Here is an 81,783-nt window from a genome sequence, read left to right as displayed (position 1 = left end):
GAGGCCGATAGTACTGCACGGGCAGCTGTGTGGGAGGGTAGGTTGTTGCCAGGTCTTATAACCTAGATTTTTAATCTAGGTTATTTTTTATTTTTTGAATTATTATAAATAAGAATATTAATTTATAAGTAATCCTTAGTAGGGTATTGCAATAGCAATAGCCTTTTTTATTGTATAATGAATACCACCGTAAAATGGGTAGTTCTGATTTCTAAATTTTTACTAGATCTGCTATTGATTACAAAATATATAAATATAGTAAATAACTATAGGTAAAGCTATAGTTATACAAATAATGAATATTTAATGCAATTAATTGCATAAATTGATATGATACCCTAGGAATGATCATTCCTGGGGTATCATTGAAGAGAGGTATAAAAATGTATAATTTTGATGAATTTGTAGAAAGAAAAAATACACACTCTTTAAAGTATGATGGAATAAAAGAAAGATTTGGAATTGATGATAATGATCTTCTACCACTTTGGGTTGCAGATATGGATTTCAAAACTCCAGAGCCTATTAGAAGTGCATTAAAAAATAAGATAGATGAAGGCATATTAGGTTACAGCGGTGGATATGAAGATGTTTATGAATCAATAATTAGTTGGTATAAGAGAAGACATGATTTAACTTTAAAAAGAGAGTGGATTGAATTTAGTGGTACAGTAGTTAGTTCATTGGCAAGAATTATAAAAACCTTTACTAATGAAGGGGACAAGATTATAGTTCAGCCTCCTGTATTTTCTAACTTTTATGATTTAATTAGGATGAATAATAGACAGGTTATTGAAAATCCATTAATACTTAAAGATGGAAAATACAATATGGATTTAGATGGCCTTAAGAATATCATTGATGAAAAAGTAAGGATGATAATATTATGTAATCCACATAATCCAGTGGGAAGAGCATGGTCAAAAGATGAGTTAAGTGAATTAACAAAGATATTAGTTGATAATAATATTTTAATAGTATCGGACGAGGCACATTGTGAACTTGTACATAAAGGGTATAACCATAATTTTGTTCTTCAGCAGCATGAGGAGGCTATAGAAAACTCTATAACTTGTATAGCAAGTCATAAAACCTTTAACATAGCAGGGCTAGAGATATCAAATGTAATCATACCTAATGAATATTTAAGAAAAAGATATAAACAAGCTTTATTAAGTGAAAGTATCAATAAACCAAATTTATTAGGATTAACTGCGGTAAAGGCAGGCTTTGATCATTGCGGGGAATGGTTAGATGAGATGTTAGATTATGTGGAAAGCAACTTTGTATATATGGAGGAGTTTTTCAAAGAGAATATTCCATGTATAAAAGTAATTCCAGCTGAAGCTATGTTCTTAGCATGGCTGGATTTTAGGGCTTTGAATTTAACACCAAAGGAAATAGAAAAGTTATTAATTACTGAAGGAAAAGTCTTAGTGAACCAAGGATATTACTTTGGAAAAGGTGGAGAAGGGTTCATAAGAATAAATTTAGCTTGCCCTAAATCAACTTTAAAGGATGCATTAGAGCGAGTTCTAAAAGCAATTAATACGTTGAAAAACTAACTAGCAAAAGCTAATTAATAAAAAACAATTGAATATAAGGAGGACTTAAAATGAAAATTAACAGTAAAAAAATAATATCATTAATAGCTACATTAACAATAGGCTTAACTATTTTTAGTGGGTGTGGTAACAAAACTGCAGATGGGGATAAAACATCAGAGAATAGTACAACTAACAGTGGTAAAACTCTTACAGTAGGGGTTTCTACAGAATACTACCCATGGTGCTTCAAAGAAAATGATGAATCAAAAGGCTTTGAGATTGATGTTTGGAATGAAATAGGGAAAAGAACTGGGTATAAGATAGAATATCAAACAGCAAAATTTAGTGGACTTATGGGGATGCTTGATGCAGGTAAAATAGACACAGTGGCACATCAAATGTCTACTACTGAGGAAAGAAAAGAAAAATATGATTTTACCGATACTTATGCATATAGTAAATATAAATTTGTAGTACCAACTGATAACTCTAATACAAAGATAGAAGATTTCAAGGGTAAAAAAGTAGGTTGTGTATTAGGTGGTAATGGAGAAAAAACTCTAAAAGATTTAAATGAAAAGCACAATTTAGGATTAGACATAGTAACCTTTGATGGAGTTCCTATGGAAAAGGATGTAGAGATAGGAAGAATCGATGCAGCATGGCTTTCAGAAGTAAAAGCAAAAACAACTATTGAACAGGGAAAATTGAACTTAAAGGTTGCGGATATCGACACTGGTGTTTATGAAATAAATCAATACCCATTTAGAAAAGAAGAAACAAATAAAGAAACTATTGAAACTGTAAATAAAGTTATAAAAGAAATGCATGAAGATGGAACTTTCTCAAAAATATCAAATCAATGGTTTGAATTAGATACTACTAAAGAATCTAAATAGGTGATGTTAATGCCTATATTTGATTTTCAGTTTGTTATAAATTTAATACCATTAATGCTTAAATATTTAAAGGTAACATTGACATTATCTTTAGTATCATTAGTATTTGCATTATTAATAGGAACAGCAATAGCCTTATTTGTAGATGCAAAGGTACCAGTACTAAAGCAGTTATCTAGTGTTTATGTATCATTCTTTAGAGGAACACCGCTAGTGGCACAAATGTTTTTTATATACTTTGGATTAATACAAATTATACATGGGTTAAAGGGTTTAGACGCCATGACATCAGCTATAATTGTACTTAGTCTTAATGCTTCAGCTTATTGCTCAGAAAGCTTAAGAGCAGCTATAGCATCTGTAGATAAAGGTCAGAAGGAAGCAGCTTATGCCATTGGTATGACTTATACTCAAGCAATGGTTAGAATAATTTTACCACAGGCCATAAGAGTTGCAATTCCAACTTTAGTTAATACCTTTGCAGATATAGTAAAGGGTTCATCCTTAGCATTTACTATAGGAGTAACGGAGATTATGGCAACAGCTCAATCGGAGGCAGCGGCTAAATATAAGTTTTTAGAAGCCTTTACTTGTGTAATTCTCATTTATTGGATGTTAAGTGGTATTATAGGATTCATACAAGGAAAGCTTGAGAAATCATTTAACAAAGCTTGATAAGGAGTAAAATATGTTAGAATTAAGTAATTTAACTAAGAGCTTTGGAAATAACTTAGTATTAAAGAATATAGACTTAAAGGTAAAAAAAGGTGAAGTTATAGCTATAGTTGGACCATCAGGTACAGGAAAATCAACATTATTAAGATGTATTAACTTTTTAGAGAAAGCTGATAGTGGAACACTTAAGTTTGGAGATTTAGAGATTGATTTATCCTTAGCTCATAAAAAACATATATTAGATGTTAGAAGAAGAACTGCTATGGTTTTTCAAAGCTATAACTTATTTAAAAATAAAACAGCTTTGAAGAATGTAATGGAACCATTGACTACTGTAAAGAAAATCAGCAAAGAAAAAGCTAGAGAAATAGCAATGGAATATCTTAAAATGGTAGGGTTAGAGGAAAAATCCAATGAGTATTCTTCAAAATTATCTGGGGGACAACAACAAAGAGTGGCTATAGCAAGAGCCTTAGCTGTAGATCCAGAGATAATATTAATGGATGAACCAACTTCTGCTTTAGATCCTGAACTTATAGGCGAGGTTTTAGAGGTAATTAAAGGTTTAGCAAAAGCCCATATGACTATGCTTATAGTAACCCATGAAATGAAATTTGCAAGAGAAGTAGCAGATAGGATAATATTCATGGATAATGGAAAAATAGTTGAAGATGGATCTCCAGAAGAATTATTTCATGAAGATAATGATACAAGAGTAAGAAGATTTGCCGGAAAAATAAGTAGTTAAAAAAGGGACTATCTCAAAAAAATCATGAGATAGTCCCTTTTCTATATATTACTCTTACTCTACTATTTTTAAAATAGCATCTGCAAATTTACGTCTTGGCATTGCGGCTTCATCATCAAAATATCCAAGAGGAATAACTGCAACAATTTCCTCAGTATCAGGAATTTCTACAATGCTAGATACCTTTTCTTCATCAAAGATACCCATAATAACACTGCCTAGGCCTAGCTCATTAGCTTTTAGTGAGAAAATCATATTAGATAATCCACAATCGTACATTTGCCAACCTTCACCCTTTGCAGAATCGAATCCACCCTCACGAGTATAACCAGATCTATTCTTAACTACACTTGAAACAATAATAACAGGAGCAGCAGCTACAATATCACCATTAAAAGCTGGCATTGCATCAGCAATAGCTTTCTTAACTTCTACATTTTTAATAGCATAATATCTAGTTACCTGAGAATTCTTCCATGATGGTGCATAAGCAGCAGCATTTACTAGTTCTGTTATAACCTCATTACTTACTTCCTTTGAATTAAATTTACGAATACTTCTTCTTGTTTCTACACATTTTTGTAATTCCATTATTATACCTCACTTAAATTTTATAATTATTATCTATTGACTATTATAGTATAGTACAAAATAGAGAATCAAGGGGTTGGATACCAAGGAAGTTAGGAAGTTAGCTTTTTATGTTTTTATGTTCTTGGAGGGTTCAAAGCTTAGGGGTAACTGGGGTTGAGGCTCTTAGAGAAAATTTTAAATTATTGCAAAAATAAAAATTCTTAAATTATTTTAGAATAAGTGTAAAAAAATTTCATAATTGCATATATAGTATTTGAATGGGTTTCAAGGCTAAAAATACATATTTTAAAAGGGGATATAATTATGAAATACACAATTATGGGGTTTAGACAAGATAAGTTAGTTCAGCTTGGGCTTGATACTTTGGATGCAACGATCCTTAGATATTTTATTGATTTTAAAGAGTCTAAGGGGATGAAGGTTAAAATTGTAGATGGACAAACATACTATTGGATTCGATATGATGGAGTTTTGAAGGCGTTACCTATATTAAACATGAAAAAATGCACTATTCAATCTAGATTTTTCAAATTAAGAGATGCAGGAGTACTTACTCACCAGGTTATAAGAGATGGTGGTACGTATTCCTATTTTGGCATAGGTGAAAAATATACAGAGCTAATAACTAGTGGTGTAAGTATAGAAGATGATAGCAGTAATGAAATAAAAGAGGCTTCTAGTTGCGATAATTTGAAGGTAGATAATAATCTACAGAGTGTAGATGAAAACAAGGACAGTGTGGATGAAAACTCCTATAGTGGGGATGAAAACCTTCAGGGTATAGATGAAAATCCACAATGTTATCAGTGCAAACCCATAACAAATAATCCATCTATTAAAGATTCCTCTATTAAATATAATAATAACCTAGCCTTTCTGAAGAAAGGGGTTTTTGAGATAATAAAGTATTTAAATTTGCAAACACAGGCTAGTCATAAATTTGTTCAAATGGGATGTTTTGGTTGAGCACTATGTGGGTAGGTGATACAATATAGCTAGGTTTCAAAAAAGTTTAGGAGATTGGCTTATTTATTTTTTGAAGATGCCTTATGTTGAAAAAACAATTCTAGAGGAGGAAATCATGGCTATTAAGGGGAAGACTGATGAAATTAAGTTAGCTAGTGGAGCAGAGGATAAGTTCATTGAATTATTTAGTGAACAGTTTGGTCCAGAGAAGACAAGTAGTTTATCAATCCAGTATGGGTTGAGCGATATATATGGGAGAAGTAGATATATAGACTTTGCTATAGTTACTGATAAAGAGAAGATAGCAATTGAGATAGATGGAGAAGGCGTTCATGAGCCAGGGAAGGTTTCTCATGAGAAGTATTATGATGATCTTTTAAAACAAAACAGTATTATCTATAAGGATTGGAAACTTTATAGGTGGACAGATGGACAATTAAAAAGGTATCCAGATTTAGTTAAGGATCAGATGGCTACATTTTTAGGTGAGGCATTAGAGGGAAGTATAGAGGATTACTTGCCACAACCTAAGGGAGCAGTCCTCGAACTTAGGGAGCATCAAGAGGATGCTCTTACAAGTTTAAGAGATATGAGAGAAGCAGGTGATACTATAGCTCTTTTATATCATGCCACAGGAACAGGTAAAACAGTAACGGCAGTAGAAGATGCTAAATCCATAGGGGGAAGAACTCTATATATAGGACATACCAAGGAATTAATCGAACAAGCTAAGGGAACCTTTGAAATGTTATGGGAGAAGGCAAGCTGTGGCACTTATATGGGAGATATAAAGGAGAAGGAAGCTGACATTGTATGTGGTTCCATTCAAAGTGTAAGTGGTCATGTAGAGGAGTTTAGACCTGATGAATTTGATTATGTAATTATAGATGAAGCTCACCATGGAGCAGCAGATAGTTATAAGAAAATATTATCTTATTTTACACCAAAGTTTACCATAGGATTAAGTGCTACACCTGAAAGAGCAGATGGAGAAGATATTCTAGATTTATTTAAGAATGTGGCTCATAAGATTGATATAGAAACAGCAGTAAAACAAGGAATACTTGCAGAGATTAGATGTATAAGAGTTAAAACTAATGTGGATATATCTGATGTTAGGATTAGAGGAATAAAGTATGACTCTAAGGATTTAGAAAGTAAACTCTTTGTACCTGAGAGAAATAATGTACTAGTTGATACTTATATTAACTATGTTAAAGATAAAAGAACGGTGGTATTCTGTGCCTCAGTTCATAATGCAGAGGAAGTTTCAAAGGCATTTAAAGAAAGAGGAATAGAAGCAGAAGCAGTTTCAGGAAGCTTAAATAAGTCCAGGAGAGATAGAATTTTAAAGGACTATGAGGAAGGTAAGATACAGGTATTATGTGCTTGTGATTTATTAAATGAAGGCTGGGATAGTCCAAGGACAGAGGTGTTATTCATGGCAAGACCAACCATGTCTAAGACTATATACATGCAGCAGTTAGGTAGAGGAACAAGAAAATCAGAAGGAAAGGATTATCTATTAGTCTTTGACTTTATAGACAACTCAAGTCTTTTCAATGCACCACTATCAACTCATAGATTATTTAACTTAGAAAATTATGTACCAGGAGCTTTAGTCCTTGGTCATGGAGATAAAAAATTCAAAGAAGCGGACTTCCTAAGAAGAGGAGAAAAGCCTGTGGAGTTAATTGACTTACCAGTGGATATAATGGATCTTCAGCATATAGATTTATTTAACTGGCAAAGTGAAGCAAAGGGTATGATATCTCAAATAGAGTTTGTAAGAAGGGTAGATGTACAAGCGGAAACAGTAGGAAGATATATCAGAGAAGGAAAGATAGAAGCTGATATGGAAGTGCCATGTGGGAGCACCACATTCAAATACTTCACAGAAGAAACAGTGAAGAAGTATGCAGAGGAGTTTGGATGGGATATGATAAATGACTCCAATATAAAAGAAAAGTTCATGGAGTTTGTAGAGAAAATGACTATGTCAGCCTCTTACAAACCAGTGTTACTACAGGCTATGCTAGCAGAGGCAGATAACAAAGGGAGAGTTCTCATTGACGACTTAGTTGACTGTGTTATTGGCTTCTACGAAGATAGGAAAGCTAGAGGACTTGTAGGTGAAAAGAAAACTTCTATTTATAATAATGAGATTATAGATAGAGGAACAGCAAAGAAAAACATCTTCTCAAATCCATTCAAACGCTTTGAAGACATGAGATTCATGGAAAAATGCAGAGATATAGAATTTGTGCAGTTTAATAGGAAAGTATGGGATAAGCTTAGCTTTGATGAAAAGGTTAGGATAGATGGGGTATGTGAGGAGAAGTTGAAGGGGTATTATAAAAACAAGTAACGGTATGTTTTCGGTAAGTACCATAGGCTAATATTTTTTCAATAGGAGGATTATATATGTTAGATAAGTTAGAAGAATTATTAATACAAAGTGGAATCATAAGTTTATTTACATTTAAAAATACAGTAGATAATAGTGGGGATAGTAGTGACCCTTACGTAAGATATAATGTAAAGCCTAATCAATACAGAATAAGGGCATTTATATTAAAAGGTAATGGTGAAGATAATATTTTTACTGTATATCACTCGAAGGTAGTAGACTCGAAATTAAAAGAATCATTAAAAGAAATAGGTAATGTAGTTAGAAGTACTAGATATGTGATTGATTATAAGGTTGAAGATAACTTACAGTTAGTTAAAGTTATAAAAAATATATTAGAAGATGGAGAAGTCATTAAAAGTTGTTTGGAAAACAGGGTTACTTCCAGAACTCCGAAATTTGAAGGGTTAGATTTACCAGATGTTGATACAAGTGTATGTGATGTAATGGGACAAACATATACTTGGAGAGATATCATAGCTATAAGTGAGGATAATAGTGATGAAAATAAGCTTAAAGAAGTTCTAAGCCAGAAGGGTATATATATTCAAAGAGCTGTAGATGGAACAAGCAGATATATAGGAAGTGCCTATGGAGAAGGTGGAATTTTAGCTAGGTGGATGAAGCATCTAGTTTCTAATGGAGATGCAAGGCATTTAAATTTATTTATACTAGAGCATGGATATAATTCGGTAGTGTTTTCTGTAATAGAATTCTACGAAGGTGAAGATATAATTCAAAGAGAGAATAAATGGAAAGAGACCTTAGGGACTATAAATTATGGACCATACAATAAGGTTCAGTTAAATAATAATTAAATTAATAATTATAGGAGATTAGTATGAAAGCATACAATAAATTAGTAAGAGATAAAATACCAGCAATAATAGAGGCTGATGGAAAGCAGTGTGAAATAGAGATAGCTTCAAAGGAAGAGATCACAGGACTTTTAGAGAAGAAGCTTATGGAAGAAGTAAATGAGTATTTAGAGGATAAAAATTTAGAAGAGCTGGCAGATGTTATGGAAGTATTGTTTGGACTTGCGAAGAATCTTGGGTATTCAGAGGAAGAATTTATGGAGAAGAGGAAAGCGAAGTTTGAGGAAAGAGGAGGATTTAAGGAAGGGGTTGTGTTGAAAGGGGTTAGGTAAAACAAAAGGAAAATAGGGGGGATTGGGTTATGAAGATACCAAAGATTTTTATATAATATGTACATGGAACTGAAGAGTTTAAAGGTAAAGTGTTAGAATTCTCGAATAAATTAAGATTGAATAATATAGAGGCTTATTTTGATAAATAAGAAAAGTGTCCATCTGAAGGGTGGCCAAGATGAATGGATATTTTGCTTATATAACGAGCAACTTGGAACGGTGTTCTAAAAGAACAGAAGAACAGGGATATCAATTAGATGAAACAATATTTACACTTGTTTCGCTATGTAAATATATGGATATAATATTTGTTGTAATAATTTAAATATACGGAGTTTGTCAAGAGAGTTGTCGTATCAAATTATATAGATTTAAAAATCATAGTTTGATTTATGGTTCAAAGTAATAAATAATTCGATAAAAACAGACAAAACAGTGTGGTATACTGGACTTGAAATTAGGAATATTATACGAAGTTTACATAGGGTGAAATTAATATTTTATTAGATATTAAGATAATAAAAATAATATTAAAGGGTGGTGAAATAATGAGTAGTATATTAGAAGAAAATAAGAAAGACTGTTGGATGTTTACTGTAGTTGATAGAATTGAAGAAGCTACATTTAATCCTGTTCTTGAAAGATTTTATAATTTTGGTATATCAGGATTAGTTAGAGAAAATATACAAAATTCATTAGATGGAAAAATATCAGGTGAGAATAAACCTGTAGTAGTTAGTATAAAAATTGGAGAAATAGAAAAAGTACATATACCTGGCATAGAAGAGATTAAGAAAAGAATTTTATCTTTAAAAGGTAGAAATAGCTATACTCGAGAAACTATCCAACATATGAAAAAGAAAATGGTAGAGGATAGAGTAAGCTATATTTCATTTGAGGATTCTAATACAAAGGGGTTAAAAGGTGCATTAAATGGTCAAAGTGATTCTAATGAAGATACTTGGAGTATTTATGCGTACAATAAAGGTGTTCACGCTGAAGCTGAAAATGAAGAATTTGAAAAGGTTAGGGGTGGCTCTCATGGAATAGGGAAGATTGCATCAAATGCTGCGTCAGAACTAAATATGATGTTTTTTGCTAATTGTGATGACGAGGGCAATAAACATTTAGGGGGAACTGTACAGCTAATTGAACATGAATATGAAAGTGATTTCTATAGATCTACAGGGTATTTTACTGATGAAAAAATTATAGATTCGAAAACTAAGTTTTATCCTTTTGAGAATAAATTTCATCAAGTATTTTCTAAAGATGCTAGGGGATTAAAAATAATAATTCCATTTTTAAGAGAACAGTTTAATGATGAAAAAGATATAATTAAAAGTGTATGTGATAGTTTCTTTATTGCTATCATGCAAGAAAAGTTACAGGTTATAGTTAATGAAAAAGTTATAAATAGTTCTACGATACAAGACTATATAACGAATAGTAGTTATTATGAACAAGCAATTTCTGAAATAAAAGAAGAGTTTACTCCACTTTATTTTAGGACATTTACAAGGAGTGAACATAGAGAAATAATAATAAAAGATTCAAATAATGACTATAAATTTAAATTATATTTTACATATGATGAAGAAATATCAAAGGGTAGAGTAGCTATAGTAAGAACAATCGGTATGAAAATAGAAGATAAAAAGATAAAGGGGAATGTAAATAAACCTTTTAATGCTGTTTTAATACCAGGTAGTGAAATTGAGGATATGTTTTTAAAATCTTTAGAAAATGAATCGCATACAGAATTAGCTAGTGAGCATATTAAAGATCTGAAGCTACAAAGGAATGCTAAAAGATTTATTAATAATATTTCTAAGGAAATATCAAGTGTCCTAGATGAAGAAATAAAAAAGAAAAATCCAACGGATGGTGTTATGAATACCAAAGATATTCTTTATATTATAGAAAGTCAGTTTAAAAAAGATTTATCACAAACTATGGATACTGTTAAATTAAATAAAGGTGAGAAGGAAAGAATCGTAGCTAAATTACCTCCACCAACAAGAAAGACTAAAGAAAAATCACCTACATCAGGAAAAGATCCAAAACCTAGGAAGAAACCTAGTGGAGCAAAGGAAGTAAAGCGGGAAAAGAAGGATAATGAAGGTAATAATACAGAAAAGGAAACAAGATATAATACTCATCCAGATATAGTTCAAAGACTACTTTTATCTGATAGAGAGGTTGTTATATTTGACTTTACTAGTACAAAGGAATTAAAGGATTCTAAATTGTGTGATGTAGCATTATTGGTAGTTAATGGAATGGGAGAAGAGTGTCCTAATGAGTTTAAATTAAATGATGGCTATGAAAGTGCTAAGGATATTAGCTCAGGAAAAATATGTAGCATAAAAAACAATTTAATTAAGGATGTTAAAATAATAAATGGAGTAGCACAAATTGAGTTCAAGTTAAAATCAAACTTTAATAGAGCACTAAAATTTGTATACTATGTAGAGGTGTAAAATGATATATAAAAAGGATGCAAATTTTCCATATCCAATTTTAACAAATGTATCAAATAGCTATGAAAACTGTGAATTTATTTTAGATATAGATCTTAATGAGAATGTTGAAGATTATAGATTTGAAATAAACTGTGAAATTACATCTAATTTTATTAATATGCGTTTAGTAAAGGGACAAGCACAATTGATATTAGTTATCCAATCAAAAGATAACAAATTCTTTAATGTTGGTGTAGATGATAAGTTTATTTGTATTCCTAAGTCTAGGATCTCTATGAGTAAGAGAACTATTATACAAATGCTTATTCAAGCAAAGGAAGAAATCTCATTTAAAGATAATAGCGATCTAAGCTCTTTTTATGATCAATATAGGCAAGAAATTAAAGTAGATGCTAATTCGATATTAGGATTCTCTAATACTGTTTTATTTGATGGAAGTAATGCTAAACCACTTGAGATATTTGAAAAGCGTGTAGATCCTAATATTAAGTCGGACATTAAGATAGAAATAGGAAGTGAAACTATAGTATTAGTTTATAAAAATGAATCTTTTCAATTTAACGATTCACAGAAAAGTAATATTCTTAATAACCCTTATGTATATATGGGGCTGCAGAAAGCTTTGTTTAGATTTATAACTAATAATAGTGAAGATATATCAGAGGAAGTTAATTTGGATGAGATAGATCCCCCAACAGATGGTTTGGATTTTAAATTATATAATCTTATGAGAAGTAAAATGATAAGTGAATTATCTATAGAGAATATTGATGAAGTAATTTATTCGATCTCAGATAAGATATTAGGAAAATATACTGAAACAGTAAGGAGTTTATATAAAGATGCAAATTAGATTGTTGAAAAAGGGATATAAGAATAATGAACAATTTTATCAAGATTTTTTAAATGATCAAATAAATAGTAATGATGAATATTTTTCAGGGGAAGAGGTTTCTATAAGTGAAATACCTAACTTTCCTATTTACATGAATATTTCAGAAGACGAGGAAAGAAACAAAAGCTATTTTGAAGCTTTTGGGATTATTTCAAAATCCTATCTCAATACTGATAGAGATATACATTTAGATGAAGTATTTTGGCACTCTCTACTTTGTACTAAGAAGAGAGAATATTTATTGGAGAAGTATTCATCAATAAAAGATGGTATTAATGTTTTTAATAATATTGTCTTAAAGAAATTTGATTGGGAGAATTATATCTACAAATGTATTTTAGGGGCTCAATATATCTGTGATAACATACTAGAAAGTGAAAGAGAGAAGTACTTTCAGTTAATAATAGATAATTTAGATTTATATAATTATATAATTAAGTATGAGATATTTAGAAATGACCGCTTTTTAATTAACATTTTAGATATAATTAATGATTTAGACTTATCTAAGGTGTTAAAAGCAAAAATAAAAGATAGAGATGACTTAGGTAAGGATGAGAGGGTAGGGAGAAGAGTGATTTTTGAATTTAATAAAAGCTATCCTGTTGTTATGTCACCAATGTTAGAAAAGGATGAATTACAACAAGTCTTTCTAAAGTACTTAAGTTATTATTATGATATAAATAAATTAAATGTATAACGCTATGTGAATGTTATATATTCAAAACAGTAGACAATCGAAATAGGAATACAAGATAGCGAACAAGTTTGTAGGAAAAAAATCCATTGAAGGAGAGATAGCAAAGATAAGTAGTTCCTTTGAGAGGAAGAGTAGTTTATAGAAAACTAGGATAATTTATTATATAAGCAACTTCGGTTACAAGCTCCCTAAGTAGCACCCGAGAAGTCCAAAAAATTTCCAAGTAAGCCCTATGCAAAGCGTAGGGCTTTTATAATAACAAGGATTACCCGTAGGGAGTTAGCAGAAATAGTAGAGATTAGTGAAAATGAAATAATGATATATAAAGAGTAAGTAGAAGCTGCAGTCGCTAGACTTAACACTATTAGATATCAGGTGTAACAAGCTATATTATGCCTAAGAACTAACACAATGGTGGAATGATTCCTCTAAAAACAAATCTTTGATATATTATCCAATAACTAAGTGTTAGAATAACAATATAAGATATTAAATGATAGGGGATATAAGCTATGAAAAAAATAAGATCAAGTTCTTGGAGTAATAGTAGGGTTAAGGATAAAAGTTACATTGCAAGTAAAAGAGTTGATTCATCTACATTTGGTTCTGGAAGTGTTATTCCAATGGACATACGAGAAGAATTTTTAAACAATATATCAGTTAAACTTTCAAAGGGTCAAAAGCATAAAGTAAGCTTAATTTGTGATGGGAAAACTTATAGTGCAAAGATTGATTGGGTTAATAATGATGAAAATAGACGAAAAAACCCTGTTATTCGCATTATGTTTAATGATAAAAGGTTTGTTACTTTACTAATTGATACATTAGATGCTTCATACAAATATATAAAAAAATATCAAAGCGAAAATAATAATAAGACTCCTAAGAAGTTTCCAGAAGAAGCTCAAGAATTCATAGACTTCTATAAAGGAGATAAATTAGATACATTCATAGTTAAGTTAATTGATAGATCGCAATTATCATCAGAGGATCAAGTTGAGGAAGAAGATGACTTTGAGGATGAAACAATAGACGATATTGTTGAAGAAACTTCTATAATTTTAGATTTTAATTCAGTAGATGTTGTTAGAGAAATACATAACTACATATCTTCTAAGGGCTTTGATTATGACCAAGCCTTAATTAAGAACCTATACATATCATTAAAGGCTAAACCATTTGTTATTTTATCTGGTATTTCGGGTACTGGTAAGAGTAAGATTGTAGAACTATTTGCAGAGGCGATTGGTGCAACTAGTGATAATAAGAGATTTAGTTTAGTGCCTGTTAAGCCTGATTGGTCTGATGCAACTGATTTATTAGGGTATAGAAATATTAAGGGCGAATTTACTCCAGGAGTTATTACATCTGTGGCTTATGAGGCTATGATGCATCCAGAGCTTCCTTATTTTATTTGTCTTGATGAGATGAATTTGGCTAGAGTTGAATATTATTTTAGTGATGTTTTATCTATTATGGAGACAAGAAGAGTTAACGAGGATGGAATTATCATAACTAATCCATTGATAAGTAAAGAGCAAGTTGGAACTGATACTACTGCTTTTGATAAATATGGTGATGTATATTTGCCTGAAAATCTATTTATTGTTGGAACTGTTAATATGGATGAAACAACATTCCCATTTAGTAAGAAGGTATTAGATAGAGCAAATACAATTGAGTTTAACAAGGTTGATTTATCTTATTCATTTGAAGATAGAAATACTGAAGATGTTGAAGCTAAAACTTATCATAATAATCTCCTTAAGTCTGATTTCTTAAAGTTATCTCATTGTATAGAGCACAAAGAAATTGCTACTAAGGTTATAGAGAGATTAATTGAAATTAATAATGTGCTTCAAGAGTATAATCAGCATTTTGGTTATAGAGTTAGGGATGAAATTGTATTTTATATGATATATGCAACTGAAAATGACTTGCTAGAATTTGATGCCGCATTTGATATGGCTGTTACTCAAAAGATTCTTCCTAAGATAAGTGGAAGTAGTCAAGATGTTCAGGATTTATTAATATCTTTATTTGATAAACTAAATGGTTGTAAAACTCAAAATTCAACTTACTTAGAAGATGCAGATATTAAGAAGATGAAGGAAAACTCCCTTGATAAATATGAATTAACTAATGAAAAGATTATCTATATGATTAGGAGGTTCATACGTGATGGATTCACAACCTTCTGGCAATAATCAAGAAATTCTAAGTATAGAATCAGATAATTTACATTTTGTCATTAAGGGAAATGAGGATAGCATTGGAACTAGTGATGAGACTTCAATTTCTATTAAGAGTTTTTGTGGGGATTTAAATACGAGTTTTAACGAGAAGGTTCATTTGAAGGAATATAAAAATTATGAGGTTATCATACTTAGCAAGAATAATGCTAAGTTAGAGTTTTATCATGAAAATCAACATATTAGAAATAAAGTAACTCCAATGGTTAAGGGAAGTAATAATCTTAGTGGAATTATAAATTTCAGAGGAGATATTGGGCATACAGATCTTACAGTAAGAGCTAATGGACATGATGAGTTTTGCTGCAAGCTAGAGGTGTATCCAAGTAAGCTTAGCTATAAGAAGGATTATGAAGAGATTCTTAGGGATGTTAATGAGGAGATTTATAATCTTGCTTATGGTTTTTAGCGAGAACTTATTTAGGCGCAGAGATCAGTAATAATACTAACAGCAGTAAAACTGAGTTTTATAGTATCTTAAATTATGTTTTTGAGAAACTAAAAAAATCTATAGATGTAGTTATAAATAATCCACATCATAAATTAGAAAAAGAGAATCAAATTGTGAAATATGATAAGCTTAAGAATGTTACAAGTGATACTATAAAGTGGCTTGAAAAAAGACCACATATGAATGGCATAGAGGCTCTGCAAACTAAAAAAACAGTAACTATTAACACAAAGGAAAATAGATTCGTTAAGTTTATGCTAGTTAATATAATCAAGAAGATTAATGAATTTACTAAGGTATATAAAAACAGTAATAGATATGGCTCTATTGATGAAGTTGTTTTAGATAAATTAAATATATTCAAGAGAACAATTAATACAAAGATTAATTCATCATTTTTGAAAGATATGCAGGCACAATATAATGAAGCATCAATGTCCTTGGTTTTTACTATGGGAAGTGGTTATAGAGAGATTTATAAATATTATTTAATGCTTCAAAAGGGCTTAACTATTAATAGTAATGTTATATCTTTATCTATAAAGGAGCTTAGTGAATTATATGAGTATTGGTGTTTTATAAAAATAAATTCATTACTACAAAAGAAGTACAACCTTATATCAGCAGATTTCTTAAAGATTCACAAGACAGGTATAAGTGTAGCCTTAAAGAAAGGTAATAGTTCATCTTTAAAATACAAGAATCCTAGAACTGGAGAGACCTTCGAGGTGCTTTACAATAGAAGTAAATTATCTAAAACAGTATCACAAAAGCCAGATAACATTTTATCAATTAATAAAGATGGTAGTGAAAAGGCTTATGAGTTTATCTTTGATGGTAAATATAGAATAGATACAACAGAAGGTTATAAAGCAACTTATCATGGAGTTGGACCTAAGACAGAAGATATAAACACAATGCATAGATATAGAGATGCCATAGTTTATGAGAATAAAAAAACTAACACAAATGAAAACTGTATTTTTGGAGCATTTGTATTATTTCCATACAACAACGAAGAAGAATTTAGAAATCACGATTTCTATAGAAGCATAGAAGAAGTAAACATAGGAGCTATACCCTTTCTTCCATCAAGCACAAAGTTAATGGAAGAGTTTTTAGATGAATTAATAAATGAATCATCATACTCAACCTTTGAAAGAGCACTTGATCAGGTGGGGAAAGAAGAGTATCTAAAAGATGAATACTTTACAAATAGGAATGTTTTAATTGGGCCAGTAAAAGATTATAAGCAGTTAGAGGTAAGCCTACAAGAAAGGTTTTATCATGTTCCAAAATCAAAAGCAAATCTAATAAAGCATAACATTGAATATGTAGCATTAGCACAATCAATAAAAGCTTTTAAAGATGAAGCAGGAATAACATACTACGGTAAAGTGGAATCAATAGAAGAAGTAAAAAGAAATGAAATAACCGAAATACCAAAGAACTCAGATGAACCATACTACCTAATAAATATAGTAGAATGGATTAAACTACCGAAGAAAATAGAAGTCATGGGGTATCCAGTACGAAGATGTCTTTATACCAGTGATTACTTAATGATGGCCTCTGGAGTAGTAGCAGAACTATTCATAAAAAACAAAGAAGAATATAGAGTATGGCATGAATTAAAGAGGTTTGCTGAAGAAGTTAAATTAAGAATCGAAGAGAATGATAAGGATCATGAAACACTGCATATGGAATGTAGTAATGGTATGGATATTATAGCTAAAGGTAAGGACGTAAAGATTTATTATAATGATATAGTAAAGAAAATGGATATAAGGGAGTTTGAGAAAGTGGCTAGGGGACTGTTGCAAGGGAGAAATGGGTAGATAGGGTATGGTGGAAAGTAATACTGAATGGAGGAAAGGTTTTGGGTATTTTGAGTATTCAAGGCCTTTTTTTATGTGGTAGCAGAGATTAGGAAGAATATATTAATTTAAATATGTATAAGAATGTGTGTTCGTGTTAATAATTTGGATATAGATTAAACATAGGAGGAATTATAATATGAACAAGTTATTAGATCCAAAGAATGATGTTGTGTTTCAAAAGTTATTTGGTGTGAAGGGTAATGAAAAAATATTAATTAGTTTTTTAAATTCTATACTTGAACCGAGTGGAAATGGAAAAATTAAAAGTTTGAACTTAGAGGAGAAAGAACTAAACACATCACTCATTGCCAGTGAGAAATTAAGTATTTTAGATATCAATGTTACCACTGAAACTAATGTTCATATCAATGTAGAAATACAGCTGATTAATCAGTATAATATGATTAAGCGGACAATATTTTATTTATCGAAAATGATATTAAAACAACTGGTTAAGGGAGATAATTATACTAAGTTAAATAAAACAATTACAGTAAATATATTAGATTTTAATTATATAAAGGATAGTAAATTTCACAGTAGCTATCATCTTTATGAAGATATTACTAAGAAACTCTTAAGTGATATTGTAGAAATACATTTTATCGAACTGGAGAAATTCAGAAAGTGTGAAAAAGATTATAATAACAAGTTACATAGATGGTTAAGTTTTTTAATAAACCCCGAAGGAAAGGAGATTGATGGCTTGAAGAAGGAAGATTCAGAAATAAAGGAAGCTATGGATGTTTTATATGAGATAAGTGGTGATAAAGATGTGATACAGCTGGCAGAACTTAGAGATAAAGCCATAAGAGATGAGAAGAGTAGACTTGAAGGAGCTAGAGAAGAGGGCAGAGAAGAAGGTATGGAAAAAGGTATGGAAAAAGGAAAGCTTGAATCGGCTAAAAGTCTGCTTGACATTTTAGAGGATAAAGTAATTGCAGATAAACTAAATCTAAAATTAGAAGTAGTGAAAGCTTTAAGAGAAGAGAAGAAGCATGAATGTTAGTAGTAACAGAAATTTATAAGGAATATACTCCATATATAGTAGTTAGTAATGAAGTTGAATTCATATCAAAGGTAGTAAATATGTAGCATAGTAAATCTAAACCACTTGATCCGTTATTTTAATGGTTCAGGTGGTTTGTTTATTATGTAAAATAAACCACTCAGAGAATAAGGATCACATAGGAATTATTGGGCGTTAAAGCGGCGAAACACAACAATTGGTGGTTTAATATAGATTTTTAGATAATATATACAATTGTGATATAATTATTCTGAATAATAATTAGGGATATATTAGAGTTATGTTAAAAGTATAATCCTTGTAACTTAATCTAATTAGCTAGAATGAAAAAGGAGTGATATTATGCTTGAATTTAAGATATTTTTTCCAATTCTAAAGCCTTTCATATATTTGATTATAGGCACGGGTATTATAATAGGTATTAAGACTCTATCTATAAACATAAAATATAAAAAATCTCAGTATAAAGTAATTAGTGGAAATAGTTTCTTTAAAACGATATTTGATAAGGGGAATTATGGTGAGTTTCTAACATTTGTATTTCTTGAAAAATTACAAGGTGATAATAAAATATTATGTAATTTATATATACCAAGGGAAGATGGAACAACAACGGAAATAGATTTATTAATGATAAATAGGTCAGGTATATATGTTTTTGAATCTAAGAATTATAGTGGCTGGATATTTGGAGATGAGAAAAATAAAAACTGGACACAGTCAGTAAAGGGTGGAAAGAAGAATAAATTCTTTAACCCAGTATGGCAAAATAAAGCACATATAAGTGCATTGGTAGAATTGCTTAGAGAAATTGATATTAAGTATGTTTATTCATACATAGTATTTAGTGAGAGATGTGAGTTGAAAAAGATTTCTGTATCATCACCAGTAGTATATATTTTAAAGAGAAATAAACTAAGTTCTACATTAGAAAAAGATATTAAGGGAAGAAGAGAAGTTTTATCAAATGTTCAAATTAATGACATTTATAAAGTTTTAGAGAAATGTTCTCTAGCTGATACAGCAATTAAGGAAAATCACATTAAAAGTATAAAGAGTAAACAGGAAGAGAAGTTATTTCCTAAGGAAGATTTTATAAAAGTATCTAGAAAAGATCAAGGCAATTGCGAGTCGGAAACATTGTATAATAAGCTTAAGGAATATAGAATTGCAACGGCAAGATTAATGAGTGTCAAACCATACTTCATATTTAGTAATGAGACTTTAGATGAGTTAGTAAGAGCCAAGCCTAGAAATAAAGAAGAATTATTGAAGGTAAGAGGATTTGGAGCTACAAAAGTTGAGAAGTATGGCGATGGGATTTTGAATATAATATTTAAATATAATAATGTACAATAGATTTTAATAGAAAGCTGTCTTGATTATGATGCTTCACTTTACTATAAGAGCAAGCGAAACATAAGAACTTTGGTAGCAAGGAGATTTCCACAATAGTAAATTCATATGTGAAATTTATTTCATATAGACATTACATGAAGAAAATAGAAATATTAAGGATGAACTTAAATTAAGAATAGTATTCCCAAATTCAGAAGAAGCTATATACACAGTAGATGTTATGAAGTACTGGGAGTACACAGATGAAGAACTGTTAAAACAGAAGATGTATCCGCTAATTCCATTACAACTTTTTAGTTTGAGAAAGGAATTAGAGCTATCTAGTAAGAATAATAATATTAATAAAATGAAAGAATTATCATATAGAGCAAAGGAACTAGCTACAAAGCTGGCCAATGAATCAAAAGACTTGTTTAAGTCAGATGAAATTCTTGGAGAAGATTTTCATAAGATGCTTCTAGCAATACAAAATCTTATAGAGTACTTAAATAGAAATTATTTAAATGATGATATATTAGAAAAAGAGGTGAATACAATGACAAAAACATTATATGATCCAGAGGTTGAGAAAAAGGGTGTAGAAAAGGGAATTGAAAAAGGAATAGAGAAAGGAAAGCTTGAAGCGGCTAAAAGTCTGCTTGATATTTTAGAGGATAAAGTAATTGCAGATAAACTAAATCTAAAATTAGAAGTAGTGAAAGCTTTAAGAGAAGAGAAGAAGCATGAATGTTAGTAGTAATAACAGAAATTTATATTGAGAATTGAAAAACCTCAGTGGGATAAGTCCTTCCCTTGTGAGACCCTTGAGGGTTGAAAAATAAAATTATTATAGCCTAAAATATAAACCACTAACCACTTATTGATTTAAGTAGTTAGTGGTTATTTTTATGAAAATTTTAACAATATCATCATAACCGGGCAAAAATTTAATAAATATTAGTATTACCTGTATTTTCAAACAAGTAACCTTAATAGGGATTATAAATAATGTATTAAATTCCTTTCTTGTGGAGGAGTTCTAGGAGTGATGATATAGGTACTTTTTACAGTTAAGCTGATTACAGGTATTGAAATAAATAGGACTGAAATAGCTAGGAGGAAAAAGATGAAAAATAAGGGAGAGAACAGTGTAAAGAATACTAAGATTATTGCAGTAGCCGGAAAGGGTGGTGTAGGGAAAACTTCTTTGGCGGCGGTTATGGTGAAATTACTTACAGAAGCTTATCCAGATAAAAAAATTCTTGCCATCGATGCAGATCCCGCCGTTGGCTTATCAACTGCTTTGGGCATTGAGGTTACAACTACCCTTGATGATATACGTAAAGCGGTGGTTAATACATTGGAGGATGGAAATACAAAAGCAGCTATTGAATTGCTTGGTGAGGCACAGTACCGCATATATGACGCCATAGTGGAATCACAGGGGTTTGCATTTATTGCCATTGGAAGACCGGAAGCTGCTGGCTGTTATTGCAAGATTAATTCTTATTTGAAAGAAGTCATTAGTATTCTTTCAAAGAACTTTGATTATGTGGTCATTGACGGAGAAGCTGGAATAGAGCAAATTAATAGGCGAGTGATGGAAAAGGTTACCCACTTATTGCTAATAACAGATTGTAGTAAAAAAGGAACCCAAGTTATTAAGACCATCAAAAATGCAGCTGAAGAACTTGTTATGTATGAAAAGTTAGGAGCAATTGCAAATCGTCTTCCAGATATTTCGGTTAAAGATTATATGGATACAGAAGACCTTCCTATACTTTCTTATATATGTAATGATAATAAGTTAGCTACCTATGATTTGACGGGGAAAAATGTTTTTTATCTACCAGATGATACTGAAATTGTACAAGGAACACGCAGAGCTTTACAAAAATTTCAAATTTTAAAATGATAGGAGGAGAAGATGAAAGATTTAAAACACCTATATTACTTGGAAAATCAATTGAATCATGATTATAATGATTTAATTCGTTGTGGTGAAGAGCAAGGGCGTATTGCCATTGGAAGTGTATGCAGTCTTATTCCAGAAGTTCTTCTGGATTTACCAGGCTGTTTTTCAGTACGACTTCGTGCACCTAGGACTGGTTCAATAGAGATGGGAACATATTATATGACCAGTATGCTATGCGAGTGTTGCAGAGCTTTGTTAGAAAGAGCTATGGAAGGCGGGTATAAGTTTTTGGATTGCATTATTTCACCAGATGCCTGCGCACAGATGAATCGTTGTGTTGAGAATATTGAGTTACTTAAGCTATGTGATAAGGAGAAATTCTTTATTACTTATTCTGATGTACCTATGAAATCTGATGAAACGGCATTGAAGCATTATGTTAAACAGATGAGACTTAGGATTCTTGAACCTTTACATGAAGTCTATGACATTGATATTTCTGATGAAGCATTACGCAAGGCTGTTGAACAGCAAAATCAGATTAACCGACTTATAACTGATATAGGCCAATACCGTAAGGCAGATAATCCTTCTATTACGGGTTATGAATTCCATGTATTTTGCTTAGCTACCTACTGTTGTCCAAAGGATCTGCTTCTTCCGATTTTACGTGAAACCTTGGAGGAACTAAGCACCCGTGAGCCAAATTCTAAAAAGGATTTTAGAGCCCGTGTGGTTGTTGCAGGTTCGGAAATTGATGACCCAGGGTTTATAAAGGTTATAGAAGAAGCTGGGGCTTTGGTGGTGGCTGATCGTTTCTGCTTTGGATCATTACCGGGACGTCAGGAAATTATCATTAATGATACAGAGGATGTGTTAACACAAATTTGTAGACATTATATGGTTTCAGGACAGTGTCCACGGTATATGAATACTGATAAAATCCATGAGCGTCACAGATATGTAAATGATTTGGCAAAAGAGTTTAAGGCTGAGGGAATAATATATCATCAGATAAAATTTTGTGATTACTGGGGATATGAGCGAGCTCATGCCAGCCATGTTATGAATAAGGAGTACGGTTATCCAGTTCTCTCCGTGGACCGCCCTTATGTTGTAGGTACATCTGGCCAGCTTCGTACTCGTGTTCAGGCTTTTGTTGAGAGTATTGAAATTAAGAATATTCAAGGAGGGAATAGACCATGAGTAAAGAAATTGGAAGTGAAGAACTAGGGAAACTTTTTCACGGTGGTAGGACACGTAAACGTCGTGAATGGAGGGGATTTAAGGATACCTGGTATGATTACACTAGTTGGCTTTATATTTGGAAGTGTTTGATTGGATTTTTTCTGAAGGGTCCAATAATCATCAAAGGTTTTTTCCGCTATCGTTGGATGATGAATTATCTTGCAGTTCCAGATTTCCTTGATCGTCATACAGAAGGTCTTAGAGGTATACAGCTTAGAATTGCACATACTGAGTTTGATCTTGTTATAGATCATATGTGTGATACAATTTCTACTTGTTTTAAAGCGGATCAACGTCTTGGTGGAGACAAAAAGCTAAGTGATAAGATTGTGATATTTGATGAAAATATGATGAGCCAAATTATGAATGGATTTCCTAATCTCAGAATGGTTTGCACTCAAATTCCTCCAATATACACAAGCTCAACCATGGCACAGGATGGAGTTCTTCATTATATAGATGCAGCACAGCAATATGGAATACCTGGTGATGTATGCCCAATGCCAGCAGCTGAAGTTGGGGTTGCTGTTGAAGATGATTATCCTATTATTGGTAAATGTGCAATACAGTGTAACACCACCTGTGATGGAAGTATGATGGGTAATGGAATTGAGGCACGTAGATCAAAGATTCCAACTTTCCAATTAGCTGTTCCAATAAGGCATACACAAGAAAGTGTTCAAGAGTATGCTGCAGAAGATATTAAGAATGCTATTGGTTTTATTGAAGAGCAGACAGGTGAAAAATTCAATTGGGATAGTTATTTTAAAGCTATAGATGTATTTAATAAGGAGACAGAACACTTCATTGAATGGTTGGATATAACAAGTACTCCTTATCCACAGATAATAGGTAACAACCTAGCACTTTATAGAGATGTAACTTATCAAATCGCAGGAGGACGAGATGAACGTTTTTTAGATGCGGATAAAAAGATTACAAAGTTGGTTATGGAAGGGTATAAGAAAAAGTGTCTTTGTGTAAGAGAAGTTCGTCATCGTGCAATTCTGTGGGGAGTTCAGGCTCAGTACTTTAGCGCTTTTCCATTGTGGCTTCAAAATTGTTGGGGGATATTGCCAATGGCTGATATGTTAAGTCTTACAACTACCCGTATGTGTAGCACAGATGATAAGGAGAGGGCTTTCTTGGATTTGGCACACCTTTATATGAACATGACCATGCGTAATCGTTCAAATGGAGGATACCAGGTTGGAGTTACTGATTTGTGGCGTTTCTGTGAACAATTTAATGCAGATATGGTTATTATGTATGAGCATATTGGATGTAAAGCCATGGCTGGTTACCACGGTATATTTGAGGAACAGGCACGTGAACGGGGAATACATTTGATTTGGGTTACCCATGGACTTATGGATCCACGAAATGCAAGTAGAAATGCTATGCGTACAGAGGTTAATAGATATATGCATACAGTTATGGGAGAGGAGCCACTTGATCCTAGTTTGGAGCTGGTTGACGATGAAAATGCTTGGTAATATAAAAGATAATATGATGATAAGGAGAATTTTATTATGAAATATTTTGGTGGTTGTGATGCAGGAAGTACTTATACTAAATGTGTGATTTTAGATGAAAAAGGTAAAATTGTTGCTTCGGTTACAAGTCGTAGTCGTAGCAACCCGGTTCTTAGTGCACAAGCAGCCTTGGAGGAGGCTGTAACACAAGTACATGATTTGAAGAGCTCAAAGGATTTAGCTTATTTAATTGGAACAGGATATGGTCGTAATAAAGTTCCTTTTGCAGAAGAAAATATATCTGAAATTAGTTGTCATGCTATGGGGGTACATGTAGTTGACCCTAATGTAAAAGCAATTATAGATATTGGAGGACAAGATGTTAAGGGAATTGCAATTGATAAAGATGGCACAGTTTTAAATTTTGGTATGAATGATAAATGTGCTGCTGGAACAGGACGTTTCTTTGAAGCAATGGCAAATGCTTTTGAGATGTCATTACCTGAATTTTGTAAATTATCCCTTGGAGCAAAGCATGTGATTCCTATTACAGCGCAATGCACAGTGTTTGCTGAAAGTGAGGTTATATCATTAATTGGTGAAGGAAAACCATTAGATGAGATTGCAGCTGGAATTGAACTTTCTGTAGCAAAACGTTGCTTTGTTATGGCAAAAAAAGCTGGAGCCAGCCAGTCTATTACATTGACAGGTGGGTGCGCTAAAAATGAAGGGTTGAAGGAAGCCATTGAAAAAGTTCTTAAAATTAAAGTTATTAATCTAAGCATAGATCCACAGCTTATGGGGGCACTTGGAGCTGCTGAATATGCTCGTCAAAAGGGCCTTGCATCTAAAAATAGATAAGAAAGGAAAGTTATTTTATGAAAGGATTACTAATTATAATCTGTGTTTTCTGCGGTTTGTTTCTCCTTAGTATGTTGGTATATTTCTTTAATTTAGATATGAAGGTTGCTGCAAAGCTTGCACCAATATTGAATAAGCATTATGACAACATTGAGAGAGATTGCAATCTGTGATTAATTGCAGATAAAAAGGTATAAAAATATATTATGAAGATTTATAATGATTTTATCCAAAATTGTCTTGACCTACTTCATGGACAACATGGATGTCTTTTAAAAACATCCAGAGATGTAGAACCTTGGCCAGATGCAGGTGATAATAATCTTGTGTTACGTAGTGAAATGGCATATGAGCTAGGGGGTGGGAATCTTCCTGCAGTTACAGGGGTTGGTTGTACTTCTTCACAGGCATTGGTAGATTGCGATTCAATATGGCTCTATGGACCTGATTTAAATGAGATACAAGGGGATACACCTTATGCTCGTCTTGCATTTTTAAGAGTGGCAGATGAAAGTTTAGGCCAGGGGAATAATGCTTATACTGCCATCCGTAAGATCGAATATGCACGGTATCATATAAAACCTAAGGGTTATATGTCTAGAATTTCTACTATCAGTAATAGGGAACCAGTTAGAATTAGTAGAAAGGCCTTGGAAGAAGGTCTTAGTTTTGAAAAAGTAGGAGGTTTGTTCCTAAGGGAGTATCACAAGAATCCTAAGATTATTGCTGCTTGTCTGATTTTTATTACTATTCCAGATTTTCCTTACCATGAGTTAAATAAGAAAATCATCCAAGCAGATCAGATTACGGAGAGTCTTGATCATATCTTCAAGAACTTGAAGATGGATTGTACAACCTGCAACTTGAAAGAAATATGTGATGAGGTAGATGGAATGCGTGAACTTCACTTTTCTCAAAACAACTGATTATAATATCACAAGGATAAGAATTGAAAAAAACAGATAATAGGATTTATTTTGGAGTATATTTGTTTTGGAGTATAAAAGAAGAAAGGTTGGCCGGTGCCAACCTTTCTATTATATTATTGAGTTATTAGTTTATTAGCAAGCTTCAATTTCCTTAATTAAGAATTCTTTACCACTTATGATTTCACTGTCATTAGATCCACACAAGGGGCATAGATTTCTATGTTTTTTAAAACTAAAGACTTTTTCACAACTGTGACAGATGCAGTTTGCTGGCAAAATCTCAATGTTAAGTTTGGTTTTATGGAGTAGTTCAGATTTATAGGTTGCAGCAGGATAGCACTCTTGCAAATATCGTGGTACCACTGAGGAGAGTTCACCTACTTGAAGGGTAATGGAAGCCACTTTTGTCACATTGTTGTCTAGAGAAAAATTTTCTATTGTTTTTACAATGTTCATTACAATTCCTAGTTCATGCATAATATCTCCTTATTTTTCTTCTTTACAGAAGAAGTTCGTAAATTTTTTCAGTGTAATTCTTCCAGCACGTTTTATCATACTTGGAGCCATTACTCCAGTAACTGCCTTTTCAAATTTTACACCGTAAACATCAGTTCTTTTAACTAATTTAATAGCATCAAATTTACACTTTGTAGTACATATACCACAACCAACGCACATGTATTCATCAACTACAGTTGCACCACATCCAAGACAACGTTCAGTTTCTTTCTTTACCTGTTCTTCAGTAAAGGTGCCACGTAGGTCACGGAAGGTTTCCTTTGATTTCAAAGAACCTTGATTAAGTGGTTTTTCACGAGGCGTTGTGTCATAGCTTTCAAGTTCAGCATTTGCCTTATCTAGTTCCTTGTATTCTCTGAGGTCACGTCCGATAATTAGACTCTGACCTGGCTGTACATAGCGATGGATAGAAATAGCACCTTCTTTACCAGCAGCAATTGCATCTATGGCAAAATTAGGGCCAGAATATGCATCACCACCAACAAATATGTCTGGCTCTGTGGTTTGATAAGTTAATGAATCGGCCTTAACTGTGTTATTCCCATTTAATTCAACTTTTGAGTTATCTAATAGATTTCCCCACTGTATAGACTGACCGATGGATAGAAGGACATTTTCACAGTCTACTATTATAGTGTCCTTTTCATTATATTGAGGATTGAAACTTTTATTATCATCAAAGACAGAAATACATTTTTTGAATTCCACAGCCTTGACTTTACCTTCTTCAACAATAATTCTTTTAGGACCATAGCTGTTGTTAATAATAATGCCTTCAGCTTCAGCTTCTTCTATTTCATCTAAAGCAGCTGGCATAATATCACGAGATTCTAAACAAAACATGGAAACAGTATCAGAACTAGTACGCACTGCAGTTCTTGCAACGTCAATCGCAACATTACCACCACCGATAACAACAGTACGTCCAGTAAGTCTAATATTTTTACCTAGATTAACACTACAAAGGAATTCTATACCAGAGATAACACCCAGTGCATCTTCTCCTTCTACACCAACTTTACGTCCACCCTGTGCACCTATAGCAATATAGAATGCTTTGTAGCCTTCCTTTCGAAGAAAGTCTAGAGACGCATCCTTGCCTACATTTACACCAGTTCGGAATTCAACGCCCATTTCACGAAGAACTTCGATTTCAGCCTCAACAACATCTTTTTCAAGTCTAAAAGAAGGTATGCCTAAGGTGAGCATGCCACCAAGTTTTTCTTCTTTTTCAAATACTGTTACAGGGTAACCTTTCTTTGCAAGGAAGAAGGCACAGGATAGACCAGCAGGGCCACCACCGATAATAGCAATCTTGTTTGTGAAAGGTTTTCCAGTTTGGTTAACCATGGCTGGAATATATCTAGTTTCTGCATTGAGATCTCGCTCAGCTATAAATTTCTTGATTTCATCAATTGCAATTGGTTCATCTACATCACCACGTGTACAAGCATCTTCGCAACGACGGTTGCAAATACGTCCACAAACTGCAGGGAATGGATTATCTTTTTTTATTAGTTCTAAAGCTTCATCATATTTTCCCTGTGCTGCTAATTTTATATAGCCTTGAATACCTATATGGGCAGGGCAATTGGTTTTACACGGAGAAGTACCGGATTCCACAACATTTATACGATTAGTACGGAAGTTTGGATTCCATTTATCTTTCCCCCACATGGTGTTTTGTGGTTTAGGATGTTTGAATTCAGTAACAACAGGAGCCTTAGAGCAAAGTTTCTGACCTAGCTTCAAAGCATTGGTCTGACAGTTTTCTACACATTGACCACAGCCAACGCACTTTTCATGATCAACTACTGAAACATAGTTGGAACGGCAAAAGTCGAAGGCGTTAAAATATTCGCCAACTCGTAGGGCAAAACAGGAACAGCCGCAGCAATTACAGATGGCAAGAGTTTCACCAGGGCCTTCTAGATTAGGTGTTTGATGAACTAGACCATTGTCTTCTGCACGCTTTATAATTTCATATGCTTCTTTCTTTGTGATTTGTCTTCCTTTACCAGTGCGAATATAGTACTCTGCTCCGTCATTGAGTTGGATACACATGTCTGTTTCAAGATGTCCACAACCTTCATTCATAAGTCTACGGCTTCTACGGCAGGAACAGTCAGATACAGAAAGAATATAAGCTTTTTCAATATAATCTGAAATTTCTTCAAAGGTGCGGGCTTTGGTTTCTCCCGATATGGCTTTTTCTACTGGGATAACACGCATAAGCCCGTTACCAACAGGCATGTTAGGAGCCAGTAATGCAGTTCTTTTGATGGTATATTCTTCAAAACATTCTGCAATGACAGGATATTTTTCAACATTTGGTTTGTTTGCCACCATCATTTCCATAATGCCTGGAACCCAGATTGGTAAAGTCCAGATATCCACACCATCTTTATTTTTGGAGACTTTGCAGACACCAACATCGGCAAGTTTTAACAATTGTTCATTACAGTAATCCTCAGGTTTGCCAAGTTTTTTTGCAACGTTAGCAGTAGTTAGAGCTTTTCTTACCTTCAATCCAAGGCCAACTTCAGCCATTTCATCTGTAACAACAGGGTCAAGTATCTTATACTCAGGGTCAGTTTCCTTAATACCAGTATAGGTGAGAGATTCTATGCTAATCTTTTTTGCTAATTTCATAATGAGTGGTCTTGTTGCCATAGGGTTACCTCCTATATAAATTTTAGGATAAATATATTATTATCATTATTTATACTAATTAAAGTCAAACTTTATGCAATAATTAGCACCTGAATCTTAATTTATGGGTATAAATAGCATATTAGCATAATATATACAAATGTGATACAATGCTTCTAATGAGGGATGATTAGGGGGATAACACAATGTCATTTTTAAAAAATTTTCTAGGGATAAAATATGTTAATAGTCACATTTACTACAAGGAGTTTACAACGGGAAACAGCCAATTAAAGGATCTTGAAGAACTTAGTGAAAGAGTTAAGAATAAAAATAAAAAAGCATTTATAGATAGAGATATAAAATTATTGAAGATTGGGTTAGTTGGGGAAAAAAATGTAGATTATGAGATAAAAAATAGTAAAGTGCCAATGATATGCCTTCATGATATTAGATTGCAGGATAGAGATGAGGTAGCTCAATTAGATTTTGTAATTATAACTCATAGGTTTATTATGGTACTTGAAACAAAACAGCTGAATGGCGATATTTACATAAATGAAGCTGGTGAATTTACTAGAGCTATAAAGAATAAAGATGGTAATGTTATTAAAAAGGAAGACATGTATAGTCCTATAGTTCAAAATGATAGACATGTTAGAATTCTTAGGGAGATACTAGTTAGAAATGGGCTTATAAAGACATTTTCAATAATATCAAAAGTGGTAATATCAAATCCTAAGTGTATTATAAATAGAACTAAGGCACCAGCTAGAATTAAAAAAGAGATTTTCAAGTATGATCAAATTACAGATGTATTAAATAAAGAAATGAAAAATCATGAAAAATCAGGGGAAGCCTTTGAAGATATAATGGAGAATGTAGCAAGATTTTTGGTTGAAAATAATAAAAATGTTGATATTAATTATTATAAAAAATATTCATTGATAGAAGAGGATTTTTTATCTAAAACTATAGAAATAACCTCATAAAGTGAGTTATCCTATACTATATTTTTCTGTATACATCATTGATTTTTTAATATCCATAAGATGAAAAAAATGGTAAAATCAAGGTGAATATGCTATTATTAATTAGTAAAGTGATAATTTAAAATATCATAAATATTTAAATAAAAATGCTAAAACATATTAAATTAAGGCTATGTTTATATAGATAATATAAAGTCTTTATCAACACTGATTTAAAACTTTGCCTAAGGCATCTGAAAATAAATAACAAGTCAAAGATGTGAAGAATATTTTGAGTTAGACAAGGAAGCAGGTTCCGCAGATGGTAGCGCCATCTAAGGGTTCTACTGACGCAGTGTAACACAAAATAGTCGAACATACTGACTTATTTATTTTTTGAAGATGCCTAAATTAAAAAATTATTTTGAGGTGGATATGGTGGATAATAAGATATTAGAAATAACAGGGTTAACAAAACAATTTGGTGGAAAACAAGTACTGCGTGGAATAAATTTAGAGGTAAACAAAGGTGAAATAATAGGATATATTGGACCAAATGGGGCAGGAAAAAGTACTACAGTTAAAATTATATTAGGATTAATAGATTCCAGTGATGGAGAGATACTTTTATTTGGAGAAAATATTAAAAATGGAAATGGAGAATATAAAAAACGAATAGGGTATGTTCCGGAGGTGGCAGAGCTTTATGAAAGCTTAACAGCTAAGGAGTATTTGACTTTTGTAGGTGAGCTATATGGATTAAGTGAAGAAAAATCCTATAAAAAAGCCGAAGGGATGATGGAGTTATTAGGTATTGGAGATTGTATGCATACAAGATTAGGTGCCTGTTCTAAGGGGATGAAGCAAAAGATTGTATTGATTTCTAGTCTTTTACATAATCCTGATATTTTGTTTTTAGATGAGCCTTTAAGTGGATTAGATGCAAATAGTGTAATGATAGTAAAGGAATTATTGAATTCCCTTGCAGCCCAAGGAAAAACAATATTTTATTCATCTCATATTATGGAGGTTGTTGAAAAAATAAGCCATAGAATTGTACTAATTAATAATGGATGTATAGTAGCTAACGGTAGTTTTCATGAACTTCAAGAAAGTAGTAAGGAAGGTTCTCTTGAAGGGATATTTAATCAATTAACTGGGTTTAATGAGCATAAAGAGATTGCAGAAACTATAGCATCAATTATTAATGAGGTGTAATTATGAAGGAGTTTAAGTTTTTAAAATTTCTAGATAAATTTAAAGGTGTATATGAGAAATTTGGTGTTGATTATGAAAAAATGATACTAATATTAAAAATTAAGCTAACAATGGATGAAAGACGAGTTCCTACTATTATGCAAAATAATAGTGAAAAAAATGAAGATAGCAATAAGTTCTTTAAGAGTTTATTCTTTTATGGTTTTATGGGGCTCTTTATAGGTATGCTAACATTTTCATCTATAAATAAGATGTATGTATATACCATGGTTTTTGCAATGTTTATGTTTATAATTTTAACCGTATTCATATCAGATTTTTCTTCAGTATTATTAGATGTAAGAGATAGAAATCTAATAGCTATAAGAGGGGTAAATAATAGAACTGTTAATGCAGCAAAGATAACTCATATTTGTTATTATGTGTTTTTGATTTCAGTATCTTTAGGATGGCTTGCAATTATAGGATCCTTTAAATCAGGTATATTAATAGGTATTATATTTATATTAGAGATTTTTATAATTGATGTGTTTATGATTGTAATCACTGCATTATTATATTTTCTTATATTAAGATTCTTTAACGGTGAAAAGGTAAAAGATATTATTAATTATGTACAGATAATCCTAACCATAGTTATGGCAATAGGGTATCAATTGGTGGGTAGAGTTTTCGACTTAGTAGATTCTAATATTGTATATAATGAGAAGCTATGGCATATATTATGTCCTCCAATGTGGTTTTCAGCACCAATATATTTAATTGATGGTGGTAAGGCAACAATATTAAATGCTTTTTTAGTAATAATTGCATGTTTAATTCCCTTAGTTTCAATAATAATATATATTAAACAAAGCAATAATTTTGAATTATATTTATCCAAATTAAATAATAATGATTCAAAGGAAAAAGAAAAGAGAAAGAGTATATTCTTTAAAATAGGAACCTTGTTTTGCGGAAGTAATACAGAGAAGGCATATTATAAATTAACAAATTCCATTATGAAGAAGGAAAGAGAATTTAAGTTGAAAGTTTATCCAAGCTTAGGTTTTACAATTATTTTTCCAGTGCTATTTATATTTATATTTTCACAGAATAATAATTTCAGTAGCTTTTCTGAGTGGCAAAATAACATAGCCAATTCTAAATATTATTTAAATATATATTTTTTTGCAGCAATGATACCATCGATTATGATTATGCTGCAGTATTCACAATACCATAAGGCAGCTTGGATATTTAAATCAACACCTTTAATTAATGAAGGGGATATTTATAAAGGTTGCTATAAAGCTTTTCTATTTACCATGGTGTTACCTATTTATACATTTGAGAGTATTCTATTTATCCTATGCTTTAGAATTAAGGTAATAATTCATTTGATTATAGCGTTATTGTTTATAAGTTTGTTAATTCCTACTTTTTACAGGATAAATAAATTTTCAGTTCCTTTTACTGAGGAGTTTAATGTAGCTGATAGAAGTTCAAATTTAATAAATATGATAATTTCATTTTGTGTAGTGGGAGTAGGAACTCTTATTCATAGCTTTTTAGGTCAAAGGATAATGCTACTTATGATTTATGGACTAATTCTTGTTTGCTTAAATTTTATATTATGGAGTAAAGTAATTTTTAAAACAATTAAATTAAGTAACTAAAACAAACCCACATGAGACTACCTACCTATACTTCCATTTTCCTAAAAGCTAGTGGTGTTTTTCCATGAACCTTTTTAAACATTTTTACGAAGTTTCCACTATGATTGTATCCAATGATTTTAGAGATTTCATCAATACTTAATTCTGTTGTAGATAATAAATTTTCTGCCATGGTCATTTTAATGGAATTAGTGTATTTACCCATAGGCATATGATATTTTGCTAAAAAACCTGCTTTTAATTTTTGTTCATTTAGAAATACTGTTTTACTTAAGCTCTTGATAGTAGGAGGATTACAAGCTTCCTTTGTTAGAATATCATGAGCTTTTTGTATTGCAATTGAATCTGAGGCAGTTAGAGTAATACGTCTGGTTTTACCTATTTTAACATCTCCATAATTCAATTGGTTAGTAAAAACATTTTGTGGTGAAGAAGATATCTCATTGTGAAGTAATGAAATAGATTCTAGAACCTTACTTTCTAAATGTAAGGGAGTTAGACGGTAAACTTCAGCCAGGCTTCTTAAATTTTGAATAATAGAAGCTATTTCAAGAGGTAGATAGTGATAAGTATAGTTTATGATAAAATTATCAAAATCTATAGTATTAGGGAAGTTTGGCTTTATTACTTCATCAAAGTATTTTTTATAAATTGTTATTTCAGCACCATGAAAGTGCTGACCTTTTATCCAAGCCTGAGTCCCTTTTATTCCTTTTTCAGCTACAAAAAATGAGGAAGGACTAAAAGAAGAAACAGGGTTATTTTCAATTTTAAATTTAGTCTCTCCAGTATATACTGTTCCAAAGCGGATTAATTCTTCAGTATGTTCAAAGGCAAGGGAAAAATTTAAGGGGATAGTATAATCACCAATTCCGAAGTCATAATATCCTTCTCTGCTATATTTAATAAAGTACCCTAGTTCTGGTTTATCTTCATTTTTATAAATAGTATAGTTTCCCATTTCATAGGGTGTAAAAGTCATTTTATTTAAAACTCTAATTTGAAATTCTTTTGTTGTTTTACAAATCATAGGTTCTTCCTCACTTTTTATAGGTTTTATTATATTAAATATTAGGTTTAAATTAATACGTATTAAGCTTCAAATATTAATTATAAGATGCTAAATTTATTTTAGTTACCTTTGGATATAATATTTTTAAGAATATTATTTATTATAACAGAAATTATTCTAAGAGGTGATAAATTTATTAAATTGGGTGTAAATATTGAAGTGAGAATGAATATCATATACAATTGAAACAGATAAGCAGTTACGTGCAAATAATCTATGAAGAATATATGGAGGTACATTATGAAAAAAAATTTATTAAAGACATTAGCAGTTTCTTGTATAGCGGCTATGATGCTTGTGGGTTGTGGAGTTAAGGATAATTCAGGAGATGATAAGTCATCAGAAAACACCATAAAAGTTACAGATGTAAGAGGAGAAGTTGAGATACCAGCAGAACCTGAAAGAATAGTAGATTTAAGTGGTAATAGTGATATTTTATCAATTTTAGGATATAAGGTTATAGGAACTGCAAACAGTGATGCCTATGATTACACTAAGTTCCCTTCTTATTTAGAGGATACATTAAAGGGAGCAGAAATTTTAGGATATAGCATGCAGGATACTATGGATGTAGAAGCAGTTATGAACTTAAACCCAGACTTAATAATTATATCAACAGTTCAAGAGAAAATGTATGACCAGTTAAGTGAAATTGCTCCAACAGTTATGATTGAATTAGAAGCTTTAAATTGGAAAGACGATGTTAAGGCTTTTGCAAAAGCATTTAATAAAGAGGATGCAGCAAATAAATGGTTGGCAGATTATGAAGCAAAGGCTACTGAAGCTGGAGACAAGATTAAAGCAGAATATGGCGAAGATACAACATATCTTTCATTCCTTGCAAGTGGCGGACAGTTCTTTGTCTTTGATGGAGCAGCTTTTGGTGATGTACTATATGAAGATATGGGACTTGCAAAACCAAAAGGAATGCCAGAGCAAAGTGATATCAGCCTTCCAGTTGTAACTTATGAAGGGCTAGCATCAATTAAAACAGATAATATATTTTTAATAGCAACAGCAGAAGATTTAGCAGAGCTTGAAAGCAATGCAATTTGGAACAGCTTACCTGCAGTTAAAGAAGGTCATGTTGTAGTATTAGATTCATCACCATACTTTAACCAAGGATATAGCTCAATTGGAAAAAATTTATTAGTAGATGAAATAGGTGAAATGTTAAATGAAACAAAGTAAGAAACATACAACAATTTTTGTGATTTGTAGTTTGTTACTTCTAGTAGTAGGACTGATTCTAGCTGTAAGGCTAGGATCCGTCCATATTAATTTTTCAGATATTTGGAATAGCATCTTTAATTACAGTGAAACCTTAGAGCTTATGTTAGTTAGAGATGTACGTATTCCAAGAGCACTTTCTGTATTGTTAACAGGCGGTATTTTAGGAGTAACAGGTGCTATGATTCAAGGGGTTACAAGGAACCCAATAGCTGAGCCATCTATATTAGGGGTTAGCCAGGGAGCAACCTTAGTAATATCTATTTTTTATGCAGCAGGAATTGCAATAAACACTAAAAATGTAATGATAGCTTCTCTTATTGGAGCACTGATAACTGGAATTATAGTTTTAGGATTTATATCAAAAAGAGCAAATAATAATTCCATTGCAAAGATACTTTTAGCAGGAACAGCTATGAGTACATTTTTTATTTCATTAACTACAATAATCGGATTATTATCAAACCAATCTCAAATGATAGGTTTTTGGGTGGCTGGGGGCTTTAGAAATGCAGGCTGGTCAGATTTTAGATTGGTATTTATCGTGGGAATTATAGGACTCATTATAGCGATTTTATTATCACCAAAGATAAATATATTAAATCTTGGAGATGATGTTGCCATTGGACTTGGAGAAAATCCACAAAGAATACGATTTACAACGCTAATGGTTATGATTCCAATGTGTGCAGCAGCAGTAGCGGTTGGTAAAAATATAGCCTTTGTTGGGCTTATAGTTCCTCAAATAGTTAAAAAAATATTAGGAGAAGATTATAGAAGAGATATACCATGCTCCTTTTTACTTGGAGCAGTTCTTTTGACTTATGCAGATATTGCAGCAAGAATGATATTTAATCCTTATGAAACTCCAATTGGAATATTTACAGCCTTAATAGGAATACCATTTTTCATATCAGTAGCTAGAAAGGAGAGAGGATAATGAAGAAAAAAAGATTTAAATTAGTTTTAATAATTTTATTAGCTTTATTACTTATCTCCTTTGGAGTTTCCTTATGCTGGGGTACATATAAGGTCTCTGCGTTGGAAGTTATAAATACCATTCTTGGAAATGGAACGAAGCTTCAAAACACAGCAATATTAAGTATTAGATTACCAAGACTTTTAGTTGGAACCTTTGTTGCCATTGCCTTATCAACGGCAGGATGTATTCTTCAAACTATAACTAAAAATGATTTAGCAGACACAGGAATAATAGGCATAAATGCTGGAGCAGCGGTGGCAGCAGTGTTATTTATTACTTATCAGACTACAAACTATTATAGTGAACTTGGACAGCTTTCAATTTTTGTATTACCTCTTATGGCTATAGTGGGAGCAGGAGTAGCTTCTTTTATAATATATATGCTGTCTAGCAGAAATGGGATAAGACCTAAAAGGCTTTTATTAATAGGGATTGGATTAAATGCAGGTCTTAATGCCTTTATTTCATTTTTTACATTTAGAGGAGGTGTTGGGGATTACAACAGAGTGTTAGTTTGGACATCAGGAAGCCTTTGGGGTTCAGGATGGAGCTATGCAAAAGTAATTATACCAATAGTAACTTTAATGTTTATTGTAGTTTTATTAAATCATAAGAAGCTAGATGTTTTAAATCTTTCAGATGAACTTGCATTATCTTTAGGATTAAATATAGAAAGAGAAAGAAAGAAGTTTTTAAGCTTCGCAGTTATATTAGCCGGAACTGCAACAGCCTTTGCAGGAAATATTGGATTTTTAGGACTTATATCACCTCATATTGCAAAGAAGCTAGTGGGACCTTATCACAAGAACTTTGTTGTAATATCAGCAGTAATAAGTGTTATAATAATTCTTCTTGCTGACGCGGTTTCAAGAAATTTGTTTTCTCCAATTGAAATTCCAGTGGGAATAACAGTATCGATATTTGGAGTACCATATTTTATTTATTTAATGATGAAGGAGAAATAATTATGGAAGCTATTAGTGTAAAGAATTTATCAGTTTCATATGAAGATAACATTATAATTGAAGATATGGATTTATCAATACCAAGGGGGAAAATAAGTATAATAATAGGAGCTAATGGATGCGGAAAGTCAACACTCCTAAAAACTATATCTAGAATTAATAAGCCTAAAAGTGGAGATATCTTCATAAATGATAAAAATATAAAGAAAATAAAAGAAAAAAATATAGCAAAAGAAGTTGCTTTTCTTCCACAAGGACCAGTTTGTCCAAGTGGACTTACAGTAAGGGAACTTGTGGCTTATGGAAGATTTCCACATCAAAAAATTATTGGTGGCCTTAATACCCATGATAAAGAGGTTATTGACTGGGCAATAGAAGAAACAGGCCTTAGTGAATTTGCAGATAGAGAAGTTGAAAATTTATCTGGGGGACAAAGGCAAAGAGCTTGGATTGCAATGACCTTAGCTCAAGAAACAGAGATTATAATGCTGGATGAGCCTACAACCTACTTAGATATGTCTTATCAGCTTGAGGTTTTAGAAGTGCTTCAAAAGCTTAATAGGGAAAAAAATATTACAGTAGTTATAGTTCTTCATGAACTTAATAACGCATGTAGATTTGCAGATAATATAATTGGTCTTAAAAAAGGAAAGATTATTTGTGAAGGGAAACCGATGGAAGTAATTAATAAAATAAATTTAAAAGAAATATATGGGATAAATGCCAACCTTAAAAAAAGTGAAAATGGAGAATATCCGGTATGTATGGAGTATGATCTTTTAAGGGAGAGTCCATGAAAAATAAAAACTTTATAATAATAGCCATAGGGCAGATTATTTCACTTTTTGGAAATACAATCCAAAGATTTAGTATGTCCTTATATTTACTAGAATTCACAGGGAGTACCGCTACCTTTGCTAAAATACTTGCAATATCAACGATTCCTTATATTTTATTTGCACCAATTGCAGGCTGGCTTTCAGATAATGTAAATAGAAAAAAGATAATGGTATACTTAGATTTACTTTGTTCAATATTAATTGGAGGTTATGCCTTTATATTATTTAAGGTCAGCGACAGTGAGTTTATAGTTGGAGCCGTTATGTTTATATTATCAATTTGCTATACATTATATGGACCAGCAGTAGTATCTTCAATTCCACAAATTGTAGATGAAGATAAGCTTACTTCAGCAAATGGAATAATAAACCAAGTGGGTTCAGTTGTAAACTTTGCAGGGCCAATACTTGCAGGAATACTTTACGGATTAGTTGGTATAAAACTGATAGTAGTAATAAATGCAGTAAGCTTCCTAGTATCAGCAATAATGGAATTATTCTTAGAAATTCCAGATGTGGTTAAAAATGAAAAAGTAACCTGTAGTGGTGAAAATAAAGAAAAAGAAAAATTATTATCAATGGATTTTGTGAAAAAGTCCTTTATAGATATGAAAAATAGCTTTATTTATTTAAAAGATGAGAAGAAAATTGTTTTAGGAATTATAGCTTCCTATGCCTTCGGAAATATTTTCTTGGTGCCTATATTATCAATAGTTGCTCCATACTTCATAAACATATTACTTGGACTTCCTTCAGAAGTTTATGGAATAGTAGAAGGAATATGCGTCTTAGGTATGATATTAGGAGGTCTCTTAATAAGTTTAAAACCAAAGATGTTCTCAATGAAAAAAATCCATTATACATATTTACCTATGATAGCAGGGATTATCCTAATGTCTACCTTAGGATTTATAAGGTTAAATAATTATACTTTAGCAGGACTTTTTGCAATTAGTGGTATGGCAATTATGTTATCGTTAGCCTTATCAAATGTATTAACCCTTACATTTATACAAAAAGAAATACCAGGTGATATGCTAGGCCGTGTATCAGCCTTTTCAACAGCAGTAGCAACTATAAGCGTTGCGCCAGGACAATTGATATTTGGACAAGTAATAGATATGGGAATACCGATAGGAATAATCTTATTAGTAACAGCAATAATTAACTTTGGACTTATACTATTTATTAAATGGAATGTAAGAGAATTGGAATAAAAATAGAAGATAATTTATTTAACAAGCTTCTATACAGGGGGATATTTAGAATAATATACAAAAAACCATATCACCGGTGAGTGATATGGTTTTTGCTTTTAATAAACTAGCTAGTCCTTTTTCTTAGTTGCCTTAACTATATCTTGGAATCTACTCATTATATACTCATAATTTTTTTTGTTATGAGGTAATAAACATTGAGAGCAGTCCTTTATGCCATTTTCAGTGTACTTTGGATTTCCACCACAGTCAGGACCTAGAGCATATAGTGGACAATAGCAGAATAAGCAGTTAAACTCATCAGGTTTATTAGTATTATGACAAGGAAAGAATTCACAATTCTTATGATTAAAAAACTTGTAATTTTCGCTCATTTATAACTCCCCCTAAATTATTTTAGACACGATATAATTATACTAGCAACACTGTTATTAAACATAGCCTAATTTAAAAACTGAATTTATCTAATCTGTCCAGTTCCATAAATAATGTATTTACTTGAAGTAAGCTGTTTAATCCCCATAGGGCCTCTTGCATGAAGTTTTTGTGTACTTATGCCTATCTCAGCACCAAATCCAAATTCACTTCCATCTGTGAATCTAGTTGAAGCATTTACATATACGGCAGCGGCATCAACTTCTTTTAAGAATTTTTGAGAATTAATGTAATCTTTAGTTAAGATGGCTTCAGAGTGTTTTGTACCATATTTATATATGTGATCCATAGCATCTTCAATAGAATCTACAATTTTCACAGCTAAAATTAAATCTAAAAATTCATTTTCCCAATCGCTTTCTATGGCAGGGGTTGCATCAGGAAGTATTTTAAGTGTTTTTTCACAACCTCTAATTTCTACATTATAGTTAAGCAGCCTTTGTGAAAGTGAAGGTAAGAAATTTTGGGCAATTGTTTTATGAACCAATAATGTTTCAAGGGCATTACAAACTGCAGGTCTTTGAGTTTTACCATTAATAACGATATCTATAGCATTGTTAATGTCTGCACTTTCATCAACAAACACATGGCAATTTCCTACTCCAGTTTCAATTACTGGTACTGTAGAATTATTTACTACTGACTGTATTAAACCAGCACCACCCCTTGGTATCAAAACATCAATATATTGATTCAAGGTCATCATTTTATGTACAGCTTCTCTTTCAGTGGTTTCAATAAGGTTGATACATCCTTTTGGTAATCCAGCTTCTTCAGCAGCGGTAGATATAATCTCTCCAATTTTCATATTTGAATTAAAAGCTTCTTTTCCACCTTTTAAAATAACAGAACTTCCGGCCTTAATACAAATAGCAGCAGCATCTACAGTTACATTTGGTCTTGCTTCATAAATGATGCCTATAACCCCAAGAGGAACTCTTACTTCCCCAATTTGAAGACAGTTTGGGCGAGTAAACATTCTAACCACTTCACCGATAGGATCATCTAATGAGGCAACTTCTCTTAACCCTTGAGCCATAGAATTTACTCTATCTTCATTTAATAGTAACCTATCCAGAAGAGATTCAGATAGTTTTTTAGCTTTTCCATTCTGCATATCTAAGGCATTAGCTGTAAAAATTTCAGATTGCCTAGTTATTAAAGCTTCAGCCATTGATAGAAGGGCTTTATTTTTTATGTTGGTACTTATAGTAGACATAGTTCTACTAGCTTCTTTGGCTAACTTACCTTTTTCAATTACATGACATTCAATATTCAAAACAATACCTCCTTATTAGTTTTTTTAGAAAAGTAAAACCATATTATTAGTATGAATAACCACATTATAGCTTTTATAACCTAGAATTGATTCGATTTTATTAGAATTTACGCCTTTTATAGAATTAATATCCTCAGAACTAAAATTAGTTATTCCTTGAGCTATGACTTTACCTTCTTCATTTTCAATAGAAACTACATCACCTTCACCAAAAACACCTGAAATTTCTAATACACCTTTTGGTAATAAGCTTGTATGTTTATTAATAATTGCTTTCTCAGCACCGGAATCAATAATTATCATACCAGATACGTTAGTACCATATGCAAGCCAATGTTTGCGAGCATTTAATTTATTAGTATTAGGGTGGAAAAAGGTACCTAAATTTTCTCCATCAAGAACTCTATTAAGTACATTTTCTTCAGAACCATTTACGATAACCATGGATGCACCAGCACTAACAGCAATCTTTGCAGCATTTAATTTAGTAATCATTCCTCCTGTTCCTAAACTAGAGCCAGCTTGTCCAGCACAAGAAATTATGTCGTCAGTTATTTCAATGACATCGCTAATAAGAGAAGCTTTAGGATTATTTTTAGGATTACTATCATATAAACCATGGATATCAGAAAGAATTATAAGCAAATCACCTTCCACTGAACTAGTTACCATAGCAGATAAAGTATCATTATCCCCAAATTTAATTTCATCAACTACCACAGCATCATTTTCATTAACGATTGGAATAACATTAGCTTCAAGTAAAGAAAAAAAAGTATTCCGTATATTAAGGAATCTTTTTCTATCAGACATATCATCTCTAGTTAATAAAATCTGAGCTCCGACTTTACCATATTCAGATAGGAATTTTCCGTACATATGGATTAAAGTTCCTTGACCAACGGCAGCAGCAGCTTGTTTTTCAGGAATAGTTTTTGGCCTAATTTTAAGCCCTAATTTCCCCATTCCCGCAGCTATTGCACCAGATGAAACAAGAATAACCTCAATACCTTTGTTATTAATATCTGAAATTTGACGAACTAATTTTTCTATTCTTTCGAAATTCAATAATCCAGTTGAATGAGTTAATGTTGAGGTTCCAACTTTTATAACAACTCGCTTAACTTGGTGTAAGTAATAATTTCTATCAACAGTAGTCACAATATTTCTCCTCTCTAAATGTGAATAATTATTAGTATAATTTACTTTAGGCATCTTTGACTTATTATTTATTTTCATATGCCTTACCTATTTAATTTAATAAATTATATCATAAAAGTGTACATATGAGTAAAGAAATTAGGTTTATTGGTTGTAGAAATATGTCTAAAACTGCAATAAGAGGAGAGTGCTACAGTGACTAGATATCAGATAAAAATTTGCATATTTTCATGGGTGGAATTTTAAACTTTTAAAATTAGAACTATAGCTAGCGTCGTAAACTTACGGGCTGATATTTTGTAATTGCGAATACAAAATAGTTATATTATGTTAAGATTATATTATTAGATATAATAATGTGGGGGTTCAGTATGTGGGATAGAGTTGAATTAAAAACAAGAGCTAAGGCGGTATTGAAAAAATCCTATTGGAAGGCATTTTTAATCAGTTTAGTTATTATGTTTATTGGTGGAAGTGAAAGTGGTGGCGGAAATGGAACAGGTTCTAGAGATGTTAAATGGTCTGCAGATAGGTTTGGTATTCAGTATGAGTCAATAATTACAATAGTAATTATTTTTGTTATAGTTGTGTTTTTAATAAGAGTATTTTTAGGATATGTTTTAGAAGTGGGTGGAAGAAAATATTTTATACGTGCAGCAGAAGATGATGTTAATATGGGATATTTAGGATTTGCTTTTGAAGGGAACAGATATATAGAAATTATTAAAGCAATGCTTTATAGGGGAGTATTAATATTTTTATGGACATTATTACTTATAATACCGGGTATTATAAAAAGCTATGCATATAGAATGGTACCCTATATTTTAGCTGATAATCCTAATATAGGATATAACAGAGCTGTAGAATTAAGTAATGAAATGACAATGGGGCATAAGTGCGATATATGGATATTGGATTTATCTTTCATAGGGTGGTATTTCTTAGGTGCACTAGCTTTAGGGATAGGAACATTATTTGTTAGACCTTATGAAGATTCTACAAATGCAGAATTGTATTTAAAATTAAGGGCAATTGCTATAAATAATGGCATGTGCACATATGAAGAACTTAATCTTAGAAAAGAAGAAGTTTTTTAAAATACTTTACTAGATAGTTAAATTTTGTAAGAATAAAGAGTTTTTAAATGGCCAGTTGAAGTGAAAGATTTACTTCAACTGGCTATTATTTTTGTTTACAATGGTTTTTATCCTAAATTCCCATAGTATATATTTTATAACCTGTCCAATATGAAAACATACAAGTAGTCAGTAAATAGGTTATAATGAAACAAATAAGGTGAAGGCAAAAGGAAATGAGTCTATGATTAAAAAGTATTTTTATAATCTTAATTATCCACAATATGAAAAAGATATATGCGACATGGAAGTGAAGTATTTATTTCAGGAGGAAATAGCAGATAAATATATATTTTCTCACAGAGATATAAAACCATCAAGAAGTCCATTTGTTAAAGAAAAAATATCAGTGAAGTATGCGGAGAAAACTCTGGAGGATATAGTTAAGAGAATAGTTGAAGATAAAATATCTTATGAACAATTTAAGGTGTGTTATATAAAGGTTGAAGGTGGAGATATAGAGTATAAAGATAGATTACAAAGTGTAAGAGAAATTGGATTAGTGGTAAATGGTCAATCTGAAATGCATAATCCTAAGGTGTTATTAGGTATAACAAAAATAGAGGGTAAGTGGATATTTGGAGAATATGAAAAGAATGATTGTAAGTGGCATATTCATGATAGAAAGCCACATTCATATTCAAATTCATTAGGATTAAGATTGTCTAGAGCCCTTGTTAATATAGCTATAGGAGATAAATTAGATATTAAATTAGTAGATCCTTGTTGTGGTGTTGGAACAGTTGTTATTGATGCTATGTCTATGGGGATAGAGGTTAAGGGGTTCGAAATAAATAAACCTATCGCTAAAAATGCTAAAGATAACTTAAAGTTCTTTGGTTATGAAAATGTAATAACTACCATGGATATGAGGGCAATAGATGAAAAATTTGATGTAGCTATTATAGATTTGCCTTATGGAGTGTTTACACCAACTACAGTTAAGGAACAAACAGACATTATTAGAACTGCACGAAAGATTGCAGATAAATTAGTTTTAGTTACTTTTGAAGATATGGATAATATTATTAAAGAAGCTGGATTTGAGATAGTTGATAAGTGTTTTCTTTGTAAAGGTAAGTTTAAAAGACATATAAATATATGTTATTAATTTTATATTCATGATTTAAAAAGGTGAAACATAAGTCAATATTTTGGGGCAGTATCTTTTATGTAAGAATTTTTATAGGTGAAATATTTGAGCTAAAATGTAAATATTAGTGCTGAAGAAAGTTATAGTAGAGGTTAGGAATATGGAGGAATATATGAAGGCTTATGAAGAATCCGTAAAAAAATATATTTCTAAAGAACTAAGAAATAAGAATTTATCTGATAGTAAAAAAAGAGAACTAAAAATTGTAAGAGATTTATATATAAGTAACAAAACAAAAGAGCAGATATATGAAAAGTATGATATTGAGAGAACTACTTTATGGAGAATGGAAAAACGATTTCTTGAAAATTATTTTAAAAGAGAGATTTATGCAGATATAAAAGAGAAGAGAAATAAATTATCTAATATTCAAAAGTCTGCAATGGAGAGAGTATTAAAAGATATTCCTTTTAAGGGTGGAGTACCATATTTAGAATGGGAAAAGGAATTGTTAAAGAAATATATAAATCACGAGTTTGGGGTAGAATATAGTGATAGACAGTGCTATAACATTTTGAAAAAATATTTATCCTATTATAAAACTCTAGAGGAAGAAAAAAACGATATTATTAAAGACTATGATACTTGTTGTTGTGTAGATATATTTAAGGTGGCTAATCAAAGTAATAAAGCAGAAAATGAAAAGAAGAGAAAGTTATATGGTAATAAAATTATTCTTAGAGAAATTAATAGAAATATTTTTGTAGCTATAGCCGTTAGCCATAAAGTTACGGGGGTTTCTAAATCTTTTTCAACCAGTGATTTTTCTGCTAAGATATTAATGGATTTATTGGTTACTGAGTTAAAATGTAAAGGGAAATTATTATTGATTTTTGAGAAGAATGTAATAGCATTTAATGATGTAATAGAGTTAAATGATAAGTATAAGAATATAGATTTTTTAGTGGTGGATAAGATATATAATGAAAAAAACGACTTAGAAGAGAGAAGAAAGAATATAAAATATGAAGCAGCGGCTTTAGATTTTCCATTAGGAAGCAAATATAAAGTTAAGCTGAATAAAATAATAAAAAATAGTTGATAAAAAAGTTGTTTAAGTGCCGATTAATGGTGTTTTGAGCGACTTTTTTTGTTGCACTTAATTTCATAAAGTTAATCTCAAAAAACTCTTTATTTATGGGTGTTTATTAATGTTAATCCCCTTCTAGGGTAGGAAGTCCTGGCTAGGAAGGGGAGTTATATTTCAGGGTTTTAAAAGGTGTATTTGATAATATATAGATGTAGCCAAGAGCTAAGTAAAAATATTTAAAATAGGAAGGGAGATATTAAGATGTGCAGAGAAGACAGAGATGACAAATGGGATGAATACAAATATGAAGGAGGTAGCATGTCTAGAGAAGAGTTTGAATATCAATGTGATGTGGATGATTATGGTGCTGATGAAAGTGACAATGATCCTTGGGATGAGTAAGTTAAAGGCAAAATTAAAATATGAAGCAGAGGGATTAAGAGATAGCTTAGAAAGTTTTGTTTTTAGTGAATATATCAAAGGAAATGAATCAGCACTTCATAAAATTGATATTAAGAAAATGGATAATGATTTAGGTTATATATCTATAGCTGTATATGAAGAAGAAGATAAAAATATATTAAGTGAATATAAAAATTTACTTAATAATTATAGTAAACAATTGGGGTTACCCCATATTAGATTTTAACTTTAAATAAAGAAGTGAGTGCTTGTACAAAATTCATAGACACTTTGTATAAGCCTCATTGAAAATATATATTAATTAGATTGGAGAGATAGTTTATGAATAAGAGATTTAAAAGAGGAGAATTAGTTTGGGTGGATTTTGGAGATAGAAATGGTAGTTGCCAAAGAGGGAAAAGACCAGCAGTAGTAGTGCAAAATGATACCGGAAACAGATTTTCTACAACTACTATGGTATTACCAATAACTAGTATCAAGAAAAACAAATTGCCTGTTCACTGCTTTTTAAGTAAGGATTATGACGTGGCTGCCTTAGGAAATGTGGTAATGGCTGAGCAGTTAACGGTTATTGATAAAAGTCAAATTGTTTTTGTGGGAGATATGCTTAGTGAAGAAGATTTAAGACGTGTAAATAGAATCATCTCAATTCAATTAAGCTTATCTGTAAATATTGCATAAATAATTATTTCTGCAAATCGTTTTAACATATGTATTGTTTATTAAAATTAAATTTTACAGTGTGTTCAGATTAAATTTCTTACAATAAGAGTAAAAAAACATTTCATATGTAATACATAAAGGTTAGATTTGTGAAGAAATATACTGCTTAAGAGAAAAATAATCCATTATATTTTACATATTTACGTAACAAAGGATACGGAAAAAATTCTATTAAGTTATGTATAATAAACTTATATTGTTATAGATAAAATGGAGGTTAATTAATGAAAATTGCTATTTTGGTTAGAGAAGAAACTATGGAGAGATGTTCTTGTAAGGGATGTTTAAGTGCATTTTATAATAAAAAGGATTCCTTTGAAGGTTACGGTGAAGATGCAGAACTTATTGCTTTTACCCATGTAGGGGGAGATTTAGATCATAAGATTAGTAGAATGATTGAAAATGGTGTAGAAGTTGTACATTTATCTAGCTGTTTAAGAGGAAAGTCTGAGGAGTATGAAGAGATAGGAAAACGATTGTCACAATACTTTCATGTTGTAGGATATACTCATGGCTCAGAGGTTGGAAAAACTAAAACTGCCATAAAAATAAAAAAAGGTGAGTTATTGTAGCAAAACTATAGATGGATTTAGTAGGTATTGTTTTGATTTTTACAAAAAAACTTGAAGTAAAACAAGGGAAATTTGAATAAGTATATTTAATTAAAGCTTTGGGTAATATAATATCCAAGGCTTTTTTTAGATGTTATATTAAATCTTAACTTAAATATTATGAGTAGGAAAAAATGATGATAATAATACTTTAACATTTCATAACAAAATAAATATATATTTACAATAAACATAGAATATTCTTAAATGTGAAAAAAATGAAGGAGAAAAAAATGTAGATTTCTCTTTTAAAATGTCGGAATCTTTGTTATAATAGCAACAACCCTCAGTTTAGTGATGACAAGTCTGCTAAGAATAGCAAATACAAAGTGGTTGTACACCGTTTTATGAATCTGTTATGATACAAGCTTTCATGATGGGATATTGATTAGTTGCATGACAATTGCACACGCAGTACAAGCAAGTTTCATTTATATTTATTAACAAATTTTAATTATACTTATGAAGAGGAGGAAAAGACTTTGAAAAATCTAATTAACAAATGGAATCAAATGAGTCTAGTAAAACGAATTATTATAGGTTTAATCATTGGTATTATTTTGGCTGTAACTATTCCTGATGTAGCAAAGCCAATCGTAATTTTTGGTTCTTTATTTGTAGGTGCTTTAAAAGCAATTGCACCTGTGCTGGTTTTCTTTTTAGTTATGGCGGCTATATCCCAACATAGGAGTGGTCATCAAACCAATATGAAATCAATTATCGTTCTTTACCTTTTAGGAACATTCTTAGCTGGACTTGTTGCTGTTGTTGCAAGTTTTATATTCCCAGTAACAATAACACTTGCAGGGGGAGTTGAAAATGTTACCCCACCTGGAGGCGTGGTAGAGGTTCTAAAAGCTTTACTTCTAAATCTTGTTGATAATCCAGTAAAAGCACTCTATAATGCCAACTATATCGGTATATTATCTTGGGCGACACTCCTTGGTCTTGCTTTAAGAAATGCTCCTGATTCTACTAAAATCATGATTAATAATTTTTCAGATGCAACATCCCAAATGGTAAAATGGGTTATTAATTTTGCTCCATTAGGGATCATGGGTCTTGTATTTGATGCAATCGCTACAAGTGGTATAGCGTCATTAATCAGTTATGGACGCTTACTTGGTGTTTTGATTGGTTGTATGGTATTTACGGCTCTTGTAGTAAATCCAATCATCGTCTTTGTGAATATTCGTAGAAATCCATATCCACTTGTATTTAAGTGTTTAAAGGAAAGTGGTATTACAGCATTCTTTACACGTAGTTCGGCAGCAAACATTCCTGTAAATATGAGCTTGTGTGAAAAACTAGGTTTAGATAATGATACCTATTCAGTATCAATCCCATTAGGGGCTACTATCAATATGGGTGGTGCAGCTATTACAATTTCAGTGTTGACACTTGCAGCGGTTAACACACTTGGAATTCCAGTTGATTTCACTACCGCACTAATCTTAAGCATACTATCCGCTGTATGTGCTTGTGGTGCTTCAGGTGTAGCTGGTGGTTCATTGCTACTAATACCTTTAGCGTGTAGCTTGTTCGGTATCCCAAATGATGTGGCTATGAAAGTAGTAGGCGTAGGATTTATTGTAGGTGTTTTACAAGATTCTTTCGAAACTGCACTTAACTCATCAACGGACATACTTTTCACAGCAACGGCTGAATTTGCACAATGGCGTAAAGAAGGAAAAGAAATAAATATAAATAAATAAGAATTAAATTCTATGAGTAAAAGGGTGATAGCAAGAAATTTTGTTATCACCCTTATTTATATGAATATATTTATTAAAATGAAGGGATTGAACCAACTTTACTAGATTTCTTATAATAATTTAATTTCCGTTATTTAGCAGTGATGTATTTTAATTTTAATATGAATAAAGTGTAAAGTTTACTATTTATCTTTCGATATATGTAATAATAACAATTTATTTAAAACAGAAAAATAAGCATCAACGGGGGGATAAAATGAAGAAAATATCAACGAAGATAACGGCAGTTTCTATAAGTATTAGTGTAATGATAGTAATAATGCTTGTGGGGTATACAACTTACAAAAGTTATTCCATGGGAAAAGAGTCTATAAATCAACTGGAGCAGGTATTAAATAAGGATTATGATGAATTAATTAAACAACAAGTACAAAGTGCTATTAGTGTATTAGATACCCAATATAAATTATATGAATCTGGAGTTATATCCCTGAAGGAAGCGGAAAATAATGGAGCTAATATATTGAGGAAAATGAGATATGGAGAAAATGGATATTTTTGGGCTGATACCTATGAAGGAACAAATGTAGTTTTACTAGGTAAAGATGTAGAAGGAAAGAGTAGAATTAATGATGTAGATTCAAAAGGTTTTAAGCTTGTTGAGAATATAATTAAAACGGGAAAACAGGATGGTGGAGGATTTACAGAATATTATTTTCCTAGAGAAGGTGAAGCTGAGCCATTACTTAAGAAAGGGTATTCATTAAAATATGAACCATTTCAATGGGTTATAGGAACTGGGAATTATGTAGATGACATACTAAAAGAAATTGAAACAGAAAATGTAAAAATGACAAGTAAGATTCAAGAGACGGTTAGAAATACAATAGTTGTTTCTATAATATTAATAATTATATCAATGTTAGTTTGGAGAAAAATAGCTAAAGCTATTTCCGAGCCAATAACTGTGGTATCTGAGCATTTAATACATATATCAGAGGGGGATTTAACAAAAGATATACCCGAAAAATACGAAAAAAATAAAGATGAGATTGGTGTAATATTTAAGGCGCTAAGCACAATGAAAGAATCTATGAAAAACGTAATTGAAGAAATAGTAAATAATTCGGATGTAACGTTACAGATTGCTAATGGGATAGATATAAATTTAAATAATTTAAAAGAAGAAATAGACACAATTGCAGCAACAACCCAGGAACTTTCAGCGGGTATGGAAGAAACAGCAGCTGCTATGGAAGAGTTTAATGCAACAACAGATGAAATGAAAAATTCCGTTGAAAATGTAAGTAATAAAGCTGGTGAAGGACTAAATGAAACTATAAATGTAAAGAAAAAAGCAGATGCAATTAGAGAGGATTCTATTAATTCATTAAATAAAAGTAATGAAATACATGGTGAAACTACAAATAAATTACAAGAATCTATAAAGAATTCTGAAAGCATTAAAGATATTTATAAATTAACGGATACTATATTAAGTATATCTCAACAAACTAATTTATTAGCTCTAAATGCAGCAATAGAGGCAGCTAGAGCAGGAGAAGCTGGAAGAGGGTTTGCAGTTGTTGCTGATGAAATCAGGAAACTTGCAGAGAATTCAAATACTGCTGCTAATGAAATCCAAGGTATTACAAAAGTATTATTAGATGCTGTGAGCAATTTAATTAGTAATGCTAATGAAACTTTATCATTTTTAGAAACTGATATTAAAGCTGATTATAATAAATTTATATCAAATGGCGATGAATATGGAAAGGATGCAGAAAACTTTAGAAGTATTATTGAACATTTCAATAATATTTTACATGAATTATTATTAAATGTAGATGTTATTACATCATCAGTAGAAGATGTAACTAAAGCCACACAGGAAGGTGCAGAGGGAACAACAAACATAGCACAGAAAACTATAAACATTGCAAATACTACTGAGGATATATTAGGTGATTCAGAAAAACTTATGGAAATATCCGAAAAATTAAAGGTAAGTGTAAGTAAATTTAAGATATAAAAAATATTTATAATTTTATATCTTAAATTAGTATTAATATTACATTTTGTTGGAAATTACTATTGGTACTTTTTCAGTAGTAATTTTCATTTTAATATAAATTAATATTTATGAAAGTTTTGTAAAGTAAAATTTAACAATACAACTGTTTAATATAAATGATTTTTAGTATATAATCTATTTTAGGAAATAAGGGTTTGGATATTTTAAATATTCAAGGCCTTTTATAGTTTCTTATGTAATATGTATAACAAATATTCATTTGTATAAGATTTAGATTGGATAGAGCCCTTTGTAACAACGCTATGCTGATGATGAGTGGGAATTTATGAAATATAAATCTTAAAGAAATTATAACAATATAGTCTATTGCAAAAACTTAGATTATAAATATTAGAGTGTATTTTTAGTCTAAGAATAAACTTAAACATTAAATATAAATTTTAAAAGAACTACGGAGGAATAAACATGAAAGAAAAAAAAGTAAAACTATCAAACTTTAAATTGGAAAATTTTTTAAGTTATTTAATAGAAAATGAAGAGTTTCTTCCAATAGCTTTTAATCTAGGAATTATAGACAAGCTATGTGATGGTCCAGATTATTTATCTACTGGCAACATGAAAAGGGAAGAAAAGATAGAAACATTTTTAAAAAAATTATTAGAAGAGGGTAAATATATATATACTGTTTTTGCATACCAAGGTGTAGGGGCAGAAGATGATGCTTACTTTATTAATGGGGAAAAAATATATAATCAACTTCCATGGAATTATTCATCAGGTGTAACTAATGAAGAATGTGCAGAGTTAGATATAATAGATAGTGGAGATTATAGATTTGCATTAACGGGAGATTTAGGTCTTGTGCTAAAGGTTGTAGGTGAAGAAATAGTTATTAATTCATCCTACTGTGAGGATGAGATGAGAAGTGACTGCATAATAATAGAAAACTGTGGAGAAATTGATGATATGATGGAGAAATTCTTAGAAGAATTTATTGAAGAAATAGGACTAGCTGTATAAAAACAGGTGGATATTATGAATGAACACATATTATAATAATAGGCTATAAGAAGGGGGATTCTTATAGCCTATTATTATTCTCCAAGTATGAGAGTAATAAATATATATATATTTATTATAAGATTATCTATCTACTAACTTATTCATATCAAGTGCCATATTTTTTAATCCTTCCGCATTTCCAAAGAGTTCTTGACTCATGCCAACGGTTTGATTCACGGAAGAGTTAATAGAATTAAAGTTTTCTATAGTATTTTTGGTAGATTCATATATATTATTATTAAAGGACACTACGTTTTTAGTTTCACTTAATAAATTATTAGTTAAGCCATTTATGTCTCTAATGTTTTCAGTGGAAAGCTTAAGTTCATCCATCATGGTTTTTATGCTCATTACTACAGTGTTAATTGAACTATTTCCATTATTAATCTTGGTTGAGTTTGTTGTCATCATTGTTTCTACATCTTTAATTCCTTGTTTAAACTCATCGGTTATAGTTTTAGCATCACTTAGAGAATCTCTAGTGCTTTCTGCTAATTTGCGTATTTCATCTGCTACCACTGAAAAACCTTTGCCCATTTCGCCCACTCTAGCTGCTTCTATGGATGCGTTTAATGCAAGTAGGTTAGTTTGATCAGATATTTGGCTGATAATCAACATTATGTTATCAATTTCTTTAGATTTTTCATCTAATTTTTTTGTAGCATCAAAGGTATAATCAATACTTTCTTTTATTCCTAAGATTATATCAAGAATTTCGTTTAAGGATTTTTCATTTTCATTAGAGATTTTAATTAATCCCTTCGATTTTATTTCTGTATCTTTAGTTTTATTTGCAATTTGCTCATTAGTATTTAAAAGCTCGCTTAGTATTTTATTATTTTCTAAAGAATTATTTAACATAGTATTTGAATCATTACATACTGTTTCTGATGTAACTGCAAGCTCCTCAAGATACTTTGTTTCTTCTTTAGATATGGCGGTTAAAACTTCACTAGAGTTAAGTAGATTCTTAGTAAATTCTGTGATCTTTAAGAATAGATTATTTATATGTTCATTGCTACTCATTAAATCTTTTTCACTTTCACCGATAGAGGATAGCAATTTGGAAGCGAATACTGTGTAAATTATTATTCCAAAAGATATTAAGGTTATAGCTACAATCCTAAGGCTTAATTCTCTTACAAAGAATTCTCCAGGTAAACTTATAGGATTCATTATGAATATTATAAGTTGTGAAATTACACTAAATATAATAGACATTAGATTCATTTTATTGTCTAAGAAAAAGGCACCTAGTAAAATAAAGTAGAATACTATTATCCACAATTCCTTTGAAGGAATTGATAATCCCATGTATATGTAATTTATATATGTAAGTACTAATATTACAACCTTTAGTATTTTAAACATTTTTTCATTGAGTCCAGATTGAGTAACAGTTTTATTGTACATAACCTTAAAAATCATAAGTTCTACAAATACGATTACCCATAAGCCACAAATTAAAGTGAAACTGACATCGTCATATTGGCCAAGTAGCTTCATTCCAGTAAAAAATATAGAAGCAAGTATAGCGCTAATTGAATATATTATTAAAACATATTTTAAACTTTGTTTTTGATAATTTACTATTGTGTTATTTTCATTATTCATCATCATAAATCCTTTCTTTTACCATTTATAAAGGAGTGCACATATACTATATCCAGATGCTACTGAGCAGAATACAACTATGTCATCCTTGTTAAATTTTTCATATTTAAGTCTATCATCCAATGCCATTATAGGACTTGTACATCCAGTGTATCCATACTTATTTCCAATGAATGTAGATTTACTGTCATCACCATCTAATTTAGATATTGTTAACTCTAAATCTGCTTTTGAAAATTGAGACATGAAATAATGAGATACATCATCAATTTTATAGTCATTATCTGTTACTAATTTTCTTATGCATTCATTCCATTTTTCAGATAAAAAGCTAAAGTCAAAGGGTTTCCACAACATTTTTTTATCTTCAGCCTCGATCTCGCTATTTGTAACCTTAGACATTCCGCATGCAGGCATTGTTATTGACCAGTGATAATTATCATCGGTAAGGGTTATAGAATCTAAAAGTCCTCTTTCTTCATTTTCTTCTCTTAACTCTAGAATTACTGCTGCGGCTCCATCAGCTGCACATCCATAGGCTACGATGTCATCCTTTCTTGCTAAGGGGCTAATTAGAAGTGATCCTACTACAAGTACCTTCTTATATTTTTTATGGGTCTTGATGTATCTACTTGCAATATCCATAGCTGTAAGCATTCCGGTACAATTTGAATTTACATCAAATACGCTTGATGAGTTGATAGCATTTAATTTATTTTTTATCAACAGTGCACAACAAGGGGATAAGTATTCTGGCGTATCTGATACGGAAATAATCATATCAATATCCTCTGTAGATATACCAGCTTTATTTATAGCTATTTTACTAGCTTCTAGTGCCATTGTTATTGAAGTTTCACCTTCTTCTGCAAAGGTTCTAGTCTCGCGTCCTAAACTATCCATTAATGCAGCTGCATGTTCTGAAGAACCATAAGGTTTAAAGTGGTTAATAAGGTCCTCGTTACTGGCTAATTTTTTAGGGTGGTATGCTCCAACTCCTGTAATATGTACATTTTTATACATAATAACCTCCATATTAATATAAAATTTAGATAAAGGATTAATTAAGTTTCGTACTTTACCTATATTAATTTAGTAGTCTGACAATAAAAAAATTTATTTAATTTATAGTTTTATGTGGTTAGATTTTCATAAGTTTTTTATTAAAAGCTTAAGTGAAAATACGTAACAAAAATAAAAACATTCATCGTTACACTTTATATTTATCGTTACATTTTTAGTTTGCTTTATACTAAGTTGTATTATTTTTTATGTTTTTATAAATAATGTAAGAGGTCATTATGAGTTTTTAATGATAAACTAACTATAGTAAAACAGAATTGTAATTATTTTATTAGTAAAAAAGGTTGTCTCAAAATATATTTCAATTATCTTGAGACAACCTTTTTTTTATTAAATTATTTTTAATGTAGTATTTAAAACACTATTTTATTATTTGTTTGAGCAGATTTTACAAATGTTAATGGTATTACCATCAGCATCTTTTTTACTCCAAACTAACCTTACCCTTTCTCTACCACATAAAGGGCAAGTACCTCTCCAACCAACTATCTTTTTAATAACTTTACCTCTTTTTTGTTTACCCATTTTTTATCTCTCCTTTCATTTACAATAAAGTATATTAAGAAAAATAAAAGTTATGACTAAATAAAAATAGGTATGTTATAAATCATATATATCGGAAAATTCTAAATTGCATTTTTCAATCTTACTGTTATCAATACCCTTACTAGTTACAGAACTATCCATATTTTCTGCAGTTCTGATGGGAAGTTTAAATGTGAACTCAGATCCTTTTCCTACTTCACTTTTAACTTCTATAGAACCATCATGCATTTCTACTAAAGATTTTACTAATGATAATCCAATTCCGCTGCCTTCACACCGTCTTGTTAAAATGTTGTCTACTTGTCTAAATCGCTCAAAGACTAAGTTTAAATTCTCCATGGGAATTCCTATACCATTATCTTTTACAGATACAACTACTGTATCATTAATTATATTTAAATTAACATTTATTAAACCGTTTTCATAAGTATACTTGATTGCATTAGATAGAAGATTTAACATAATTCTTTCTATTTTATCACAATCACAGGCTATTATTTTCTCTTCTATATCTGTATCGAAAATAAGTTCTATGCCTTTATCCTCAACATAATTAGCTACGGATATGGTTATATCTTCTACTATATTTACAATATTATGATTTTCTAGATGTATTTCATAATATCCAGTATCTATTCTAGACATGTCGATGAGATTATTTACAAGTCTTAATAATCTATAGGAGTTTTGTTTAATTGAATTAATATATTTATTTATATTTACCCCATTGTATGACTGTATATTTTTATCTTTAACATTATTATTCATTAATTGCATTGTTGCTAAAATTATATTTAGAGGAGTTTTAAATTCATGAGATACATTAGCAAAAAATTCGTTTTTAATGCTTTCTAGGTGTAAGGCATCTTCATACTTTCGTTGTTTTGCTTCAATGTTCTTTCTTTCTGTTATATCTCTACCAGTAGTAATAAATATGTTTCGTTTAGATACATATTTAAAACTCCATTCTATCCATCGTAAATCTCCATTTTTACAAGTAACTCTATTTACTAGTTGGTTCATACAAGGATAATCTTTTTTATCTTTTATGAATTCAAGACTATGATTTAAATCATCCTTACAAATAACATCTATTAAATTCATAGATAGGAGTTCTTCTTCACTCCATCCAGATAAGGTTGTCCATCCTGAATTAATCTTGTGAAATGCACCACTATCATCTATTATTGCCAGTAGGTCTACAGCAGTTTCTAAGAAGGCTTCAAGCTCCTTTTCTGCTTCCCTGCATTTCTCAAATTCTGTTGTTAGTTCTTTAGATAAATAATTATTTTTAATTAATATTCCAATTTGATTACACATGGTCTTAATAAAAGAATCTTTTTCAAATCTAGGAGGATTATCTTTTTTGTAACAAATATTTAATATTCCTAAAAACTCATCATTAAACATAATATTATAGGTTCCCATATATGTTACATTAGAATTTACTAGATTTTTTATATTGATTAAATTAATTCCTTCATTAATGTGTCTAATTTTATTAAAAATATCACTGTTTAAAGTCTCTAAAAGATTCTCTTGTGAGATTTTTATAGTAGCTAGAGCATCTAATATATCTTGGCTTATACCCATGTTAAAGGCTGGGACTAGAAAACTAGTTTCTTTATTATATATACAAATGCTTATGCCATCACATTTTAGGTATCTTACAATATCCATTTTTATATTGTTAAATAGAGTATATTCTTGATTTTTATTATTGATTATAATTGAATCTAAATCAGATAGTTCATCGTAACTTTTTGCAATTTCTACATTTAGTTTCTTATTTAGGGTTGTTTCGTTTAAAATACCACCAGTATATTTAACGTTACCATCCTTATCTAACAATGGTGTTTTATAAGTTTCAAACCATTCAAAGTTATCATTATCACTTTTCGTGCATTCTTCAAGAAAAATGGAGTTTTTTGTTTTAATTACTTCTTTGTCTAGTTTATCAAAGCAATTACACAATTCTTTACTCCAAAAATCCTTATGAAATTTTCCAATAATATCTTCTTTATTAACATTTAGTAAAGAAGCATAGGCTTTGTTAGCATATATATATTTTCCATCCAAGTCTTTAATCCAAGAACTAACTGGTAAGTTATCTAGAAATATTTCAAGATCTTCTTTGGTGAATAGATCAGGTTTCTCTACTTCATTCAAGGTCTTTTCCATATTTTTCTACCGTCTCTTTCATTTTAATTAATTATTAAAAAATGAGTCATATTTATAATTTTTTAATAATTTTAAGCATTAAACCTTTGTATGAATTTAGGCTTGTAACCTAATATCAGCGTAGTTATTTAATGCAAATTGTCTTATATGATTGTTATATACAACAAGTATACAAGATAATTTTACTATTTTAAATATTAAATTTACTAAAAGTTAAAAAAATTATGGAATTATTACAAATATTCTAAAAATAATAAAGTTAATATATTATGTGTGAGGACATTATGCTCAAGGGATTTTTAAACAATGTGGAGAATTTGAAAGTAAAATATTAATATTATGATTATTCGAAGTATTCTTTAAGATTTAAATCTATAGTACTATAGAAACTAAAACCATATCATATTAGAATTAGTATATAAGTTGTAATTAAGTTTACACATAAAATATAAGTACTGTATTTAAATTTTCAGTACCTTATTTATTACAATTTATGCAGGGAGTATGAGTAATTTTAGGAAAGAGGTAATGGGGATGACAAGTATAATTAAAGCACCAAGTAGATACATACAAGGTAAAGGGGAAATAAAAAATCTTGCAAAACACTTAGGGAAATTAGGATCAAAATATTTAATTCTTTTAAGTGAGAGAACCTATGAAAGAGTAGGAGATGATATTAAGGCAAGTTTTAATGAAAGTGAAACTGTGATTGTTTTTGAGTATTTTAATGGAGAATGTTCTTTAAGTGAAATAGAAAGAGTTATGGAGATTGCTAAAGGTAATGTCAGTGATGGGATTATTGCAGTTGGAGGAGGCAAAACTATCGATACGGCTAAGGCTGTGGCACAAAAGTTAGATTTGCCTGTAGTTATTATTCCTACAATAGCTTCCAATGATGCTCCCTGTAGTGGATTAAGTGTTGTTTATAATGATCAGGGAGTTGTTGTTAAGGTTATTTATTCTAAGAGAAATCCAGATTTAGTTTTAGTGGATTCAGAAATTATTTCTAAGGCTCCGGTTAGTCTTTTAGTTGCAGGAATGGGGGATGCATTAGCTACTTATTTTGAAGCAAGAGCAGTTAAAGCATCAGGAGCAAGAAATATGGCTAGAGGAAATGTTACAAATACAGCAATGATAATGTCTAGGCTTTGCTATGATTTATTAATTGCAAATGGAGTAGAGGCAAAGAAGGCTGCAGAAAATAAAGAAGTAAATGAAGCTTTAGAAAGTGTATTAGAAGCAAATATATTATTAAGTGGTATAGGCTTTGAAAGTGGTGGACTTGCAGCAGCTCATGCAATTAATGATGGATTCACATTTGTTACACAAGCTCATGATAAATTACATGGAGAAAAAGTTGCCTTTGGTACACTTGTTCAACTTGTTTTAGAAAATGGATGTAAAGATGAATTAAATGAAGTTCTAGATTTTTTAATATCAGTAGGACTTCCAGTAACTTTAGCTGACCTTGGCATTACCAATGTAATTGAAGCTGAAATTAGAGACGTGGCTAAGGCTGCTTGTGTTAAGACTCAATCAACAAAGAATATGCCTTTTCTAGTAAGTGAAGAGGATGTATATAATGCAATAATGAAGGCTGATGAAATAGGTAGAGCTAGAAAAGAAAAGTAATATATTTAAAGCTCCATCCCATATTAACTTGGGATGGGGCTTTTGTTCTATAGATATGTTTTTAAATAATGTAAATTTCAACAATATGATAAAACAGAGACATTGTATAAATATATATTTATACTTCCACAACTAGAGAATAATCTTTTTGCTGCTGACGATTTTCAAGAATGGATAGGATATCCTTCATTGTAAAAATTTCTAGAGTTAAGTCACTATTCTTATTTAAGTCCTCAATGTATTTAATTGCATTATCGTGGACATTACCAGTAGTAACAATAAATCCTGTTTTTATGTTGTTAGCTACCATAGCTCCAACAAGCTTTTGACATATAACTCTACCTATTGTGAAGTCTTCCTCCATGGTAGTTATTGATTTGCCATACTCATAGGAAGTTAGCATATTATATCTTTTACACTCTACATATATTTTTTCATTATCTCTAGAGGTAAGAATTAAATCAACTCCACCATCATTATTTTTAAGAGTAAGCTCTACATTTGTATATTCAGGATCTTCCTCGAAGAGCCATTTGCAAAAACCTTCAAACTCAATGCCAGTCATACTCTGTATGTTTTCTTTTTTTATATTTATAGTGAATTTTATTTTTTCTTCCTTAAGATTTATGAACCTCATAATAAGTGGGCTAGCACTTTTAAATAATATTATAAGTAGGATTAGCAGAAGAGATATTTCAAATAGTTTCATCACAATCACCTCATTGTAATTATTACCACCTTTAAAAAGTTTAGTCATGACAAGGCATATTTAAATAATCTTTTGCTAAGAGAAAAGTTATTAATAAAATTAAGCGAGTGTGTAGCTAAACTTGATGTTTTTTATTATAGATATTATATAAAGTAACACATCTAGGGATACTTAGTCATATTAATAATAGTAGGATGCTAGATTTTTAGTATTGAGTTTAAATATATTAATTAGCTAAAGGATAAAAGAGGGGTATTAATATGGGAAGAGATAAGCTTGGGCAGTTATTTACCAGGGTTAAAATAGCAAGTAAACAAAGGCGAATAAATAAACATATGAAGAGACAAGTAGAATCAAGAATTGCAGAGACAGAGGATATAAAAGCCGAACAAGAAGAAGTATTAAGAATAATTTTAGAAGAAAAATTCTTAGATGCAATTGAGGATGCCATTGATAATAATGGAGGAATTGTAGGTTTAGATGGAGAGACTATTAGTGATATATTAAGCTACTACATTGCTGGTGATCCTAGATTTAGAATAAAGTTAGAGAAGGAGCTTAGGAAAGCGGCATTAAGAACCGGTGGTAGAATGTAGTAAGGTATATTGAAATAAATACTGGTTATTTATTTTAACATGCCTAAATAACAATGTGATAGAAAGGGGCGTATAATGAGAAAAAATGGTGTGTTATTACACATTTCATCTCTGCCATCAAAATATGGTATAGGAACTTTAGGTAAAGAAGCCTATAAGTTTGTAGATTTCTTAAAAGCTTCAGGGCAAAGCTATTGGCAAACACTACCTATAGGACCAACTGGGTTTGGAGACTCTCCTTATCAATCCACGTCTACATATGCTGGTAATCCTTATTTTATAGATTTTGATTTATTGGCAGAGGAAGGGTTATTAAAGGAAAGTGATTATAACTGTTATAATTGGGGTGAAGATATTACTAATGTAGATTATGATATTATTTATAATATTAGATTTAAAATATTAAGAGAAGCATATAAAAATGGTTTTCTTAGGGATTACAATAAAATTCAGAAATTTTTAAAAGAAAATGAATATTGGTTACAAGATTATTCAATGTTTATGGCGGTGAAAAGTTATTTTAATATGGAGGCATATATAACTTGGGACATGGATATTCGTATAAGAAAGCCAGAAGCTATAGAAAAATATAGTAAGTTTTTAAAAGAAGAAATAGAATTTCAAATTTATATTCAATATTTGTTTTACAAGCAATGGTTTAATTTAAAACTCTATGCAAATAAAAATCATATAGAAATTGTGGGAGATATACCTATTTATGTGGCACAGGACAGCGTGGATGCTTGGTGTCATCCGGAACTATTTTACTTGAATCAGGAGTGTATACCAATTAAGGTAGCTGGTTGCCCACCTGATGCATTTACCGATGATGGACAATTGTGGGGAAATCCAATCTATCGTTGGGATGTAATGAAAAAGGATGGGTACCATTGGTGGATTAGCAGAATAGGGGCTGCAAGTAGAATGTATGATGTTGTACGAATTGATCACTTTAGAGGATTAGCTTCCTATTATGCTATTGAATATGGAGCTAAGAATGCAAGAATAGGAGAGTGGATAGAAGCACCTGGAATTGAACTATTTCAGGTAGTAAGACAAGAGTTACCACATGTGAAAATTATAGCTGAGGATTTGGGATATTTAACTGAAGATGTCTATGAGTTAATGGATAAGGTAGGATTTCCGGGAATGAAAATTTTATTATTTGCCTTCGGAAATCATGGGGATTCAGAATATATTCCTTATAAAATAAATAAAAACTGTGTAGCATATATTGGAACTCATGATAATGATACTTTTATGGGGTGGATTAAGGAAGCCAATGAGGAAGAAATCCATTTTGCTAAAAAGTATATGAATTTAACCTTAAAAGAAGGTTATAACTGGGGTATTATTAGAACGTTATATGGAACTCAAGCGAGTACTACTATTGTTCAAATGCAAGATATTTTAGGCCTTGATAATAGTGCAAGAATGAACTTACCTGGAACTGTAGGTGGAAATTGGAAGTGGAGATTGAGACTGGAAGAATGCTCTAAAGAGCTCTCAAATAAACTTTATGAGCTTACAAAAATATTTGGACGATTAGGAGAGTATAAGAATCCTGAAGATATTAAAATAATGGATGAAAATAAAATAGATGAAAGGATTAAGGTGAAAATAGATAGAAAAATTAAAGAAAACATATAATTTTAAAAGATAAATTTATATAGTAATCTCCTGGAGTTTATTTAGATATGAATTTTCATATTCGGATAAGCTCTTTCATGCTATAGTAAGTGTAAAATAATCATTTATGATGATTTCATATTTTCTTATGAGATGAATTATAAATTAAAGAATTGAGTGTTATTCAATTTAATTATATATAAATACATCAAAATACTAATAAAATTCAGTAAATATAGATAAAAGGTAGATATAACATAGGAAAATATGGTAAAATAATATCATTACAGAATGTGGGGGATAATAATGAATTTAGGTGAATTATGTTTACAGAGTATGCCTTGGCCTATATGGATTGAAGATATGGATACGAGGATTCTTTTTCTAAATAAACCCTATGAAAAACTTTTTAATGTAGATTTTTTAAGAGTTAAAGGCAAGACAAATATAGAGGTCTTTCCATTAAAAGTAGCTGAATTATATAATGACCAAATAAGAATATGTTTAGAAAAAATGACTACATGCACCTATGAGAATATAATAAATAATAGAATGAAGCAATGCCATATGTTTCCCATTGCTGATGAAGATGGACAAGTTAAATTTGTAGGTGGAATAATTGTGGATATAGAAGATGAGATGCAGAAAGAGATTGAGTTAAAGTATCAAAAGAATATATTAAGAACTATTATAGATTCTTTACCGGAGGCTATATTCTACAAAGATAAAGAATGTAAGTATATCGGATATAACAAAAATTTCGAGGATTATTATAAGAATTTTGGTGTAAATGAAATAATGGGTAAAACTGATTTAGATATTCATCCAGATAGATCCATTGCAGAGAAGTTTATTATTGAGGATAAATCAATAATGAAGAGTAAAAAGGCAAAGTACATAGAAGGGGTTACCTTTGATAAATATGGAAATAAGATGGATGAAGAAAGCTTTAAGGTTCCAGTAATAGATGAAAATGGTGAGACTTTGGGAATTGTTGGTCTTGCAAGAGATATAACTCCAACAAAGAAGTTAGAAGAAAAATTAAGATACTTAAGTTACACAGATAGTCTAACTGGACTTTATAATAGAACCTACTTTGAAGAGAAGATAGAAGAATTAAATAAAGAAGAATTTCTTCCATTAGGAATAATAATGGGGGATGTTAATGGGCTTAAGCTAGTAAATGATTCATTAGGACATTTTGAAGGTGATAATCTATTAAAAAGCATAGCAAATGTTTTAAAAAATGTATGTGGTGATAAGGGCTTTGTATGTAGATGGGGTGGAGATGAGTTTATGATTCTTATGCCAAATTGTAATGACAATAGCTGTGAAAAGGTAGTAGAGGACATCTTAGACAAATGTAAAAATAATGATTATAAATATATTGAACTAAGCATCGCACTTGGTGATGTTGTTAAATATACTCTTGAAGATGATACTTATAAATATATTAAGGAAGTTGAGGAAAGAGTATATCGTCAAAAACTTTTAAAGAAAAATAGCGTCCGAAGCTCCATGATGAATTCCTTAAAAAAGAGTTTAGAAGTTAAGAATATGGAAACTGAAGAACATACAGAGAGAATTGAACAGTATGCTTTAGAAGTTGGAAATCGACTTGGATTTAAAAATTCTGAAATGGATGAACTTGTTATAGTTGCTAGGCTTCATGACATAGGTAAAATTGCCATTGAGGAGGACATACTTTTAAAACCAGGACCACTTACTGATGAAGAATTTGAAATTATGAAAACTCATACAGAAAAGGGTTATAGAATTATTAATGCATCTAGTGAACTGGTTAACGTAGCTAAGTGCGTTTTAACTCATCATGAAAGATGGGATGGGAAAGGATATCCACTAGGTATTGAAGGCCAAGAAATTCCTTTAATGGCAAGGGTAATATCAATGGTAGATGCCTATGATGTTATGACTAATGGCGGGGTTTACAAAAAGGCTATGAGTAAGGAAGAGTCTATTAAAGAACTTAAAAGATGTTCTGGAACTCAGTTTGATCCAAGTCTTGTAAAATTATTTTTAGAGTATCTTGAGGAAGTTGAATAGATTTTTTAAAATCTAACACTCCTGAAAATAGTATTCACGCAAGTAATGTTAAAGTTTAATTTCAACAGTCTGTTAAAAGAAATTTTATATAAAAAATAAAGCTATGAAGTATATTAAATTATATTTCATAGCTTTTTAGTTTGCAGATAGATAATCTTTGAAGAAATAAAGTTCTGCAATAGAATAAATTTCAATAGTTAGATAAATATCTGATTTGAAGTGATAGATATCTAAATAAATATTAGATATTCATCTAATTAATGTTGACAATTATCTAACTAGAGCATAGAATGGTATTAGGATATAATTGTAAAATAATTATTTATATGGAATAAAATAAAAAAAAGGAAGTGTTATTATGGAAGTTAAGTTGAAAGAAGAAAAGAAAATTGGCTATGGGGATATAATCAAGGATAAAAACTTTTGTTTGTTTATGTTAGGAAATTTAATTTCTAGATTTGGTGACTCTATTGACACTATTGCCTATGCTTGGATGGTTTATAAAATAACAGGAAGTACTGCTTTAATGGCGCTTCTATTTGGAGTTAATGCAATTCCTACAATTTTGTTTCAACCTATTGCAGGGGTATTTGTAGATTATAGAAAAAAGAAAAATATAGTTGTGATATGTAATTTTGGAAGAGCCACAGTTGTAACGGTTACGGCGTTAATGTTTATATTTGGATTTCTAAAACCTTATCATTTGTTTATATTTACTTTTATGAATTCTACTTTTGAGTCCTTTGAAGGACCAGCAGGAGTTGCAGCATACCCGTTAATTATAGAAAAAGAAAAGTTTGCTTATGCTAGAGCGGTACAATCTACTCTATCTCGTATTGTGGAGTTAGTGGGCCTTGCAGTAGCTGCTGGGATTATTGCAGTTATAGGTATTGGTGGAGGAATGATTGTTAATGCAGTTACTTTTTACCTATGTGGAATATTTATGTCTATTGTTAAATATAAGGATGAAGTTCTAAAAAAACAAGCTTTAAATATGAAGGTTTATTTTGGAGATTTAAAAGCAGGGTTTAGTTATTTAAGAAGTAAAAAGATTTTAATGTCTATAACTATATTTGCAGCATTAATTAATATCCTTATTATACCTTTTAATACTTTAGTGGTAGCTTATGTAAATGATGAATTATTAAAGGGCCCAGAGGTAGTTGCAATGCTTAGCTTTAGCCTAACTGCTGGAATGTTAGTTGGTGGTGCTATATACCCTAAATTGGCAGAAAGACTTAAGGGAATTAAAATGTTTATAATTTCAGGGATAATTCTAGGGATTGCATATTTATCACTAGCTTTTGTACCTATGATAGGTACTGATTTAATTCTTTATGGTGTTATCATTTTAGTAGCTTTTTTATTTGGAATGTCTGCTAGTATATTTACTATGATTATAAATGTAACTTTCATGCAAAAAACAGAACAGGAATATCTAGGAAGAGCAGCAGGTATATTTAACTCTTTAGTTATGATGGCTACACCAGTAGGATCATTCTTTGTAGCAACATTATGCGCATTCCTAAGTATACCTGAACTATTCTTAATATTTGGAATAGGAATGGTAGTATTATTTATTTTCCAACGTTATAATAAAAGCATACAGGAGATTTAACTTCGAATAACTAAATCTATGATTTAGTTATTCAAGCTTACTCATCTGAACCTAGAGAAGATGAGTTTCCTATAAAAACAATGGAAGATGAGTTTGGCATAAAAATATAAGATAAAATAAGTTTCTTATAAAAAACATATATGAAGAAGAATTTTAATAGAGTAAGGTAGTGAAAAATATGAAGTTTATTGTAGAGGATAATATTAATTTAATTGAAGAAGTAAAGAATACCCTTTATTTCATAGTTAATGAAGAAAAGCTAGTACTATCTTTAAGAGATATGTTTAAAAGAAATGGTATAGATGGAGATAAATATATAAGTAAGGATTTGAAAAGTTTATTTAAGTTTATTGAAAGATTTAAAGCTAAAAATAAGATACCTATGGATAAGCTAAGAATATTCTTCAAGGATATTAGTAAGGAGCATGAGAGATCACATTGTATAGCTAGCATGTTAATTATGAACATGACTCCTGAGGAGTTAATTGAAGGAAGGAAGCGAATTCTGAACTTAGATGAGGGAGAACTAAAGGAATTGGTAATGAAGGATATCCTATGTCAGGAAGATTATATTATCGATGATTTTCCTAATGATGAGGATTTATATGAGCTAGATGCAGGTAAAGAATTTATGCCATATCTTATGGGGAAATGCTCTTTAGATAGTGAAACGAAATGGTGGCTTACAGTTATTTCTCAGAATCCAAAGACTTATTTAGTTCAGCTTCTTGATATGATTATAGATTCTATAGACAACTTTAAGGAAACCTTTAAAGTTATGGAAAAGGAAGTAGATAAGTTTGTAGAGGAACTTAGGGGATTCCTTGATGAAAATGAAAATTTCATCTCAGATTCAACGGGCATTAGATGTTTTGAGGAATGGGAGAGGGATATTTATATTTATCCAGGAATGATTAATTTTAATTCAGTATCTTTTACCTCAAATAAAAGTTTTACCTTTAATAGTGAACGCAATGAATATATGTACTTTGGGTGGAAAATTTATGAGTTTATAAAGACTACTAGGGGAAAGGATAATGAGGAAGAACTTTTAATTGACAGGTTAAAGTGTATTAGTGATAAAAGTAAGTTTTCTATTGTTAAAATGCTTAAGGAAAAATCCATGTTTGGACAGGAGATTGCTACAGCACTATCGCTTACAACAGCTACGGTATCCTACCATATGAATGCTTTAGTATTAGCAAAGCTTGTTTATATAGAGAAGGTTGAAAATAAAGTATTCTACAATATAGATAAAGAACAGATTAATAAGTTTTTAGATGGATTAACAAAGGAACTTATATAAAGGATATCCTAGAATAGTCTTAGTTTTTCGCTTTAATAATTGTATAAAATGGTATATAATTGTATGAGTATTAATATAACAATGACAAATAGTTTAAAGAAAATTATGAATGGAGTGTTTCATATGGCAGTTTTAGTAACTGGAGGAATGGGATATATAGGTAGTCATACTACTGTGGAGCTTTTAAAAGAAGGCTATGAAGTTGTAATTGTAGATAATTTAAGTAATAGTAAGGAATTAGTTAAAGATAGAATTAAGGCTATAACAGGTATAGAACCTAAGTTTTATAAATACGATGTATTAAATGCTGAAGATATGGACAAGGTTTTTCAGGAAAATCATATAGATTCAGTTATACACTTTGCAGGATACAAGGCTGTAGGGGAATCTGTAGCTAAGCCACTTGAATACTATCATAATAATATAACTAGTACTTTAGTGCTTTTACAATCAATGAGAAAGTATGGAGTTAAGAACTTTGTATTTAGTTCATCTGCAACAGTTTATGGAGATGCTAAGATTATTCCAATCACAGAGGAGTCACCTCTTTCTGCAACAAATCCATATGGTAGCACTAAACTTATGCTAGAAGATATTTTAAGAGATTTATATAAATCAGATAGTTCATGGAATATAGCATTGCTTCGTTACTTTAATCCAGTTGGTGCTCATGAAAGTGGAACTATTGGAGAAGATCCATGTGGTATTCCAAATAACTTAATGCCGTTTATAACTAAGGTTGCTATTGGAGAACTTAAAGAACTTAGTGTGTTTGGAGATGATTATAATACTCCAGATGGTACAGGGGTTAGAGATTATATCCATGTAGTTGACCTTGCTAAGGGACACCTAAAAGCCATTGAAAAGTTAAGTGGAAACTCTGGTCTTGTTACTTATAATTTAGGAACAGGAAATGGATACAGTGTTCTTGATATGGTTAAGGCTTTCTCAGAAGCAAGTGGAAGAGAAGTTCCTTATAAAATTGTAGACAGAAGACCTGGAGATATTGCAACTTGTTATGCAGATCCAGTAAAAGCAAACACTGACCTTGGATGGAAGGCTGAAAAAGGAATTAAAGAAATGTGTGCTGACTCTTGGAGATGGCAAAGCAACAATCCTAAGGGATATGAGGAATAGAATTATCCTAGGATTGAAAGAACTAATTAGGAATCTATACATTAAAAACAATAGTAGACGAGTATATTTAATGACTCTTCTACTATTATTTTTTTCTAAACAAATTTAGATTTTAATTAATATTGTATAGTAAACAGAATTCTTATAAGGTATAGAATCTTCACTATTAAGTATAAATATAAATTAAGTCGAAGTATGGTATAATACAAAAGATAATATAATGAAGAAAACTCATTTAATGAGTTAATAATATAGCTACAACTTATATATCATATCTAATGAGGTTTTTAAGATAGTTAATGAAACAGCAAGGCTGAAATAAGTTGTTGTAAGAATGAAAGGAAGTAAGTAATGGGAAAAATATTAGTTTTAGCAGAGAAACCATCGGTAGGTAGAGACCTAGCAAAGGTTTTAAAATGTAATCAAAATAAAGGTGCATACATAGAGGGAAGTAAGTATGTTGTAACTTGGGCACTTGGTCATTTAGTTGGACTTCAAGATCCTGAGGAATATGATGTTAAATATAAAAAGTGGAGTATGGAGACACTTCCAATGCTACCACAACGTATGAAGCTTACTGTTTTAAAGAAGACTCAAAAGCAGTTTTATGAAGTTAAGAAACAAATGTTAAGAAATGATATAGATGAGATAGTTATTGCAACAGATGCTGGACGTGAAGGTGAATTAGTTGCAAGATGGACTATAGAAAAAGCTGGAGTGAGAAAGCCACTTAAGAGATTATGGATTTCATCTCAAACGGATAAGGCAATTTTAGATGGATTTAATAATCTTAAACCAGGTGGAGCTTATAATAATTTATATAAGGCCGCGGTATGTAGAGCAGAGGCTGATTGGATTGTAGGACTTAATGTAACTCGTGCTTTAACTTGTAAGTACAATGCACAGCTTTCTGCAGGAAGAGTTCAATCTCCAACTTTAGCTATGATAGTTCAAAGGGAAGAGGATATTAAAAACTTTAAGCCTAAGGATTATTACACAATAACTGCAAAGAATAATGACTTTTCACTTCAGTGGGTAGATAGAAACAATGGTCAAAGTATTTTTAGTGAAGAGGCTACGAATAAAATTTTAAATAAAGTTAAGGGTCAAGAAGCAACTGTTGTTGATGTTACAGAGAGTTTAAAAAAGAAAAGTGCTCCAGCGCTTTATGACTTAACTGAGCTTCAAAGGGATGCAAATAGAATATGGAGTTACTCTGCAAAACAGACCCTTTCTATAATGCAAAGACTTTATGAAAATCACAAGATATTAACTTATCCAAGAACGGATTCAAGATATATTACAACGGATGTAGTTGGAACATTACCAGAGAGATTAAGAGCAATTTCTATTGGAGCATATAGAGCGGCAGCTACTACTATTCTAAAGGGTAAAATTAATCCTAGTAAAAGTTTTGTAGATAATAACAGGGTTTCAGACCACCATGCTATAATTCCTACAGAGCAAAGTCCTAATATTTCTAACCTTAGTACCGAGGAAAAAAATATCTATGATTTAGTAGTGAAAAGATTCTTAAGCGTTATGATGCCTCCTTTTGAATATCTACAAACTAATATAGTTATAGATATGGCAGGAGAAAAATTCATAGCTAAGGGTAAAGTTATAAAATCAAAGGGGTGGAAGGCTGTCTATGATAGAGAAGATGTAGAAGAAGGTTCAGATGATGATGGACTTAAAGATCAAGTTCTTCCACAACTTATTAAGGGTAATAAGTTAAAAATAAACTCTGTAAACTCTAATAAGTGTCAAACTAAGCCACCAGCTAGGTTTACTGAAGGAACACTATTATCTGCTATGGAAAATCCACATAAGTATGTAAATGTGGGAAAAGATGCAGCTAAGACACTGAATGAAACAGGTGGACTTGGAACAGTTGCTACAAGAGCAGATATTATAGAAAAGTTATTTAATGCTTTCTCATTAGAAAAAAGAGGAAAAGAAATAGTTCCAACATCTAAGGGGAAACAACTTATAGAATTAGTTCCTAGTGAACTTAAATCACCACTATTAACTGCAAAGTGGGAAAGTCAACTAGATGACATCAGCAAAGGTAAAGAAGATTCTCTAGATTTTATTGTAGAGATGAGAAATTATGCAAAGGCTTTAGTTGAGGATGTTAAGACCAATGGTAATAAATTTGTCCATGAAAATGTAACAGGAGCAAAATGCCCTAACTGTGGTAAATACATGTTAGAGGTAAAAACTAAAACTGGAGTTATGAATGTGTGCCAAGATAGAGAATGTGGTCACAGAGAAGGTGTTAGTAGAACAACTAACGCGAGATGTCCAGAGTGTAAGAAAAAACTTACCCTTAAAGGTCATGGGGAAGGTCAGATATATGTATGTCCAGGAGCAAATTGTAACTTCAGAGAAAAAGCATCTCAGTTCAACAAGAGATTTGACAAGGGCGGAAAAGTTGATAAAAGAGATGTTGGTAACTACATGAAGAAGATGAAAAAAGAAGCCGAGGCAGAAGCAGCTAATGATAATCCATTTGCAGCACTTGGAGATCTATTTAAGAAATAAGATTAAATAATTGAAGCTAGATTTAATAGTTGAAGCAATTGAAATTAATTTTAATTGTTTTAACTATATAAATAGTAAGGAGAAACACAATGGATGGAACTAAAAGAGCAGACGTTAAAATAGGATTAAAGGTCTTAGTGGTAAAGAAAGAGGACCAACGTACAGGAAAGTTAACTGAGGGAAAAGTTAAGAGGTTACTAACTAATTCAGCAGTGCATCATAGAGGCATTAAGGTAATGCTTGAGGATGGAGTAGTTGGAAGAGTTCAGAAGATAGTAGAATAAGAATGTTATAAGATAAGCCAAGGTGAAACACATCACCTTGGCTTATTGTTATTTTAGGTATCCTTTAATTAAATCTTTAATTTCCGTGTTATCTTCTATAAATGCAATAATGGATTCTATAGCTGGTTGCTTGTATCTATGATTTATGCTTAAAACATATAGACAAACATCTATATCGGGAATATAATATAGATAAAACATAGATGTTTAATGACACTATAATATTTGAGGTGAATTTATATGAAATATGGATATTCTGAATATGTACAAATGTTTAAGGGCTTAGCAGATGAAACTAGATTAAAGATTGTTAAGATGCTTACAGAGGAAGATGAGTTATGTGCATGTAAAATTCTTGAGAATTTCAATGTTACACAACCAACTCTTTCTTATCATATGAAAATTTTAATTGATAGTGGACTTGTGCTAGGAAATAAAGAAGGCTCATGGATGCACCATAGAATAAATGCTGAAAGAGTTGGGGAACTTAGAGAGTTTTTAAAATTTACTTCGTAAGTTTTAGTTAGCTTTTTAGAAGTTTTCACTGTAATTATTAATGATAAAAAAGGTGGGGTTAACATGGGAGAAAAAACTAATTTATATGTATTAACGGGTTTTTTAGGTTCAGGAAAAACTACAGTACTTTTAAGACTTCTTGATTTATTAAAAGAAGAAAGAGTTGGAGTTATTCAAAATGAATTTGGAAAACTAGGAATTGATGGAGAAATACTTAGAAAAGACAATATTGAAATGGTGGAAATCAATAGAGGTTCAATATTCTGTTCTTGTTTAAAGCTATCCTTTGCTCAAGCTTTAGCTGAAATGGGAAAACAAAACTTAAAGTATTTATTTGTAGAGAGCTCAGGGCTAGCAGATCCTTCAAATGTGGAGGAAATACTAGACGGGGTTAAGGTTTTGGCAAGAGATGTATACGATTTAAAGGGTGTTTTATGCTTAATCGATGGAGTGAATTTCCTAGAACAGCTTGAAGATTTAGAAACAGTTAATCGTCAATTAAAGCATTGTCATATGGCTATTTTAAATAAGGTGGATTTAATTAGTGAAGAGAAATTACAAAGGGTAATTGAAGAAATTAGAAAAATAAATCCAGCTTGTGATATAGTAACCTGTTCCTTTGGAAAATTTTCTATGGATTTCTTAAGTGAAGATTTGTTAAAGAATCAATGGGCTGAAGGTGAAGAAAGTACAAATAGTCCAGATACTAAGCCTAATAGCTTTACTATGAAGTTTAATGGAAATGTTAAAAAGGACAAATTAGAAGAGTTTTTAAATACTATAAAAGGTAGCAGTTATAGAATAAAAGGATTCTTCAAGTTAGAAGAAGGTTGGCATCAAGTTGATGTTGTTGGTAAAAATATTGATTATAAGCCATGTGAAGAAAAGGATATTTCCCACATGATATTTATATCTAAAATAGGTCCTAAAATAATAAAACCTATAATGGATAATTGGAATGAAATCATAGGAGAAAAAATGGAATTAAGAAATTAGCGGTGACTATTCAGCGATTTAATATATATTAATAAGATTACGGGGGTAGAATGCTATGGAAATTAAAATTCTTGGAGAAGGATGCTCAAAGTGTACTAAGCTTTATGACAATACAGTAGAGGCTGTAAAAGAGCTTGGCATAGAAGCTGATATTATTAAGGTGGAAGGTTTAATGGATATAATAGCTCTTGGCATTATGACTACACCAACAATAATGGTGGATGGAAAGGCAAAAGCCATGGGTCAAGTTTTATCTACAAAACAAATTGTGAAGATTCTTAAGGCTGATATTTAGTTGAAGAAGGAGCAGGTAATATGGTAGTAAAAGCATCCTGTTGAGGAGGGACTGGAAATTCTTCTAGGGTAGTAGAGACGGATTTTTTATGTCCTGTATGTAAAGGGAAGTGCAAAGAAGTTAAGGGTATAACAGTTAAGCATCTTGTATTTGATGAACTTAAAGATAGAGTATTAGGGGTTAGCTATAGAATATGCTTAAATCATAATTGTAATGTTGTTTACTGTAATACGGAAAATTATACTATATTTACAAAAGAAAATATTAGGGTGCCTATTTGGTTTAAGCAAGATGCTGATCCTAAGTATATATGCTATTGCAACAAGGTAACAGAGCAAGAGATCATTGATGCTGTAATTAATAAAGGTGCAAAGGATATGAAGGATATTATTAGACTTACAGGAGCAATGAAAAATGCAAGATGTGAGGTTAATAATCCCCTTGGAAAGTGTTGTGGTTCAGTTATTCAGGAAACCATAGATAAAGCATTGAGTATTAAGTAATAAATTATTACGTGAATAAAATAATATAAATGAAAATATTCATTAGTATTTCAAATAAGGAATACTAGTGGATATTTTTTAATTTTATATGCATTAAATTATTATCACTAATTTTAAAACTGAACTTAGAGGGAATTAAAGAACAGTAATTTATTAAAAAATTTGAAATACATATAGACAAATATCTATATGATGCATATAATAAGCATATAGAGAGTTATCTATATCTTTAATGAAGTGGTAGGAGTTGAGATTATGAATGTATTAATTGGAATATGGAATTTTTTTCAGAACCAAATTCTTGGAATGAAGTGGTTAAATAAACTTATAGGTTCGGGATTATCATCACTGGGACTTGATATTACAACTAGAGTAGGTGGAAGTGTACAGTTTTTTCTATATGATACAGTAAAAATAATGATTTTATTATCAGCATTGATTTTTTTAGTGTCATATATACAAAGTTATTTTCCACCGGAGAGAACTAAAAAAATCATAGGGAAATTTAAAGGGGTAAAGGCTAACATAGTTGGAGCATTGCTTGGAACTTTGACACCATTTTGTTCATGCTCATCTATTCCACTTTTTATAGGATTTACTAATGCAGGACTTCCAGTGGGGGTTACCTTCTCATTTTTAATTTCATCACCACTAGTGGATATTGCAGCTTTTTTACTTCTAACTAGTATATTTGGAATTAAGATTGCATTAGCATATGTAATAGTAGGAATAATATTAGCTGTTATTGGTGGAAGCTTAATCGATAAATTAGGTATGGAAGATTATATAGAGCAATATATAAAAACAGGAAATTCCATTGATATTGAAGCACCTGAACTTACTAAAAAAGATAGAATTATCTTTGCTAAAGAACAGATGCTTTTCACTATAAAAAAGGTATGGCTTTATGTTTTAATTGGAGTTGGAATTGGAGCAATAATTCACAACTGGATACCAGCAGAGGTTATTCAAAGTATATTAGGTGAAAATAATCCATTCTCTGTATTACTTGCAACAGCTGTTGGTATACCAATGTATGCTGATATATTTGGTACTCTTCCAGTGGCAGAAGCATTATTCTTTAAAGGGGTAGGTGTAGGAACAGTATTAGCATTTATGATGAGCGTAACAGCACTATCTCTTCCATCTATCATTATGCTTAGAAAAGCTGTAAAACCAAAACTGTTAGCAGCTTTTGTAGGAATAGTTAGTGTGGGGATTATCATTATTGGATACGTATTTAATTTCTTTGGTTATTTATTTATATAGCTATATTTTATATGAGTGTTGGTTATGGCATCATATTATCCTCGCTAAACCGTTTCGGAATCTTGATTTACTAAATGCTCTGCTCAGGATAAAATCTAAAATACAACAACTCGCATACGCTCAAACAGGTTGTATTTCTTAATGATTTTAACCATCCCATAGCTTAAGTAAATTCAAGAACCCTGCAAATGGTATTGAGCTCAGATAATATTGATACCAATTTCAACAGTATTGTAGAATAGAGCGATTCATATAAGGAGGATTTATTATGAAAATTATTGTTTTAGGAGCATGTTGTAAAAAAAGTGCTGAGATGTTTGAAAATACTAAGGTTGCAGTTCAACAAATGAATTTGGGTGTTGAAGTAGAGAACACCGGAGATATACTGATGATAGCAAAGTATGGAGTGATGCAAACACCGGCTTTGGTGGTAGATAATAAGGTTTTATCCTATGGCAAACTTTTATCTCCAGATCAGATTATTACATTAATAAAAAAAGTTATAGATAAATAGAGATGAGTAAAGATAAGTAGTTAGATGAAAATTTAGCTGCTTGTTTTTTATTTGCATAAATAAAATTACGGATAAATTATTGATACATAGAAGAAAATAAATATATAAGATATTATCTATTCAAATTAAGTATACTGTATTGACATTACATAGATGATGGTCTATATTCAATATATAGATGGTTATCTATGTTAGGGGCGATTTTATGAATATGAATTATGAAAATAAAGCGAAAATTATTAAGGCATTATCTGATCCAAGTAGGTTAAAAATAATAGATATATTATCTTGTGGAGAGCAATGTGCTTGTGACATATTAGAGCATTTTGATTTTACACAACCAACCCTTTCACACCACATGAAGGTTTTGAGTGATTGTGAACTTGTGGAAGTTAGAAAAGAGGGATTATGGAATTATTATTATCTAAACAATAAAAATTGTAATAACTTAGTACTATTTTTAATGAATCTTATAACAGATACAGAAGATTGTATTTGTAAAGATAAATCAAGTTGTGGATGCAAATAAAGTAATAAGCATAAATAAAAAGAAGAATGTGTTAAAAAGTAATTTGAAGCAAATTAGTACATTAGGTTAATTTATATAATAATCAACTTAATGTACTTGATATAAGTATATTAAGAGAATGGAGGGATTTTATTATGAAACTAAAGGTAGCATTTATCTGTGTTCACAACTCTTGTAGATCACAGATGGCAGAAGCTTTTGGAAAACTATATGCCAGTGAAGTGTTTGAAAGTTACTCTGCAGGTACTGAACTTCGATCACAAATAAATCAAGATGCAGTAAGAATAATAAAGGATTTATATAATGTGGATATGAATGAAACACATAAGTCAAAGCTTTTGCAGGACATTCCAGGCGTTGATATAGTTATAAAAATGGGATGTAACGTGGTATGTCCATATCTTCCAGGAAAACATATTGAAGATTGGGGATTAGAAGATCCAAGTGGAAAGTCAGATGAAGAGTTTATAAAAACTGCAAGATACATTGAGGAGAAGGTTAAAGATTTAGCTAAAAGAATTGAAAATAATGAAATAAAATTATAGGAGGATTTTATGGAAGGTAATAAAGAAAATAAAGGTAAAGGGCTAGGATCCTTTGAAAAATACTTAACATTATGGGTAGCAGCTTGTATTGTAGTAGGAATACTTATTGGTCAGGTTTTACCTATTATACCAGAGACTTTAGGAAAATTTGAATACTATAATGTATCAATACCAGTGGCTATACTTATATGGCTTATGATATACCCAATGATGCTTAAAATAGATTTTTCAAGTATTATTAATGCTACTAAAAAACCAAAGGGACTTATAGTAACTTGTGTAACAAATTGGCTTATAAAACCCTTTACTATGTATGCAATTTCAGCATTTTTCTTTTTTATTGTGTTTAAAAACTTTATAACACCAGATTTAGCTAAGGAATATTTAGCTGGAGCGGTACTTTTAGGAGCTGCACCATGTACAGCAATGGTATTTGTATGGAGTCACTTAACTAAGGGAGACCCAGCATATACTTTAGTGCAGGTTGCAATTAATGACTTGATAATATTAGTTGCATTTGCACCTGTAGTTGCCTTTTTATTAGGAATTGGTGATGTTTCAATACCGATGGAAACATTATTATTATCAACAGTATTATTCGTAGTAATACCACTGGGACTTGGGTTTATAACAAGAACTTTAGTTATAAAGAAAAAAGGACTTAAGTATTTTAATAATGAATTCTTAAAGAAATTTGACAATATAACAATAATTGGACTATTGTTAACTCTAGTAATCTTATTCTCTTTCCAAGGGGATAAGATATTAGAAAATCCACTTCATATATTATTAATAGCAATACCACTTACAATTCAAACTTTCTTAATATTTGGGGTTGCGTATCTTTGGTGTAAACTTTGGAAATTGCCACACTCTATAGCTGCACCAGCTGGAATGATAGGAGCAAGTAACTTCTTTGAACTTGCAGTAGCAGTTGCTATATCTCTGTTTGGACTACAATCAGGAGCAGCATTAGCAACCGTAGTTGGAGTACTTGTAGAAGTGCCAGTGATGCTAGCTTTGGTTAGAATTGCAAATAGAACTAAAGGGTGGTTTTCTACGGAAAAAGGCAGTGGAAAATAGATGAAAGTAGGATTAGGAAATAAAGGTCTAGTGAAAGTGCTAATTAAATTTTGACTATAAAAAATAAAAAGTATTATTTACAGTAACATCTGTTACGTATTTTCCAGAAAGAATATAGTATACTTGTTATTGTAAGGTAAAGATATCAAATGATAAATAAATAAATTATTAAATATATTTGTTTATTAGAGTAATTCAATAGAATATAGGTTAAATTAATTAAAACTACTAATAAATAAGATTTAAATTTAAGGAGGAAAAAGATATGATAACTAAGGAAATGACAATTGGTGAAGCAATAAGAGAAAAGGCTAGTGCAGCAGAAGTTTTAATGGGGTTTGGTATGGGATGTGTTGGATGTCCATCAGCTCAAGCAGAAACTATTGAAGAAGCTGCTCAAGTACATGGATTAGAGCTAAAAGAACTATTAGAAGCACTAAACAAATAAACAAATAAACAAATAAACAAACAAACAAATAAACAAATAAATAAATTTGCAACTTATAAAAGTGAGGCTATCTTAATGTGATTTTCAAAGTCATTTTAAATAGCCTTATTTTTATTTGGTAACATATGTTACTGACTAAATCAGAGCGTTTTAGTATACTTTCAATTGTAGAGGAAATTAAATGAAAGTAAGAACTTGAAAAATATAATTATAATTAAGAATAAAAGTGTAAATAAATACTAGGAGGAAAGAAAAATGAGTGCATATTTAGGGAAAATACATTATTGGTTATTTAGTAAAATACAATGGTTTGAAGGATTGGAGCAGGAGATAATAAATCTTGCCAAGGAAGAAGGCCTTGATATAGAGGTGCTGTCTAAGGAAATTAATGAGAAATATGGACAAAAGCTACCTAAATTACCACTAGAAGATATGATAGATACAGGGAATATTCATGGTTGGTTGCAAGAAAAAATACATTCTGCAGAGGGTAGAATGGCTGCATGGTCTACTGAGGTTATTAAGAATAATGGAAAAGCTACTTCTAAGATGGAGAACATTTATATTATGCAGGGTATAAAAGCTGCGAAGGAAGTAAAAGAAAAGGGTGTTGAAACTACAACTGCTACAGATATATTTAATAGCATTAATGATTATATTCTAGATGGAATGCCATGTGATAGAGTAAATGAAGTAATTACTTCAGATGAAAACATGGTGGAGTGGAAGAGAAGAATTTGTGTTCACAAAGATATATGGACAGCAGAGGGTGGAGATGTAAATAACTTCTATGATCTAAGAAGTTTATGGATAAAGGCTTTTGTAAATGAGATTAGTGGAAGTTTTCAATACGTTGAAAGAGAATCTGGCATAATGTCAGTAGAAAGAAGATAGGGGGTATAGAAAATGAAAGCGATAGATTTAATGATGGAAGAGCATAAATATATAAAACGCATGCTTACGGTGGTGAGAAGTGCATGTTTTAAAGTATTTCAAGGTGAAGAGGTAAATTATGACGATTTTTACTTAATGATAGATTTTATTAGAAACTATGCAGATGCACATCATCATAAAAAAGAAGAGGTAATACTTTTTAGTAGAATGGTTGAGGAGCTTGGAACTATAGCTGAGAAAACTGTAAAGTATGGTATGTTAGTAGAGCATGACTTAGGAAGACTTCATATTACAAGTCTTAAGGAAGCATTGGAAAGTTTAAAAGCTGGAAATAAGGAAGCTGCTTTAGATGTCATTGCAAATGCTATTTCCTATACTCACCTTTTGGAAAGACATATCGAAAAAGAAGATAAGGTAATTTATAAGTTTGCAGCTAGAGAGTTAAAAGAAGAAATATTAGCTAAGATAGATGAGGAATGTATGGAATTTGAGAATTCCAACACTGATGTAATGGAGAAGTATCTATCAATTTTAGAAAAATTAGAGGGAAAATATAATTAGAGAATATATATGAAGTGGTAGAAGAATCTTTGTATAATATATATAGATTTTACGTTATTTCATTGAATATTAAATTTTTATAATATATAAGAAAGACAGATAATCTGCAAAGGATAATCTGTCTTTCTTATATTTAAAGGGTAGGACATAAAAGGTTTAGTTGGTTAATATTTATGAACAGATATTATAAAAAATCCTGGTCACAAATCTTTTTTAGTGACAGCTAAAATTCCCATTGAAGTTTCCGTTGTTATTTGGCAAACCTTCTGAAGGATAGTAGTTCTCGCTATTTATATTATTATCATCTACATCATCAAGATCAGCAACAACTCTTATGGTACCTGTAAGCATTCCCATCCAGCAGCTGTAGTTTATATCTTTATCTCCAGGAGTGAATTCTATTACATTTTCTCCACTAGATAGGTTCTGTTTAATATTCATGGATGGTATAACAAGCTGATTATTACAGAAGGTAATGCTTTCACCATCAACTATAAATTCAGTAGGTATATCCTTTTGGATATATACTACATTAGGAGAATATCCACTCTGTGTAGCAGAGATTCTTACTATTTGTTTTCCATCTGAAATAACTGCTTTATTAGATGAGCTATTTTGGGTAATAGTTGAATTACTATTTGAACCTATAAATGAAGAGTTTGGCATTAAGTTAAATCCCATTAAAGATAATCCTCGATTTGCCATTATAATACCTAAAATTATAACGATTATTCCGCTAAGTTTTATTAGTTTTTTAGAGTTCTTTTTACTCATAAGGTTAGTTAGCATACCGAAACCTAGCATTAGGGGAATAGTACCTAGTGCAAAGAAGAACATTGAGGTTGCACCAGATATGATACTACCAGAAGCTAAGGCATAAAGCTGCATTGTTTGTAGTGGACCACAAGGCATAAGTCCATTTAATAATCCAATAATAAGAGGACTTTTATTGCTATTATTTGAGTTACAGCTACTCCAAGGTAGTTTAATAGCCAATTTTCTAATGATTTTAAAACCAAACATATTTAATCCCATGATAACCATAAAAGATCCAGCAATAATTGCTATTAAAGCTTGAGCACCTAAGGAAATTGAGAATACCTTACCGATACCACCAATTATACCCCCTAAAACAGTATAGGAGATTAATCTTCCAAGGTTATATAGAAAGGAAGGAATAAATTTGTTTTTAGCTGGAACTAAGTCACTAGTAATACTCTGAGACATCATGATTCCACCACACATACCAACACAGTGAATAGATGTTAAAACTCCAATAACAAAGAGAGCAATATAGCTAACTCTACTACTAAGGATTGATGACATGTCAAAACCACCAGAACTTTGTCCAAGTCTTATTATGACAAATGCTATCACCACTATACCTATTATTGAGAGGAGTTCAGAATTGTTGGTATTACTATTTGTTGTTTCAGCTGCAGTGTAGCCAGATTGTTCAATGGTAGAAACAATAGTAGAATAAGTACATGAAGAGCTGTCGTACTTAACATAAACAGTTCCTTTGATATAACTTGCTTTTACCATTGATATTCCCTTAATTTTTTCTAATTTCTTTTCAATTGTGTTTTCACAGGAACTACACACCATATTATCAACACTTAAAGTTATTGATTTAATTGACAAATTTATCACCCCGTAAATAATATTTTAAATTGTAACTAAAGTATATATTTAAGATGTGTAGATTTTATGTAGGTGTGAACTTCTACATATAATCTACATATGAATTTCTTATAATATGTAGTAAATAAAGAGAAGAGTATCATACTATGCCTAATGTGGAGGATTAAAATTTATGAATATAAATATACTAGTAGTTGAAGACGAGACTAAAATTCTAGAAGTTTTAGAGGCTTATTTAAAAAAGGCTGGCTATGGGGTTATAAAAGCTCTTAGTGGAACAGAAGCTCTTAACAAATATAAACAGTACAATCCGGATTTAATACTATTAGATTTAATGCTACCGGACATTTCAGGAGAAAGAATTTGTGAAGAGATAAGAAAGGAATCGGAAGTACCTATAATAATGCTTACAGCTAAGGTAGAGGAAGAAAATATTTTAGGTGGATTTTCCTTGGGCACAGATGATTATATTACAAAGCCATTTAGCCCGAAACAAGTAGTA

The 81,783-nt window shown here is 30.9% G+C and carries 76 protein-coding genes and 1 pseudogene (1 of these 77 cut by a window edge); 64 read left to right on the top strand and 13 right to left on the bottom strand.

Annotation, left to right across the window (positions count from 1 at the left end):
• Positions 1-383: 383 nt before the first annotated feature.
• From RSD37_RS01310 to RSD37_RS01295, 4 genes are read left to right on the top strand one after another with little or no spacing between them, the layout of a single operon-like run.
• A complete protein-coding gene (locus tag RSD37_RS01310; protein WP_346944887.1) occupies positions 384-1,565 on the top strand; it encodes a MalY/PatB family protein in 1,182 nt (393 codons plus the stop codon).
• Positions 1,566-1,615: 50 nt separating this feature from the next.
• Positions 1,616-2,446, top strand: coding sequence for a transporter substrate-binding domain-containing protein (locus RSD37_RS01305; protein WP_346944886.1), 831 nt, complete (start codon positions 1,616-1,618; stop codon positions 2,444-2,446).
• Positions 2,447-2,455: 9 nt separating this feature from the next.
• A complete protein-coding gene (locus tag RSD37_RS01300) occupies positions 2,456-3,121 on the top strand; it encodes an amino acid ABC transporter permease (RefSeq protein ID WP_346944885.1) in 666 nt (221 codons plus the stop codon).
• Positions 3,122-3,134: 13 nt separating this feature from the next.
• A complete protein-coding gene (locus RSD37_RS01295; protein WP_346944884.1) occupies positions 3,135-3,869 on the top strand; it encodes an amino acid ABC transporter ATP-binding protein in 735 nt (244 codons plus the stop codon).
• A gap of 54 nt (positions 3,870-3,923) precedes the next feature.
• On the opposite strand, the gene RSD37_RS01290 is transcribed toward RSD37_RS01295, so the two are convergent.
• Positions 3,924-4,460 (bottom strand): nitroreductase family protein, encoded by a 537-nt coding sequence (locus tag RSD37_RS01290; protein WP_346944883.1) that lies wholly within the window; start codon positions 4,458-4,460, stop codon positions 3,924-3,926.
• A gap of 306 nt (positions 4,461-4,766) precedes the next feature.
• On the opposite strand from RSD37_RS01290, the gene RSD37_RS01285 reads away from it, so the two are divergent.
• The 20 genes from RSD37_RS01285 (at position 4,767) to RSD37_RS01190 (ending at position 26,446) form a co-directional block, all read left to right on the top strand.
• Positions 4,767-5,429 (top strand): hypothetical protein, encoded by a 663-nt coding sequence (locus RSD37_RS01285; protein ID WP_346944882.1) that lies wholly within the window; start codon positions 4,767-4,769, stop codon positions 5,427-5,429.
• 115 nt (positions 5,430-5,544) lie between these two features.
• A complete protein-coding gene (locus RSD37_RS01280) occupies positions 5,545-7,797 on the top strand; it encodes a DEAD/DEAH box helicase (RefSeq protein ID WP_346944881.1) in 2,253 nt (750 codons plus the stop codon).
• 56 nt (positions 7,798-7,853) lie between these two features.
• Positions 7,854-8,657 carry a GIY-YIG nuclease family protein gene (locus RSD37_RS01275; RefSeq protein WP_346944880.1) on the top strand — a complete coding sequence of 268 codons (804 nt, stop codon included), beginning with the start codon at positions 7,854-7,856 and terminating at the stop codon, positions 8,655-8,657.
• A gap of 23 nt (positions 8,658-8,680) precedes the next feature.
• Positions 8,681-8,989 carry a nucleoside triphosphate pyrophosphohydrolase gene (locus RSD37_RS01270; RefSeq protein WP_346944879.1) on the top strand — a complete coding sequence of 103 codons (309 nt, stop codon included), beginning with the start codon at positions 8,681-8,683 and terminating at the stop codon, positions 8,987-8,989.
• Between the two features lie 178 nt (positions 8,990-9,167).
• Positions 9,168-9,314: a hypothetical protein gene (locus RSD37_RS01265; protein WP_346944878.1), complete on the top strand. Its 147-nt coding sequence runs from the start codon at positions 9,168-9,170 to the stop codon at positions 9,312-9,314.
• 223 nt (positions 9,315-9,537) lie between these two features.
• Positions 9,538-11,472 carry a hypothetical protein gene (locus tag RSD37_RS01260; RefSeq protein WP_346944877.1) on the top strand — a complete coding sequence of 645 codons (1,935 nt, stop codon included), beginning with the start codon at positions 9,538-9,540 and terminating at the stop codon, positions 11,470-11,472.
• 1 nt (position 11,473) lies between these two features.
• Entirely contained in the window at positions 11,474-12,328 is an 855-nt protein-coding gene (locus RSD37_RS01255; RefSeq protein WP_346944876.1) for a hypothetical protein, read from the top strand.
• Complete coding sequence (locus tag RSD37_RS01250; RefSeq protein WP_346944875.1) at positions 12,318-13,070, top strand: hypothetical protein; 753 nt, start codon at positions 12,318-12,320, stop codon at positions 13,068-13,070. Before RSD37_RS01255 ends, RSD37_RS01250 begins: the two co-directional genes overlap by 11 nt.
• 512 nt (positions 13,071-13,582) lie before the next feature.
• Entirely contained in the window at positions 13,583-15,277 is a 1,695-nt protein-coding gene (locus RSD37_RS01245; RefSeq protein ID WP_346944874.1) for an AAA family ATPase, read from the top strand.
• Positions 15,252-15,731 carry a DUF2357 domain-containing protein gene (locus RSD37_RS01240; RefSeq protein ID WP_346944892.1) on the top strand — a complete coding sequence of 160 codons (480 nt, stop codon included), beginning with the start codon at positions 15,252-15,254 and terminating at the stop codon, positions 15,729-15,731. The genes RSD37_RS01245 and RSD37_RS01240 overlap by 26 nt, the downstream gene beginning before the upstream one ends.
• Positions 15,732-15,754: 23 nt before the next feature.
• Positions 15,755-17,611 carry a DUF2357 domain-containing protein gene (locus tag RSD37_RS01235; protein WP_346944891.1) on the top strand — a complete coding sequence of 619 codons (1,857 nt, stop codon included), beginning with the start codon at positions 15,755-15,757 and terminating at the stop codon, positions 17,609-17,611.
• A gap of 178 nt (positions 17,612-17,789) precedes the next feature.
• Positions 17,790-18,662, top strand: coding sequence for an Rpn family recombination-promoting nuclease/putative transposase (locus RSD37_RS01230; protein ID WP_346944873.1), 873 nt, complete (start codon positions 17,790-17,792; stop codon positions 18,660-18,662).
• Entirely contained in the window at positions 18,656-18,748 is a 93-nt protein-coding gene (locus tag RSD37_RS01225; protein WP_346944872.1) for a DUF6718 family protein, read from the top strand. The genes RSD37_RS01230 and RSD37_RS01225 overlap by 7 nt, the downstream gene beginning before the upstream one ends.
• A 277-nt stretch (positions 18,749-19,025) precedes the next feature.
• Positions 19,026-20,042, top strand: a complete 1,017-nt coding sequence (locus tag RSD37_RS01220; RefSeq protein ID WP_346944871.1) for an NERD domain-containing protein — start codon at positions 19,026-19,028, stop codon at positions 20,040-20,042.
• A 220-nt stretch (positions 20,043-20,262) separates the two neighbouring features.
• Positions 20,263-20,775, top strand: coding sequence for a hypothetical protein (locus RSD37_RS01215; protein ID WP_346944870.1), 513 nt, complete (start codon positions 20,263-20,265; stop codon positions 20,773-20,775).
• A gap of 372 nt (positions 20,776-21,147) precedes the next feature.
• Complete coding sequence (locus tag RSD37_RS01210; RefSeq protein ID WP_346944869.1) at positions 21,148-21,936, top strand: AAA family ATPase; 789 nt, start codon at positions 21,148-21,150, stop codon at positions 21,934-21,936.
• Positions 21,937-21,948: 12 nt separating this feature from the next.
• Positions 21,949-23,142: a 2-hydroxyacyl-CoA dehydratase family protein gene (locus RSD37_RS01205; protein WP_346944868.1), complete on the top strand. Its 1,194-nt coding sequence runs from the start codon at positions 21,949-21,951 to the stop codon at positions 23,140-23,142.
• Positions 23,139-24,680, top strand: coding sequence for a 2-hydroxyacyl-CoA dehydratase family protein (locus RSD37_RS01200; protein WP_346944867.1), 1,542 nt, complete (start codon positions 23,139-23,141; stop codon positions 24,678-24,680). Before RSD37_RS01205 ends, RSD37_RS01200 begins: the two co-directional genes overlap by 4 nt.
• 36 nt (positions 24,681-24,716) lie before the next feature.
• Positions 24,717-25,520, top strand: a complete 804-nt coding sequence (locus tag RSD37_RS01195) for an acyl-CoA dehydratase activase (protein WP_346944866.1) — start codon at positions 24,717-24,719, stop codon at positions 25,518-25,520.
• Between the two features lie 206 nt (positions 25,521-25,726).
• The gene (locus tag RSD37_RS01190) at positions 25,727-26,446 is read left to right on the top strand and encodes a hypothetical protein (protein ID WP_346944865.1); all 720 of its coding nucleotides are present in this window, start codon (positions 25,727-25,729) and stop codon (positions 26,444-26,446) included.
• Between the two features lie 135 nt (positions 26,447-26,581).
• Here RSD37_RS01190 and RSD37_RS01185 read toward each other — a convergent pair whose 3' ends face one another.
• Positions 26,582-26,926: a hydrogenase maturation nickel metallochaperone HypA gene (locus RSD37_RS01185; protein WP_346944864.1), complete on the bottom strand. Its 345-nt coding sequence runs from the start codon at positions 26,924-26,926 to the stop codon at positions 26,582-26,584.
• Between the two features lie 9 nt (positions 26,927-26,935).
• The gene (locus RSD37_RS01180) at positions 26,936-29,620 is read right to left on the bottom strand and encodes an FAD-dependent oxidoreductase (protein WP_346944890.1); all 2,685 of its coding nucleotides are present in this window, start codon (positions 29,618-29,620) and stop codon (positions 26,936-26,938) included.
• Between the two features lie 206 nt (positions 29,621-29,826).
• Here RSD37_RS01180 and RSD37_RS01175 point away from each other — a divergent pair, with 206 nt between their 5' ends.
• The 3 genes from RSD37_RS01175 (at position 29,827) to RSD37_RS01165 (ending at position 33,467) form a co-directional block, all read left to right on the top strand.
• Complete coding sequence (locus RSD37_RS01175) at positions 29,827-30,612, top strand: nuclease-related domain-containing protein (protein WP_346944863.1); 786 nt, start codon at positions 29,827-29,829, stop codon at positions 30,610-30,612.
• Between the two features lie 414 nt (positions 30,613-31,026).
• Positions 31,027-31,809, top strand: coding sequence for an ABC transporter ATP-binding protein (locus RSD37_RS01170; protein ID WP_346944862.1), 783 nt, complete (start codon positions 31,027-31,029; stop codon positions 31,807-31,809).
• Positions 31,810-31,811: 2 nt separating this feature from the next.
• Complete coding sequence (locus RSD37_RS01165; RefSeq protein ID WP_346944861.1) at positions 31,812-33,467, top strand: ABC transporter permease; 1,656 nt, start codon at positions 31,812-31,814, stop codon at positions 33,465-33,467.
• A gap of 25 nt (positions 33,468-33,492) precedes the next feature.
• On the opposite strand, the gene RSD37_RS01160 is transcribed toward RSD37_RS01165, so the two are convergent.
• Positions 33,493-34,497, bottom strand: coding sequence for a helix-turn-helix domain-containing protein (locus tag RSD37_RS01160; RefSeq protein WP_346944860.1), 1,005 nt, complete (start codon positions 34,495-34,497; stop codon positions 33,493-33,495).
• 282 nt (positions 34,498-34,779) lie between these two features.
• On the opposite strand from RSD37_RS01160, the gene RSD37_RS01155 reads away from it, so the two are divergent.
• Genes RSD37_RS01155 through RSD37_RS01135 form a run of 5 tightly spaced genes read left to right on the top strand, consistent with a single transcriptional unit; the run spans position 34,780 to position 39,772 of the window.
• On the top strand, positions 34,780-35,730 hold the full coding sequence (locus RSD37_RS01155) for an iron-hydroxamate ABC transporter substrate-binding protein (RefSeq protein ID WP_346944859.1): 951 nt from the start codon (positions 34,780-34,782) through the stop codon (positions 35,728-35,730).
• Positions 35,717-36,709: an iron ABC transporter permease gene (locus tag RSD37_RS01150; RefSeq protein WP_346944858.1), complete on the top strand. Its 993-nt coding sequence runs from the start codon at positions 35,717-35,719 to the stop codon at positions 36,707-36,709. Before RSD37_RS01155 ends, RSD37_RS01150 begins: the two co-directional genes overlap by 14 nt.
• A complete protein-coding gene (locus RSD37_RS01145) occupies positions 36,709-37,716 on the top strand; it encodes an iron ABC transporter permease (RefSeq protein WP_346944857.1) in 1,008 nt (335 codons plus the stop codon). Before RSD37_RS01150 ends, RSD37_RS01145 begins: the two co-directional genes overlap by 1 nt.
• Positions 37,717-37,718: 2 nt before the next feature.
• On the top strand, positions 37,719-38,513 hold the full coding sequence (locus RSD37_RS01140; protein WP_346944856.1) for an ABC transporter ATP-binding protein: 795 nt from the start codon (positions 37,719-37,721) through the stop codon (positions 38,511-38,513).
• Positions 38,510-39,772 carry an MFS transporter gene (locus RSD37_RS01135; protein ID WP_346944855.1) on the top strand — a complete coding sequence of 421 codons (1,263 nt, stop codon included), beginning with the start codon at positions 38,510-38,512 and terminating at the stop codon, positions 39,770-39,772. Before RSD37_RS01140 ends, RSD37_RS01135 begins: the two co-directional genes overlap by 4 nt.
• A gap of 110 nt (positions 39,773-39,882) precedes the next feature.
• Here RSD37_RS01135 and RSD37_RS01130 read toward each other — a convergent pair whose 3' ends face one another.
• From RSD37_RS01130 to proB, 3 genes are all read right to left on the bottom strand, one after another.
• Complete coding sequence (locus RSD37_RS01130) at positions 39,883-40,146, bottom strand: cysteine-rich small domain-containing protein (RefSeq protein ID WP_346944854.1); 264 nt, start codon at positions 40,144-40,146, stop codon at positions 39,883-39,885.
• Positions 40,147-40,232: 86 nt separating this feature from the next.
• Positions 40,233-41,486 carry a glutamate-5-semialdehyde dehydrogenase gene (locus RSD37_RS01125; protein ID WP_346944853.1) on the bottom strand — a complete coding sequence of 418 codons (1,254 nt, stop codon included), beginning with the start codon at positions 41,484-41,486 and terminating at the stop codon, positions 40,233-40,235.
• Between the two features lie 24 nt (positions 41,487-41,510).
• Complete coding sequence (gene proB, locus RSD37_RS01120; RefSeq protein WP_346944852.1) at positions 41,511-42,647, bottom strand: glutamate 5-kinase; 1,137 nt, start codon at positions 42,645-42,647, stop codon at positions 41,511-41,513.
• Between the two features lie 371 nt (positions 42,648-43,018).
• On the opposite strand from proB, the gene RSD37_RS01115 reads away from it, so the two are divergent.
• The 10 genes from RSD37_RS01115 (at position 43,019) to RSD37_RS01070 (ending at position 52,496) form a co-directional block, all read left to right on the top strand.
• The gene (locus RSD37_RS01115) at positions 43,019-43,747 is read left to right on the top strand and encodes a DUF975 family protein (protein WP_346944851.1); all 729 of its coding nucleotides are present in this window, start codon (positions 43,019-43,021) and stop codon (positions 43,745-43,747) included.
• A gap of 223 nt (positions 43,748-43,970) precedes the next feature.
• On the top strand, positions 43,971-44,897 hold the full coding sequence (locus tag RSD37_RS01110; protein ID WP_346944850.1) for an SAM-dependent methyltransferase: 927 nt from the start codon (positions 43,971-43,973) through the stop codon (positions 44,895-44,897).
• Between the two features lie 154 nt (positions 44,898-45,051).
• Complete coding sequence (locus RSD37_RS01105) at positions 45,052-45,981, top strand: hypothetical protein (protein ID WP_346944849.1); 930 nt, start codon at positions 45,052-45,054, stop codon at positions 45,979-45,981.
• A gap of 249 nt (positions 45,982-46,230) precedes the next feature.
• Positions 46,231-46,371 (top strand): hypothetical protein, encoded by a 141-nt coding sequence (locus RSD37_RS01100; RefSeq protein ID WP_346944848.1) that lies wholly within the window; start codon positions 46,231-46,233, stop codon positions 46,369-46,371.
• The gene (locus tag RSD37_RS01095) at positions 46,340-46,618 is read left to right on the top strand and encodes a hypothetical protein (RefSeq protein WP_346944847.1); all 279 of its coding nucleotides are present in this window, start codon (positions 46,340-46,342) and stop codon (positions 46,616-46,618) included. The genes RSD37_RS01100 and RSD37_RS01095 overlap by 32 nt, the downstream gene beginning before the upstream one ends.
• 95 nt (positions 46,619-46,713) lie before the next feature.
• Complete coding sequence (locus RSD37_RS01090; RefSeq protein WP_346944846.1) at positions 46,714-47,073, top strand: type II toxin-antitoxin system PemK/MazF family toxin; 360 nt, start codon at positions 46,714-46,716, stop codon at positions 47,071-47,073.
• A 266-nt stretch (positions 47,074-47,339) separates the two neighbouring features.
• Entirely contained in the window at positions 47,340-47,687 is a 348-nt protein-coding gene (locus RSD37_RS01085; RefSeq protein ID WP_346944845.1) for a CGGC domain-containing protein, read from the top strand.
• A gap of 521 nt (positions 47,688-48,208) precedes the next feature.
• Positions 48,209-49,441: a serine/threonine transporter SstT gene (sstT, locus tag RSD37_RS01080; RefSeq protein WP_346944844.1), complete on the top strand. Its 1,233-nt coding sequence runs from the start codon at positions 48,209-48,211 to the stop codon at positions 49,439-49,441.
• Positions 49,442-49,697: 256 nt separating this feature from the next.
• Positions 49,698-51,473 (top strand): methyl-accepting chemotaxis protein, encoded by a 1,776-nt coding sequence (locus RSD37_RS01075; RefSeq protein ID WP_346944843.1) that lies wholly within the window; start codon positions 49,698-49,700, stop codon positions 51,471-51,473.
• Positions 51,474-51,941: 468 nt separating this feature from the next.
• The gene (locus tag RSD37_RS01070) at positions 51,942-52,496 is read left to right on the top strand and encodes a hypothetical protein (RefSeq protein ID WP_346944842.1); all 555 of its coding nucleotides are present in this window, start codon (positions 51,942-51,944) and stop codon (positions 52,494-52,496) included.
• A gap of 123 nt (positions 52,497-52,619) precedes the next feature.
• On the opposite strand, the gene RSD37_RS01065 is transcribed toward RSD37_RS01070, so the two are convergent.
• The 4 genes from RSD37_RS01065 to RSD37_RS01050 form a co-directional block, all read right to left on the bottom strand.
• The gene (locus tag RSD37_RS01065) at positions 52,620-54,152 is read right to left on the bottom strand and encodes a methyl-accepting chemotaxis protein (RefSeq protein ID WP_346944841.1); all 1,533 of its coding nucleotides are present in this window, start codon (positions 54,150-54,152) and stop codon (positions 52,620-52,622) included.
• An 18-nt stretch (positions 54,153-54,170) separates the two neighbouring features.
• Positions 54,171-55,175, bottom strand: coding sequence for a ketoacyl-ACP synthase III (locus RSD37_RS01060; RefSeq protein WP_346944840.1), 1,005 nt, complete (start codon positions 55,173-55,175; stop codon positions 54,171-54,173).
• Positions 55,176-55,604: 429 nt separating this feature from the next.
• The gene (locus tag RSD37_RS01055) at positions 55,605-55,760 is read right to left on the bottom strand and encodes a hypothetical protein (protein ID WP_346944839.1); all 156 of its coding nucleotides are present in this window, start codon (positions 55,758-55,760) and stop codon (positions 55,605-55,607) included.
• 75 nt (positions 55,761-55,835) lie between these two features.
• On the bottom strand, positions 55,836-57,962 hold the full coding sequence (locus tag RSD37_RS01050; protein ID WP_346944838.1) for an ATP-binding protein: 2,127 nt from the start codon (positions 57,960-57,962) through the stop codon (positions 55,836-55,838).
• Positions 57,963-58,496: 534 nt separating this feature from the next.
• Here RSD37_RS01050 and RSD37_RS01045 point away from each other — a divergent pair.
• On the top strand, positions 58,497-59,594 hold the full coding sequence (locus RSD37_RS01045) for a glycerol dehydrogenase (protein ID WP_346944837.1): 1,098 nt from the start codon (positions 58,497-58,499) through the stop codon (positions 59,592-59,594).
• Positions 59,595-59,712: 118 nt separating this feature from the next.
• On the opposite strand, the gene RSD37_RS01040 is transcribed toward RSD37_RS01045, so the two are convergent.
• The gene (locus tag RSD37_RS01040; RefSeq protein WP_346944836.1) at positions 59,713-60,303 is read right to left on the bottom strand and encodes a restriction endonuclease; all 591 of its coding nucleotides are present in this window, start codon (positions 60,301-60,303) and stop codon (positions 59,713-59,715) included.
• Between the two features lie 260 nt (positions 60,304-60,563).
• Here RSD37_RS01040 and RSD37_RS01035 point away from each other — a divergent pair, with 260 nt between their 5' ends.
• The 20 genes and pseudogenes from RSD37_RS01035 to RSD37_RS00940 all read left to right on the top strand — a co-directional run bounded on the left by RSD37_RS01035 (position 60,564) and on the right by RSD37_RS00940 (position 79,637).
• The gene (locus RSD37_RS01035; protein WP_346944835.1) at positions 60,564-60,899 is read left to right on the top strand and encodes a hypothetical protein; all 336 of its coding nucleotides are present in this window, start codon (positions 60,564-60,566) and stop codon (positions 60,897-60,899) included.
• Between the two features lie 75 nt (positions 60,900-60,974).
• A complete protein-coding gene (gene malQ, locus RSD37_RS01030) occupies positions 60,975-62,549 on the top strand; it encodes a 4-alpha-glucanotransferase (protein ID WP_346944834.1) in 1,575 nt (524 codons plus the stop codon).
• Positions 62,550-62,834: 285 nt separating this feature from the next.
• Entirely contained in the window at positions 62,835-64,592 is a 1,758-nt protein-coding gene (locus tag RSD37_RS01025; RefSeq protein WP_346944833.1) for an HD domain-containing phosphohydrolase, read from the top strand.
• A gap of 358 nt (positions 64,593-64,950) precedes the next feature.
• Entirely contained in the window at positions 64,951-66,210 is a 1,260-nt protein-coding gene (locus RSD37_RS01020; RefSeq protein WP_346944832.1) for an MFS transporter, read from the top strand.
• 178 nt (positions 66,211-66,388) lie between these two features.
• Positions 66,389-67,516 carry an ArsR family transcriptional regulator gene (locus tag RSD37_RS01015; protein ID WP_346944831.1) on the top strand — a complete coding sequence of 376 codons (1,128 nt, stop codon included), beginning with the start codon at positions 66,389-66,391 and terminating at the stop codon, positions 67,514-67,516.
• 123 nt (positions 67,517-67,639) lie between these two features.
• Positions 67,640-68,653 (top strand): UDP-glucose 4-epimerase GalE, encoded by a 1,014-nt coding sequence (gene galE / locus RSD37_RS01010; RefSeq protein WP_346944830.1) that lies wholly within the window; start codon positions 67,640-67,642, stop codon positions 68,651-68,653.
• Positions 68,654-69,004: 351 nt separating this feature from the next.
• Positions 69,005-71,200, top strand: a complete 2,196-nt coding sequence (locus RSD37_RS01005) for a DNA topoisomerase III (RefSeq protein ID WP_346944829.1) — start codon at positions 69,005-69,007, stop codon at positions 71,198-71,200.
• Positions 71,201-71,289: 89 nt separating this feature from the next.
• Positions 71,290-71,484 carry a YwbE family protein gene (locus RSD37_RS01000; protein ID WP_346944828.1) on the top strand — a complete coding sequence of 65 codons (195 nt, stop codon included), beginning with the start codon at positions 71,290-71,292 and terminating at the stop codon, positions 71,482-71,484.
• Between the two features lie 240 nt (positions 71,485-71,724).
• On the top strand, positions 71,725-72,000 hold the full coding sequence (locus RSD37_RS00995) for a metalloregulator ArsR/SmtB family transcription factor (RefSeq protein WP_346944827.1): 276 nt from the start codon (positions 71,725-71,727) through the stop codon (positions 71,998-72,000).
• A 63-nt stretch (positions 72,001-72,063) separates the two neighbouring features.
• Positions 72,064-72,996 carry a CobW family GTP-binding protein gene (locus tag RSD37_RS00990; protein ID WP_346944826.1) on the top strand — a complete coding sequence of 311 codons (933 nt, stop codon included), beginning with the start codon at positions 72,064-72,066 and terminating at the stop codon, positions 72,994-72,996.
• A gap of 55 nt (positions 72,997-73,051) precedes the next feature.
• Positions 73,052-73,291 carry a thioredoxin family protein gene (locus RSD37_RS00985; RefSeq protein WP_346944825.1) on the top strand — a complete coding sequence of 80 codons (240 nt, stop codon included), beginning with the start codon at positions 73,052-73,054 and terminating at the stop codon, positions 73,289-73,291.
• A gap of 59 nt (positions 73,292-73,350) precedes the next feature.
• Positions 73,351-73,794, top strand: a pseudogene (locus RSD37_RS00980) (Csac_0668 family 2Fe-2S cluster-binding (seleno)protein); the annotation flags it as partial.
• A gap of 255 nt (positions 73,795-74,049) precedes the next feature.
• A complete protein-coding gene (locus RSD37_RS00975; RefSeq protein WP_346944824.1) occupies positions 74,050-75,063 on the top strand; it encodes a permease in 1,014 nt (337 codons plus the stop codon).
• Positions 75,064-75,331: 268 nt separating this feature from the next.
• Positions 75,332-75,577 carry a thioredoxin family protein gene (locus tag RSD37_RS00970; protein ID WP_346944823.1) on the top strand — a complete coding sequence of 82 codons (246 nt, stop codon included), beginning with the start codon at positions 75,332-75,334 and terminating at the stop codon, positions 75,575-75,577.
• 205 nt (positions 75,578-75,782) lie between these two features.
• On the top strand, positions 75,783-76,106 hold the full coding sequence (locus RSD37_RS00965) for a metalloregulator ArsR/SmtB family transcription factor (RefSeq protein ID WP_346944822.1): 324 nt from the start codon (positions 75,783-75,785) through the stop codon (positions 76,104-76,106).
• Positions 76,107-76,240: 134 nt separating this feature from the next.
• Entirely contained in the window at positions 76,241-76,651 is a 411-nt protein-coding gene (locus RSD37_RS00960; RefSeq protein WP_346944821.1) for an arsenate reductase ArsC, read from the top strand.
• A 9-nt stretch (positions 76,652-76,660) separates the two neighbouring features.
• Positions 76,661-77,734, top strand: coding sequence for an ACR3 family arsenite efflux transporter (arsB, locus tag RSD37_RS00955; protein WP_346944820.1), 1,074 nt, complete (start codon positions 76,661-76,663; stop codon positions 77,732-77,734).
• A gap of 265 nt (positions 77,735-77,999) precedes the next feature.
• Positions 78,000-78,182 (top strand): DUF1858 domain-containing protein, encoded by a 183-nt coding sequence (locus RSD37_RS00950; protein WP_346944819.1) that lies wholly within the window; start codon positions 78,000-78,002, stop codon positions 78,180-78,182.
• 255 nt (positions 78,183-78,437) lie between these two features.
• On the top strand, positions 78,438-79,076 hold the full coding sequence (locus RSD37_RS00945; RefSeq protein WP_346944818.1) for a hypothetical protein: 639 nt from the start codon (positions 78,438-78,440) through the stop codon (positions 79,074-79,076).
• 12 nt (positions 79,077-79,088) lie between these two features.
• Complete coding sequence (locus tag RSD37_RS00940) at positions 79,089-79,637, top strand: hemerythrin domain-containing protein (protein ID WP_346944817.1); 549 nt, start codon at positions 79,089-79,091, stop codon at positions 79,635-79,637.
• Positions 79,638-79,850: 213 nt separating this feature from the next.
• Here the strand turns inward: RSD37_RS00940 and RSD37_RS00935 are convergent, their stop codons facing one another.
• Positions 79,851-81,281, bottom strand: a complete 1,431-nt coding sequence (locus RSD37_RS00935) for a sulfite exporter TauE/SafE family protein (protein WP_346944816.1) — start codon at positions 81,279-81,281, stop codon at positions 79,851-79,853.
• A 172-nt stretch (positions 81,282-81,453) separates the two neighbouring features.
• Here RSD37_RS00935 and RSD37_RS00930 point away from each other — a divergent pair, with 172 nt between their 5' ends.
• Positions 81,454-81,783: the beginning of a response regulator transcription factor gene (locus RSD37_RS00930; protein ID WP_346944815.1), read on the top strand. The gene runs 357 nt beyond the window's last position; the window shows 330 of its 687 coding nt (coding positions 1-330); its start codon is at positions 81,454-81,456; the stop codon falls past the right edge of the window.

It is taken from the genome of Clostridium sp. (assembly GCF_036646415.1).
Classification (GTDB): Bacteria; Bacillota; Clostridia; order Clostridiales; family Clostridiaceae; genus Clostridium_J.
The sequence above is the reverse complement of the archived record's forward strand: the minus strand, read 5'-3'. Positions and strand labels throughout refer to the sequence as shown.

Coding starts and splice junctions, on each gene's coding strand:
- RSD37_RS01310 (WP_346944887.1), top strand. CDS start 384: ATGTATAATTTTGATGAATTTGTAGAAAGAAAAAATACACACTCTTTA.
- RSD37_RS01305 (WP_346944886.1), top strand. CDS start 1,616: ATGAAAATTAACAGTAAAAAAATAATATCATTAATAGCTACATTAACA.
- RSD37_RS01300 (WP_346944885.1), top strand. CDS start 2,456: ATGCCTATATTTGATTTTCAGTTTGTTATAAATTTAATACCATTAATG.
- RSD37_RS01295 (WP_346944884.1), top strand. CDS start 3,135: ATGTTAGAATTAAGTAATTTAACTAAGAGCTTTGGAAATAACTTAGTA.
- RSD37_RS01290 (WP_346944883.1), bottom strand. CDS start 4,460: ATGGAATTACAAAAATGTGTAGAAACAAGAAGAAGTATTCGTAAATTT.
- RSD37_RS01285 (WP_346944882.1), top strand. CDS start 4,767: ATGAAATACACAATTATGGGGTTTAGACAAGATAAGTTAGTTCAGCTT.
- RSD37_RS01280 (WP_346944881.1), top strand. CDS start 5,545: ATGGCTATTAAGGGGAAGACTGATGAAATTAAGTTAGCTAGTGGAGCA.
- RSD37_RS01275 (WP_346944880.1), top strand. CDS start 7,854: ATGTTAGATAAGTTAGAAGAATTATTAATACAAAGTGGAATCATAAGT.
- RSD37_RS01270 (WP_346944879.1), top strand. CDS start 8,681: ATGAAAGCATACAATAAATTAGTAAGAGATAAAATACCAGCAATAATA.
- RSD37_RS01265 (WP_346944878.1), top strand. CDS start 9,168: ATGAATGGATATTTTGCTTATATAACGAGCAACTTGGAACGGTGTTCT.
- RSD37_RS01260 (WP_346944877.1), top strand. CDS start 9,538: ATGAGTAGTATATTAGAAGAAAATAAGAAAGACTGTTGGATGTTTACT.
- RSD37_RS01255 (WP_346944876.1), top strand. CDS start 11,474: ATGATATATAAAAAGGATGCAAATTTTCCATATCCAATTTTAACAAAT.
- RSD37_RS01250 (WP_346944875.1), top strand. CDS start 12,318: ATGCAAATTAGATTGTTGAAAAAGGGATATAAGAATAATGAACAATTT.
- RSD37_RS01245 (WP_346944874.1), top strand. CDS start 13,583: ATGAAAAAAATAAGATCAAGTTCTTGGAGTAATAGTAGGGTTAAGGAT.
- RSD37_RS01240 (WP_346944892.1), top strand. CDS start 15,252: ATGGATTCACAACCTTCTGGCAATAATCAAGAAATTCTAAGTATAGAA.
- RSD37_RS01230 (WP_346944873.1), top strand. CDS start 17,790: ATGAACAAGTTATTAGATCCAAAGAATGATGTTGTGTTTCAAAAGTTA.
- RSD37_RS01225 (WP_346944872.1), top strand. CDS start 18,656: ATGTTAGTAGTAACAGAAATTTATAAGGAATATACTCCATATATAGTA.
- RSD37_RS01220 (WP_346944871.1), top strand. CDS start 19,026: ATGCTTGAATTTAAGATATTTTTTCCAATTCTAAAGCCTTTCATATAT.
- RSD37_RS01215 (WP_346944870.1), top strand. CDS start 20,263: ATGAAGTACTGGGAGTACACAGATGAAGAACTGTTAAAACAGAAGATG.
- RSD37_RS01210 (WP_346944869.1), top strand. CDS start 21,148: ATGAAAAATAAGGGAGAGAACAGTGTAAAGAATACTAAGATTATTGCA.
- RSD37_RS01205 (WP_346944868.1), top strand. CDS start 21,949: ATGAAAGATTTAAAACACCTATATTACTTGGAAAATCAATTGAATCAT.
- RSD37_RS01200 (WP_346944867.1), top strand. CDS start 23,139: ATGAGTAAAGAAATTGGAAGTGAAGAACTAGGGAAACTTTTTCACGGT.
- RSD37_RS01195 (WP_346944866.1), top strand. CDS start 24,717: ATGAAATATTTTGGTGGTTGTGATGCAGGAAGTACTTATACTAAATGT.
- RSD37_RS01190 (WP_346944865.1), top strand. CDS start 25,727: ATGAAGATTTATAATGATTTTATCCAAAATTGTCTTGACCTACTTCAT.
- RSD37_RS01185 (WP_346944864.1), bottom strand. CDS start 26,926: ATGCATGAACTAGGAATTGTAATGAACATTGTAAAAACAATAGAAAAT.
- RSD37_RS01180 (WP_346944890.1), bottom strand. CDS start 29,620: ATGAAATTAGCAAAAAAGATTAGCATAGAATCTCTCACCTATACTGGT.
- RSD37_RS01175 (WP_346944863.1), top strand. CDS start 29,827: ATGTCATTTTTAAAAAATTTTCTAGGGATAAAATATGTTAATAGTCAC.
- RSD37_RS01170 (WP_346944862.1), top strand. CDS start 31,027: ATGGTGGATAATAAGATATTAGAAATAACAGGGTTAACAAAACAATTT.
- RSD37_RS01165 (WP_346944861.1), top strand. CDS start 31,812: ATGAAGGAGTTTAAGTTTTTAAAATTTCTAGATAAATTTAAAGGTGTA.
- RSD37_RS01160 (WP_346944860.1), bottom strand. CDS start 34,497: ATGATTTGTAAAACAACAAAAGAATTTCAAATTAGAGTTTTAAATAAA.
- RSD37_RS01155 (WP_346944859.1), top strand. CDS start 34,780: ATGAAAAAAAATTTATTAAAGACATTAGCAGTTTCTTGTATAGCGGCT.
- RSD37_RS01150 (WP_346944858.1), top strand. CDS start 35,717: ATGAAACAAAGTAAGAAACATACAACAATTTTTGTGATTTGTAGTTTG.
- RSD37_RS01145 (WP_346944857.1), top strand. CDS start 36,709: ATGAAGAAAAAAAGATTTAAATTAGTTTTAATAATTTTATTAGCTTTA.
- RSD37_RS01140 (WP_346944856.1), top strand. CDS start 37,719: ATGGAAGCTATTAGTGTAAAGAATTTATCAGTTTCATATGAAGATAAC.
- RSD37_RS01135 (WP_346944855.1), top strand. CDS start 38,510: ATGAAAAATAAAAACTTTATAATAATAGCCATAGGGCAGATTATTTCA.
- RSD37_RS01130 (WP_346944854.1), bottom strand. CDS start 40,146: ATGAGCGAAAATTACAAGTTTTTTAATCATAAGAATTGTGAATTCTTT.
- RSD37_RS01115 (WP_346944851.1), top strand. CDS start 43,019: ATGTGGGATAGAGTTGAATTAAAAACAAGAGCTAAGGCGGTATTGAAA.
- RSD37_RS01110 (WP_346944850.1), top strand. CDS start 43,971: ATGATTAAAAAGTATTTTTATAATCTTAATTATCCACAATATGAAAAA.
- RSD37_RS01105 (WP_346944849.1), top strand. CDS start 45,052: ATGAAGGCTTATGAAGAATCCGTAAAAAAATATATTTCTAAAGAACTA.
- RSD37_RS01100 (WP_346944848.1), top strand. CDS start 46,231: ATGTGCAGAGAAGACAGAGATGACAAATGGGATGAATACAAATATGAA.
- RSD37_RS01095 (WP_346944847.1), top strand. CDS start 46,340: ATGAAAGTGACAATGATCCTTGGGATGAGTAAGTTAAAGGCAAAATTA.
- RSD37_RS01090 (WP_346944846.1), top strand. CDS start 46,714: ATGAATAAGAGATTTAAAAGAGGAGAATTAGTTTGGGTGGATTTTGGA.
- RSD37_RS01085 (WP_346944845.1), top strand. CDS start 47,340: ATGAAAATTGCTATTTTGGTTAGAGAAGAAACTATGGAGAGATGTTCT.
- RSD37_RS01075 (WP_346944843.1), top strand. CDS start 49,698: ATGAAGAAAATATCAACGAAGATAACGGCAGTTTCTATAAGTATTAGT.
- RSD37_RS01070 (WP_346944842.1), top strand. CDS start 51,942: ATGAAAGAAAAAAAAGTAAAACTATCAAACTTTAAATTGGAAAATTTT.
- RSD37_RS01065 (WP_346944841.1), bottom strand. CDS start 54,152: ATGAATAATGAAAATAACACAATAGTAAATTATCAAAAACAAAGTTTA.
- RSD37_RS01060 (WP_346944840.1), bottom strand. CDS start 55,175: ATGTATAAAAATGTACATATTACAGGAGTTGGAGCATACCACCCTAAA.
- RSD37_RS01055 (WP_346944839.1), bottom strand. CDS start 55,760: ATGGGTAAACAAAAAAGAGGTAAAGTTATTAAAAAGATAGTTGGTTGG.
- RSD37_RS01050 (WP_346944838.1), bottom strand. CDS start 57,962: ATGGAAAAGACCTTGAATGAAGTAGAGAAACCTGATCTATTCACCAAA.
- RSD37_RS01045 (WP_346944837.1), top strand. CDS start 58,497: ATGACAAGTATAATTAAAGCACCAAGTAGATACATACAAGGTAAAGGG.
- RSD37_RS01040 (WP_346944836.1), bottom strand. CDS start 60,303: ATGAAACTATTTGAAATATCTCTTCTGCTAATCCTACTTATAATATTA.
- RSD37_RS01035 (WP_346944835.1), top strand. CDS start 60,564: ATGGGAAGAGATAAGCTTGGGCAGTTATTTACCAGGGTTAAAATAGCA.
- malQ (WP_346944834.1), top strand. CDS start 60,975: ATGAGAAAAAATGGTGTGTTATTACACATTTCATCTCTGCCATCAAAA.
- RSD37_RS01025 (WP_346944833.1), top strand. CDS start 62,835: ATGAATTTAGGTGAATTATGTTTACAGAGTATGCCTTGGCCTATATGG.
- RSD37_RS01020 (WP_346944832.1), top strand. CDS start 64,951: ATGGAAGTTAAGTTGAAAGAAGAAAAGAAAATTGGCTATGGGGATATA.
- RSD37_RS01015 (WP_346944831.1), top strand. CDS start 66,389: ATGAAGTTTATTGTAGAGGATAATATTAATTTAATTGAAGAAGTAAAG.
- galE (WP_346944830.1), top strand. CDS start 67,640: ATGGCAGTTTTAGTAACTGGAGGAATGGGATATATAGGTAGTCATACT.
- RSD37_RS01005 (WP_346944829.1), top strand. CDS start 69,005: ATGGGAAAAATATTAGTTTTAGCAGAGAAACCATCGGTAGGTAGAGAC.
- RSD37_RS01000 (WP_346944828.1), top strand. CDS start 71,290: ATGGATGGAACTAAAAGAGCAGACGTTAAAATAGGATTAAAGGTCTTA.
- RSD37_RS00995 (WP_346944827.1), top strand. CDS start 71,725: ATGAAATATGGATATTCTGAATATGTACAAATGTTTAAGGGCTTAGCA.
- RSD37_RS00990 (WP_346944826.1), top strand. CDS start 72,064: ATGGGAGAAAAAACTAATTTATATGTATTAACGGGTTTTTTAGGTTCA.
- RSD37_RS00985 (WP_346944825.1), top strand. CDS start 73,052: ATGGAAATTAAAATTCTTGGAGAAGGATGCTCAAAGTGTACTAAGCTT.
- RSD37_RS00975 (WP_346944824.1), top strand. CDS start 74,050: ATGAATGTATTAATTGGAATATGGAATTTTTTTCAGAACCAAATTCTT.
- RSD37_RS00970 (WP_346944823.1), top strand. CDS start 75,332: ATGAAAATTATTGTTTTAGGAGCATGTTGTAAAAAAAGTGCTGAGATG.
- RSD37_RS00965 (WP_346944822.1), top strand. CDS start 75,783: ATGAATATGAATTATGAAAATAAAGCGAAAATTATTAAGGCATTATCT.
- RSD37_RS00960 (WP_346944821.1), top strand. CDS start 76,241: ATGAAACTAAAGGTAGCATTTATCTGTGTTCACAACTCTTGTAGATCA.
- arsB (WP_346944820.1), top strand. CDS start 76,661: ATGGAAGGTAATAAAGAAAATAAAGGTAAAGGGCTAGGATCCTTTGAA.
- RSD37_RS00950 (WP_346944819.1), top strand. CDS start 78,000: ATGATAACTAAGGAAATGACAATTGGTGAAGCAATAAGAGAAAAGGCT.
- RSD37_RS00945 (WP_346944818.1), top strand. CDS start 78,438: ATGAGTGCATATTTAGGGAAAATACATTATTGGTTATTTAGTAAAATA.
- RSD37_RS00940 (WP_346944817.1), top strand. CDS start 79,089: ATGAAAGCGATAGATTTAATGATGGAAGAGCATAAATATATAAAACGC.